This is a genomic window from Microbispora sp. NBC_01389 (genome assembly GCF_045040095.1).
Lineage (GTDB): Bacteria > Actinomycetota > Actinomycetes > Streptosporangiales > Streptosporangiaceae > Microbispora.
This window is the reverse complement of the sequence record NZ_CP109552.1, coordinates 4,092,501-4,206,558: the sequence shown is the minus strand read 5'-3', so window position 1 is coordinate 4,206,558 and position 114,058 is coordinate 4,092,501. Positions and strand designations below refer to the sequence as shown.

101 protein-coding genes and 2 rRNA genes (2 of these 103 only partly in view) are annotated in these 114,058 nt (G+C 71.9%); 45 read left to right on the top strand and 58 right to left on the bottom strand.

The annotated features are described in order from the left end of the window. From OG344_RS18980 to OG344_RS18970, 3 genes are all read right to left on the bottom strand, one after another. On the bottom strand, window positions 1-1,551 hold the 5' portion of the coding sequence (locus OG344_RS18980) for a ribonuclease J (protein ID WP_327044625.1). Its footprint begins 135 nt before the window's first position; the window shows 1,551 of its 1,686 coding nt (coding positions 1-1,551); it begins with the start codon at window positions 1,549-1,551; the stop codon falls past the left edge of the window. 101 nt (window positions 1,552-1,652) lie between these two features. Continuing rightward, entirely contained in the window at window positions 1,653-2,567 is a 915-nt protein-coding gene (dapA, locus tag OG344_RS18975) for a 4-hydroxy-tetrahydrodipicolinate synthase (protein WP_405084228.1), read from the bottom strand. A 302-nt stretch (window positions 2,568-2,869) separates the two neighbouring features. Beyond that, window positions 2,870-3,049, bottom strand: coding sequence for a hypothetical protein (locus tag OG344_RS18970; RefSeq protein WP_327044623.1), 180 nt, complete (start codon window positions 3,047-3,049; stop codon window positions 2,870-2,872). Between the two features lie 254 nt (window positions 3,050-3,303). Between OG344_RS18970 and OG344_RS18965 the strand changes: the two genes are divergently transcribed. From OG344_RS18965 to OG344_RS18950, 4 genes are all read left to right on the top strand, one after another. After that, entirely contained in the window at window positions 3,304-4,041 is a 738-nt protein-coding gene (locus OG344_RS18965) for a GntR family transcriptional regulator (protein ID WP_327044622.1), read from the top strand. A 52-nt stretch (window positions 4,042-4,093) separates the two neighbouring features. Continuing rightward, on the top strand, window positions 4,094-4,753 hold the full coding sequence (locus tag OG344_RS18960) for a RadC family protein (protein ID WP_405084227.1): 660 nt from the start codon (window positions 4,094-4,096) through the stop codon (window positions 4,751-4,753). Window positions 4,754-4,850: 97 nt separating this feature from the next. Then, window positions 4,851-5,333: a GntR family transcriptional regulator gene (locus OG344_RS18955; RefSeq protein WP_405084226.1), complete on the top strand. Its 483-nt coding sequence runs from the start codon at window positions 4,851-4,853 to the stop codon at window positions 5,331-5,333. Between the two features lie 45 nt (window positions 5,334-5,378). Beyond that, the gene (locus OG344_RS18950; protein WP_405084225.1) at window positions 5,379-5,858 is read left to right on the top strand and encodes a GntR family transcriptional regulator; all 480 of its coding nucleotides are present in this window, start codon (window positions 5,379-5,381) and stop codon (window positions 5,856-5,858) included. A 65-nt stretch (window positions 5,859-5,923) separates the two neighbouring features. Here the strand turns inward: OG344_RS18950 and OG344_RS18945 are convergent, their stop codons facing one another. The 3 genes from OG344_RS18945 to OG344_RS18935 all read right to left on the bottom strand — a co-directional run bounded on the left by OG344_RS18945 (window position 5,924) and on the right by OG344_RS18935 (window position 8,131). After that, the gene (locus OG344_RS18945) at window positions 5,924-6,547 is read right to left on the bottom strand and encodes a DJ-1/PfpI family protein (protein WP_405084224.1); all 624 of its coding nucleotides are present in this window, start codon (window positions 6,545-6,547) and stop codon (window positions 5,924-5,926) included. Beyond that, the gene (locus OG344_RS18940; RefSeq protein ID WP_405084223.1) at window positions 6,544-7,515 is read right to left on the bottom strand and encodes a GlxA family transcriptional regulator; all 972 of its coding nucleotides are present in this window, start codon (window positions 7,513-7,515) and stop codon (window positions 6,544-6,546) included. The genes OG344_RS18945 and OG344_RS18940 overlap by 4 nt, the downstream gene beginning before the upstream one ends. A gap of 130 nt (window positions 7,516-7,645) precedes the next feature. Beyond that, entirely contained in the window at window positions 7,646-8,131 is a 486-nt protein-coding gene (locus OG344_RS18935; RefSeq protein ID WP_405084222.1) for a MarR family winged helix-turn-helix transcriptional regulator, read from the bottom strand. Window positions 8,132-8,382: 251 nt separating this feature from the next. Between OG344_RS18935 and OG344_RS18930 the strand changes: the two genes are divergently transcribed. Beyond that, entirely contained in the window at window positions 8,383-9,765 is a 1,383-nt protein-coding gene (locus OG344_RS18930) for a PHB depolymerase family esterase (protein WP_405084221.1), read from the top strand. A gap of 61 nt (window positions 9,766-9,826) precedes the next feature. Here OG344_RS18930 and OG344_RS18925 read toward each other — a convergent pair whose 3' ends face one another. Beyond that, window positions 9,827-10,732 carry a PaaX family transcriptional regulator C-terminal domain-containing protein gene (locus OG344_RS18925; RefSeq protein ID WP_405084220.1) on the bottom strand — a complete coding sequence of 302 codons (906 nt, stop codon included), beginning with the start codon at window positions 10,730-10,732 and terminating at the stop codon, window positions 9,827-9,829. Window positions 10,733-10,839: 107 nt separating this feature from the next. On the opposite strand from OG344_RS18925, the gene OG344_RS18920 reads away from it, so the two are divergent. From OG344_RS18920 to OG344_RS18885, 8 genes are all read left to right on the top strand, one after another. Next, window positions 10,840-11,757, top strand: a complete 918-nt coding sequence (locus OG344_RS18920; protein WP_327044612.1) for an SDR family NAD(P)-dependent oxidoreductase — start codon at window positions 10,840-10,842, stop codon at window positions 11,755-11,757. Further along, entirely contained in the window at window positions 11,754-12,638 is an 885-nt protein-coding gene (locus OG344_RS18915; protein ID WP_405084219.1) for an amidohydrolase family protein, read from the top strand. The genes OG344_RS18920 and OG344_RS18915 overlap by 4 nt, the downstream gene beginning before the upstream one ends. Beyond that, window positions 12,635-13,093 (top strand): MaoC family dehydratase, encoded by a 459-nt coding sequence (locus tag OG344_RS18910; RefSeq protein ID WP_405084218.1) that lies wholly within the window; start codon window positions 12,635-12,637, stop codon window positions 13,091-13,093. The genes OG344_RS18915 and OG344_RS18910 overlap by 4 nt, the downstream gene beginning before the upstream one ends. A 241-nt stretch (window positions 13,094-13,334) precedes the next feature. Continuing rightward, a complete protein-coding gene (locus tag OG344_RS18905) occupies window positions 13,335-14,747 on the top strand; it encodes an MFS transporter (RefSeq protein ID WP_405084217.1) in 1,413 nt (470 codons plus the stop codon). Window positions 14,748-14,794: 47 nt separating this feature from the next. Next, window positions 14,795-16,363, top strand: coding sequence for an acyl-CoA synthetase (locus OG344_RS18900; RefSeq protein WP_405084216.1), 1,569 nt, complete (start codon window positions 14,795-14,797; stop codon window positions 16,361-16,363). Window positions 16,364-16,366: 3 nt separating this feature from the next. After that, a complete protein-coding gene (locus OG344_RS18895; protein WP_405084215.1) occupies window positions 16,367-17,428 on the top strand; it encodes a Rieske 2Fe-2S domain-containing protein in 1,062 nt (353 codons plus the stop codon). Window positions 17,429-17,544: 116 nt separating this feature from the next. After that, window positions 17,545-17,709: a hypothetical protein gene (locus tag OG344_RS18890; protein ID WP_405084214.1), complete on the top strand. Its 165-nt coding sequence runs from the start codon at window positions 17,545-17,547 to the stop codon at window positions 17,707-17,709. Window positions 17,710-17,757: 48 nt separating this feature from the next. Beyond that, window positions 17,758-18,711, top strand: a complete 954-nt coding sequence (locus OG344_RS18885) for a PDR/VanB family oxidoreductase (protein WP_327044605.1) — start codon at window positions 17,758-17,760, stop codon at window positions 18,709-18,711. Window positions 18,712-18,901: 190 nt separating this feature from the next. On the opposite strand, the gene OG344_RS18880 is transcribed toward OG344_RS18885, so the two are convergent. The 6 genes from OG344_RS18880 to OG344_RS18855 form a co-directional block, all read right to left on the bottom strand. Beyond that, a complete protein-coding gene (locus tag OG344_RS18880) occupies window positions 18,902-21,463 on the bottom strand; it encodes a DUF222 domain-containing protein (RefSeq protein ID WP_405089118.1) in 2,562 nt (853 codons plus the stop codon). Between the two features lie 314 nt (window positions 21,464-21,777). After that, window positions 21,778-22,341 carry a transposase family protein gene (locus tag OG344_RS18875; RefSeq protein ID WP_405084213.1) on the bottom strand — a complete coding sequence of 188 codons (564 nt, stop codon included), beginning with the start codon at window positions 22,339-22,341 and terminating at the stop codon, window positions 21,778-21,780. Between the two features lie 139 nt (window positions 22,342-22,480). Next, entirely contained in the window at window positions 22,481-22,882 is a 402-nt protein-coding gene (locus tag OG344_RS18870; protein ID WP_405084212.1) for a ClpX C4-type zinc finger protein, read from the bottom strand. Between the two features lie 109 nt (window positions 22,883-22,991). Continuing rightward, the gene (locus OG344_RS18865) at window positions 22,992-24,422 is read right to left on the bottom strand and encodes an MFS transporter (RefSeq protein ID WP_405084211.1); all 1,431 of its coding nucleotides are present in this window, start codon (window positions 24,420-24,422) and stop codon (window positions 22,992-22,994) included. Window positions 24,423-24,498: 76 nt separating this feature from the next. Continuing rightward, window positions 24,499-24,984 (bottom strand): MarR family winged helix-turn-helix transcriptional regulator, encoded by a 486-nt coding sequence (locus tag OG344_RS18860; protein WP_327044601.1) that lies wholly within the window; start codon window positions 24,982-24,984, stop codon window positions 24,499-24,501. A 52-nt stretch (window positions 24,985-25,036) separates the two neighbouring features. Then, on the bottom strand, window positions 25,037-25,624 hold the full coding sequence (locus OG344_RS18855) for a TetR/AcrR family transcriptional regulator (RefSeq protein ID WP_405084210.1): 588 nt from the start codon (window positions 25,622-25,624) through the stop codon (window positions 25,037-25,039). Between the two features lie 84 nt (window positions 25,625-25,708). On the opposite strand from OG344_RS18855, the gene OG344_RS18850 reads away from it, so the two are divergent. After that, complete coding sequence (locus OG344_RS18850; RefSeq protein ID WP_405084209.1) at window positions 25,709-26,689, top strand: zinc-binding alcohol dehydrogenase family protein; 981 nt, start codon at window positions 25,709-25,711, stop codon at window positions 26,687-26,689. Window positions 26,690-26,723: 34 nt separating this feature from the next. Here the strand turns inward: OG344_RS18850 and OG344_RS18845 are convergent, their stop codons facing one another. After that, window positions 26,724-27,677: a DMT family transporter gene (locus OG344_RS18845; RefSeq protein WP_405084208.1), complete on the bottom strand. Its 954-nt coding sequence runs from the start codon at window positions 27,675-27,677 to the stop codon at window positions 26,724-26,726. Here OG344_RS18845 and OG344_RS18840 point away from each other — a divergent pair. The 4 genes from OG344_RS18840 to OG344_RS18825 all read left to right on the top strand — a co-directional run bounded on the left by OG344_RS18840 (window position 27,676) and on the right by OG344_RS18825 (window position 31,494). Continuing rightward, window positions 27,676-29,070, top strand: coding sequence for a PLP-dependent aminotransferase family protein (locus OG344_RS18840; protein ID WP_405084207.1), 1,395 nt, complete (start codon window positions 27,676-27,678; stop codon window positions 29,068-29,070). The two genes, OG344_RS18845 and OG344_RS18840, sit on opposite strands and share 2 nt — an antisense overlap. A 222-nt stretch (window positions 29,071-29,292) precedes the next feature. Beyond that, window positions 29,293-29,838 (top strand): CGNR zinc finger domain-containing protein, encoded by a 546-nt coding sequence (locus OG344_RS18835; protein WP_405084206.1) that lies wholly within the window; start codon window positions 29,293-29,295, stop codon window positions 29,836-29,838. A gap of 38 nt (window positions 29,839-29,876) precedes the next feature. Next, complete coding sequence (locus tag OG344_RS18830) at window positions 29,877-30,479, top strand: GNAT family N-acetyltransferase (protein WP_150936814.1); 603 nt, start codon at window positions 29,877-29,879, stop codon at window positions 30,477-30,479. A 142-nt stretch (window positions 30,480-30,621) separates the two neighbouring features. Then, on the top strand, window positions 30,622-31,494 hold the full coding sequence (locus OG344_RS18825) for a 1,4-dihydroxy-2-naphthoate polyprenyltransferase (protein ID WP_405084205.1): 873 nt from the start codon (window positions 30,622-30,624) through the stop codon (window positions 31,492-31,494). Between the two features lie 97 nt (window positions 31,495-31,591). Here OG344_RS18825 and dapB read toward each other — a convergent pair whose 3' ends face one another. The 13 genes from dapB to rimP all read right to left on the bottom strand — a co-directional run bounded on the left by dapB (window position 31,592) and on the right by rimP (window position 46,052). Then, window positions 31,592-32,329, bottom strand: coding sequence for a 4-hydroxy-tetrahydrodipicolinate reductase (dapB, locus tag OG344_RS18820; RefSeq protein ID WP_327044594.1), 738 nt, complete (start codon window positions 32,327-32,329; stop codon window positions 31,592-31,594). A gap of 152 nt (window positions 32,330-32,481) precedes the next feature. Then, window positions 32,482-33,792 (bottom strand): M16 family metallopeptidase, encoded by a 1,311-nt coding sequence (locus OG344_RS18815; protein ID WP_405084204.1) that lies wholly within the window; start codon window positions 33,790-33,792, stop codon window positions 32,482-32,484. Further along, a complete protein-coding gene (locus OG344_RS18810) occupies window positions 33,789-36,134 on the bottom strand; it encodes a polyribonucleotide nucleotidyltransferase (protein WP_327044592.1) in 2,346 nt (781 codons plus the stop codon). The genes OG344_RS18815 and OG344_RS18810 overlap by 4 nt, the downstream gene beginning before the upstream one ends. 282 nt (window positions 36,135-36,416) lie before the next feature. Then, window positions 36,417-36,686, bottom strand: a complete 270-nt coding sequence (rpsO, locus tag OG344_RS18805) for a 30S ribosomal protein S15 (protein WP_150936800.1) — start codon at window positions 36,684-36,686, stop codon at window positions 36,417-36,419. A gap of 160 nt (window positions 36,687-36,846) precedes the next feature. Beyond that, window positions 36,847-37,791 carry a bifunctional riboflavin kinase/FAD synthetase gene (locus OG344_RS18800; protein ID WP_327049540.1) on the bottom strand — a complete coding sequence of 315 codons (945 nt, stop codon included), beginning with the start codon at window positions 37,789-37,791 and terminating at the stop codon, window positions 36,847-36,849. Window positions 37,792-37,918: 127 nt separating this feature from the next. Then, window positions 37,919-38,806 (bottom strand): tRNA pseudouridine(55) synthase TruB, encoded by an 888-nt coding sequence (truB, locus tag OG344_RS18795; protein ID WP_327044591.1) that lies wholly within the window; start codon window positions 38,804-38,806, stop codon window positions 37,919-37,921. Then, window positions 38,803-39,855 carry a bifunctional oligoribonuclease/PAP phosphatase NrnA gene (locus tag OG344_RS18790; protein ID WP_405084203.1) on the bottom strand — a complete coding sequence of 351 codons (1,053 nt, stop codon included), beginning with the start codon at window positions 39,853-39,855 and terminating at the stop codon, window positions 38,803-38,805. Before OG344_RS18790 ends, truB begins: the two co-directional genes overlap by 4 nt. Next, window positions 39,852-40,364, bottom strand: a complete 513-nt coding sequence (gene rbfA, locus OG344_RS18785) for a 30S ribosome-binding factor RbfA (protein WP_405084202.1) — start codon at window positions 40,362-40,364, stop codon at window positions 39,852-39,854. The genes OG344_RS18790 and rbfA overlap by 4 nt, the downstream gene beginning before the upstream one ends. Before the next feature lie 47 nt (window positions 40,365-40,411). Continuing rightward, window positions 40,412-40,711 (bottom strand): DUF503 domain-containing protein, encoded by a 300-nt coding sequence (locus OG344_RS18780; protein WP_327044588.1) that lies wholly within the window; start codon window positions 40,709-40,711, stop codon window positions 40,412-40,414. A gap of 72 nt (window positions 40,712-40,783) precedes the next feature. Then, on the bottom strand, window positions 40,784-43,993 hold the full coding sequence (gene infB, locus OG344_RS18775; RefSeq protein WP_405084201.1) for a translation initiation factor IF-2: 3,210 nt from the start codon (window positions 43,991-43,993) through the stop codon (window positions 40,784-40,786). Between the two features lie 187 nt (window positions 43,994-44,180). Then, window positions 44,181-44,483 carry a YlxR family protein gene (locus OG344_RS18770; protein WP_405084200.1) on the bottom strand — a complete coding sequence of 101 codons (303 nt, stop codon included), beginning with the start codon at window positions 44,481-44,483 and terminating at the stop codon, window positions 44,181-44,183. After that, a complete protein-coding gene (gene nusA, locus OG344_RS18765) occupies window positions 44,467-45,456 on the bottom strand; it encodes a transcription termination factor NusA (protein WP_405084199.1) in 990 nt (329 codons plus the stop codon). The genes OG344_RS18770 and nusA overlap by 17 nt, the downstream gene beginning before the upstream one ends. 23 nt (window positions 45,457-45,479) lie before the next feature. After that, complete coding sequence (rimP, locus tag OG344_RS18760) at window positions 45,480-46,052, bottom strand: ribosome maturation factor RimP (RefSeq protein ID WP_327049539.1); 573 nt, start codon at window positions 46,050-46,052, stop codon at window positions 45,480-45,482. 172 nt (window positions 46,053-46,224) lie between these two features. Between rimP and OG344_RS18755 the strand changes: the two genes are divergently transcribed. Both OG344_RS18755 and OG344_RS18750 read left to right on the top strand, forming a co-directional pair. Continuing rightward, window positions 46,225-46,812, top strand: coding sequence for a hypothetical protein (locus OG344_RS18755; RefSeq protein WP_405084198.1), 588 nt, complete (start codon window positions 46,225-46,227; stop codon window positions 46,810-46,812). Further along, on the top strand, window positions 46,805-47,440 hold the full coding sequence (locus tag OG344_RS18750) for a ferritin-like domain-containing protein (protein WP_405084197.1): 636 nt from the start codon (window positions 46,805-46,807) through the stop codon (window positions 47,438-47,440). The genes OG344_RS18755 and OG344_RS18750 overlap by 8 nt, the downstream gene beginning before the upstream one ends. A 38-nt stretch (window positions 47,441-47,478) precedes the next feature. Here OG344_RS18750 and OG344_RS18745 read toward each other — a convergent pair whose 3' ends face one another. Then, window positions 47,479-49,233, bottom strand: coding sequence for a proline--tRNA ligase (locus OG344_RS18745; RefSeq protein ID WP_327044583.1), 1,755 nt, complete (start codon window positions 49,231-49,233; stop codon window positions 47,479-47,481). A gap of 86 nt (window positions 49,234-49,319) precedes the next feature. Then, entirely contained in the window at window positions 49,320-49,805 is a 486-nt protein-coding gene (locus OG344_RS18740) for a hypothetical protein (protein WP_327044582.1), read from the bottom strand. Window positions 49,806-50,041: 236 nt separating this feature from the next. Here OG344_RS18740 and OG344_RS18735 point away from each other — a divergent pair, with 236 nt between their 5' ends. From OG344_RS18735 to OG344_RS18725, 3 genes are all read left to right on the top strand, one after another. Next, window positions 50,042-51,364: an FAD-dependent oxidoreductase gene (locus OG344_RS18735; RefSeq protein ID WP_405084196.1), complete on the top strand. Its 1,323-nt coding sequence runs from the start codon at window positions 50,042-50,044 to the stop codon at window positions 51,362-51,364. A gap of 105 nt (window positions 51,365-51,469) precedes the next feature. Then, a complete protein-coding gene (locus OG344_RS18730) occupies window positions 51,470-52,651 on the top strand; it encodes a DUF6986 family protein (RefSeq protein WP_327044579.1) in 1,182 nt (393 codons plus the stop codon). A 94-nt stretch (window positions 52,652-52,745) separates the two neighbouring features. Further along, window positions 52,746-54,332, top strand: a complete 1,587-nt coding sequence (locus OG344_RS18725) for an FAD-dependent oxidoreductase (protein WP_405084195.1) — start codon at window positions 52,746-52,748, stop codon at window positions 54,330-54,332. A 12-nt stretch (window positions 54,333-54,344) separates the two neighbouring features. On the opposite strand, the gene OG344_RS18720 is transcribed toward OG344_RS18725, so the two are convergent. From OG344_RS18720 to OG344_RS18710, 3 genes are all read right to left on the bottom strand, one after another. Further along, window positions 54,345-55,025 carry a copper homeostasis protein CutC gene (locus tag OG344_RS18720; protein WP_405084194.1) on the bottom strand — a complete coding sequence of 227 codons (681 nt, stop codon included), beginning with the start codon at window positions 55,023-55,025 and terminating at the stop codon, window positions 54,345-54,347. A gap of 51 nt (window positions 55,026-55,076) precedes the next feature. Then, complete coding sequence (locus tag OG344_RS18715) at window positions 55,077-55,802, bottom strand: GNAT family N-acetyltransferase (RefSeq protein ID WP_327044576.1); 726 nt, start codon at window positions 55,800-55,802, stop codon at window positions 55,077-55,079. 317 nt (window positions 55,803-56,119) lie between these two features. Continuing rightward, a complete protein-coding gene (locus tag OG344_RS18710) occupies window positions 56,120-56,872 on the bottom strand; it encodes a GntR family transcriptional regulator (RefSeq protein WP_327044575.1) in 753 nt (250 codons plus the stop codon). A gap of 198 nt (window positions 56,873-57,070) precedes the next feature. Here OG344_RS18710 and OG344_RS18705 point away from each other — a divergent pair, with 198 nt between their 5' ends. Both OG344_RS18705 and OG344_RS18700 read left to right on the top strand, forming a co-directional pair. Continuing rightward, window positions 57,071-57,328, top strand: coding sequence for a hypothetical protein (locus OG344_RS18705; RefSeq protein ID WP_405084193.1), 258 nt, complete (start codon window positions 57,071-57,073; stop codon window positions 57,326-57,328). 168 nt (window positions 57,329-57,496) lie between these two features. Further along, entirely contained in the window at window positions 57,497-58,258 is a 762-nt protein-coding gene (locus tag OG344_RS18700) for an SDR family oxidoreductase (RefSeq protein ID WP_405084192.1), read from the top strand. A gap of 44 nt (window positions 58,259-58,302) precedes the next feature. Here OG344_RS18700 and OG344_RS18695 read toward each other — a convergent pair whose 3' ends face one another. The 3 genes from OG344_RS18695 to OG344_RS18685 all read right to left on the bottom strand — a co-directional run bounded on the left by OG344_RS18695 (window position 58,303) and on the right by OG344_RS18685 (window position 62,254). Next, complete coding sequence (locus tag OG344_RS18695; RefSeq protein WP_405084191.1) at window positions 58,303-59,145, bottom strand: RimK family alpha-L-glutamate ligase; 843 nt, start codon at window positions 59,143-59,145, stop codon at window positions 58,303-58,305. 95 nt (window positions 59,146-59,240) lie between these two features. Continuing rightward, the gene (locus tag OG344_RS18690; protein ID WP_405084190.1) at window positions 59,241-60,806 is read right to left on the bottom strand and encodes a glycoside hydrolase family 3 protein; all 1,566 of its coding nucleotides are present in this window, start codon (window positions 60,804-60,806) and stop codon (window positions 59,241-59,243) included. Window positions 60,807-60,877: 71 nt separating this feature from the next. Beyond that, window positions 60,878-62,254: an alkaline phosphatase D family protein gene (locus OG344_RS18685; protein ID WP_405084189.1), complete on the bottom strand. Its 1,377-nt coding sequence runs from the start codon at window positions 62,252-62,254 to the stop codon at window positions 60,878-60,880. A gap of 87 nt (window positions 62,255-62,341) precedes the next feature. Between OG344_RS18685 and OG344_RS18680 the strand changes: the two genes are divergently transcribed. Beyond that, complete coding sequence (locus OG344_RS18680) at window positions 62,342-63,022, top strand: TetR/AcrR family transcriptional regulator (RefSeq protein WP_405084188.1); 681 nt, start codon at window positions 62,342-62,344, stop codon at window positions 63,020-63,022. After that, window positions 63,019-63,699, top strand: a complete 681-nt coding sequence (locus tag OG344_RS18675) for a DNA alkylation repair protein (protein ID WP_327044569.1) — start codon at window positions 63,019-63,021, stop codon at window positions 63,697-63,699. The genes OG344_RS18680 and OG344_RS18675 overlap by 4 nt, the downstream gene beginning before the upstream one ends. A gap of 14 nt (window positions 63,700-63,713) precedes the next feature. Here OG344_RS18675 and OG344_RS18670 read toward each other — a convergent pair whose 3' ends face one another. From OG344_RS18670 to OG344_RS18660, 3 genes are read right to left on the bottom strand one after another with little or no spacing between them, the layout of a single operon-like run. Next, a complete protein-coding gene (locus OG344_RS18670) occupies window positions 63,714-65,111 on the bottom strand; it encodes an aldehyde dehydrogenase family protein (RefSeq protein ID WP_405084187.1) in 1,398 nt (465 codons plus the stop codon). 10 nt (window positions 65,112-65,121) lie between these two features. Further along, window positions 65,122-66,495, bottom strand: coding sequence for an NAD(P)/FAD-dependent oxidoreductase (locus OG344_RS18665; RefSeq protein WP_405084186.1), 1,374 nt, complete (start codon window positions 66,493-66,495; stop codon window positions 65,122-65,124). 43 nt (window positions 66,496-66,538) lie between these two features. Next, window positions 66,539-67,813, bottom strand: a complete 1,275-nt coding sequence (locus OG344_RS18660; RefSeq protein WP_405084185.1) for a glycosyltransferase — start codon at window positions 67,811-67,813, stop codon at window positions 66,539-66,541. 117 nt (window positions 67,814-67,930) lie between these two features. Here OG344_RS18660 and OG344_RS18655 point away from each other — a divergent pair, with 117 nt between their 5' ends. Then, entirely contained in the window at window positions 67,931-68,548 is a 618-nt protein-coding gene (locus OG344_RS18655) for a TetR/AcrR family transcriptional regulator (RefSeq protein WP_405084184.1), read from the top strand. Window positions 68,549-68,560: 12 nt separating this feature from the next. Here the strand turns inward: OG344_RS18655 and OG344_RS18650 are convergent, their stop codons facing one another. The 4 genes from OG344_RS18650 to OG344_RS18635 are packed head-to-tail and all read right to left on the bottom strand — an operon-like array spanning window position 68,561 to window position 72,324. Next, window positions 68,561-69,610, bottom strand: coding sequence for an ABC transporter ATP-binding protein (locus tag OG344_RS18650; protein ID WP_405084183.1), 1,050 nt, complete (start codon window positions 69,608-69,610; stop codon window positions 68,561-68,563). Next, on the bottom strand, window positions 69,607-70,380 hold the full coding sequence (locus tag OG344_RS18645; RefSeq protein WP_405084182.1) for an ABC transporter permease: 774 nt from the start codon (window positions 70,378-70,380) through the stop codon (window positions 69,607-69,609). Before OG344_RS18645 ends, OG344_RS18650 begins: the two co-directional genes overlap by 4 nt. After that, window positions 70,373-71,239, bottom strand: a complete 867-nt coding sequence (locus OG344_RS18640) for an ABC transporter permease (RefSeq protein WP_405084181.1) — start codon at window positions 71,237-71,239, stop codon at window positions 70,373-70,375. Before OG344_RS18640 ends, OG344_RS18645 begins: the two co-directional genes overlap by 8 nt. Beyond that, the gene (locus OG344_RS18635) at window positions 71,236-72,324 is read right to left on the bottom strand and encodes a spermidine/putrescine ABC transporter substrate-binding protein (protein WP_405084180.1); all 1,089 of its coding nucleotides are present in this window, start codon (window positions 72,322-72,324) and stop codon (window positions 71,236-71,238) included. Before OG344_RS18635 ends, OG344_RS18640 begins: the two co-directional genes overlap by 4 nt. Window positions 72,325-72,448: 124 nt before the next feature. Between OG344_RS18635 and OG344_RS18630 the strand changes: the two genes are divergently transcribed. The 3 genes from OG344_RS18630 (at window position 72,449) to OG344_RS18620 (ending at window position 76,660) form a co-directional block, all read left to right on the top strand. Beyond that, window positions 72,449-73,537 carry a hypothetical protein gene (locus OG344_RS18630; protein WP_405084179.1) on the top strand — a complete coding sequence of 363 codons (1,089 nt, stop codon included), beginning with the start codon at window positions 72,449-72,451 and terminating at the stop codon, window positions 73,535-73,537. A 55-nt stretch (window positions 73,538-73,592) separates the two neighbouring features. After that, entirely contained in the window at window positions 73,593-74,531 is a 939-nt protein-coding gene (locus OG344_RS18625) for an SIS domain-containing protein (protein ID WP_405084178.1), read from the top strand. A gap of 194 nt (window positions 74,532-74,725) precedes the next feature. Then, window positions 74,726-76,660 carry a protein kinase domain-containing protein gene (locus OG344_RS18620; RefSeq protein WP_405084177.1) on the top strand — a complete coding sequence of 645 codons (1,935 nt, stop codon included), beginning with the start codon at window positions 74,726-74,728 and terminating at the stop codon, window positions 76,658-76,660. Between the two features lie 94 nt (window positions 76,661-76,754). Here OG344_RS18620 and OG344_RS18615 read toward each other — a convergent pair whose 3' ends face one another. Further along, window positions 76,755-79,010, bottom strand: a complete 2,256-nt coding sequence (locus OG344_RS18615; protein WP_405084176.1) for an MMPL family transporter — start codon at window positions 79,008-79,010, stop codon at window positions 76,755-76,757. A 483-nt stretch (window positions 79,011-79,493) separates the two neighbouring features. Between OG344_RS18615 and OG344_RS18610 the strand changes: the two genes are divergently transcribed. The 4 genes from OG344_RS18610 (at window position 79,494) to OG344_RS18595 (ending at window position 84,819) form a co-directional block, all read left to right on the top strand. Further along, window positions 79,494-82,100 (top strand): ATP-binding protein, encoded by a 2,607-nt coding sequence (locus OG344_RS18610; protein WP_405084175.1) that lies wholly within the window; start codon window positions 79,494-79,496, stop codon window positions 82,098-82,100. Window positions 82,101-82,176: 76 nt separating this feature from the next. Then, entirely contained in the window at window positions 82,177-83,496 is a 1,320-nt protein-coding gene (locus OG344_RS18605; protein ID WP_327044555.1) for an alkyl sulfatase dimerization domain-containing protein, read from the top strand. Window positions 83,497-83,590: 94 nt separating this feature from the next. After that, window positions 83,591-84,415 (top strand): HipA family kinase, encoded by an 825-nt coding sequence (locus OG344_RS18600; protein WP_405084174.1) that lies wholly within the window; start codon window positions 83,591-83,593, stop codon window positions 84,413-84,415. Beyond that, on the top strand, window positions 84,412-84,819 hold the full coding sequence (locus OG344_RS18595) for a DUF3037 domain-containing protein (RefSeq protein ID WP_327044553.1): 408 nt from the start codon (window positions 84,412-84,414) through the stop codon (window positions 84,817-84,819). The genes OG344_RS18600 and OG344_RS18595 overlap by 4 nt, the downstream gene beginning before the upstream one ends. Here OG344_RS18595 and OG344_RS18590 read toward each other — a convergent pair. The 3 genes from OG344_RS18590 to ispG form a co-directional block, all read right to left on the bottom strand. Continuing rightward, window positions 84,800-85,642: a GNAT family N-acetyltransferase gene (locus tag OG344_RS18590; protein WP_405089117.1), complete on the bottom strand. Its 843-nt coding sequence runs from the start codon at window positions 85,640-85,642 to the stop codon at window positions 84,800-84,802. The two genes, OG344_RS18595 and OG344_RS18590, sit on opposite strands and share 20 nt — an antisense overlap. Before the next feature lie 57 nt (window positions 85,643-85,699). Next, window positions 85,700-87,481, bottom strand: coding sequence for an alpha/beta hydrolase (locus OG344_RS18585; protein ID WP_405084173.1), 1,782 nt, complete (start codon window positions 87,479-87,481; stop codon window positions 85,700-85,702). A gap of 153 nt (window positions 87,482-87,634) precedes the next feature. Continuing rightward, window positions 87,635-88,801, bottom strand: coding sequence for a flavodoxin-dependent (E)-4-hydroxy-3-methylbut-2-enyl-diphosphate synthase (gene ispG / locus OG344_RS18580; RefSeq protein ID WP_405084172.1), 1,167 nt, complete (start codon window positions 88,799-88,801; stop codon window positions 87,635-87,637). A 370-nt stretch (window positions 88,802-89,171) separates the two neighbouring features. Here ispG and OG344_RS18575 point away from each other — a divergent pair, with 370 nt between their 5' ends. After that, complete coding sequence (locus OG344_RS18575; protein WP_327044550.1) at window positions 89,172-90,311, top strand: lytic polysaccharide monooxygenase; 1,140 nt, start codon at window positions 89,172-89,174, stop codon at window positions 90,309-90,311. 129 nt (window positions 90,312-90,440) lie between these two features. Here OG344_RS18575 and dxr read toward each other — a convergent pair whose 3' ends face one another. Beyond that, complete coding sequence (dxr, locus tag OG344_RS18570) at window positions 90,441-91,628, bottom strand: 1-deoxy-D-xylulose-5-phosphate reductoisomerase (protein ID WP_327044549.1); 1,188 nt, start codon at window positions 91,626-91,628, stop codon at window positions 90,441-90,443. A gap of 199 nt (window positions 91,629-91,827) precedes the next feature. Here dxr and OG344_RS18565 point away from each other — a divergent pair, with 199 nt between their 5' ends. Next, window positions 91,828-92,949: a peptidase gene (locus OG344_RS18565; protein ID WP_405084171.1), complete on the top strand. Its 1,122-nt coding sequence runs from the start codon at window positions 91,828-91,830 to the stop codon at window positions 92,947-92,949. 51 nt (window positions 92,950-93,000) lie between these two features. Next, complete coding sequence (locus OG344_RS18560; protein ID WP_405084170.1) at window positions 93,001-94,062, top strand: trypsin-like serine peptidase; 1,062 nt, start codon at window positions 93,001-93,003, stop codon at window positions 94,060-94,062. 50 nt (window positions 94,063-94,112) lie between these two features. Here OG344_RS18560 and ppk2 read toward each other — a convergent pair whose 3' ends face one another. Together ppk2 and OG344_RS18550 are read right to left on the bottom strand one after the other, a co-directional pair. Beyond that, on the bottom strand, window positions 94,113-95,051 hold the full coding sequence (ppk2, locus tag OG344_RS18555; RefSeq protein WP_327044546.1) for a polyphosphate kinase 2: 939 nt from the start codon (window positions 95,049-95,051) through the stop codon (window positions 94,113-94,115). 239 nt (window positions 95,052-95,290) lie between these two features. Next, on the bottom strand, window positions 95,291-96,736 hold the full coding sequence (locus OG344_RS18550; RefSeq protein WP_405084169.1) for an aldehyde dehydrogenase family protein: 1,446 nt from the start codon (window positions 96,734-96,736) through the stop codon (window positions 95,291-95,293). Window positions 96,737-96,955: 219 nt separating this feature from the next. On the opposite strand from OG344_RS18550, the gene OG344_RS18545 reads away from it, so the two are divergent. Then, entirely contained in the window at window positions 96,956-97,585 is a 630-nt protein-coding gene (locus OG344_RS18545; RefSeq protein WP_327044544.1) for a TetR/AcrR family transcriptional regulator, read from the top strand. 27 nt (window positions 97,586-97,612) lie between these two features. On the opposite strand, the gene OG344_RS18540 is transcribed toward OG344_RS18545, so the two are convergent. Then, window positions 97,613-99,193: a PucR family transcriptional regulator gene (locus OG344_RS18540; RefSeq protein ID WP_405084168.1), complete on the bottom strand. Its 1,581-nt coding sequence runs from the start codon at window positions 99,191-99,193 to the stop codon at window positions 97,613-97,615. Between the two features lie 109 nt (window positions 99,194-99,302). On the opposite strand from OG344_RS18540, the gene gabT reads away from it, so the two are divergent. Together gabT and OG344_RS18530 are read left to right on the top strand one after the other, a co-directional pair. Continuing rightward, the gene (gabT, locus tag OG344_RS18535) at window positions 99,303-100,652 is read left to right on the top strand and encodes a 4-aminobutyrate--2-oxoglutarate transaminase (RefSeq protein ID WP_405084167.1); all 1,350 of its coding nucleotides are present in this window, start codon (window positions 99,303-99,305) and stop codon (window positions 100,650-100,652) included. 170 nt (window positions 100,653-100,822) lie between these two features. Further along, window positions 100,823-101,071, top strand: a complete 249-nt coding sequence (locus OG344_RS18530) for a hypothetical protein (RefSeq protein WP_139576006.1) — start codon at window positions 100,823-100,825, stop codon at window positions 101,069-101,071. A gap of 10 nt (window positions 101,072-101,081) precedes the next feature. Here the strand turns inward: OG344_RS18530 and OG344_RS18525 are convergent, their stop codons facing one another. The 5 genes from OG344_RS18525 to OG344_RS18505 all read right to left on the bottom strand — a co-directional run bounded on the left by OG344_RS18525 (window position 101,082) and on the right by OG344_RS18505 (window position 107,016). Further along, on the bottom strand, window positions 101,082-102,410 hold the full coding sequence (locus OG344_RS18525; protein WP_405084166.1) for an FAD-binding oxidoreductase: 1,329 nt from the start codon (window positions 102,408-102,410) through the stop codon (window positions 101,082-101,084). Window positions 102,411-102,654: 244 nt separating this feature from the next. Further along, window positions 102,655-102,939, bottom strand: coding sequence for a hypothetical protein (locus OG344_RS18520; protein ID WP_405084165.1), 285 nt, complete (start codon window positions 102,937-102,939; stop codon window positions 102,655-102,657). A gap of 29 nt (window positions 102,940-102,968) precedes the next feature. Then, window positions 102,969-104,165 carry an extracellular solute-binding protein gene (locus tag OG344_RS18515; RefSeq protein WP_405084164.1) on the bottom strand — a complete coding sequence of 399 codons (1,197 nt, stop codon included), beginning with the start codon at window positions 104,163-104,165 and terminating at the stop codon, window positions 102,969-102,971. 75 nt (window positions 104,166-104,240) lie between these two features. After that, window positions 104,241-105,734 carry a CoA-acylating methylmalonate-semialdehyde dehydrogenase gene (locus tag OG344_RS18510; RefSeq protein WP_405084163.1) on the bottom strand — a complete coding sequence of 498 codons (1,494 nt, stop codon included), beginning with the start codon at window positions 105,732-105,734 and terminating at the stop codon, window positions 104,241-104,243. After that, on the bottom strand, window positions 105,721-107,016 hold the full coding sequence (locus OG344_RS18505; protein ID WP_405084162.1) for an aspartate aminotransferase family protein: 1,296 nt from the start codon (window positions 107,014-107,016) through the stop codon (window positions 105,721-105,723). The genes OG344_RS18510 and OG344_RS18505 overlap by 14 nt, the downstream gene beginning before the upstream one ends. Window positions 107,017-107,136: 120 nt before the next feature. Between OG344_RS18505 and OG344_RS18500 the strand changes: the two genes are divergently transcribed. The 3 genes from OG344_RS18500 to OG344_RS18490 all read left to right on the top strand — a co-directional run bounded on the left by OG344_RS18500 (window position 107,137) and on the right by OG344_RS18490 (window position 110,798). Continuing rightward, window positions 107,137-108,777: a PucR family transcriptional regulator gene (locus tag OG344_RS18500; protein WP_405084161.1), complete on the top strand. Its 1,641-nt coding sequence runs from the start codon at window positions 107,137-107,139 to the stop codon at window positions 108,775-108,777. A 167-nt stretch (window positions 108,778-108,944) separates the two neighbouring features. Further along, complete coding sequence (locus OG344_RS18495) at window positions 108,945-109,160, top strand: hypothetical protein (RefSeq protein ID WP_405084160.1); 216 nt, start codon at window positions 108,945-108,947, stop codon at window positions 109,158-109,160. Window positions 109,161-109,328: 168 nt separating this feature from the next. Continuing rightward, on the top strand, window positions 109,329-110,798 hold the full coding sequence (locus OG344_RS18490) for a phosphodiester glycosidase family protein (RefSeq protein WP_405084159.1): 1,470 nt from the start codon (window positions 109,329-109,331) through the stop codon (window positions 110,796-110,798). Between the two features lie 15 nt (window positions 110,799-110,813). On the opposite strand, the gene OG344_RS18485 is transcribed toward OG344_RS18490, so the two are convergent. Next, window positions 110,814-111,704 carry a phenylalanine 4-monooxygenase gene (locus OG344_RS18485; RefSeq protein WP_405084158.1) on the bottom strand — a complete coding sequence of 297 codons (891 nt, stop codon included), beginning with the start codon at window positions 111,702-111,704 and terminating at the stop codon, window positions 110,814-110,816. A 131-nt stretch (window positions 111,705-111,835) separates the two neighbouring features. On the opposite strand from OG344_RS18485, the gene OG344_RS18480 reads away from it, so the two are divergent. Next, on the top strand, window positions 111,836-112,309 hold the full coding sequence (locus tag OG344_RS18480; RefSeq protein ID WP_405084157.1) for an Lrp/AsnC family transcriptional regulator: 474 nt from the start codon (window positions 111,836-111,838) through the stop codon (window positions 112,307-112,309). A 63-nt stretch (window positions 112,310-112,372) separates the two neighbouring features. Here the strand turns inward: OG344_RS18480 and rrf are convergent. Together rrf and OG344_RS18470 are read right to left on the bottom strand one after the other, a co-directional pair. Beyond that, window positions 112,373-112,489, bottom strand: a 5S ribosomal RNA gene (rrf, locus tag OG344_RS18475). 92 nt (window positions 112,490-112,581) lie between these two features. After that, window positions 112,582-114,058 (bottom strand): 23S ribosomal RNA (locus OG344_RS18470) (it continues 1,629 nt past the right edge of the window).

Genomic DNA, 114,058 nt, shown 5'->3' with positions numbered 1-114,058 from the left:
CGCGGACTCGATCAGCGGGATGACCGCGTCGAAGGCGTCGGGGTCGATGCCCGAGCCGCGAGCGGTGATCTCCGGCCCGCCGGTGAGCTTGCCGGTGGTGGAGTCCACGACGACGACGACGGAGATGAACCCCTCGTCGCCCAGGATGCGCCGGTCCTTGAGCGCCACGTCGGTGATGTCGCCCACGGAGGTGCCGTCCACGAAGACGTACCCGCAGGGGACCGCGCCGGCGATCGTCGCCCGGCCGTCGACCAGGTCGACGACCACGCCGTCTTCGGCGATCACGATGTTCTCGCGGGGCACGCCGGTCAGCTCGGCCAGCCGGGCGTGGGCCCGCAGGTGCCGCCATTCCCCATGCACCGGCATGAAGTTGGACGGCTTGGTGAGGTTGAGCACGTACAGCAGCTCGCCCGCCGCCGCGTGGCCCGAGACGTGCACCCGCGCGTTGCCCTTGTGGACCACCCGGGCGCCCCAGCGGTTGAGGCCGTTGATGACCTTGCTCACCGCCGTCTCGTTGCCGGGCACCAGCGACGAGGCCAGCAGGACCGTGTCGCCCTCGGCGATCCTGATCGGGTGGTCGCGGTTGGCCATGCGCGACAGCGCCGCCATCGGCTCGCCCTGGGAACCGGTGCAGATCAGCACCACGTCCTCCGGCGGCCACTCCTCGATCTCCCGGGAGTCCACGAGCAGGCCCGCCGGCACCTTGAGGTAGCCGAGCTCGCGCGCCACGCCCATGTTGCGGACCATCGACCTGCCGATGAGCGCGACCTTGCGGCCGTGCTTCTCGGCGGCGTCCATGATCTGCTGCACGCGGTGGATGTGCGAGGCGAAGCTGGCCACGATGATCCGCTTCGCGGCGGTGCGGAAGACGTCGTCGATGACCGGCGCGATGTCCCGCTCGCTGGTGACGAAACCCGGCACCTCCGAGTTGGTGGAGTCGGACATCAGCAGGTCGACGCCCTCCGCCCCGAGCCGCGCGAACGCCCCGAGGTCGGTCAGCCGTCCGTCCAGCGGAAGCTGGTCCATCTTGAAGTCGCCCGTGTGCAGGACGAGACCCGCGGGGGTCCTGACCGCCACGGCGAGGGCGTCGGGGATCGAGTGGTTGACCGCGACGAACTCGCACTCGAACGGCCCGAACGAGCGCCGCTCTCCCTCGATCACCTCGACCTTCACCGGCTGGATGCGGTGCTCGGCCAGCTTGCTCTCGATGAGCCCGAGCGTCAGCCGCGAGCCGACGAGCGGGATGTCGCGCCGCTCCCGCAGCAGGTACGGCACCGCCCCGATGTGGTCCTCGTGGGCGTGCGTGAGCACCAGCGCGTCGATGTCGTCCAGACGCCCCCGGATGTAGTCGAAGTCCGGAAGGATGAGGTCGACGCCCGGCTGGTCCGGCTCGGGGAACAGCACGCCGCAGTCCACCACGAGCAGGCGGCCGTCGTACTCGAACACCGCCATGTTCCGGCCGATCTCGCCGAGGCCGCCCAGCGCGACGATGCGCAGGCCGTGCTCCGGCGGCGGCGGAGGCGACCCGAGTTCGGGATGCGGATGACTCATGCCGCCGCCCCCTCGGCCCGGCGCCGCCCGATCACGCCGCCACCCCCGGATCGTCTGTTCTTCTTCTTGGTCAAGTCGTTCATTCGGCTCCATCTGTTGATCTAATCCACAAGCTTGAGACCCCCTGTGACGAGGTCCTCCCGAAGCGCCGCGATCTGCTCCCGGGTGGCGTCCACCAGCGGAGGCCGGACGTAACCGCCGTCCTGGCCCACCAGCGTCAGCGCCGCCTTGACCATGATCGCGCCCTGGGTGCGCGTCATGATCGCCGACACCACCGGCAGGAGCCGCCGGTGGGTCTCCAGCGCGCCCGCCACGTCGCCGGTGCGGTACATGTCGCACATGGCGGCGAGGTCGGGGCCCACGACGTGGCCCACCACACTGACGTAGCCGACCGCCCCCACCGACAGCCAGGGCAGGTTCAGCAGGTCGTCGCCGGAGTAGAACACCAGGTCGGTGCCCGCCATCACCTGCGAGCCGGCGAACAGGTCGCCCTTGGCGTCCTTGACCGCCGCGATGCGCGGGTGCTCGGCGAGCCGGAACAGGCTCTCCGTCGTGATGGGCGTGGCCGCACGCCCGGGAATGTCATAGAGCATCACCGGAAGGCCGGTCGCGTCGGCGACGGCGGTGAAGTGGCGGACCAGCCCCTCCTGCGGCGGCTTACTGTAGTACGGAGTCACCACCAGCAGTCCGTGCGCCCCCGCGCGCTCGGCGGCCCGGGCCGACTCGACACTGTGCCGCGTGTCGTTGGTGCCCGCGCCCGCGACGACGGTGGCCCGGTCTCCCACAGCCTCGACCACCGCCCGCAGGATGCGGTCTTTCTCCTCGTCGGAGGTGGTGGGGGACTCACCGGTGGTGCCGCTCACGACCAGTCCGTCGTTGCGCTGCTCGTCGACGAGATAGGCGGCGATCCGCTGGACGCCCTCGTAGTCGACGGCGCCGTCAGAGGTGAACGGTGTGACCATCGCGGTCAGCGCGCGACCGAAGGGGGCGTCGGAGGTTCCAGTTGGCGATGCCATAGACCGAACGGTACCCGGATCCGCGCGGGTCATGGACGTCGCCACCCCGATATGTCCCGTCCCGTGACGCCTGCCGGTGGACAGAGCCGAGACAGAGCCGAGGACCTGCCGGAGAACAGAGAAAGAGGCCGCCGATATGTGCTCGGGGGTACACACATCGGCAGCCTCTACCGGAGAATCGGCGTTCCTTACGCGGACGTTACACACCATCGCGCGAATTTTTTCCCGGAGGCCGCGAACGGCGGGTCATACCCCCTACGACCAGGAAAGTCGTGATTGCGGGGGTCCAGACGCGGGCGCGCTCAGCGGGCCTCCCCCGTCAGCAGCTTCGTCCACAGGGGCACGATCCTGACGGTGATGAGGCGCTCGGTCTCGCGGACCTTCACCGCGGGCTCCCGTTCGGTGCGGCGGACGAACAGCAGCCCGCCCGCCTGGCACAGCTCGTAGATCGTGGGCTTGCACTCGCAGGTGTGGCGCCGCACCCGGACACGGTCGCTGCGAGGGGTCGGTTTCAGCCATGTGATGCTCTCGTGGTCCTCCCAGGCGGGACCCACATGGATGCCGTGATAAGGGGGCGGGAGCGGAATGTCGGCACCCGACCCCTTAGCGGCACAATCGCCCATTGGCGGACCTTTCACCAGGCAAAGTTGGGGTCACAGGACACTTCCGTCACTCTGTGTCGCCCGGCGGATACGTCAAGATTTGGAGGACCCGTCACCCCCTCAGGGATGGATTGATGGCTAACTCTGATCCGGTCTACCTGCGCGTAGTCGAAGACATCCGCCGCCAGATCATCGACGGCACGCTCCCACCGGGCGCACCGATCCCGTCGCGGCACCAGATAACCCGGAAGTACAGCGTCGGAGAGACGGCCGCGCGCCACGCGCTGCGGGTGCTCGCCCAGGAGGGCCTCATCATCAGCCGGGTGGGCTCCGGGCACCGGGTGCGGGAGAGACCGATCCTGCTCCCGCTCCACCGCGGCCGCTCCCCCGAACCCCACACCGCCTTCGCGAGCGACATGCACGCGGGCGGCCGGCATCCGAGCTGGAGCTGGCGCAGCGAGCTCGCGGACGCGCCGCCCGACATCGTCCACCGGCTGCGCCTCGGTGAGTCCGGCCCGGTGATGCGGACCCGCCACATCTTCCGCGGCGACGGCAGACCCCTCCAGCTGCTCACCACGTACGAGCCGATCGAGCCGGGGCAGGGCCAGGGGGCGGAGGAGGGCACCTACGAACGCAGGAGCGCGGCCTTCCGCCTCGCGGCGAGCGGCACGCCCATCACCGAGATCAGCGAGGCCGTGCACGTCCGCGTGCCCCAGCCGACCGAGAGCGATCTCCTGGAGCTGCCCGCCGGCGTGCAGGTGCTCCAGATCGAGCGTACGTACTGGTCGGGAGACCGCCCGGTCGAGACCAGCGACGCCGTGGTGCCCGGTGATCGCTTCCGCCTGGTCTACGGCATTCCCAGTCCCCTCTGACTGTCGGTGCCCGCTGGTAGAACCAATCCGGATCCCCCGTCCGGAGGTGCCGATGCGTGTCAAAGACCTGCCCCTGGCCGACCAGCCCCGCGAGAGGTTGCTGGCGTCCGGAGCGGCGGCGCTCGCCGACAGAGAGCTGCTCGCCCTGCTGCTCGGCTCGGGCAGCAGGGGTGTGAGCGCCGTGGAGCTCGCCTCCCAGGTCATCGCCCACTGCGGCGACCTCGGAGAGCTGGCTCGCTCCGAGGCCCACCGGCTGCTCGCCGTACCGGGGGTGGGCCCGGCCAAGGCGGCCCGGGTGGCCGCCGCCTTCCATCTCGTACGGCGGGCCCAGGCGGAGCCGGAGCGGAGCAGGATCACCTGCTCGGCCGACATCGCCTCGGCCGCCGCTCCCCTGCTGCACGGGCACCCGCGCGAGCGGCTCGTCGTGATCGTCTGCGACGGCCGCGGCGCGGTGCTGCGGCGCACGGTGCTCAGCGAAGGCGGCAGCGACCATACACCGGCGCCGGTCCGGGACATCGTCACCACCGTCCTCCTCTCCGGCGGGGCCGCCTTCGGCCTCGCCCACAACCACCCGAGCGGATCGCTCGATCCCAGCCCCTCCGACGTCGAGGTCACCGCCCGCCTCCACGAGGCCGCCGACACCGTCGGCCTCCGCTTCCTCGACCACGTGATCGTCACCGACACCGCCTGGCGCCGCGTTCCGGGGCCATAGTACGTCTAGTTGTATTGCCTTGCCCAGGACAAGCGTGAACGCCTATTCGGGCATCTTCATACAGAGAGGTGCGTAATAGGTCGTCTACGCTTCGAGCGTGCTCGACCATGACGGTGACACCCATCTGTACGTCCAGATCGCTGAGATCATCCGCGAGCAGATCCAGCGAGGCGACCTCGCGCCTGGACGGCCCATCCCAAGTGAGGCCGCCATCCAGAGCGAGTTCGGGGTGGCACGGACGACCGCTCGGCGAGCCGTCCACATGCTGCGCGAAGAAGGCCTGATCTACACGGTGCAGGGCGAGGGCACATTCGTCGCCGCACCGGACAGCGCGCCGCGGGAACCACGCAAGCTTCCGATGTATCGGAAGATCGCCGAGGACCTCGTCCAGGAGATCCGGAGCGGAGACCTGCGACCTCGGCGTCCCGTACCGAGCGAGACGGCTTTGGTGCAGAGATACGAGGTGGCACGCGAGACGGTCCGCAGGGCGATCGGCCGCCTTCGCGATCAAGGCTGGGTCTACACCGTCCCTCAACGAGGGACCTTTGTCTCAGCAGAGGACAAGTGGCCGGAGGATTAGCGGGTTTCCTTCGTCTAGTCGTCTGGGCCTGTCTAGAGTCAACCCATGTTCGACCGCGAGGGTCCGGTACCCGTCTACAAGCAGATCGCCGAACTCATCCACGCGCAGATCCGTCATGGCGAGTTGATCGAGGGCGACGCCATCCCGAGTGAGGCGGAGGTGGAAGCGGAGTACGGCGTGGCTCGCGCCACGGCACGACGAGTTACCCGGGAACTGAGGGAACTCGGCCTCGTTCAGACCCAGCCAGGTCTGGGAACCTTCGTCGGCGACGGCGCTGTCTACCGTCCCCGACGACGACCACTGCTTTACGAGCAGCTGGCGAAGGAGATCGCGGAACGTATCGAGCGCCGGGAACTGAAGACGAATCGGCCGATCCCGAGCGAGAAGTCGCTCATGCAGCAGTATGGCGTGGCCAAGGCAACGGTGCGGCAGGCTGTCAAGTTCCTCCGGGACCAGGGGTATGTCTTCACCGTCCCCCACCGCGGCACGTACGTGTCCTCGCCGGAGAAATGGCCACAGGACTGACCGCGTGGCCGAAGGCATCATCAGGCGGCGCGGTCGCCCGTCGGAAGCACGGCAGGCCGCCGGGCTCAATTGATTAGCGCCATCGCCTTGTCGGTCAGGCAGGCCGGGGCGGTCTTCGGGCTTCCGGCGGCGAAGGGGGGCTGCGGGTCGTACTCGATGGCGAGTTGCACGGACTGGGCCGTCTCCTCGTCGCGGATCGCGGCCAGCAGGGTGAGGGCCATGTCGATGCCCGACGACACGCCGGCCGCCGTCACGATCTTCCCGTCGGTCACCACACGCTCGCTGACCGGCTCGGCGCCGAACCCGGCGAGCTGGTCGAGCCATCCCCAATGGGAGGTGGCCTTCCGGCCCGTCAGCAGCCCGGCCGCGCCCAGCAGGAACGAGCCGCTGCACACCGAGGTGGTCCACCGTGTCCGTTCGTGCGCCCGCGCGATCCAGCCCAGCAGCGCGGCGTCGGACAGCGCCTCGATCGTCCCGGGTCCCCCCGGCACGACGATCACGTCCGGTGCGGGCAGGTCGGCGTACGACGCGGTGGCCGCCAGGGTCAGGCTCCCCCGGTCGTCGAGCACCGGCCCCGGCTCGGCCGCGACGAACGTGACCGTGCAGCCGGGCGCGAAGGCCAGCACCGTGTACGGCCCGACGGCGTCGAGGGCGGTGAACCTCGGATAGAGGGGGATGGCGACGTTCATTTGCTGGTCTCCTTCGATCGGAACCGGCGGCGGTAGTCGCCGGGTGAGACACGCCAGTGGCGGCGGAAGACGCGATAGAGGGTCTCGGGAGCGCCGAGCCCCGTCTCCCTGGCGACCCTGTCCAGGGGGTGGGCGGTCGTCTCCAGCAGCCGCCGGGCCGCGTCGGCCCTGCTGCGTTCGACGTACCTGCCGGGCGAGACCCCGGTCTGCTCGGTGAAGACACGGGAGAAGTGCCGCTCGCTCATCCCCGCCCGCCGGGCGAGCGCGGGCACGCTGAGGTCCTCGGCGGGGTTGGCGTCGATGAACGCCTGGATCTCACGCAGCGGCTCTGCGCGCGGGACGGCGGCCCGCATGGGGGCGCTGAACTGGCTCTGTCCGCCCGGCCGGTGCAGATACACCACGAGCCCCCGGGCCACGTTCCGGGCGAGCCGGTGGCCGTGATCGCCGGCGACGAGCGCGAGGGCGAGATCGACGCCCGAGCTGACCCCGGCCGAGGTCCAGACATTCCCGTCCCGGATGTAGATCGGATCGGCGTCCACCTCGACGTCCGGATAGCGGTCGGCCATCTCGCCCGCCACCAGCCAGTGGGTGGTCGCGCGCCGGCCGCGCAGCAGTCCGGCCTCCGCGAGGACGAAGCTTCCGTTGCAGACGGAGGCGACCCGGCGCGCCCCTGCGGCCAGCCGGGCGACGCCGCCGATCAGCTCCCGATCGCCCAGGTGCTCCGGCACGGACAGCCCGCCCACGACGAGCAGGGTGTCGATCGGGCCCGCGACCTCGCCGATGGCGGTCTCCGCGAGCGTGACGATCCCGTTCTGGGCCGGCACGGCCCCGGCGCGCACGGCCGTCACCTCGACGCGGTAACCCTCCTCGCGGGCGAGCAGGTTCGCGGTCGCGAAGACGTCCGCCGGCCCGGCCAGATCGAACATCTGGAAGCCGTCGAAGACCACGATGACCACACGTCGGACCACACGTCGGACCACCCGTCGTTGCATGCCCTCGATGCTTCCCGGCGGGGCATCATGGCGTCAACGACACGGTTATTGCACATTACGCCATCAGGCAGGCGCGCTCCCCGACGCCGGACGGAACCCGCGGAGATCAGTGCGTGTCGAGGTGGGCGCCGGTGCGCAGGGTCCGGGCGCAGAGGGTCAGACCCTCCCTGAGCGTGCCGCGCATCGTGGCGTCGACCTTGGCGAGCATGACCGTCTCGATGTCGTCGAGCGAGCCGTCGCACCGCTGCAGCACCGACACGCCCTCGGAGGTGAGGCGGGCGCACAGCACCCGTCCGCCGGCCGGGTGCGGGTCGCGGCGGATCAGCCCGCGCCGTTCCAGGTCGCGGATGACCAGGTTCATCGCCTGCGGCGTGACGAAGGCGATGCGGGCCAGTTCCGCCGACGACAGCCCGTCACGTGTGCGAAGCTCGCTCAGGGCCATGTACTCCGTCGTGGTGACGCCGTGCCGGGCGAGTGAGTCGTCCAGGTGGGCTCGGATGCGACGCTCCAGTCGGAACACCAGGTAGCTCAGACGGGGCGCCGGAGCGCTCTGCGGGGCGGCCGGAGGGGTGCGGGAGGCGATCACCAGCATGACGATACCTCCCGGCCTTCCGGATGTAAGTTTCGCACTCCTATATCAAGTCACTTGATAGCAAAGTGCTTGATATGCAGCGAAAACTAGTTTCGCGCGGACGTGCCCGATCATGGCCCTCCGGGCCGACTCTTGACCATCGGCCGAACCTCCTCATATACCGGCTGACGTCAAGTTTTGCAACGCACGGCGCTTCCGGAAAAGGCGCGCCGGAAAGCGGGACCTCCGCACGTCCAGCAGAGGAGGAGCGAATGAAGCGATTACTCGCCGTACTCGCCGGTGTCTGTGCCGCGGTGCTGTACGCCGCCGTGACCCTGGTGTCCGCGCAGTCGGCCGCCGCGGCCACGCTGACCGAGGTGACGAACTTCGGCGCCAACCCCGGCAACCTGCGGATGCACCTGTACGTGCCGAACACGGTGCAGTCGAACCCGGCGATCGTGCTGGCCATGCATCCGTGCGGCGGCTCCGGGCCGGGCTTCTACTCGTCCAGCGAGTTCGCGTCGCAGGCCGACCGGTACGGCTTCATCGTCATCTACCCGTCGGCCTCGAAGAAGAGCAACTGCTTCGACAACTGGTCCGACGCGTCGAAGGTGCGCGGCGGCCAGACCGACCCGGTGTCGCTCATGTCGATGATCACCTACGTCGAGTCGCAGTACCACGGCGACCCGAACCGGGTGTTCGCGACCGGCAGCTCCTCGGGCGCCATGATGACCAACGCCATGCTCGGCCTCTACCCGGAGGTCTTCAAGGCGGGCGCGGCGTTCATGGGCGTGCCGTTCACCTGCTTCCCGAACGAGGCGGCGTACAGCCCGGGCGGCAACTCCGCGCCGTGCATCGGCAAGACCGCGCAGCAGTGGGGCGACGTCGTGCGCAACCAGAACCCCAGCTACCGGGGGCCGTGGCCGCGCATGCAGCTCTGGCACGGCACCAGCGACAACGTGGTCGCCTACTCCGAGCTGGAGGAGGAGATCAAGCAGTGGACCAACGTGAACGGCCTCAGCCAGACGCCGACCAGCACGGACACCCCGCAGTCGGGCTGGAGCCGCCGCCGCTACGCCGACTCCTCCGGCACGGTGAAGGTCGAGGCCTACACCATCCAGGGCGCGGGTCACAGCCTCCCGTCGGGCGGGATGGCCGCCGTCGCCATCCAGTTCTTCGGCCTCACGGGCACCAGCCAGAGTCCGAGCCAGAGCCCCAGTCAGAGCCCTAGCCAGAGCCCGAGCCAGACCCCCAGCAGGACGCCCAGCTCGACCCCGAGCGCGACTCCCTCGGTGACTCCCTCTGCGACTCCCTCGGTGACCCCGTCGGACCCGCAGACCGGTGCGTGCCGGGTCAGCTACCGCCCCAACACCTGGAACAACGGGTTCACGGCGGACATCACGGTCACCAACACGGGTGCCGCGATCAACGGCTGGACGGTCACCTGGAGCTGGCCGGGCAACCAGCAGGTCACCAGCGCCTGGAACGCCACGGTGACCCAGTCCGGCACGCAGGTGACGGCGCGCAACGTCTCCTACAACGCCTCGATCCCCGCCGGAGGCAACACCAGCTTCGGCTTCCAGGGCACCTACAGCGGGACCAACACCACGCCGGCCCGCTTCACGCTCAACGGCACGGCCTGCGCCAACGGATAGCGATCGGACACCAGGTGCGTGCCCATCCCGGGCACGCACCACCCGTACGCCGGCTCGTAGGTCAGAGGGCGAGGGTGTCCAGGACGGCGCCGGCCGTCTCGGCGGCCCGCGGCTGGTAGTCGCGGGCGAGTGTCTGGAAGACCTGCTCGGCCCGGATCGCGGGCCAGTCCCCGGGCAGGTGCTCGGCCGGCAAGTGGGGATCCTGCCGGACGAGCTGCAGCCAGTCGGTGTGCAGCAGCAACTGCCGGGCGAGGTCGTCCGGCGCCTCCGGCAGGGGCAGGGAGGCGTCCCACCGGGCGAGGAACGCCCGGTAGCGGGCGGCGATCTGCTCGATGTCGAAGGCCTTGCGGACGAGGTCGGCCGCCTCGGTCGGCTTGAAGGCCCGGGCGGTCAGCACGGTGACGTGGTCGGCCATATCGAGGGATGCGTTGTCCGGGGATGCGTTGTCCGGGGATGCGTTGTCCGGGGATGCGTTGTCCGGGGATGCGTGGTCGAGGGAGGCGAGGATCTCGGTGACGTCCTTGGCGCCGGGCGCGATCCACAGCCCGCTCTGCAGCAGGCCGAACCCGCCCCAGACGAGCCGGGACCGAAGGTCGTGCCGGGTGCTGCGCCGGCTGTCCGGCAGCGAGAACCCGACCATGGTCCAGGTGCCGTCCCAGTCGCGGTTCACCGCCCCGGTCTCCCACACCCGCCTGCGCCCGTCCTCCAGCACCTCGGCGGCGTGCGGGGTGAGCGCGAAGTACATCTTGCGTCCTCGCCGGTGCCGTTCCAGCAGGTTCCGCTTCACCATACGGGCGAGTGTCGACCGTACGGCCTCCTCGGAGACGCCGAGACGGGCGAACACGTCGATGACGCTGCCCGAGTAGATGGCGGTGCGGCGGTCCAGCGCGTAGATCCCGAGAAAGCTGAACATCAACGACTGGGGGCGCATGGAACCCGCCGTCTGGTCGTGGTCGCCGGTGCTCACAGCAGAAAGCGTAGACGTTTCCCCATGGAAGGCAAATCTTTGACGATGGTCACATAACTGCCATAGATTCGAACGGCGTCACGCTGCCCAATCGAGAGGTGGAGCACATGGATCTGTCGGGCAAGGTGGCCGTCGTCACCGGCGCGGGCCGGGGCCTCGGGCGCGCGTACGCCGAGGCGCTGGCGGCGGCCGGCGCGGCGGTGGTCGTGAACGACGTGGACGGCGACTCCGCGGCGCGCGTCGTGGACGGGATCACCGCGGAGGGAGGCAGGGCGGCCCTGGTCGCCGCCCCGGTCGGCTCCGCCGAGGTCGCCGACCGGCTGGTCGACACGGCCGTCAAGGAGTTCGGCCGGCTCGACGTGATGGTCACCAACGCCGGCATCCTGCGCGACCGGGTGCTGTGGAAGATGTCGGACGACGACTTCGACGCGGTGATCGGCGTGCACCTGCGCGGCACGTTCACCTGCGCCCGCGCGGCGGCGGTCCGGATGCGGGAGCAGGGGACGGGCGGCCGCCTCGTCCTCGTCTCCTCCCCCGCGGGCCAGCGCGGCAACTTCGGCCAGACCAACTACGCCGCGGCCAAGGCCGGCATCGTCGCCATGGCCCGCACCTGGGCGATGGAGCTGGCCAGGGCGAACATCACCGTCAACGCGATCGTGCCGGTCGCGGCCACCGAGATGACCCGGACGATCCCGGCGTTCGCCCCGATCATCGAGGAGGCGGAGCGGACCGGGCGTCCGTTCCCCGCATGGCTGCGTCAGGGCGAGGGCATGGGCACGGTCGAGGACGTCGCCCCGCTGGTCGTCTTCCTCGCCTCGGACGCCTCCGCGGACGTGACGGGCCAGGCCATCGGCATCGGCGGCGACCGGCTCGCGCTCTGGTCCCATCCGAGCGAGAAGTCGGTGGCGTACACCTATGGCGGCTGGTCGGCCGACGCCATCGCCGCCGCGTGGCCGGAGGGCGTCGGCGCCGAGCCCGAGACGTACGGCATCCCCGCGCCGGACGCGCCGAGGGGAGGCTCGTGAACGTCGAGGAGCTGGTCGCGATCGACGTGCACACGCACGCCGAGGTGTCGGCCGGCGGGCACGCCTCGCTGAGCGCGGAGCTGTTCGGCGCCTCCGAGAAATACTTCAGGGAACATCCGCGGCCGACGATCCCGGAGATGGCCGCCTACTACCGCGAGCGGAAGATGGCGGCGGTGGTGTTCACCGTCGACGCCGAGCACGCGACCGGCCACCCCCGCATCTCCAACGAGGAGGTCGCCGAGAGCTGCGCCGCGCACGCGGACGTGCTGATCCCCTTCGCCAGTGTCGATCCGTGGAAGGGCCGGGCCGGCGTCCGCGAGGCGCGCCGCCTCGTGGAAGAGTACGGCGTGCGTGGGTTCAAGTTCCATCCGAGCATCCAGGGCTTCTCCCCCGACGACCGCATGGTCTATCCCCTCTACGAGCTGATCGAGGAACTCGGCGCGATCGCGCTGTTCCACACCGGGCAGACCGGCATCGGCGCGGGCGTCCCGGGCGGGGGCGGCATCCGGCTGAAGCACTCCAACCCCATGCTGGTGGACGACGTCGCCGTGGACTTCCCCGAGCTCCGGATCATCCTCGCCCACCCGTCCTTCCCCTGGCAGGACGAGGCGCTGGCGGTCGCCACGCACAAGCCGTACGTCCACATCGACCTGTCCGGATGGTCGCCCAAGTATTTCCCGCCGCAGCTCGTGCGGTACGCGAACACGCTGCTCAAGGACAAGGTGCTGTTCGGGTCCGACTATCCGGTGATCACCCCGGACCGCTGGCTCGCCGACTTCGACCGGCTGGAGATCAAGCCGGAGGTCCGCCCGAAGATCCTCAAGGACAACGCCGCACGCCTGCTCGGGCTCGGCGGGCAGAAAGGGACGCGACAGCCATGACGACAACGGCCCATGGGCTCGACGAGATCGCCGCGCTCGCCGGCAAGGACCTCGGCCACAGCGGGTGGCTGGAGATCACCCAGGACCGGGTGAACACCTTCGCCGACGCGACCGGCGACCACCAGTGGATCCACGTCGATCCCGAGCGGGCCGCCAAGGGCCCGTTCGGCGGCCCGATCGCGCACGGATACCTGACCCTGTCGCTGGTCATCCCGCTGTTCAACGAACTGCTCGACATCCGGGGCGTGACGATGAGCGTCAACTACGGGCTGGAGAAGGTGCGCTTCCCCAGCCCGGTCAGGGTGGGCGCCAGGATCCGCCTCGCCGCCACCGTGGTGTCGGTGGAGGAGGTCCCCGGCAACGGCGTCCAGATGCTGCTCGATCTCACCGTGGAGGTGGAGGGATCGGCCAAGCCCGCCTGCGTCGCCCGCGCGGTCTACCGGCACTATGCCTGATCAAGCCTCCTGATCAAGCCTCCTGATCCCGCTGCCCTCGGCTCTTCATGCCCGTACAGGGTGTTTCGGCGTGCCGAAAGGCGGACGTGGGAGAGCGCCGCGGGCGTTCCGGCAGGCCGGAGAGACACCCTCTCCCGGCCCCCTGGCCAATATTTGGCAAAGTATTGACCTCCGTTATCGATCTGCCTAACCTCCGGACAAGAAAGCGACACAGCTCGCTCCCCGGACGAGGAGCTCGGTCATGCCAGAGACACCCCCCAGCCAGACCCAGCCCAGCCAGACCCAACTCCGACGCGCGGTGACCTCCAGCTTCATCGGGAGCGTCATCGAGTACTACGACTTCCTGCTGTACGCCACGGCCTCGGCCGTGATCTTCAACAAGGTCTTCTTCTCCTCCCTCGACCCGCTCGCCGCGACGGTCGCCAGCTTCGGCACGTTCGCCACCGGCTACCTCGCCAGGCCGCTCGGCGGCGTGCTCTTCGGCCACTTCGGCGACCGTCTCGGCCGCAAGCGCATGCTGGTGCTGACCATGACGCTCATGGGCGTCGCCAGCTTCCTGATCGGCCTCCTGCCGACCTACGACCAGATCGGCTCCCTCGCGCCGATCACGCTCGTCCTGCTGCGGATCCTGCAGGGCATCGCCGTCGGCGGCGAATGGGGCGGCGCGGTGCTGCTGTCCGCCGAGCACGCGACCGGCCGCCGCGGCCTGTGGGCGAGCTTCACCAACGCCGGCGCCCCGTCCGGCATGGTGCTGTCCACCGCCGCGCTCACCGGCACCGGCGCGGTCATGAGCGAGCAGGCGTTCCTGAGCTGGGGCTGGCGGGTGCCGTTCCTGCTCAGCATCGTCCTGCTGGCGGTCGGCCTGTTCGTCCGGCTGCGGGTCACCGAGACCCCGGTCTTCGAGGCCGCCAGAAAGGCAGCCGCCGGAGACGAGGCCTCCTGGAACCCGGCCGCCCGGAACCTGGTCGCGTGGCTCCGGAAGACACCGCTGTTCGACGTGCTCCGCAACCATCCGAAGACGCTGCTGCTCGCGGTGGGCGTCGGGCTGTCGGCCTTCGTGGCCCAGGGCACGCTCACCACCTATCTCATCGCGTACGGCGTGCGGGCCGGCTTCCCCCGGCAGGCCGTGCTCAACGGGCTCACGCTCTCGTCCGCGCTGGCCGTCGTGGCCATCGTGGGATGCGCGGCGTTGTCGGACCGCGTCGGGCGCCGTCCGGTCGTGCTGACGGGAGCGCTGCTGATGGCGGTGTTCGGCTTCGTCCTCTTCCCGATGGTGAACAGCGGCAGCACGGCCGTGCTCACCCTCGCCCTCGTGCTGGGCCAGTCGGTCCTGCACCCGTTGATGTTCGGCCCGCTCGCGGCCCTGTACACGGAGCTGTTCACCACCAGGAGCCGCTACACCGGAGCCTCTCTCGGCTACCAGATCGCCGGGCTCGGCGCCGGTCTGGCCCCGTTGCTGTTCGCACAGCTCGACGTGTCGTCCGGGGGCGGCGGGACCACGACGACCTCCACGATCATCGCCGCGTCCTGCGTGCTGACCGTGCTCTGTCTACTGGCCCTGCGCGAGACCAGGGGTCAGGACCTGACCTCGGTCACTGTGGTCGCGCCCGCCGCCGGCGACGTGCCCGGCGCGGCGAAGCCGTCCTCCGCCTGAGACCGTCCCTTCTACACCGTCCTCAAGGCGCGAAGGGGTTGCCACCGATGCGGAACGCCGGACTGGGAGGCTGGCCCGCCCGCCGGGCCCAGATGAGCCCGAACCGCACCGCGTTCGTCTTCGCGGACCGGCCGGTCAGCTACGCGGAGGTGCACGAACGGACGACGCGGCTCGCGTCCCGGCTGCGCGACGCCGGGGTGCGGGCCGGTGACCGGGTCGCCTACCTCGGCCCCAACCACGTCGCTTTCGCCGAGACCCTGTTCGCGACGCACCTGCTCGGCGGGATCTTCGTCCCGCTGAACTTCCGCCTGACGGCGCCCGAGATCGCCTACATGCTGACGGACTCGGGCGCCTCCGTCCTCGTCTACGCCCCGGAGTGCTCGGCGGTCGTCCGTGCCCTGTGCGCCCCGCCCGCCCTGCCGGGCCTCCGTACGGTCGTGGCGCTGGCGTCACCCGCGCCCGGCGAGACGGAGTTCGAGAGCTGGCTGTCGCAGGGCGACCCCACGCCGATCGACATCCCGGTGGCGCTCGACGACGTCGCCCTGATCCTCTACACCTCCGGCACCACGGGACGGCCCAAGGGCGCCATGCTCAGCCACGCCAACCTCGCGTGGAACTGCTTCCACATGCTGATCGGCGTCGACGTGGCGAGCACCGAGGTGACCCTGGTCAGCGCGCCGCTCTTCCACGTGGCGGCGCTGAACCAGACGCTGCTGCCGACCTTCCTCAAGGGTGGCATGTCCGTGATCATGCCGTCGTGGGACGTCGACCAGTGCTACGACCTCATCGAGAAGCACCGCGTCACCTGGATGTTCGGCGTCACCGCGATGTTCGCCGCGTTCGCCAGGTCGCCGCGGTGGGCCCACGCCGACCTGTCCTCGCTGCGTACGCTGATGTCGGGCGGGGCGGCGATCCCGGTCGCGTTGATCCGCGCGTACCAGGCGCGGGGGCTGACCTTCTGCCAGGGCTACGGGCTGACCGAGACCTCGCCGGGCGCGACCTTCCTGGAGGCGGGCGAGAGCGAGCGCAAGGTGGGCTCCGCCGGGGTGCCGGTGTTCTTCGCGAACGTGCGGGTGGTCCGGCCCGACCTGACGCCCGCGGCGGCGGGCGAGCCGGGCGAGGTGCTCGTGCGGGGGCCGAACGTCACCCCGGGCTACTGGCGGAACCCGGAGGCGACCGCCGCCGCGCTCACCGAGGGCGGCTGGTTCCACTCGGGCGACATCGGCGTCCTGGACGACGAGGGCCACCTCCACATCGTCGACCGGGTCAAGGACATGTACATCTCCGGCGGGGAGAACGTCTACCCGGCCGAGGTCGAGAACGTGCTGTTCGAGCACCCCGCCGTGGCGGAGGCCGCCGTGGTCGGGGTGCCCGACCAGCGGTGGGGGGAGGTCGGCCGGGCCTTCGTCGTCCCCCGCGCCGGGGCCGCCGTCGCCCCCGGCGACCTGCGGGAGTTCCTCCTCTGCCGGCTCGCCAAGTACAAGATCCCCGTCTATTTCGACATCGTCGACGCCCTGCCGAAGACCGGCTCCGGAAAGATCCGCAAACCCGACCTGCGCGGGCGGCCCCTCACCGCCGGCACCGAGGTCGGCGCTGAGGCCAGCACAGAGGAGTGACCAGTGATCGTCACGGAATTCGCGCGCGACCAGTGGTACGTCGCCGCGTACGGCCACGAGGTGGGCCGGCGGCAGCTCGGCCGTACCATCCTGAACGAGCCGATCCTGCTCTGGCGCACCGAGGACGGGCGGGCGGTGGCGATGGCCGACCGCTGCGTGCACCGCAGGTTCCCGCTGTCCGAGGCGCCCAGCCACCTCGTCGGCGACCGGGTGGTCTGCGGCTACCACGGCTTCACCTACGGCCCGGACGGCGTCTGCGTCGCCGTGCCCGCGCAGCGGCGCGTCCCGCGTACGGCACGGCTGCGCACCTACCCGGTGGTGGAGCAGGACTCGTTCGTCTGGGTCTGGATCGGCGACCGCGAGCCGGGCGCCACCCTGCCGCCGCGCGCGCCCTGGCTGGTCGCGCCCGAGTACGCCACAGTGTGCGGCATGGAGCCGCTGAACGCGCGGTACGGCCTACTCGTGGACAACCTCCTGGACCTGTCCCACGAGACCTACCTGCACGGCGGGTACATCGGCACGCCCGAGGTGGCCGAGACGCCGATCACCACCGAGGTCGACGAGGATGAGGGCGTCGTCTACGTCAGCCGGCACATGGACGACGCGGCGTGCCCGCCGTTCTACGCCGAGTCGACGGGCATCAAGGGACGGATCACCCGGTGGCAGGACATCGAGTATCACCCGCCGTGCCTCTACCTCCTGCACAGCCGGGTCGCCCCGGTCGGGTCGCCGCCGCCCGCCGCCGACGGCACGGACCCGCACGCCTTCCACGTCGAGGTCGTCTACGCGATCACCCCGTCGACGGACAGCAGCACCTACGACTTCTGGGCCGTCGCGCGGGACTTCGCGCTCGACGACGAGAAGGTCTCGGACTTCCTCCAGGAGAGCAACCGTACGGTCGTCCTGCAGGACGTGACCGCGCTGAACACGTTGGAGCAGGTCATCGCCGCCGAGCCGGACCGCTACCAGGAGCTGTCGGTGAATATCGACACCGGCGGCCTGGCCGCCCGGCGCCTGCTCGCCCGGATGGCCGGCTCCGCCTCCTCGCGGGCCGCCGCCCGATGAACCCGGGCGAACCCGGCGCACGGACGGGCCGCACTGACCGCACTGCCAGCACTGCCCACACTGCCGGCACCGCCCACACTGCCGGCACCGGCCGCACCGTCTACCGCATCCGCTGGGTGCCGGGCACCGACCGGCTGCACGCCACCTGCTTCTGCGGCGCGGAACGAGAGTTCGACGATCCCGTGGTCCTGTGGGACTGGCTGCTCGGCCACCCGGAAGGACACCGGGCCCGGCCGGCCGGAGCGGAGAACTCCCCGGCCCCGGCCACCGCGCTCGTCTGAGCTCACGCAGCCCACTCAGCTGCCCACTCACAGGAGGACCCGCGCGCCATGCCCCTGACGGAACCGGAGCTCGACCTGAAAGTGGCGGGCAGAACGTCCGTCGCCGAGGGGGTCGTGCTCCTGCGCCTCGTCCGGCCCGACGGCGGCCCGCTGCCCTCCTGGACGCCGGGCGCGCACGTCGATCTGCTGCTCGGCCCGGGCCTGGTCAGGCAGTACTCACTGTGCGGCGACCCCGGCGACGACCGCGCCTTCGAGGTGGCGGTGCTGCGGGAGCCGGTCGGGCGCGGCGGCTCCGCCCATGTGCACGACCGGCTCGCCGAAGGCGACACGGTGCGGGTGCGCGGCCCGCGCAACCACTTCGGCCTCGCCGAGTCACCCCGCTACCTCTTCGTGGCCGGCGGGATCGGCATCACCCCGCTCCTCCCGATGATCGCCGAGGCCGCGCGCCGCCGTACGGACTGGCGGCTGGTGTACGGCGGACGCACCCGGGCCTCGATGGCCTTCGCCGACCGGCTCGTACGGGACCATCCGGACCGGGTCGAGCTGTGCCCCCAGGACGAGACGGGCCTGCTCGATCTGGACGGACTGCTCGGCGTTCCCCTCGCCGGTGCCCTCGTCTACTGCTGCGGCCCGGAACCACTGCTGAGGGCGGCGGAGGAGCGCTGCGCGTCCTGGCCGCAGGGCGCGCTGCGCGTCGAGCGGTTCACCCCCGCGACCACGGACGGCGGTGAAGCCTCGGCCTTCGAGATCGAACTGGCCCTGACCGGGACGACGCTGACCGTGCCGGAGGACCGCTCGATCCTTGAGGTGGTCGAGGAGGCGGGCGTCGCCGTGCTGTCCTCCTGCCGCGAGGGGACCTGCGGCACCTGCGAGACAGTGGTGCTGGACGGCGTGCCCGACCACCGCGACAGCCTCCTCACCGAGGAGGAGCGCGCGGCCGGCGACGTCATGTTCGTCTGCGTGTCGCGTGCGCGCTCGCCCCGTCTCGTCCTCGAACTATGAGGCCGTCCATCTGCGGGCCCCCTATTGACAAACATCCCGCTCCCTCCAGTAGCTCCGCCCGGATCACCCGGCGAGACGCAGGCGCCGCCGACGGTCCGGAGGTTCACGCGCCCGGAACCGCACGCGATCCCGGGCGCGGCCAGCGAGGGCCTCTCCCGTTTCTGCATGTCAGCGGTGGTGGGGTCCGACATCATTCGCGTTTCCGGATGCTGCTGCGGGGGTTGCGGTAGGTGAAGGCCCAGCGGTCGTCTCCGATCGTGCGGCGGGTGTAGCGGGTGGGGTGGCGGTAGCGGTCGCGGTTGTGGAACTGGCAGGCCGGCCCGAGCAGCTTGAGGTCGGTCAGCCCGCCGCTGCTCCAGTTGTCGCAATGATCGACTTGGCACATGGTGGCGGGCAGGGGGCAGCCGTCGACCCAGCAGGTGGCGTACCGGGTGAAGACGGCCCGGCGCTGGGCCGGGGTGGCCAACCTGACCTTGCGGCCCATGTCCAGGACCTGCCCGGCGGCGTTCATCACGATCCTCACCAGGCTGCTGGTGCGGGCGAGCCGGTGCACGCTGGAGACGGGCAGCAGATGCCCGGTCGCCAGGATCAGCCCCGGCAACCTCCGCATCCACACCCCGGGCGGCGCATTGCCGCCCGCTCCCGGCGGACTGCTTCCCGGCGGCGCGTCGGCTCCCACCCCGGCCCAGGTGTCGCCTCCCGGCCAGGCGCCACCGCCAGGCCAAGCGTCGCCTCCCGGCCAGGCGCTCTCACTCGGCCGGGCACCACCGCCGTGGTCCACACCCGGCGGCGCATCGGCTCCCACCCCGGCCCAGGTGTCGCCTCCCGGCCAGGCGCCACCGCCAGGCCAGGCGTCGCCTCCCGGCCGGGCGCTCCCTTCCGCATCCGGCGGGGCGTCGGGCTCGGGTGGGGGATCAGGAGCATGCGTCTGCTTCGGGCGTGCCTGCTGCGGGGGTGCCTGCTGCGGCCGCGCTCGGTTTCTGCGGTGTCCTCGCTCGATGCCCTCTTCCTGAGTGCCGGGGTCGTCGTCAGAGTCGTCGTCAGAGTCGTCGTCAGAGTCGTCGTCAGGGTCGTCGGCGTGGTCGTTGGCGTGGTCCTGCTGGACGTCATCGCAGTCGCGCAGGTCGCCGTGCTCGTGGCTGTCGGTTGGGTCGAAGTGCGGCCAGGCGGCAGCCGGACCGTCCATGGGCGAGCTACCGGCGGCCGCGCGGCCGGTGACAGGCTCCTGCCCGTCAGCGCCCCCACACGCGCCCGCGCCCGCACCCGCGGCGGCACTGGAGGTGGCACGACAGGCGGCGCGGGAGGCGGCACGGGAGGTGTCGTCTCCAGCGGAGGGCGCGACGGTCGAGCAGCCGTCCTCGCCGGCTGAGCGATCATCGCCCGCCGGGGGCACGGTGACTGTGCGTTCGGGGCTGGTGGATGTGCGTTCGGGGCTGACGACCGATGGCCGTGTGCCCGGCTCCGCACCCGCTGGCTCTTCGTGTGGCTCTTCGTCTGGCTCTTCGTGTGGTTCTTCGCCGGCGGGCTCCTCAATGGTGGGCTCGCCGTCGTCGATGATGGGCTCACCCTCGTCGCAGGGAGTGCCACTCGGAGGGTCGTCGGGGAGAGACTCGGCGTTGACCAGCACCAGAAGCTCAGTCACGATCTTGTTCTCCAAGAACGCGATCAACGCGTCCGCGTTCCGCACACTCAACGGCCGGTCATCACCCTCGGCCTTGGGCTTGGCGTAGACGTCCAGCAGATGCTGCAACCGCGCGGCCGCCTCAACCGGCAGGTAGAACTCCCCCTCCAGCCCGCCGCCCCTGCGCCGGCGCACCCTAAAGAACCGGCGATCGAAATCCGCCTGCTCGTCCTTCTCATGCCCGTCAGGGTCCAGCACCGCCCGCAGATACCGCCCCGCCTTCGCCACCTCCGCCGCACCCGCCGAGTTCGCCAACTCCAGCAAAATCCGCTCAGCCGTCGCCGCCTGCTCATCGGTCAACCCCGCGGTGGCCATGCAGATCGCCTCCACGACCCCCTCCGCCAGACCACCCTCCGCGAACAGGCGACGCACCTCCGGCAGCCGATCCAACTCCATGCACATCGTCACCAACCGGCCCGCCCCCGCAGGGGTCATCCCCCCAGCGCTACCCAGCCACAACTTCGTGGACGCATGCCCATGGTTCTTCGCCTCCCCAGCCCGATGCACCCGCCCGACCCGGGCCGCCAACGCCGACGTGATCCGATCACGGACCGCAAGCAACTCCTCCGCCTCGGCCAGACACACACCCGCGTCCTCAGGCACCGGCACCAACGCCACCACCCGAGCCGCCTCACCAACAGCCGCCACCACCACCCACGACGACGACCCCGAGCCGGAAGCACCACCAAAGACACCATCAGACGCGCCGCCATCAGACGCACCACCAGGCGCGCTGCCGGGAGCGCTGCCGGGAGCGCTGCCAACGTCCGGATCACCCTGATCCCGGCCAGCATCGTCGTCCCGGCCAGCATCGCTCTGGTCTGCCGCCCGATCGTGGCCGGTGGCACCTCGGCCCGCATCCTGGTCCTGTCCCACGTCACCCGGACTGGCGGCAGGCGCGCCGTCAGATGCATCGCCAGGTGCACCGGCGGGACCACCGTCGGACGCCCCACCGGGAGCATCGCCACGAACACCTCCGGAAGTGCCGCCGGAAGCGAAGCCGTCGGCACTCCGGGCGCCGTCCGGAGAAGCACCACTCGCGGTCTCGTCACCTATGGGGTCGTCGTCCATGAGACCGAAACGATCCACAAAAGCACGAATAAGGGGAATCTTCACCGAGTCGCCGAACAGGCTCGCGTGCTTTGTCACCTCAGGCTCGACGATCGGCAGATATTCACGGGCAAGCGCACCCTCGGACGACCAAAGGGGCGAACCGGCGGTGAGCCGCTCCCACCAGTCGTCATCGCCCGCACCGTTCGAACGAGGGGAGCACTCAGGATCAGTACCGAACAGATCCATCACACCTCCCAAATACATTCGAAAATCTGTATCGATTTTTTCACATCAGCTCACCGTGAACACCCCTGCATAGCGATTTGTTGGCGTCACAGGTGCGCGCGGAGCCGGAAGACCTGAGCCGCGCCAGCGAAAAGCGGTTGGTTGCCCTTGAGGATCAGGACGTCGGGGGCGTGAAGCTCCGAGGTGATCAGGTGGGCGGTTGCAGGGGGTCCGCGGCGTGGGGCCGATCCACCGACCACGTCGGTGACGTATCCGCTGACGGCCGTGTCCAGGGCGTCGGCGTCCAGATCGGCGAGCACCCGCCGGAAGGTCCGCTCACTGGGGATGACGAACCGGCCGGTAAAGGGGTCGGGATAGGCGCCCAGGCGACGCAGGTGCTCTTGGGAGGTCCCGGCGGCCCACTGCCAGATCGCCGTCGTGCTGTCGCCGCCGACCACCAGGGTCGCGCACGCGGTCAGGGCCAGGATCACCACCAGGGGATGGCGCCGTCCGCGATGTGACCGCCGGCCGGGAACCTTCGAAAGCCTGCCCACCAGCGCCGGCTCTGTCGCCGCCGGGTCGGTGGCCAGTTCGGCCTCCCCCGTGGCCAGGTCGGCGAGCTGGTCAAGGCGACAGCTGATCAGGATGATGAGGGCATGAGCGCGGCGCAAGGCGCGGGCCGGTACAGATCGTCCGCGTGGGGAGCTTTGCGGACTTCAATCCGAAAGCTATCGCCGAACGCTGTACTGGCCGCCGACTGTGCGAGATCGCCTCGGCATGCCGTGCATGTCCCCTCAGCATCCGGGCGTGTCACTCCTCCCCGGAGAACCGCTCCCAGGCGGACTGGCGGGTCATGCCGAGGGCGGCGCCGATCCTGGCCCAGGTGACGCCCCGGTCACGCAGCCGCTGTACCCAGACCCGCAGGTTCTCCTCCACCTGCGCGCCCACGGCCGCGATGCGTGGAAGGAACTCCAGGATCTGCTCATCGGTCATGCTCTCGGCGTACGGGATCTCCGGGGCCTCGGCCGACTGGGCGGCCTGAGCGGACTGAGCGGACTGAGCGGACTCGGCCGCCAGGATCTTGGCACAGAGCCCCACGCACTCGTTGCAGATGTGGACGCCGGGACCGGCGACCATCTTCTTCACCTCGGTCTTCGACTTCGAGCAGAACGAGCAGCGGATGTCCTGTTCCGACAGAGAAGGTGCCAGCATGTCATCCTCCCAGTATTCGTTGTCAGGCGTTCCCTGACGAGCGATCGCAAGAGTACGCCGTCAGGAACCGCCTGACAAGGCATCCCGGATCAGCCGGGCGAAACTGCGGTTACGTCCGCTCGGGCTGGAGCTCCACCTCGTGCCCGACGCCTGCCCGAGACCGCCGCAGGACGAGGAGCCCGGCCGCGAAAGCGGCGACCAGCAGGACGAAGGACACGGTGAAGGCCAGCCGGTAGCCTCCGGCCAGCGCCACCGCCCCGCTCGCCCCGTCGGCCAGCAGGCCCTCCGTACGCGACGCGGCCAGGGTGGACAGCACCGCGACGCCGGTGGCCATCCCGATCTGCTGAGTCGTGTTGAACAGTCCCGAGACCAGACCCGCGTCGTCGGCGCGGGCACCGGACATGCCGAGCGTCGTCAGCGCCGGGAGCACGAGGCCGCCGCCCATGATGAGCACCATCACCGGGAGCAGGTCGGTCACGTATCGGGCGTCGACGGGAACGCGGGCGAGCCAGCCCATCGCGCCGATCAGCAGCGCCAGACCGGCCAGCAGGACGCCACGCGCGCCGAAGCGCATGGTCAGCCGGGGGTAGACGAACAGGGATACCACCGCGATGGACACCGCCGCCGGAAGCATGGCCAGGCCGGTGCCGAGCGCGTCATACCGCAGCACCTGCTGCATGAAGAGCGCGACCACGACCTGGAAGGCGAACATGGCGCCCAGCGCCAGCACCTGCACCAGGTTGGCCCCGGCGACGGCGCGCGAGCGGAGGACCCGCAGCGGCATGAGCGGGGTGCGGGTGGTCGCCTGACGGACGAGGAAGGCGGCCAGCGACACGACGGACGCCACGCCGAACCACAGGACACCCGCGCCGTACCGCTCGATCTGGACCACGCCGTAGATGCCCAGCATGAGCCCGGCCGTGACCAGCAGGGCGCCGAGGGCGTCGGCGCCGCCCGACAGGCCGGGCCCCCGTTCCGCCGGGAGCGCCCGCACGGCCAGCGCGACGGTGACCACGCCGATCGGGATGTTGATCAGGAAGATGTAGTGCCAGCCGAGCGCGTCGGTGAGGACGCCGCCGAGCACCGCGCCCAGCGACGCTCCGGCGGCGCCGGTGAAGCCGAACACCCCGATGGCCTTGGCCCGCTCCCCCGGGTCCGTGAAGGTCGTCACCAGGATGCCGAGCACGACCGCGGTGGCCATGGCGCTGCCGACGCCCTGCACGAACCGGGCGCCGATCAGCGTCGCCGGATCGCCCGCCACCCCGGCGAGCAGGGACGCGACAGTGAAAACCACGTTGCCGGCCAGGAACACGGCCCTGCGGCCGAGAAGGTCGCCCAGGCGCCCGGCCAGCAGGAGCAGCCCTCCGTACGCGATGAGGTAGGCGTTGACCGTCCAGCTCAGGTCGGCGGGCGCGAAACCGAGATCGCGCTGGATCGCGGGCAGGGCCACGGTGACGATACTGCCGTCGAGGATCGTCATCAGCATCGCCGTGGACAACACGCCGAGCGCCAATCGGCGCGAAGGGGATATGCGTGACATCGGTCGCCTCCTGTTCAAGGGGAACAGGAAGGACCGTAGCAGATAGTTTTGTTGCAGACTATCTATAGATGACCGATCACCCTCGCTGGCGTGCCCGGCGCACGGCCTGGGGCGCCTCCGCCGGAGTGGCCAGATGCCCCGCGACCAGGAGGTTCAACGCCCGGACGAGCGCCTCCGCCTCCTCCTTCGGCAACGACTCGAGCGCGGCCCGGTGCACCCCGTCGACGATCTCCTGACTCCGCTTCGCCACCTGCGTGCCCTTGTCCGTGACCGCGACGATGCGGGCCCGCCGGTCGGCGCTCGACGGGCGGCGCTCGGCGAGGCCGGCCTTCTCCAGGGCGTCGATGGTGACCACCATCGTGGTCTTGTCCATGTCGCCGATCTCGGCCAGCTGGATCTGCGTGCGCTCCTCCTGCAGCGCGTGGACGAGCACGCAGTGCATGCGCGCGGTCAGCCCGATCTCCGCCAGCGCCGCCGCCATCCGGGTCCTCAGCACGTGGCCGGTGTGGTCGAGCAGGAAGGACAGATCGGGTTCAGTCCGCGAGGGCGCCATGGCGGTCATGACCTCAGGCTACCAATTCGTCCGGTTCGGGATTATCTCCAAGGGACCGGCGTCACCGCAGGAGGGACTCCGCCATCGCGCGCATCCCGGCGGCGACCCGCTCGACCTCCCCGGCCAGGAGCAGCCGCGCGACCCCCTCGTTGTGCAGCGAGCCGACGAGGACGTGGGCGACGAGATCGGCGTCGAGATCGGGCCGGGCCTCGGCGACCAGCGACGTCACGTGCGCGTGCCAGGACAGGTAGACGGGGTTGTCCGTGAGGCGCCCCTCGGCGTGCCGCCGGGTCGCCAGCGCGTGGTCGTGCGCCGTGATCAGTCTCCCGTTGCGGGCGGCGACCCCGACCACCGCGTCGAGGAAGGCCCCCAGACGGTCGCGGGACGGCGCACCGGGACCGAGCGGAGGCGGACCACAGGCGACGGCCTCGCCGAGGGCGCGCACCCGCTCCTCCATCAACGAGCGCATGAGGCCGACCCTGCTGCCGAAGCGGTGGAAGACGGTGCCCTTGCCGACGCCCGCCGCGGCGGCGATCCGCTCCATCGACACCTCGTCCGGAGCATGACGGCGCAGCAGTTCCTCCGCGGCGCCGAGGATCGCCCGCCGGTTCCGCGCCGCGTCGGCGCGCTCCGCCCGCTGCTCGCCCATCCGGGACTCCCTGGTGACAACTGGACCTCTGGTCCGTACAGTAGCGGCGACAGAACTTGACCGATGGTCCAGTTAGGAGCGTTCATGCGCGCGATCGTGATGCACAGGACCGGGGACCCCGAGGTCCTCACGCTGGAGGAGGTGCCCACTCCGGTGCCGGGCCCGGGACAGGTGCTCGTCCGCACGGAGGCCGTGGGCGTGACCTACTACGAGATCGCGATGCGTTCGGGGCTCTTCCCCATGTCCCGGCCGCTCCCCTCGGTCTTCGGCTTCGAGGCGGCGGGCGTCGTGGCCGAGGTCGGCGAAGGGGTGGACGATGCAGGGGTGGACGGCGGCCTCACCGGCCGCAGGGTCGCGATCATGAATGCGACCGGCGACGGCACGTACGCGGAGTACGTCACGGCCGCCGCCGACGCGCTCGTTCCCGTGCCGGACTCCCTGACCTCGACAGACGCGGTGGCGGTCGCCGTCCAGGGCGCCCTGGCGATGACCCTCCTGCGTACGGCCGGTCTCACCGGGACGGAGACGGTCCTGGCCGAGGCGGCGGGCGGGGGCGTCGGCGGCTACCTCACGCAGCTCGCCCGGCCCATGGGCGCCGCCCGCGTCCTCGCCACCGGGGGCAGCCCGGCCAAACGCGGGCTCGCCAGGGAACTCGGCGCCGACGACGTCTTCGACCACACCGACCCCGGCTGGACCGAACGGCTGCGGGAGGCGGGCGGCCCGGTCGACGTCGTCTTCGAGTCGCTCGGCGGCGTCTCCGCCGGGCGGGTTCTCGACGCGATGACCCCGGGCACCGGGCGCATGCTGCTGTACGGCCTCCTCGGCGGCCCGCCGGCCGTCACGCCGATGGACCTGCTGCAGCGCGGCCTGACCCTCGTCGGCTGCGGCGGACCGGAGCCCTGGCTCTCCCGTGTGCTGGCCGCCCGCGCGGAGGTGCTGGACCTGGCGGCCCGAGGCGAGCTGCGTCCCCAGGTCGACTCGGTGCTGCCCCTGGCCGACGCCGCCGAGGCCCACCGGCGCATCGAGGCGCGGACCGCCGTGGGCAAGGTCGTCCTCGTGCCGTGAAGCCCAGCGCCGTGAAGCCCAGCGCAGTGAGCGCTCAGGAGGTACGGCGGCCGGCCTGGGTGGCGGCGACGCACACGAGGACGGCCAGGGCCGCCGTGACAGTCGCTGCACCGATCTCCTCGTTCAGCAGCAGCCAGGCCCACACCAGGTTGAGCAGAGGCTGAGCGAGCTGGATCTGCCCGGCGCGGGCTATCCCGCCCATGGCGAGCCCGGCGTACCACGGGACGAACCCCAGGAACATCGACACCAGCGCGACGTAGGCGAACCCGGACACTGACGCGGCCGAGGGCGCCATGGGTGTGGTCACCGCCAGGACCACCGTCACCGGGACGGTGACCGGGGCCGCGAGCACCAGGGCGTACGAGATGACCCGCCAGCCGGGCGTCTCCCGCGCCAGCCTGCCGCCCTCGGTGTAGCCGACGGCGGCCGACAGCAGAGCGAGCACGAGCAGCACGTCGGCACCGGCGAGGCGGTCGGTCCCCCGCGTCAGCGTGAACACGGTGATCGACAGCGCGCCGGCCGCGCAGGCGGCCCAGAACAGCGGCCTCGGCCGTTCCCCCGCCCGCAGCACCGCGAACACGGCCGTGGCCGCCGGGAGCAGGCCGATGACCACCGCCGAGTGGGCCGTGCTCGCCCCGCTGTTCAGCGCCAGCCCGCTGAACAGCGGAAAGCCCAGCACGACGCCCAGCACGATCAGCGCGTACGGCCTCAGGTGCGCGCGGGGCGGCAGGAGCGGCGCACCGGCGGCCCTGAGGCAGATCACCGCGACGACCGCCGCGACCACGGCCCGCCCGATCGCGACGAGGTACGGATCGAACCCGCGCATCGCGAACGCGGTCGCCGGCAGGGACCCCGAGAACGACAGGACACCCGCCCCGGCGAGCAGGCTGCCCCGCCACTCTCCCCGCCGTTCTCCTTGCCGTTCTCCCCGCCGGGGGCCGCGGCCCGCTATCGGCCGGATATCGATAGCGCTATCGTTGTATTTCATGAATGACGATAGCAGTATCGTCCGGCTCGCCGCGATCCTCCGTACGGAGACGGAACGGGCCCGGCCGGGCGAACGGCTGCCGCCGAGCAGGGAGATCATGCGCCGCCACGGCGTCGGCCCGGTGACCGTCTCCCGGGCCATCGCCCAGCTCGCGGCGGAGGGACGGGTGGTCACCCGGCCCGGCGCGGGCGTGTTCGTCGCCCCGGTCCGGCGGCCCGTCGCGGACGCGCCCGACTCGTCCTGGCAGACCGTGGCCCTCGGCGACCGGGTCGTCGACGACTCGGCGGTGGCCGGCCTGCTGGCCCAGCCCGCCGAGGGCGTCGTGCCGCTCACCGGCGGCTACCTGAACCCCGGGCTTCGCCCGGTGCGGGCCCTGGCCGCCGCCGCGGCGAGAGCCGTACGCCGTCCGGAGGCGTGGGGGATGCCGCCCGTGAACGGCCTGACGGAGCTGCGCCGATGGTTCGCGGCGGAGGTCGGCGGCACGGTCACCCCGAACGACGTGCTCGTCGTCAGCGGCGGCCAGTCGGCGCTCACGCACGCGTTCCGGGCGCTCGCGGCGCCGGGCTCGCCGGTCCTGGTCGAGACCCCGACCTATCCGGGCGCGCTCGCGGCGGCGCGGGCGGCCGGGCTGCGGGCCACGGCCGTGCCGCTCGACGGCGAGGGTGTACGGCCCGACCTGCTGGCGGAGGCCTTCGCCATGACCGGGGCGCGGGTGTTCTACTGCCAGCCGACGCTGCACAACCCCACCGGCGCGACCCTCGGTCAGGAACGCAGGGAGCAGGTCCTGGCCGTGGCGCGGGCCGCGGGCGCCTTCGTGGTCGAGGACGACTACGCGCGTTATCTGGCGACCGGTCCCGTCCCACCGCCCATGGCGGCCATGGACGCGCACGGGACGGTGGTCCACGTCCTGTCGCTGAGCAAGATCACCTCACCGAGCCTGCGGGTGGCGGCGCTGGTCGCGCGGGGACCCGCCGCGCACCGGCTGCGGGCCTCGCAGCTGGTGGAGTCGTTCTTCGTCGCCCGGCCGCTGCAGGAGACGGCACTGGAGTTCCTCGCCTCCCCCGCCTGGCGCCGCCACCTCGGCGCGGTCCACCAGGAGATCGGCGTACGGCAGGCCGCGCTGCTCGCCGGGCTCGCCCGGCACGCGCCCGCCGCCGGGGTGCGCCCGGCGCACCCCGGCGGCCTGCACACATGGGTATGGCTCCCGCCCGGCACGGACGAGGCCGAGGTGACCGAGGCGGCGCAGGCGAACGGCGTGCTGGTGAGCCCCGGACGGATCTACTACCCGGCCGAGCCTCCCGGCCCGCGGCTGCGACTGACCCACACCGCCCCCGTCAGCCTGGCCGAGCTCGACGAGGGTGTGCGCCGCCTCGCCGCCGTCCTCCCCCGGTAACGTCACCGGAGCCACCGGACCCGGCGGTCCTGCCGGGGCGCGCGGGCGTCGTGCGACAGGCGCTCGCGGCGCTCCTTGTTCCGCAGCGCCAGGTAGGCCAGGTAGCTGATTCGCATGGCTTCCTCCTCCACCGGAATGTCAGACACCAGTGTAACGCTTATGGTGGTGTTGGTATTTCGCGACCTCCGACTGTCGTACAGTGGTCACGAGGGGTGATCGATCATGACGGGCCCGGCGGAGCTGCTCCGCGACTTCGTTAACACCTACGACGTCGAGGGAGACGCCGACGAGCTGGCATCGCCGGCCGACCTGTCCGTCTGGCTGCGCGAACGCGGGCTGACCGGCGACGGCGATCGGGCCTCCGACGAGGACCTCGCGGTCGCCGCCCACCTGCGCGAAGGGCTGCGCGCCGCGCTGCGCCACAATCACGACGGAGGCCCGTACGACGGGCCGGTGGGCCTGGAGGCGGCACTGGCCGGCCTTCCGGTGCGCGTGACGCTCTCGGGGGGCACGCCCGCGCTGGAGCCCACGGCGTCCGGCGTCGCGGGCGGCCTGGCGCGGCTCGCCGCGCAGATCCCGGCGGCCCACGCCGACGGCACCTGGTCGCGGCTCAAGGTCTGCGCCGAGAGCACGTGCCAGTGGGCGTTCATCGACTCCTCGAAGAACCGGTCTCGCTCCTGGTGCTCCATGCGCGTCTGCGGAAACCGCACAAAAACCCGGGCATATCGGGCACGACGCCAGTTGGACGGCACGGCGAGGCCCTCCTGACCAGTACGGTGTTACAGGCTAAGAAAGGAGCCCGCCGAATGGGTGTGAGAGCTGCCCGCCTCGAGGACGTCGACGCGGTGACCAGCACCCAGATCCGGGCGTGGAAGGCGGTCTACCGCGACTTCCTGCCACCGGTCCCGCTGGAGCACATGACGGGTCCGGCGGCGGAGAAGATGTGGCGCCGCCAGTGGGAGGAGGCGATCCTCTCGCCGCCCACGCCGCGTCACCGCCTGCTCGTCGCCGTCGAGCGGGTGGTGCCCGACACCGACGCGTTCACCGCGCTCGGGCCAGGCGGGATTCTGGCGACCGCGGCGCAGCGCGCGTCCGACCGGGTCGTGGGGCTGGCGTCGCACGGGCCCGCCGAGGATCCCGACCTCCATCCGGCCACGACGGCCGAGTTGATGACCCTGCTCGTCGACCCCAACCACATCAGGCGCGGGCACGGCAGCAGACTTCTCAACGCCACCGTGGACCACCTCCGTGAGGACGGCTACAGCACGGTCGTGACCTGGGTGTTCGCCGATAACCACCAGATGCTCGGCTTCCTGGAGTCGGCCGGCTGGGGCGAGGACGAGGCCGAGCGCGTGCTCGACATGGGCCGCCCGATCCGGATGATCCGCCTGACCACCGACATCAGCTGACCGATCGCGCCCGCCCCGCCCACCGCCCGCCTTCTGCCCGCCGCCCGTCCCGTCCGCCAACCCCGCTGTCGGCACTCCGCAGGGGATTGGCCAGACTGGTGACGCCTTCACCGGCTACGCAGAGGTAGGAAAAGGGAGTCACGTGGCCACCCCAGCTCAATGGTTAGCGGGCGCACGCCCCCGCACGCTGCCCGCCGCCGTCGTCCCGGTCGCCGTCGGCACCGGCGTGGCGGTCGCGGAGGACGGCGCGGTCTGGTGGCGGGCGCTGCTCGCCCTGTTCGTCGCGCTGGCGCTGCAGATCGGCGTCAACTACGCGAACGACTACAGCGACGGCGTCAAGGGCACCGACAGGGACCGGGTCGGCCCGCTGCGGCTGGTCGGCTCGGGTGTCGCGGCGCCGAAGCGGGTGCTCGCCGCCGCCCTGGCCTGTTTCCTCGCCGCCGCGGTCGCGGGGCTGGTGCTGGTGGTCGCCACCCGCGCCTGGTGGCTGCTGCTGGTCGGCCTCGCGTCCATCCTGGCCGCCTGGTTCTACACCGGCGGGTCCCGCCCGTACGGCTACCGCGCGCTCGGTGAGCTCTCGGTCTTCGTGTTCTTCGGCCTCGTGGCCGTGGCCGGCACGACGTACGTGCAGGTGGAACGCCTGACCTGGCTGTCGCTCGCCGCGGCGGTGCCCGTGGGGCTGCTCGCCTGCGCGCTCCTCGTGGTCAACAACCTGCGCGACATCGTGACCGACGGGCCGTCCGGCAAGCGCACGCTGGCGGTGGTGCTGGGCGACACCCGGACCCGGCTGGCCTACGCGGCGACCCTGGTGCTGCCGTTCGTGTGCGCGCTCGCCCTGGTGCCGGTGCGGCCCTTCGCCGCGCTGACCGTGCTCGCGCTCCCCCTCGTGGTGACCCCCGTCAGGACGGTCCGCTCGGGCGCGACCGGCCCCGCCCTCATCGCGACCCTGCAGCAGACCGGGCGCCTGCAACTCGTCTTCGGCGCGCTGTTCGCCCTCGGTCTGGCCCTGTTCTGACCCCGGCGTTCTGACCACGGCGTTCTGACCACGGCGTTCCGACCACGGCGGGCAGGGTGGTCCCCTGCCCGCCGGGACAGTCTGGCTACAGCGCCGGCTACAGGTCGAGGAGGTGCTCCAGGCCCACGGTGAGACCGTCAAGGCCCCCGACCCGCCGTACGCCCAGCAGGACGCCGGGCGTGAACGAGGCGCGGCTCATCGAGTCGTGGCGGATCGTGAGGGTCTCCCCCTCCCCGCCGAAGATGATCTCCTGGTGCGCGATGAGCCCCGCGAGGCGAACCGCGTGCACGTGGACGTCGTCCACGGTCGCGCCCCGGGCGCCCTCCAGCGCGGTGGAGGTCGCGTCGGGCGAGGGGGCGAGACCCGCCTCGCGCCGCGCCCGCGCCACCAGTTCGGCCGTACGGCGGGCGGTGCCGGAGGGCGCGTCGGCCTTGTACGGGTGGTGCAGCTCGACGATCTCGACCGACTCGAAGTGCCTGGCCGCCTGCTCGGCGAAGTGCATCATCAGCACGGCGGCGATGCCGAAGTTGGGGGCGATGAGCGAGTTGGTCCCCGGATTGGCGGCCAGCCAGCCGCGCACGGTCTCCAGCCGTCCGTCGTCGAACCCGGTCGTGCCGACGACCGTGTGGATGCCGTGGGAGATGCACCATTCGAGGTTGTCCATGACGACGCCGGGGTGGGTGAAGTCCACCACCACCTCCGCGCCGCTCAGCGCGTCGAGCTTGTCGTCCTTGTCGACCTCCGCCACGAGCTCCAGGTCGTCGGCCGCGGTCACGGCCTTGCACACTTCCACACCCACGCGCCCTCGGGCGCCAAGAACACCGACCTTAATCACGCGCCAAGGCTATAGCGCCCGGCCGCCGCGACGGCGGAAGGGAGGGATGCACAGACCGCGAAAGGCCGCGTGCGGTGCGAGGGGCACCACACGCGGCCTCCACAGCCTGCGAAGCGGGCTCAGAACGGGCTCATGACAGCCTCACGACGCGCTCAGGCGATGGCGAAGCCGAAGTCCTTGTCGGCGTACGGCCCGATCACGGCGAGCGTCAGCGGCCGGTTGAGGACGTCCTGGGCGATCGCGGTGATCTCCTCGGGGGTGACCGCCTCGATGTGCCCAAGCACCTCGTCCACCGTCATGAGCCGCTCGTAGACGAGCTCGCTCTTGCCGATCCTGGACATGCGCGAGCCGGTGTCCTCGAGGCCGAGCACCAGCCCGCCGCGCATCTGGCCCTTGCCACGGGCGATCTCCTCGGGCGTGATGCCCTCGGCCAGGACCCTGCCCAGCTCGTCGCGGCAGATCTTCAGGACGTCGTCGATCTTCGAGGGCAGGCAGCCCACGTAGATCCCGAACTGACCGGTGTCGGCGTACTGGGAGGTGTAGCTGTACGCGCTGTAGGCCAGGCCGCGCTTCTCCCGGATCTCCTGGAACAGGCGCGACGACATGCCGCCGCCGAGCGCCGCGTTCAGGACGCCGAGAGCGAAGCGCCGGTCGTCGTTGCGGGAGACGGCGGTCATGCCGAGGACCAGGTTGGCCTGCTCGGTGGGCCGGTCGAGCACCCGCACGCCGCTCCGGACGTCGACGCCGGGCCCGCCGACGCGCGGCTGCGCCGGTGCGGCCGAGCCGCCCAGCGCGCCCGCCCGCTCGTACGCCGCCGCGACCAGCGCGACCACCCGCTCGTGGTCGACGTTGCCCGCCACCGACACCACGGTGCGGGGCGGGACGTAGAACCGCTGGTAGTACTCGTGGATGCGGTCGCGGGTGAGCGCGTTGACCGAGTCCTCGTTGCCGAGGATCGGACGGCCGATCGGCGTGTCTCCGTACAACTCGGTGGAGAACTGCTCGTGCACCACGTCGGAGGGATCGTCGTCGTGCATGGCGATCTCCTCCAGGATCACGCCACGCTCCGACTCCACGTCCTCCTCGGTGACCAGCGAGCAGGTCACCACGTCGGCGAGCACGTCGATCGCCAGCGGCAGGTCCTCATCGAGCACCCGGGCGTAGTAGCAGGTGTACTCCTTGGCGGTGAACGCGTTGATCTCACCGCCGATGCCCTCGATGGACGCCGAGATCTCCATGGCGTCCCGCGTCGGCGTGCCCTTGAAGAGCAGGTGCTCCAGGAAGTGGGTGGCCCCCATGTGCTCCGGGGCCTCGTCGCGCGAGCCGATGCCCACCCACATGCCGACCGCGACGCTGCGCACGGTCGGCATCGTCTCCGTCACGACCCGCAGGCCGCCGGGCAGGACGGTGCGGCGGACGACCCCCGCACCCTCCCTGCCCGGAAACAGCGTCTCGGTCGTCACGAGTTGCGCTCGTCCCGTCCGCCGCGGGTACGGCTGCGGCTGCGGCGCGGAGTCCGCGACTGCTCGTCCTCTCCCTCCGGCGCGGCGGCGGCCTCGGGGGCCGGGGCACCGGTCTCCGCGGCGCCGTTCTCCGCGGCGCCGTTCTCGGCACGGGCGTCCTTCTCGGCGGCCTCCTTCTCGACCACCTCGACCGGGACCAGCGAGAGCTTGCCACGCGAGTCGATCTCGGCGATCTCGACCTGGATCTTCTCGCCGACGTTCATGACGTCCTCGACGTTCTCGATCCGCCGGCCGCCGTGCAGCTTGCGGATCTGCGAGACGTGCAGCAGACCGTCCTTGCCCGGGAGCAGCGAGACGAACGCGCCGAACGCGGCGATCTTGACGACCGTGCCCAGGTAGCGCTCGCCGACCTCCGGCATGTGCGGGTTCGCGATGCCGTTGATCAGCGTGCGGGCGGCCTCGGCGGACGGGCCGTCGGTGGCGCCGATGTAGATCGTGCCGTCGTCCTCGATGGTGATCTCGGCGCCCGTGTCGTCCTGGATCTGGTTGATCATCTTGCCCTTGGGGCCGATGACCTCGCCGATCTTGTCGACCGGGACCTTGATGGTGATGATCCGCGGCGCGGTCGGGTTCATCTCCGCCGGAGCGTCGATGGCCTCCTGCATCACGTCGAGGATCGCCAGCCGGGCGCCCCTCGCCTGCTTCAGCGCGGCGGCGAGCACGTGGGCCGGGATGCCGTCCAGCTTCGTGTCGAGCTGGAGCGCGGTGATCAGGTCCTTGGTGCCGGCGACCTTGAAGTCCATGTCGCCCATCGCGTCCTCTGCGCCGAGGATGTCGGTCAGCGTGACGAAGTTCTCGCCCTCGCCGATGAGACCCATCGCGATGCCCGCGACCATCTCCTTGAGCGGGACGCCCGCGTCGAGCAGCGCCATCGTGGAGGCGCAGACCGACCCCATCGAGGTTGAGCCGTTCGACGCGACCGCCTCCGACACCTGCCGGATCGCGTACGGGAACTCCTCACGCGTGGGCAGCACGGGGATCAGCGCCCGCTCGGCCAGCGCGCCGTGGCCGATCTCCCGGCGCTTCGGCGAGCCGACGCGGCCCGTCTCACCCGTGGAGTACGGCGGGAAGTTGTAGTTGTGCATGTAGCGCTTGGTCCGCTCGGGATTGAGCGTGTCGATCATCTGCTCCATGCGCAGCATGTTCAGCGTGGTGATGCCGAGGATCTGGGTCTCGCCACGCTCGAACAGGGCCGAGCCGTGCACCCGGGGCACCACGTGAACCTCGGCGCTGAGCTGCCGGATGTCCTTGGGCCCGCGGCCGTCGATGCGGACGCCCTCGCTGACGACCCGCTCGCGCATCAGCTTCTTGGTCAGCGAGCGGAACGCGGCGCCGATCTCCTTCTCACGGCCCTCGAAGTCGGGCAGCAGCTTCTCGGCCGCGAGCAGCTTGACCCGGTCGATCTCCAGCTCGCGCTCCTGCTTGCCGGCGATCGTCAGCGCCGAGGCCAGCTCGCTCCGCACGGCGGCGGTGACGGCCTCCAGGGCGTCGTCCTGGTAGTCGAGGAAGATCGGATACTCGGCGGTCTCCTTGCCGGCGACCTCGGCCAGCTTGGACTGCGCGTCGCAGAGCACCTTGATGAACGGCTTGGCGGCCTCCAGGCCCTGGGCCACGACCTCCTCGGTCGGGGCGACCGCGCCCTCGGCGACCAGCTTCAGCGTGTCGCGGGTCGACTCCGCCTCGACCATCATGATCGCCACGTCGCCGTCGGCGAGCGTGCGGCCGGCGACGACCATGTCGAACGTGGCGCGCTCAAGCTCGACGTGGGTCGGGAACGCCACCCACTGGCCGTCGATCAGTGCGACCCGCACGCCGCCGATCGGGCCGGAGAACGGCAGCCCGGCGAGCTGCGTGGACATGCTCGCGGCGTTGATCGCGATCACGTCGTACAGGTGCTCGGGGTGCAGAGCCATGATCGTCGCGACGACCTGGATCTCGTTGCGCAGGCCCTTGACGAACGACGGGCGCAGCGGACGGTCGATGAGGCGGCAGGTGAGGATCGCGTCCTCCGACGGCCTGCCCTCCCGGCGGAAGAACGAGCCGGGGATGCGGCCCGCCGCGTACATCCGCTCCTCGACGTCGACCGTCAGCGGGAAGAAGTCCAGGTTCTCCTTGGGATGCTTGGACGCGGTGGTCGCGGACAGGATCATGGTCTCGTCGTCCAGGTACGCGACCGCGCTGCCCGCCGCCTGCTGGGCCAGCCTGCCGGTCTCGAACCTGATCGTACGCGTGCCGAAGGGGCCGTTGTCGATAACGGCCTCCGTGCTGTGGACACCCTCCACGGGGGACCTCCTTCTCGGATCGGTCTCCCGCGTCTCGGTTGCCGGGCTCCCCGTTCAGGTGCAGTGCCGGTCTTCGATCGAAGCGCCCGGTCCGTCCATACGGCTCTCGCCGTGCCGACCGGGGGCCACTACCGAGGACCGGCCCTCTCACACCGCGGGATCGCGCTGCGGCTTGCTTGCGGACGCGGGGCACTGTGTCTCGGCTGTTCAGTTGTCTTGCTCAGGCCATTGTGGCCTGTTTATGGAAAAGGAGCGGCGAGGAATCGCCGCTCCTTCCTCACCTTATCGGCGCAGGCCCAGCCGCTCAATCAGGGAGCGGTAGCGGGTGATGTCCTTGGCCTGCAGGTACTTCAGCAGCCGGCGACGCCGGCCGACCAGCAGGAGCAGACCACGACGGCTGTGGTGGTCGTGCTTGTGGGTCTTCAGGTGCTCGGTCAGGTCGCTGATCCGCCTGCTGAGAAGCGCGATCTGAACCTCCGGGGACCCGGTGTCACCCTCGGTGGTGCCGTACTCGGTGATGATGGTCTTGGTGGTAGCGGCGTCGAGCGACACTGCTTCTCCGTTCTGATGAGATGGCACGCGCGACACTTCGAGCCCGCGAACGACCGTGCGTGCCTACAGTCGCCGTGACAGACAGCCGGGGTGGAAAGCTCCACCGAACATGGCTGACATACAACCCTACCAGGTGCCGGCGGCGCTCCGTCGCGGTGTGTCACGACGTGAACGCGCGGGCCTGTGCCGTGTCCTCGTGCATCTGCTCGATCAGCGCCTCGATCGAGTCGAACCTGAGCGTGTCGCGCAGCCGCTCGCCGAAGTCCACCGCCACGTGCGCGCCGTACAGGTCGAGGTCGTCGCGGTCCAGCGCGTATGCCTCGACGGTGCGCTCCACGCCGTCGAAAGTGGGATTGGTGCCGATCGAGATCGCGGCGGGCCAGCGCTCCCCCTCGTACGGCGAGGGAGACTGGAAGCACTCCAGCCACCCGGCGTAGACGCCCTCGGCCGGGACGGCGGTGTTCTGCGGCGACTCGACGTTGGCGGTCGGGAAGCCGAGCGCGCGGCCCCGCTGGTGGCCGCGGACCACCACGCCCTCCACGCGGTGGGGGCGGCCGAGCAGGGCCGCCGCGCCCGCGACGTCACCGGTGGAGAGCCGCTCGCGGATCCGGGTGGAGGAGATGGCCTCGCCGTCGCTGACGAGCGGCACCCCCTCGGCCGTGAAGTCGTACTTCTCCCCCAGCGTGCGCAGCGTCTCCAGGTCACCCGCCGCCCGGTGACCGAAACGGAAGTTCTCCCCCACCACGACACCGGCCGCGTGCAGGCGGTCGACCAGCGCGGTCTGCACGAACTCGTCCGGCGTCATGCGGGAGAACTCCAGCGTGAACGGCAGCACGCACACCGCGTCGACGCCGAGCGAGAGCAGCAGGTCGACCCGGCGGGGTGTGGTGGTGAGCCGCGGCGGCTGGTGGCCGGGCCGGACGACCTCCTCGGGATGCGGGTCGAAGGTCACGGCCACGGCCGGCAGCCCGAGCTCACCGGCCATGCCGGCCGTTCGCGTCACCATGCGCTGGTGACCGAGATGGACACCGTCGAACACGCCGATGGTGACGACGGACCTGCCCCAGCCCTGCGGGACCTCGTCCAGCCCGTGCCAGCTCTGCACCTCGACCTCGCTTCGCATCCATGTGCCCCGCCTCCGGCGAGGCGGCCCGGACCGCCCTCCCGGACGCCCTCGCGCGCAGTAGACAGCCTGCCATGCCCGGGCGGTCACGCGGGAACCAGCCCCGGTTTCAGGAGACGAAGACCACCAGGGGCCGGGCCGCCCCGCCGCTCTCCTCGGCGAGCGCCAGCAGCGCGCCGTCCGGCCCGAAGACGCCGACCGGGCCGGGCCCGAGGCCCGCCGCGCGCAGCCGCCCGCCGTGCGCGACCAGCCGCGCCTCGTCCTCGGCCACGTCCCGCCGGGGGAAGGCCGCCGCCACCGCGTCGGCCATCGGCATGATCACGCATTCGCGGGCCAGGTCCTCGATCGTGCGGGCCGACTCGATGCCGTACGGGCCGACCCGGGTGCGGCGCAGCCGGGTGAGGTGGCCGCCGACGCCGAGCGACGCGCCGAGGTCACGGGCCAGCGCCCGGATGTAGGTGCCGCTGGAGCACGTGACGACCGCGTCCAGGTCCACCGTCTCCGGGGTCCGCCTGATCTCCCCGATCTCGAAGGCGCGCACCGTGACCGGCCGGGCGGCGAGGACGACCTCCTCCCCCGCCCGGGCCCGCTTGTAGGCCCGCTCCCCGTTGACCTTGATGGCGCTCACCTGCGGCGGCACCTGCATGATCTCGCCGGTGAGCGCGGCGACGCCCGCGCGAAGGTCCTCGTCGGTCACGTGGCCCGCGGGCGTGGTGGCGGTCACCTCGCCCTCGGCGTCGTCGGTGTTGGTCGAGGCCCCGAGGCGGATCGTCGCCTCGTACACCTTCTCGGTCAGCGCGAGGTGCCCGAGGAGTCGGGTCGCCTTCTCCACGCCGATCACCAGCACGCCGGTCGCCATCGGGTCGAGCGTGCCGGCGTGGCCGACCTTGCGGGTGCCGGCGACGCCGCGCATCTTGCCCACGACGTCGTGGGACGTCCAGTCCGCGGGCTTGTCCACGATGATCAGTCCGCTCGGCGGCGGGGGCCTTCTTGTCACGGCTCAGTCCTAGGAGGGGGCGGGGTGAGGAGCGGCGGGGTGAGGAGCGGCGGGGTGAGGAGGGGGCGCAGCGCGGCCATCGTGTCCGGCACCGCCAGCGCCGAGGAGAACCCCGCGGCCCGCGCGTGCCCGCCGCCGCCGAGGGCGGCACAGGCGCGGGCCACGTCCACCACGCCCTTGGACCGGGTCGAGACGTTCCAGCCGCCGTCGTCGTCCTCCTTGAGCACGACCGCGACCTCGGCCTCGTCGACCCGGCGCACGACGTCGATCACGCCCTCGACCTCGTCGTACGGCAGGCCCTCGGCGGCGCGGTCGGCGCGGCTCACGAAGGTCCACACCAGCCCGTGGCCGCCCGCGGCGTCCGGCTCCAGCGTGGCCCGTCCGAGCGCCGCGCCCAGCACCCGCAGATACGCGTACGGCGACCGGTCCCACAGCTCCCGGGCGAGCTCCTCCGGGCGGAGCCCGGTCTCCAGCAGCCGGCCCGCCATGGCGTGGGCGGCCGGTGTGGTGACGGAGTGCCGGAACGAGCCGGTGTCGGTCACCAGCCCGGCGTACAGGCAGGTGGCCACGGATCGATCCACCGGCAGCCCGAGCCGGTGGATCAGCTCCTCGACCACCATCGTGGTGGAGGCCGCCGAGGGATCCACCAGGTGGGCCGTCCCGAACCTGGTGTTCGACACGTGGTGGTCGATCACGACCAGTTCCCGGGCCTTGCCCGCGTGCGGCGCGAGCAGGCCCAGCCGCTCCATCGTGGACGCGTCGAACGTGATCATCAGATCCGGCTCGGCGGGGTAGGCCGCGGCCTTGACGAGCAGGTCCTGGCCGGGCAGGAACCGCAGCAGCCGGGGCACCTCGAGCACGCGGTCGCCGAAGGACGCGACGACCTTCTTCCCCGACCGCGCCAGCGCCAGCCCGAGGCCCAGCATCGAGCCAAGGGCGTCCCCGTCGGGCGAGACGTGGCAGGCCAGCGCCAGTGTGCCGGCGCCGTGGATGAGGTCGGCCGCCCGCCGCCAGTCCGGCTCGCCGATCGCGGTCTCGATCGCGGTCACCGGACGGAGTGTCCGGCGCGGTCGCCGGGCTCCTCCTCGGCAGTGTCCTTGCCCTCGGCCGTCTCCTCGCCCTCGGCCGCCTCGGCGTCGAGATCGTCCTCGAAGCGGTAGGGGTCGGCCTCCCCGGCGAACTCCGCGCCCTCGGCCTGCTTCGCGACCTCGGCGTCCTTCGCCCTGGCCAGCGCGAACAGGTCGTCCATGTGGCGGGCGTTGTCGGGGAGCGGGTCGTGCACGAACGCGAGGGTGGGGGTGTGCCGCAGGCCGGTCTGCCGGCCGACCTCGGAGCGGATGACGCCCTTGGCGCTCTCCAGCGCGGAGGCCGAGTCGGCCCGCTCCGCCTCCGAACCGAAGACCGTGTAGTAGACGGTCGCGTCGCTCAGGTCCGCGGTGACCCGGGTGTCGGTCACCGTCACGAACCCCAGCCGCGGATCCTTGATCCGCCGCTCCAGCATCTCCGCCACCACCTGCTGGATGCGGTCGGCCAGCTTCCTGGCACGCGCTGCGTCCATGCTCACGCTCCCTCGTATCTGTACGGCTGACGCGGGGGCCCGGCCGTCTATTCCTCGTGGTCGTTGAAGAGCCGCCGCCGCGCCGACAGCAGCTCGATCTCGGGGTGGTAGGCGACTACCCGCTCACAGGCGTCCAGCACCTCGTCGCAGTTCGCCGCCGACTCCGACACCACGGCCACGCCGATTTCGGCGCGCCGGTGCAGGTCGAGATGCCCCGCCTCGGCCACGGCGACGGCGGGAAAGCTCCGCCGGATCTCGGCGATGATCGGCCGGACCACGGAGCGCTTCTGCTTCAGCGAGCGGACGTCGCCGAGCAGGACGTCAAGAGTAAGTGCACCGATGAACATTGATGTCTCACCACGGAGAACACGCCCGACCGCCGCCCCCGCACGTGTGTGCGGGGGCGGCGGCCCGGTGTGTCAGACGCGCGGCTTCTCCTGCATCTCGAACGTCTCGATGACGTCCTCGACCTTGATGTCGTTGTAACCGACACCGAGACCGCACTCGAAGCCCTCGCGGACCTCGGTCGCGTCGTCCTTGAAGCGGCGCAGCGACGAGACGGTGAGGTTGTCCGCCACCACGACGCCGTCGCGGATGATCCGTGCCTTGCTGTTGCGGGTGATCAGGCCCGTCCGGACGATCACACCGGCGACGTTGCCGATCTTCGGAACCTTGAAGACCTCGCGGACCTCGGCCGTGCCGGTCCTGACCTCTTCGAACTCCGGCTTGAGCATGCCCTTGAGGGCCGCCTCGATCTCCTCGATCGCCTGGTAGATGACCGAGTAGTACCGGATGTCGACGCCCTCGCGCTCGGCGAGGTCGCGGGCCCGGACCTCGGGCCGCACGTTGAAGCCGATGATGACCGCGTTGTCGTCGGCGATCGCGAGGTTGACGTCGTACTCCGTGATGGCGCCGACGGCGCGGTGCAGCACGCGGAGATTGACCTCCTCGCCCACGTCGATCTTGAGCAGCGCGTCCTCCAGTGCCTCGACGGAACCGGAGACGTCACCCTTGATGATGAGCTTGAGCTCGTCGACCTGGCCCTTCTCGAGGTCCTTGAACAGTTCCTCGAGAGTGCGCCGCCGGCCGGACTTCGCCATGTCGGCGATGCGCTGCCGGGCCGCCCGCTGCTGGGCGATCTGACGGGCCATCCGGTCGTCGCCGACGACGATGAAGTTGTCGCCCGCGCGCGGGACGGCGGTCAGACCGAGGACCAGGACCGGACGCGAGGGGTCGGCCTCCTCGACCGTCTCCCCGTTGTCGTCCAGCATCGCCCGGACGCGGCCGAACGCCTCACCACAGACGATCGAGTCGCCGACCCGCAGCGTGCCGCGCTGCACGAGCACGGTCGCCACGGGGCCGCGGCCCTTGTCGAGGTGTGCCTCGATGGCCAGGCCCTGGGCGTCCATGTCCGGGTTCGCCCGCAGGTCGAGCTCGGCGTCCGCGGTCAGCAGGATGGCCTCCAGCAGGCCGTCGATGCCGACGCCCTGCTTGGCGGAGATGTCCACGAAGAGCGTGGAGCCACCGAACTCCTCGGCCACCAGGCCGTACTCGGTGAGCTGGGCCCGCACCTTGGTCGGGTCCGCGCCCTCCTTGTCGATCTTGTTCACCGCCACCACGATCGGCACGTCCGCCGCCTGCGCGTGGTTCAGCGCCTCGATCGTCTGCGGCTTCACACCGTCGTCGGCCGCGACCACCAGCACCGCGATGTCGGTGGCCTGCGCACCACGGGCACGCATGGCGGTGAACGCCTCGTGACCCGGGGTGTCGATGAAGGTGATCTTCCGCGGCTCGCCCTCGTGGGTGGTCCCCACCTGGTAGGCGCCGATGTGCTGCGTGATGCCGCCGGCCTCGCGGGCCGCCACGTTGGTGTGGCGGATCGCGTCGAGCAGCTTCGTCTTACCGTGGTCGACGTGACCCATGACGGTCACGACCGGCGGACGCGGCGCGAGGTCGCCCTCGTCACCCTCGTCCTCACCGAACTCGATCTTGAAGGACTCGAGGAGCTCGCGGTCCTCCTCCTCCGGGCTGACGACCTGGACGTCGTAGTCCAGCTCGGCGCCCAGAAGCTGGAGCGTCTCCTCGCTGACCGACTGGGTCGCGGTCACCATCTCGCCGAGGTGCAGCATGATCTGCACGAGCGAGGCCGGGTTCGCACCGATCCGGTCGGCGAAGTCCGACAGGGACGCGCCCCGCGGCAGGCGGATCGTCTGTCCGCCGCCACGGGTGACCTGCACGCCGCCGATCGCCGGGGCCTGCATGTTGTCGAACTCCTGGCGCCTCTGGCGCTTGGACTTGCGGCCACGGGTCGGACGGCCTCCCGGACGCCCGAACGCGCCCGCCGTGCCGCCGCCGCGGCCACGGCCGCCGCCACCGCCGGGACGACCGGCGAAGCCGCCGCCGCCACCGCCACCGGGACCACCGCCCGGCCCGCCGGGACGACCGGTCGCGGCGCCGCCGGGACGCGGACCGCCGAAGCCGCCGCCACCGGGACGACCGCCACCGCCACCCGGGCGGCCACCGCCGCCACCGGGACCGGGACGACCGCCGCCGCCACCGGGACGCGGACCGCCGCCACCGCCGCCGCCCGGCCCGGCCGGACGGCCCTGCGGCATCATCGTCGGGTTCGGGCGCGGACCACCGGGACGCGGACCTCCGGCGCCGGGACCCGGGCGGGGACCGCCCATGCCCGGACCGGGACGCGGACCCCCGGGGCCGGGACGCGGGCCGCCCGCTCCCGGAGGGCCGGAACGCGCGGCGGGCGGACGCGGCATGGAGCCGTCACGGCCGCCGTCACGGCGCGGCTCACGAGGAGCGCCGTCTCCACGGTCGGGACGGTCGCCTCGCTCGGGACGTCCGCCGTCACGGCCGCCGGGCCGCGCGGGACGCTGGCCCATGCCGCTGGCGGTCGAGGAGAACGGGTTGTTGCCCGGACGCGGGCCACGCGGGCCCGGCTTGGGCCCACCACCACCGGGACGCGGGGCGCCACCGCCCGGCGCACCGGGACCGGCGGGCGCACCACCGGAGCGCGGCGCCGGCGCGGGCCGCGGGCCCGGCTTGGGCGCTCCGGCTCCGGCACCACCAGACCGCGGGCCTGAGGCCGCGGGCCGGGAGGTGTCCGGACGCGACACGTCGGGCCGCACGTCCGGACGCGACACTTCTGGACGCGACACTTCTGGACGCGACACTTCTGGACGCGGGGCGTCCGGCCGCGGGGCATCCAGACGGGGCCCCTGCGGACGGGCGGCCTCGGGACGCGCCGCCTCCGGCTGGGCCACCGGCGGGTGAGGCATCGGAACCGGCCGCGGAGCGGGCCGCGGACCCGGCTTCGGGCCCGGCCGCGCGACCGTGTCGCCGGACTGGGAAACGGGCGCCTGTGGGGCGCCCCCGTTGACCTGGCTCTCTGAAGCCGGCCTGGGCGCAGGCTTGGGCTGCGCCGGACGGGCGGGCCTACCCCCGCCCCTGGAGGCGTCACCCTTGAACGCCTCAGTCAGTTTGCGGACGACCGGCGCCTCTATCGTCGAGGACGCCGACCTCACGAACTCGCCCATTTCGGTGAGCTTGGCCATGACGACCTTGCTCTCAACCCCGAACTCCTTGGCGAGCTCGTATACTCGGACCTTCGCCACTGCACTCCCTAACTCGGCCCGGGAGGCTAGCAGTGCCGCCGGACCGTCGCTACCTGTACGTACTCATCGCCGCGTGCTCATCAGGCGCTCATAGCAATCTGACTCCGCCCATCAACTCGGCGTCCTACATGACAATTACGTCGTGCCCTGATTCCCGGAGCCGACACCGGGGACCAGCGGTAACCATTCACCCGGACCGCCCCGGCGTCAACCCCTCCAGGTGATCCCGCAAGAGCGACGTGTCAAGCGATCCCTGTGCGCGAAACGCGCGAGGGAACGCCCGGCGACGCTCTGCGAGCTCCAGACAGCGCGGGGACGGATGCAACGAGGCACCACGTCCCGGGAGCCGTCCTCGCACGTCGGGGACGATGACGTCCTCGACCACGACCAGGCGGAGCAACTCGGACTTTACCGTGCGATCCCGGCAGCCCACACACGTTCTCAGCGGGACTGCCCGGCAACCGTCTTCCAGCTTACCTCGCCGACGCATCGGCGGGATCAGCAGGGGCCTGCTCGGTGTCCGACCGGATGTCGATCCGCCAGCCGGTCAGCCGGTTGGCGAGGCGGGCGTTCTGCCCTTCCTTGCCGATGGCCAGGGACAACTGGTAGTCGGGCACGATGACGCGCGCCATGCGGCCATCGGCGTCGACCACCTCGACACGGGAAACACGCGCGGGAGACAGGGCATTCCCGACGAACTCGGCCGGATCCTCGGACCAGTCGATGATGTCGATCTTCTCGCCGTGCAGCTCCGTCATCACGTTGCGCACCCGCGAGCCCATCGGGCCGATGCACGCGCCCTTGGCGTTGACGCCCGGCTTGCGCGACCGTACGGCGATCTTGGTGCGGTGGCCCGCCTCCCGGGCGATGGCCGCGATCTCCACCGTGCCGTCGGCGATCTCCGGGACCTCCAGCGCGAAGAGCTTCTTCACCAGGTTGGGGTGGGTGCGCGAGAGGGTGACCGACGGGCCCTTCGGGCCCTTCTTCACCTGCACGACGTAGCAGCGGATGCGCTCGCCGTGCGCGTACTCCTCACCCGGGACCTGCTCGTTGTGCGGGAGGATCGCCTCGATCTTGCCGAGGTCGACCAGCACCACCCGCGGATCCTTGCCCTGCTGGATGACACCCGCCACCAGCTCGCCCTCGCGGCTCGCGAACTCACCGAAGTTGATCTCGTCCTCGGCGTCCCTGAGCTGCTGCAGGATGACCTGCTTGGCCGTGGTGGCGGCGATCCGGCTGAAGTTGGACGGGGTGTCGTCGTACTCGCGCACGACGTCGCCGTTCTCGCCCAGCTCGGCCGCCCAGATCACCACGTGGCCCGTGTCGCGGTCCAGCTCGGCGCGCGCCTTCTGCGCCGCGCCCTCGGTCCTGAAGTATGCGATCAGCAGCGCGTCCTCGATCGCCTTGACGACCAGGTCGAAGGAGATGTCCTTCTCCCGCTCCAGGCTCCGCAGGACGCTCATGTCAATGTCCACAAGGCTCCCCCCTAGCCCTCGTCGCCGGCGTCGGCGGCGTCGGCGATGTCCTCGTCGACATCGAGGTCCTCGTCACGTTCGTCATCACGTTCGTCATCAAGCTCGCCGTCGTGCTCATCGTCGAGACCGGCGTCGCGCCGGTTGAACTCGACCTGCACACGGCCGCGCACCAGCTCGCCGAAGGCGATGCCGCGCGCGCCGTCCAGCTCCACACCGGACTCGTCCGCGCCGGTCACGCGGCCCTCCACCGAGGTGCCGTCGCGCAACTCCGCCCGCACCAGCCGCCCGTGCGCCCGGCGCCAGTGGCGCGGCTCGGTGAGCGGCCGGTCCACGCCGGGGGAGGTGACCTCCAGCACGTACGCGCTGCCGCCGAGCACGTCCACCTCGTCGAGCAGCTTGGAGACGGACTGGCTCACGTCGGCCACGTTGTCCAGGCTCACGCCGCCGTCCCGGTCCACCACCACGCGCACCAGCCTCCGGCGTCCCGCCGGAGTGACCGTCACGTCCTCCAGGTCGAACCCTTCGGCGGCGACCACCGGGCCGAGCAGTTCGACCAGGCGGCCGCGTCGAGCATCGCTGCCCATGCCGCTGCCCATGCCGACCTCCCTACGACCATGTAACTAGCCCGATGTGCCAACAGCCTATCGACACCGGGAGGTGGAAACTGCGCCACACCCGGGCGACCGTCCGACACGCACTCGATCATCACGGTCACGGGCGGGGACCAGTGGGCGGCGCGCCGTACGATGCTGTCTCGTGGAGCACGGCGGTGGGAAGGACAGCGGCAGGGGGGACGGCGGCGGCGCGCGGGTGACCAGACGCGCGTTGCTGGGCGTCGCCGCCGCGGCGGGCCTGGCCGCCGCGGGAGGCTGTTCGAACGGCCCGGACAAACCCGCCACGCCGCCCCCTCCGGACCCGCAGACCGTGCTGATCAGCGAGCTGATCGCGGACAAGGAGCGGCTGGTGTCGCTTTACGGGCGCGCGGCCGCCGCCCTGCCCGGCCGGGCCGCCGCGCTGGAGCCGTTCCGGCAGCGGCACGCGGCTCACGTGCGGGCGCTGCGCGCGCTGCTGCCCGCCGGGATCGCTCCGATCACGCCGGCCCCGTCATCCTCCGGGTCGCCCCCCGCATCTCCGTCCGCATCTCCGTCCGGATCGCCCTCCGGATCGCCCTCTGCCGGCTCGCCCGAGGTCTCCGTCGGAGTACTGCGGGACTTCGAACAGGCCTCCGCGGCGGCGCGTCCCGCGCAGACCACCACGGCCTCGCCCGCACTCGCCCAGCTTCTGGTCAGCATCGGCGCCTGCGAGGCCGTCCACGTCGTCGCCCTGGGGAGGCTTCGTGGCTGAGCCCGCGACCCCGCCCGCCGCGACCCCGCCCGCCGTGAGCCCGGCGGTGAGCCCTGCTCCGGGTCCCGCCGCGGGGTCCTCCGCCGCTGCCCTCGGCCGGGCGCTGTCCGCCGAGTACGCCGCCGTGTACGCCTACGGAGTCGTCGGCGGGAGGACGAAGGGCGCGCTGCGCGCCCGGGCGACGGCGGGCTTCGACGCGCACCGGGCGCGGCGCGACCAGTTGCGCACGCTCATCACCCGGCGGGGCGGCACGCCCACCGAGCCGGGCCCCTCCTACGGCCTGCCGTTCGAGGTGCGCACGCCGTCCGACGCGGTGCGCCTGGCGCTGCTCGTGGAGCAGCGGATCGTCACCGCCTACCTGGAGCTCGCCGCCGACCGCGATCCCGCCCTGCGGCGGCTCGCCGCGCTGGCGGCGCAGGAGAGCGCGACGCGCGCGTACGGCTGGCAGCCGGAGATCGGCGCCTTCCCCGGCATGCCCGGCCGCGACGTCGGCTCCACTCAGACCGGGCCGCCCGACACCGCAGAGCCTGACACCTCAGAACCTGGCACCACAGAGCCTGGCGCCACGGAAACCGCCACAGCGCAACCGGAAGCCGGGCTTCCCGACGCCACTCCCTCCGGGTCCTGAGCTCCGGTAGGGGCCCGGGGCCCGGCCCTACCGGAAGATCACGCGGGAGAGGCGGGAAGGCAGGCGGCGAGGACGCGGTCGGCGGCCTGGTCCAGCGGGATCTCCTCCTTGGTCCCGGCGACCCGGTCGCGCAGCTCCACCACGCCCTGGGCCAGCCCACGGCCGACGATCAGGACGGTGGGCACGCCCAGCAGCTCGGAGTCCTTGAACTTGACGCCCGGCGACACACCCCGGCGGTCGTCCACCAGCACGCGGAGCCCCCGCGCCTCCAGGGTCTCGGCGAGCTCGCTGGCCACCTCGATCTGGTTCTCCTTGCCGGTGCCGACGATGTGCACGTCGGCGGGGGCCACCTCCCTGGGCCACACCAGGCCCAGGGCGTCGTGCCGCTGCTCGGCCAGCACCGCCACCGCCCGGGACACGCCGACGCCGTACGAGCCCATGGTGATGCGGATGGGCTTGCCGTCCGGCCCGAGCGCGTCGAGGTGGGCCGCGTCGGCGTACTTGCGGCCGAGCTGGAAGATGTGCCCGATCTCGATGCCGCGGTCGATCGACAGCGGGTGGGCGCAGCGGGGGCAGGAGTCGCCCGCGCGCACCTCGGCGGCCTCGATCGTGCCGTCGGGCTGGAAGTCACGGCCCGCGACCACGTGCGCGGCGTGCCTGCCCGGCTCGTTGGCGCCGGTCACCCAGGCCGAGCCCGCCACGACGCGGGGGTCGACGAGGTAGGTGATCCCGAGGTCCGCGAGCACCTGCGGGCCGATGTAGCCGCGCACCAGGCCGGGGTGGCGGGCGAAGTCCTCGGCCTCGAAGATCTCCGGCACACCGGGCGCGAGCGCGGCCTCCAGGCGCTTGAAGTCCACCTCGCGGTCGCCGGGGACGCCGACGACCACGGTCCCGACCTCGTCGGAGCCCGGCGTGCGGACCTTGACGACGAGGTTCTTCAGCGTGTCCGCCGCGGTGATTCCGAGGTCGTACCGCTCGTTGACGTACGTCACCAGCGACTCGATCGTCGGCGTGCCGGGCGTGTCGAGGACCTCCATGGGCGGCTGCTCGGCGGTCACCGCGGGCGGCGCGGGCGTCACGACCGCCTCGGCGTTCGCCGCGTACCCGCAGTTGTGGCAGGCCACGAAGGTGTCCTCACCGGTGGCGCAGGGCGCGAGGAACTCCTCGGAGGCCGATCCGCCCATGGCCCCCGACATGGCGAAACAGATCCGGTAGTCGATGCCGAGGCGGTCGAAGATGCGGATGTAGGCGTCGCGGTGCATCTCGTAGGACCGCTTCAGGCCGTCGTCGTCGAGGTCGAAGGAGTAGGAGTCCTTCATCACGAACTCCCGGCCCCGCAGGATGCCGGCCCGGGGACGCGCCTCGTCGCGGTACTTGGTCTGGATCTGGTACAGCGTCACCGGATAGTCCTTGTAGGAGGAGTACTCCCCCTTGACCATGTCGGTGAACATCTCCTCGTGCGTCGGCCCGAGAAGGTAGTCGGCGCCCTTGCGGTCCTTCAGGCGGAACAGCGTGTCGCCGTACTCGGTCCAGCGGCCGGTGGCCTCGTAGTAGTCGCGGGGCAGCAGCGCGGGGAACAGCACCTCCTGCGCGCCCATCCGGTCCATCTCCTCGCGGACCACCCGGGCGACGTTCTCCAGCACGATCTTGCCGAGCGGCAGCCAGGAGTAGATGCCGGGCGCGACCCGGCGGACGTAGCCGGCGCGGACGAGCAGCTTGTGGCTCGGCACTTCCGCGTCCGCCGGATCCTCACGCAGGGTGCGCAGGAACAGGGTCGACATACGCAGTAGCACGGCTACTCCTTGCTCGTGAGAGGTGATGTGCTCCAAGGCTATCGACTCGGGGCACCCGCCGCCTCCCCTCCACGCGCGCCCGCCGCTCAGCCGCCGAGAAGTTCCTCCCAGTGCTGACGTGACCGCTCCCCGGCGCCCGCCGGGCCGTCCAGCGCCGCCGACAGCCGCCACAGGCCGGGCCTGGACCGCAGCCGTTCCATGCCGAACGGGTCGATCGCCCGCAGCACGAAGGTCACCCCCATCACGTCGATCACCGCGGTCGACGCGGCCGCGGGACCGGCCGGGGCGGCGGGCGCGGCGTCGGGGCCCGGTTCGCCGATCCGCTCGACCAGCAGCGCCGCCACCTCCGCGGCCTGCGGGCCGTCGCGCCACTCGACGTGCCAGGAGTGGTCGGTGGTCCGCCACCAGGTGAGATCGCCGCACGCCTCCAGCGTCTCCGCCTCGCCGGACAGCGCGGCCATGACCCGGCCCAGCGCCTCGTAGCGGCGGCCGTCGCCTCGATCGTTCCGCGACCCCCGGACCGTGGCCGGCGAGGCCCCGGGCTCGTCCTGCCCCCCGCGCAGTCCCCTCATGTCAGGGAGGGTGCCACCGCCCGGCCGTCTCGTCCGCGGGTTTCCCCGTCTTTTAGCCCCAGAGCCCACGAGCATCACTCTGATCGCGGCCGCCGGGTCGCCGCAACCCCACGAATCATCACAACACGGATCACGGTAAGGATCACAGTCCGGTGCCGCGGCATGGCGTTCCGGTGACACGGCCGTCGCCGATGATAAAGAATCGAAGCCAGACACGCCGCCGCTGCCGGGAGGCCATGGTGACACTGCGCGTCGCGATCGTTGGATCGGGCCCGGCCGGGATCTACACGGCCGAGGCACTGGTCAGACAGTCGCACGACCCCGTCGAGGTCGACGTGCTCGAACGCCTGCCCACGCCCTACGGGCTCGTGCGGTACGGCGTCGCGCCCGACCACACCTCGATCAAGTCGATCGCCGGGTACCTCCGGCGCGTCCTGGAGACGCCCGGGGTGCGCTTCCTCGGCGGGGTGGAACTCGGCGCGGACGTCTCGGCCGACGACCTGCTGTCCTGCTACGACGCGGTCGTCTACTGCACCGGCGCGATGGTCGACAGGCAGCTCGGCATCCCGGGCGAGGACCTGCCGGGCAGCGTCGCCGCGACCGACTTCGTCAACTGGTACTGCGGCCACCCCGACGTCCCGCCGGACACCTTCTCCCTCGACGCCGAGGACGTCGTCGTCATCGGCGTCGGCAACGTCGCCGTGGACGTCGTGCGGATCATGGCCAAGACCGCCGACGAACTACGCGGCACCGACGTGCCCGAGGAGGTGCTCGACCGGCTGGCCGCCTCGCGGGTCAGGCGCATCCACATGATCGGGCGGCGCGGCCCGGAACACGCCAAGTTCACCCTCAAGGAGCTGCGCGAGCTCGGCGAGTTGCTGAACGCCGACGTCCTGACCTTCCCCCACGAGGTCGCTACCGGTGACCTGGCCACCCTGTCGCGGCAGGTCAAGGGCAACGTGGATGTGCTGCGGTCGTGGTCGGAGCGCGAGCCGGCCGACCGGCCACGCCGTCTGGAGGTGCGCTTCTGGCTGCGCCCGGTGGAGATTCTCGGGGTCTCCCGGGTCGAGGGCGTACGGCTGGAGCGGACCCGCCTGGAGGACGGGCGGGTCGTCGGGACCGGCGAGTTCGAGACGATCCCGGCGGACATGGTGATGCGCTCGGTGGGCTACCGGAGCGTCGCGCTGCCCGGGGTGCCCTTCGACACGCGGGCGATGACGGTGCCCAACGTCGCCGGGAAGGTGACCGACCGGCAGTACGTCGCGGGCTGGCTGAAGCGGGGCCCGACCGGGGTGATCGGGACCAACAAGTCCGACGCCGCGGAGACCGTGCGGACCCTGCTCGCCGAGGTCAAGCCGGGAACCGCCACCGCCCGGCTGGACGACCTGCTCGCCGCCCGCGGCGTGTGCCCGGTGACGTACGCCGACTGGCTCGGCATCGAGGCCGCGGAGACGGCACTGGCGGAGAACCTCAAGCGGGGCGAGCGGGTGAAGCTGGTGGGCAGGGACGCCATGCTGGGCGCAGCCGGCCGTCTCACCCACAGGGGAACCCCCTCCTGAGCGCCCACCGCGCGGCGCGCGGCCAGCGAGCTCAGTTCCAGCACCCCGGCCGGTTGTCGCGCATTGACGAAGTGGCCGTGCCGGGGCTCTGCGAGGATCGTCGCCATGGAGACGACGCTGACCGGCCTGGACGGGCTGCTCGACGGCTTCGACCGCGTCCACCGCGACCAGCTCGCCCGTTACCCCACTGGCCAGGAGCCGGCGTGGCAGCCGGTGCACACCGTGTACGTGCCGGCGGACCGGGTCACGGCGGGGGTCGTCCACGAATGGCGGCACGCCGCAACCGACCTGCTGAACCGGCTGCTGTTCACCCCCGGTGAGCTGGCCGCGCTGTTCGGGCTGGACCCCGGGCTGGCCCAGCCCGTGCACGACCGGGTCCGCCGCAAGCTCCACAACGAACCCATCGAGGACCTGCGGATCGACTTCGAGGACGGCTACGGCGTGCGCGCGCCCGAGGAGGAGGACCGGCACGCCGAGGCCGCGGCGGCGGCCGTCGCCGAGATGCACCGCGCGGGCACCCTCCCCCGCCGGTGGGGGCTGCGGGTGAAGTCGTTCGCCGACGGCGACCCGCACCGCTCGGTCCGTACGCTCGACGGGTTCCTCACCGAGGTCGTACGGCGGGCCGGGCGGCTTCCGGACGGGTTCACGGTGACGTTCCCCAAGGTCCTCATGGAGGACCACCTCGGGCGGTTCGCCCGCTGCCTGGAGGCGCTGGAGCGGGCGCTGGCGCTCCCCTCCGGGACGCTGCGCTTCGAGATGCAGGTGGAGGCCCCGCAGACCGTGCTGATCCTGCAGCGGTCGGCCGATCTGGTGCCGTCGCTCGGCGGGCGGCTCGCGGCCGCGCACTTCGGGGTGTTCGACTACACCGCGGCGGTCGGGCTGCCCCCGGACGAGCAGCGGCTCGACCATCCCGCGTGCGACCACGCCAGGCACGTCATGCGGACCGCGCTCGCCGGCACGGGCGTCGAACTGTCGGACGGCTCCCTCGCCGCGGCGCCGGCCTCGGACTCGGCCGCCGACGTGCACGCCCTACTCCGCAGGCACTCGGCGCTGGTGGCGCACTCGCTGTCCCACGGCTTCCACCAGGGCTGGGACATGCACCCCTCCCACCTCGTCAGCCGCTTCACGACCGTCTACGCCTTCCATCTCGCCTGCTACGAGAAGTACGCCGACCGGGTGCGCGCGTGGGAGGAGCGGCGGGCCGCGGCGGGCGGGGTGCTGGACGAGCCCGCGACGATACGGACGCTGGTCGCCGCGCTGGCCCGGGCCGACCAGGCCCTCGGCTGAGCCGCGCGCCCGCCTTTGCCATATCGGCAACGTTGTTTGGCGGTCCCACCGATCATGGCGCATCGTGGCCCGGGCGATGCGAGAGGAGACTCGGGTGGAAAGAACATATGACGTGATCGTGGTCGGCGGCGGCGCGGCGGGCCTCAGCGGCGCCCTGGCGCTGGCGCGGGCGAGACGGTCGGTGCTGGTGGTCGACGACGGGCGGCCGCGCAACGCGCCGGCCTCGCACGTGCACAACTACCTCGGCAGGGAGGGCACGCCGCCCGCCGAACTGCTGGCGGCCGGGCGCGCGGAGATCGCGGCGTACGGCGCTGAGATCACCGGCGGGCGCGTGGCGAACGCGGCACGGGAGGACGACGGCCGCTTCGTCGTGACGCTCGACGACGGGCGCGCGCTCCGGGCGCGACGGCTACTGCTCGCGACCGGCCTCGCGGACGAGCTTCCGGACGTACCCGGCCTGGCCGGACGCTGGGGCCGCGACGTGCTGCACTGCCCGTACTGCCACGGCTGGGAGGTCCGCGACCGGCGGATCGGCGTGCTGGCCACCGGCCCGCACGCCGTCGAGCAGGCCTGCCTGTGGCGGCAGTGGACCGAGAACGTGGTGTTCCTGAACCATCACGCCGCGCCGCTGCCGGCGGATGACGCCGAACGGCTCGCCGCGCGCCGGATCGCCGTCGCGGACGGCCAGGTCGCGGAGGTGGAGGTGACCGGCGACACGCTCACCGGGGTGCGCCTGGCCTCGGGCGACGTGATCGGGCTCGACGTGGTCGTCGTCGCGCCGCGGTTCACCGCCCGCGCCGACGTGGCGCGGTCGCTCGGGCTCACGCCGGTCGAGGTGGAGAAGAACGGTCACATGGTCGGCAGCCGGATCCCCGCGGAGCCGACGGGGGCCACCGCCGTGCCCGGCGTCTACGTGGCGGGGAACACGGCCGACCTGATGGCGCAGGTCATCACGGCCGGCGCGGCGGGCCTGACCACCGGCGCGGCGATCAACATGGACCTCGTCGCCGAGGAGACCGCGGAGGCGGTCGGCGCCTACCGGCTCGCGATGGGCACGATGTTCGAGGAGGCCGCCTGGGAGGAGCGCTACCAGTCACGGCCGGCCGTCTGGAGCGGGCGCCCGAACGCGCAGCTCGTCGCCGAGGCCGCCGATCTGCCGCCGGGCCGGGCACTCGACGTCGGCAGCGGCGAGGGCGCCGACGCCGTATGGCTCGCCGGGCGCGGCTGGCGGGTGACCGGCACGGACATCTCGGCCACCGCGCTGAAGCGGGCCGCCGGCCACGCCTCCGACGCCGGCCCCGAGGTCGCGGCCCGCATCGAGTGGGTCCACGCCGACCTGCGCGACCACCCACTCCCCGAGGGCGCGTATGACCTGGTGTCGGCGCACTACATGCATCTGCCGGTCGAGACGCGGCGGGCGCTGTACGCCCGGCTGGCCGCGGCCGTCGCGCCGGGCGGCGTCCTGCTGATCGTCGGGCACCACCCGCTCGACCTGCTGACCGTGGCCCACCGGCAGCACCTCCCGCAGGCGATGTTCACCGCCGAGGAGGTCGCGGCCTCGCTCGACCCGGCCGACTGGGAGGTGACGGCCGCCGAGGCCCGGCCGCGCACGGCGACCGACCCGGAGGGGCACGAGATCACCATCCGGGACGCCGTCCTGGTCGCGCGCCGCCGTGCCTGACGGCGCCGGGCCTCAGAGCCGGTCCACCAGGCGGCGCCAGTGCCTGACTCGGTTCGGGTCGACGGGCTCCTGCCAGGAGCCCCGCACAGCGCCACCCACGTGGAAGGCGCGGATGCCGTAGTCGAGCAGCGCCGGGATGTGCGCCTCGCGCAGGCCGCCGCCGGCGAGCACGAGCGAGGCGTCCCCCGCCTCGGCGCGGGCCCGCAGGACGTCCAGGCCGCTGCCGACGCCCTCGGGCGACCCCGACGTGAGGATGGTCGCCAGGTTCGGCAGCAGCCGTACGGCACGCCACGCCGCCCGCACGTCGGCGGCGTGGTCCACCGCGCGGTGGAAGGTCCAGGGCAGCGGCGAGACTGCCTGGATCAGCGCCTCGGTCGCCTTCACGTCCACCGAACCGTCCTCCGAGAGGAATCCGAAGACGAACCCCGCCGCGCCGGCCTCGGTCAGTTCCTTCACGTCGCGGCGCAGCCGGTCGAGCTCCTCCGGGCGCACCGTGAACCCGGCGTCACGGCGGAGCATGATCATCTGCGGCAGTCCGCACTCGCGGGCGATGGCCGCGACGAGGTCCGCCGAGGGGGTGAGCCCGCCCGAGCCCATGTCGGATACGACCTCCAGGCGGTCAGCCCCGCCCTCCTCGGCGGCCACGGCGTCACGCAGATCGAGCGCGATCACTTCAAGGAGGGATCCCGTCATGATGTGAACAGTATCGGGTCCCTTTGCGGCGCCTCACGGCATCCGCCCTGTTCAGCACTCGATCAACTCGTTGTGTGCCGTGATGTCAAGAACGCGCAACTGCTGCGTCCCGTGGCCTCCACGCGGGGCCGGCACCGCCGGAGTGTGGCGCTCCTGCCGCCGCCGGTGCCCCCGCATCGCCGGTTCGCCGTGTCCGGAACGGTCCCAGGCGGGAAGTACGGCGCAGGCGTCCCGCTCGAACAGCGCCCCCGAGGCGCGGTGCGGCAGGTCGACGGTACGGACGTGCCGGAAACCCGCTCCCCGGTAGTACGCCTGCAGGCGGACGTTGTCCTTCGAGCAGTCGAGCCGCAGGTACGGCCGGCCGTGGACGGCGGCCCGCAGGCCGGCCCAGTCGAGCAGCACCTCCCCGAGGCCCTGGCCCGAGAAGGACCTGTGGACGGCCAGTTTGTGGACGTACAGCGCGTCGCCGGGCCGGTCCCGCGGCGTCCAGAACTCCGCGTCGGCGTGGCCGTCCACCGCGATCGTGGCGGCGGGCACGCGGGCGGCGCCGTCGAGGGTCTCCGCGGCCTCGCCGGCGTCGAGCAGATACATGACCCCCTCGCCGATCAGCGGGTCGATCCGCTCGGCCGGGAAGCCGCCGGCCGGCCACTGCCGTACGCCGAGACCGTTCAGCCAGCCGGCGGTGCGGGCCAGCAGGGCGAGAACCCCCGGAAGGTCGGCCGGGGTGGCGCGACGCAGCGTGAGTTCCGTAACAAGATCCAGGGTGTTCGCAGGCATGCCTGATTCCTTTCGTGCCGAGGGGGATGATCCGATCACTCAGAGTGACGGCGGGATGCCGTACAGCGTCCGTCGCGGTGGACGGCGGACCTCGCTAGGGCGCGCGGGCACGGCGGGGCCCATGGCGGTGGCGCCCCCGGGGAACGGCACCGGGAACGGCACCGGGATCTGCCCTGGGATCTGCACTGGGATCGGCCCGTTGACGGGCACAGTGATCGGCGCCGCGGGCGGGCGGGACGGCGCACAGGAGGGATGGGCCCCCCGGAGGAGGGCTCGGCCTGCGGCGCCCGCTCAGGGGAGCGGGCGCCCGGGCCTCGTCAATGACGTTCCAGCTCGTATCGGATCAGATGCTTGTCGGCGGGCAGCACGGACACGGCGACGCGGACCGGAGTGTCGTCGGCGTCGTAGCCGACCCGGGTGTGGACGACGACCGGGGTGCCCGGCTCCAGCTGGAGCCGGGACGACTCGTCGGAGGTGGGCATGCGGGCCGAGAGGTCGTCGATCACGCGGGTCTGCAGGTGCCCGAGCTCCTCCAGCACCCTGTTGGCCCCGCGGGTGATGTCCCCCGGCCGGGCGATCTCGGAGCCCCCCACGATCTCCAGCGGGAAGTACGAGTCCAGCGTGTTGAACGGCTGGGCGTCGACGAACCGCAGGCGGCGGCGCACCACGGCCAGGGCGCCGTCGGCGAGGGCGAGGCGGGTCGCCACGTCCTCGGGCGGTTCGACGATCGAGACCTCGATCCGCTGGTCGGCCGTACGACCCTCGGACCGGACGGCGTGGACGAACGCGTCGAACCGGGGTTCTTCCTGGTCATGCGCGAGGAACTCGTCCTGGGGCCGCATGAGGAGGGGACGGCGCTCGCGTACGAACGTTCCACGCCGGCGCATCCGCAGGATGAGACCCTCGTTCTCCAGTTCGCCCAGCGCCAGCCGTACGGTGTTGCGGCTGACCCCGTGCGCCTCCATGAGGTCGGTCTCGGTCGGGATCTGGTCCCCCGGCGCGAGTTCGCCCGCGTAGATGGCCCTGCGCACCTCGGCGGCCACCTGCTGATAGAGCGACGATCGTGCCATCTTTCCTCAATCCACCCTTTTGTTCCAACAAATCTAGAGGATCTCGGTCTAGTGGGAAACAACCCCTTGACCGGAGCCCTCCGGGCCGCGCATTATCCAAACGTTGGTACAAATCCATCCAATGGAGGTGGGCAGGTGCTAGCGGTCCGTGCGGGCACGCCGTACTTGCCCTGGCGGGACCCCTGCGAGGCGACGCGCATGCTGCGCTACGCCTTGCACCGGCAGGGGTTCACCCACACCTACCAGAGCAACGGGAACGGCATGTCCGTGCTGTCGGTATCCACCGACTTGACGGTCTGGTGCAGGAACGGGTCGTTTGTGTGGCATGAGGATGACTTCCTGATCACGCATCCCTCCGACGACCCCGACGGCGCGACACGCCTGATCATGCGGCACCACCGCACGCCGGAGCGGCCGGACGACGACGGCCTCTCCCCAGAGACTCCGTGCGATTGAACGAGGTCTCGACCCCAACCCTCGCCGGGGTCGAAGCCTCGCGCCGGGGCGGAGCGCGTCCTGGCGGGTCCCCCACGCCCGCCAGGACGCGCCACCGTTAGCCCGGTGCCATCAACCCCGGCGCCGCGCGGCGCGGGTCGGGAACCGACCGGTCGGTACGCTTCCCCCATGACTCTGTTCTCGGTGGAAGGCAAGACGGTCGTCGTGACGGGCGGCTCCAGGGGAATCGGCAAGATGATCGCGCGCGGGTTCCTGGACGCGGGCGCGACCGTCTACATCTCCTCCCGCAAGCAGGACGAACTGGAGGCCACAGCCGAGGAGCTGGGCTGCCGGGCGGTCCGGGCCGACCTGTCGACCCCCGAGGGCGTCGAGACGCTGGCGCGAGCGGTGGCGGAGCGGGAGAGCCGGCTCGACGTGCTCGTCAACAACGCCGGGGCGAGCTGGGGCGCACCCCTGGAGGAGTATCCCGAGCACGCCTTCGACAAGCTCTGGGACATCAACGTCAAGGGCGTCTTCTTCCTCACCCGCCGGTTCCTGCCACTGCTGTGCGCCGCCGCCTCTCCCGATGACCCCGCCCGGGTGATCAACATCGGGTCGGTCGACGGGCTGCGGGTGCCGTTCATGGAGAACTACGCCTACTCGGCGGCGAAGGCGGGGGTCCACATGCTGACCCGGCATCTGGCACACCGGCTGGCCAAGGAGTCGATCACCGTCAACGCCATCGCCCCCGGGCCCTTCGAGTCGAAGATGACGGCCTTCGCGCTCGACGACCCCGAGATGCGCGGCGCGATCGAGAGCGGCGTGCCGCTGGGCCGGATCGGCCGGCCCGACGACATGGCGGGCGCGGCCGTCTTCCTCGCCTCACGGGCCGGGTCGTACCTCACCGGGGCCGTCATCCCGGTGGACGGCGGCATCTCGACGCACGGCTGAGCCACGGACTCTCGCCCGCCCCGGCCGCGGAGGTCAGCCCGCGGTCAGCCCGCCTTGAGCGTCTCGGCGAGGACCTCGGCGAACAGGTCCGGCGCGGCCAGTTCGTCCCGCAGGAACAGGTACGGCTCGGTGAGCTCGGCCTCCATCAGCACCGGCTCGCCGTCCGGCATGCGGACCAGGTCCACCCGGGCGTACAGCAGATCCGGCGGGACGGCGGCCAGCACCCGCTCGGCCAGCGCGAACTGGTCGTCGTCGGGGTCGCGCAGGGTGGCGCGGTTCTCCGCCGTGGCCGGGGCGCCGCTGAGCATGGGATGCCGACGTACGGCGTGGCTGAACCGGCCGCCGAAGTACAGCAGCGACAGCTCGCCCTCCAGCTCCACGGACGGGAGGTAGGGCTGGACCATGGCCGTGCGGCCCTCGGCGAGCAGCCCGGCCGCGTGGGCGGCGGCGTCGTCCCGGCTCGCCGTGCGGACCGTGTCGCGGGCCCCCGCCGAGACGGCCGGCTTGACGACGTACTCCTCCCACCCGGGCAGCTCCCACTCCGGCGGCTCGGCGCCCGGCTCGGGCCAGAAGGTGGGCACGATCGGCACGCCCAGAGTGCGCAGGTAGGTCTTGTCGGTGTTCCATTCGAGCACCTGCGCCGGGTTGAACAGCCGCGTGACCCGCTCCACCCGGTGGGCCCAGGCGACGAACTCGTCCCGCCGCTCGATGTAGTCCCAGGCGGAGCGGACCACCACCGCGTCGAACTCCGACCAGTCGACGGCGGGGTCGTGCCAGTTCACCGGCGACCCCTCGATGCCGGCCCCGAGCCAGGCGGCGAGGGCGGTCTCGCGCTCGTCGTCCTCGCGGCTGACCGGATCGTCGGTGGTGACGTAGGCGACCTTCATGAAGCTCCCATCCGCGATGCGTCGGCGCCCCATGCTACGGCGCACGCCGCATCGCCGAGCCGCCGCCCGCCTCCCCCCGCCGAAGCCCCGCGCCCTCAGCCGAGACCGGCGAGGACCTCGGCCGCCGCCTGGCCGCAGACCCGGGCGGCGCCGTACGTGGCGATGTGGACCGCCCCCAGGTCCGTACGGCCCGGCAGCCCCATCTCGACCACGACGCCGTCCGGCCGGGCCGCCAGCAGGCGCTCCAGCAGGTCCGTCTGCCAGGGATGCCGGTGGGCGTCCCGCACCACGACGACGAGGGGCCGATCGGCGGCCTGGCGCAGGACCGCGGCGGCGACGCCGCCCCCCGGCTCGTGCGCCCCCCGCCCGTCCTCCGCTCGCACGTCCTCCGCTCGCACGTCCTCCGCTCGCACGTCCTCCGCGCGCACGTCCTCCGCGCGCAGGCGGGCGACCGTGGTGCCCGGCAGCAGCTTGCCCAGCGGCTCCCCGGCGCCCCACGGCATGCCCTTGTCGATCGCGAGGTTGGTCTCCGGCGCGAGCTCGACCACATGGGGCGCCGCGGCCAGCGGCAGCGTCCCGGCCGGCCCGCGCAGGGTGACCCGCAGCGCCCGGCGGGCGGCGGCCAGCCCGATCTCGCCGGGCTCGGCGTCTCCCGGCTCCGCCCCCGCCCGCCAGGCGGCGAGGGCGCGCACCCGCGCCGCCGCGTCGGCGAGCCGCTCCTCCGTCAGCGATCCCTCCGTCACGGCGTCGGCGATCGCGTCGCGGATGCGCGCGTGGGTCGCCTCGTCGGCGTTCTCGCCGCCCACGCAGACCGCGTCGGCCCCCGCCGCCACCGCCATCGCGCTCGCGCCGCCCAGGCCGTAACGGCCGGAGACCGCCGCCATCTCGATGCCGTCGGTGACGATCAGGCCCTCGAAGCCCAGCTCCCGCCGGAGCAGGCCGGTGAGGACGCGGGGGCTCAGGGTGGCCGGCCGCTCCTCGTCGTACGCCGTCACGAGCAGGTGACCGGTCATGACGGCCCGCACTCCCTCGCGGATGGCCACCCGGAACGGCCACAGCTCGACCTCGGCCAGTTCCTCCCGCGAGGCGGTCACCCGCGGGATCCCGTGGTGGGAGTCGACGGACGTGTCGCCGTGCCCGGGGAAGTGCTTGGCGCAGGCGGCGACGCCGGTGGACTGCAGCCCGCGGATCCAGGCGGCCGTGTGCCGCGCGACGAGCCCCGGGCCGGCGCCGAACGCCCGCAGGCCGATGACCGGGTTGTCCGGGTTGGAGTTGACGTCCGCGGCCGGGGCGAAGTCGATGGTGATCCCGGCCCGCCGCAGGTCGTGCCCGATGTCGCGGGCCACCCGCTCGGTCAGCTCCTCGTCGTCAACGACGCCCAGTGCGTAGTTCCCGGGCCGTGAGCTGCCGGTGCGGGCCTCCAGCCGCGTCACCTCCCCCGCCTCCTCGTCGATGCCGATGACGACGTCGGGGTTCTCCGCGCGCAGCGACGAGGTCAGCGCGGCGAGCTGGGCCGGGGTGTCCACGTTGCGCGAGAACAGCACCACGCCGGCGAGGCCGCCCGCGAGCCGCCGCCGCACCCAGTCGGGGGCGGTGGTGCCGGCGAAGCCGGGCAGGAGGACCGTGTCGGCCAGACGGAGCAGGTCAGGGCTTCGCTTCATGCTGCGTCCGCAGGGCATCGCTCAGGCATGCCCGCAATTTAATAGGAAACTTTCCTATTTGCTAGTGCGGATCACAGATCGGTGCGGTGCAGCCGGTTCTCCCTCACCTCGAAGCCCGCGATCGTGGTCAGCGGGGCGCCGGGCCGGTCCACGAAGGCGACCGCCCGGTAGTCGGCCCGGAACTCGGCCGGGCCGGCCGTGCAGGACACGTACCCGTGCCGGCTGTCGAAGAAGGCGATGTGGGCGTTGATGTCAAGGATCTTGCTCGCGTCGGTGATGCCCGGCATGCTCGTCACCGAGGGGCCGACGAACTCGGCGCCGAGCGCGCGGGAGGCCGGGTCCGCCCAGTTCGCGCGCACGTCGCAGGCGTACGCGCTGTGCACGTCGCCGCTCAGCACGACCAGCCCGTCCGGGGCGGCGGCGAGCACGCGGGCGCGCGAGTCGGGAAAGCCGTCCCACGCGTCGGCACTGACGGGTTCGAGCGGGAACCTGCGCTGGGAGAAGAACACCGCCTGCGCCAGCACCTTCCACCGGGCCGTCGAGCCGCGCAGCCGGTCCACCAGCCACTTCTCCTGCTCGGGGCCGAGCATGTCGCGGCCCTGGCGGTACTGCCGGGCGTCGGTGAGCAGGAAGTCGGCCACCCGCCCGTACGGCCGCCGGCGGTAGTTCTGCAGGCTCGCGCCGGACGGTCGGACGCGCAGCGGCTGGTGCTCGTAGTACGCCTTGAAGGCGGCGGCCCGGCGCTTGAGGAAGGCGGCGGAACCGCTGCCGTCACCCGGCAGCGCGCCCGCCCAGTTGTCCCGGACCTCGTGGTCGTCGGGGATCGCGAGCCACGGCGCGGCGGCGTGCGCGGCCTGCAGGTCGGGGTCCATTTTGTAGCGGGCGTAGCGGTTGCGGTACCCGGCGAGCGTGGTGCACTCGTCCGCCGACTCCAGCGGGCGCACCCAGCGGCCGGGCCCGGGGTTCTTCGGCTTGCCGTACTCGTAGATGTAGTCGCCGAGGTGGAGGACCAGGTCGGGCCGCTCGGCGGCGAGATGGCGCAGCGCGGTGAAGTGACCGTGCTCGTAGCGCTGGCAGGAGACGAAGCAGAAGCGGACGGGAGCGGTCGAACCGGCGGCGGGGGCGGTCCTGGTGCGGCCCACCCGGCTCACGTGGCCCTCGGCGGAGAACCGGTAGAAGTACTCGGCCCCGGGCTTCAGCCCGGCCACCCGCACGTGCACGCTGTGCGCCCAGTCGGGCTGCGCGGGCGTGGTGCCGGACTGCACGATCTTCCGGAACGCCTCGTCCTCGGCGATCTCCCAGCGTACGGTCGTCGCCTTGTCCGGCATGCCGCCGGGCCGCGCCGGGTTCAGCGGCTCGGGAGCGAGCCGGGTCCAGAGGATCAGTCCGTCGGATAAGGGCTCGCCCGACGCCACCCCCAAGGTGAACGGATACTGCAATTTCGCCATGCGTCCGATCCTGCCGTACGGGCGGCGCTCATGCCGGGAGGTCACGTGAGGCGAGAGTTGCGAACAAGCCCTTGCTCGACGGCCATAATGGGAGCCGTGAACCAGCGTAAGGACTCCGGCGGCACGGCCGTGCCGGTCAGAGCGAGGCGCGGCGTGGCCGGGCCGGCGTCGGAACGACGCGAGCACCTCGTCAGGCTCGCCGCCGAGTTGTTCGCGCGCAAGGGCTTCCAGGCCACCACGGTACGGGAGATCGCGCTGGAGGCGGGCATCCTGTCCGGCAGCCTCTATCACCACTTCGACTCGAAGGAGACGATCGTCGACGAGGTGCTGCGCACCTTCCTGGACGATCTGATCACCCGCTACCGGGCCGTGCTGGACCGCCGCGGCGACCCCCGCTCGGTCCTGGCGGAGATGGTCCGCATCGGCTTCGGCACCCTGGAGCCGCACCGGGCGGCCATCACCGTCATGCAGAACGACTGGAACTACCTGCGCTCGCTGCCCGGCGACCGGTTCGACTACCTGCTGCGGGCCGAGGACGAGGTGGAGCGCATGTGGGTGGAGCAGATCAGGGCCGGCCAGGCCGCGGGCCGGTTCCGCGCCGACGTCGATCCCAAGCTGACCTACCGGATGATCCGCGACACCATCTGGGTGACCGTGCGCTGGTTCCGCCCCGGCGGGACGCTCGACACCGACCACCTCGCCGGCCACTTCGTCAAGCTCCTGTTCGACGGTCTCGCTACCGGAGAGCGGGCGAGCCGGCCGTCATGACACTGCACAAGGCGGTACGCCTCGCGCTGACGGAGGCCGCCGACCCCGCGCGCGCCCTGTCCATGCGGGCGTACATGAAGTCGGAGATGCCGTTCCTCGGGGTCACGGCCGTGCCGCGGCGGGCCCTGCTGCGCAGGCTCTTCACCGAGCACCGGCTCGACAGCGCGCCCGAGTGGCGCCGGGCGGTGCTGGCGCTGTGGCGCGACGCCGAGTACCGCGAGGAGCGCTACGCCGCGATCGAGCTGTCCGCGCACCGGTTCTACCGGTCCTGGCAGACGCTCTACACGATCCCGATGTACGAGGAGATGATCGTCACCGGGGCCTGGTGGGACTTCGTGGACGACATCGCCATCCATCGGATCGGCACGCTGCTGCGGTTGTATCCGGAGAGCATGCGCCGCCAGGTGCTCGACTGGGCGCACGACGCCGACCTGTGGAAACGGCGCGCCGCCATCCTGTGCCAGAACTCCTTCAAGGACGGCACCGACGTCCACCTGCTCTACGCGTGCATCGAGCCGAGCCTGTCGGACACCGACTTCTTCGCCCGCAAGGCCATCGGCTGGGCGCTGCGCGAGTACGCGAGGACCAACCCGGAGGAGGTGCTCCGCTACGTGAAGCACCGGGGCCTCAGCGGAGTGAGCCGCCGCGAGGCGCTGCGTAACCTCCCCGGCGCGTAGTTCGCCGGGACCGCTCAGGCCGGACGGAAGGAGTCGCGCGCCTCCGGGGCCGCGTGCTTGATCATGAGGTGCCGGGTGACCGAATACTCCCGCACGGCCTCCTGGCTCATGTCCTTGCCGAACCCGCTGCCCTTGACACCGCCGTGCGGGGCCTCCGAGGCGATGGGCAGGTGGTCGTTCACCCACGTCACGCCCACGTCCAGGCGGTGGGAGACGCGCAGCGCGCGGGCCACGTCCGTGGACCACACCGACGAGGCCAGCCCGTACGGCGTGGCGTTGGCGAGCCGCACCGCCTCGTCCTCGCCGTCGAACGGCATCGCCACCAGCACCGGGCCGAAGATCTCGCTCCGCACGATCTCGCTCGCCGGGTCGGCGTCGGCGATCAGCGTGGGCGTGTAGTGGAAACCGGGGCCGTCGATCGGCCCGCCTCCGTGGACGACGCGGCCGGACGCCCTGGTCACGAAGCCGTGGACCCGCTCGCGGTGCTCGGCGCTGATCAGCGGGCCGATGTCGGCGTCGGCCGCCCAGGGGTCGCCCGGCCGGACGCGGGCGATGGTCTCCCGCAGCGCCTCGACCGCCTCGGCGTACCGCGACCTCTCGACGTACACCCTGGTCGCGGCCGTGCAGTCCTGGCCGGTGTTGTAGGTGGCGCCCATGACGACCCCGGCCGCCATGTCCTCCAGCGAAGCGTCGGCGAACACCAGCGCGGGCGCCTTGCCGCCCAGCTCCAGATGGACCCGCTTGAGGCCGTCCACCGCTCCGCGCATGACCTCGCGGCCGGTCGCGGTGGACCCGGTGACGCTGACCATGTCCACGCCGGGATCGGTCACCAGGGTCCGTCCCACCTCGGCGCCGCCGGTCACCACCCGCACGAGGCCCTCCGGGGCCCCGGCCTCGGTGAACAGCTCGGCGAGCCGCAGCGTGGAGCGGGGCGTCCGGGGTGCAGGTTTGATCACGACGGCGTTCCCCGCGGCGACGGCCGGGCCGATCTTCCAGACCGCCATGATGAACGGGAAGTTCCAGGGCGCGATCGCGCCCACCACCCCGATCGGCCGTTTGATCAGCACGGACGTGTATCCGGCGCTGAACACGCCCGCGCCCGTGCCGTCGAGGGACCTGGCCGCGCCGGCGAAGAACCGGAGGTTGTCGACGGCGAAAGGCAGCTCGCCGTCCCGGAACACGGCGGCGGGCTTGCCGGTCTCCTCGACCTCCAGCCGGGTCAGCTCCCCGGCGTCCCGCTCGACGAGGTCCGCCAGTCGCAGCAGCACCAGCGCACGCTCCCCCGGCGTCGTCTCGCGCCACTGCTCGAAGGCCTCCCGGGCCGCGCGTACGGCCAGCGTCACGCCGTCGAGCGGGGTGTCGGGCACGTCCTCGACGACCTGGCCGTCGGCGGGATTGATCAATATCGTCATGCGGTTTTCCTTAACTGTCGAAGCCGATGCCGAAATGGTCGAGGACCCGCAGCCAGGGGCCCCGGCGGCCCTCGTTGTCGTCGGCGCGGGCGAGTTCGCGGCGGGTGAGCTCCACCACCGGCCAGCGCAGCGGCTCCGGCGGGAACGGCACCGGGTGGCGGCGGACCATGCGCGGCCTCGTCCGCGCGGTGGACCGCCCGGCCAGCAGGTCGAGGCCGACCAGCGCGCCGAACCTGGACGCGCCGACCCCGAGGCCGGTGTAGCCGAGGGCGTAGGCCAGCCGCCCGCCCATGGCCCTGCCGAAGAACGGGGTGAACCGGCTGGTCGAGTCGATCACGCCGCCCCACCTGTGCGTGAAGCGCAGACCGCGCAGCTGCGGGAACGTCGCGAAGAAGTGCCGCGCGAGCCGCTCGTGCGAGGCGTCGCGCTGCTCCGATCCCCCGCCGCCGAAGTTGTACACCGCGTCGTACCCGCCCCACAGGATGCGGTCGTCCCGGGTGAGCCGGTAGTAGTGGAACTGGTTGCCCGCGTCGGTCAGGCCCTGGCCCTCCGGCCACCGGATCGACGCCCGTTGCTCGGGCGACAAGGGCTCGGTGACGAGCACGTAGTCCCAGACGGGCAGCACGAACAGGCCCAGCCTGCGCAGGGGCGAGGGGAAGGCGTTGGTGGCCAGCAGCACCTGCCCGGCGTTCACCACCGCCCGGCCTCCCGTCCTGGCCTCCACGCCGGTCCGCGTCCGGGTCAGCGCGGTGACCTCGGTGCCCTCGTGGACCCGCACGCCGAGCCGGGCCGCGACGCGGACCAGTCCCCACGCCAGGCCGGCGGGGTCGAGGAGGCCGCCCGTGCCGCGCAGGCGCAGCCCCGCGAGGTAGGTGGGCGAGTCGACGTCCGCGCGCATCTCGTGACGGCCGAGGAACACCGCGTCCTCGCCGTGCTCGCGGTGCAGCTTCTCGGCCCGCCTCAGCTCCTCCACCTGGTGGGGGGCGACCGCGACCGTGGTCTTGCCGACCAGGCGGAGATCGGCGTCGATGCCGTGGTCGTCGACGAAGCGGGCGATGGCCGCGAGGTTCGCGCGTCCGAGCGCGAGCAGCGCCGCGTTCTCCGACGGCCACAACCGCACCCCGTGGCCGATGCCGTGGGTCAGGGAGTCGGCGATGAACCCGCCGTTGCGGCCGCTCGCGCCGTACGCGACGGAGCGGGCCTCCACGAGGACGACGTCGCAGGCGGGGTTCTCCTGCTTGGCCAGCACGGCTGCCCACAGGCCGGTGAAGCCGCCGCCGACGACCAGCAGGTCCGCCGTCTTACGGCCGTGCAGCGGCTCGTAGGGGCCGGGCGCCCCAGGCCGGTCGGTCCAGAAGACCCGGGGAGCGGCGTCCTCGATCACGCGGCGTCCTCGGTCTCGATGGTCCCGCCGCTCACCGGACGGCTCACTTCGCCGCGACGTTCTCGATGACGTCCGCGGCCACGCGCAGACCGTCACGACGGCGGATCTCCTCGCCGGCCGCGGCGAGCCGGTCCCGCAGGTCCTGGTCGCCCAGCAGTGCGCCGATGGCCCCGATCAGCTCGTCGTCGGTGAAGCGGTAGGTGTCCAGGCGGACGCCGTACCCGGTCTCGTGCACGCGCTGGGCGTTGTCGTACTGGTCCCAGAACAGCGGCATCACGATCATGGACTTGCCGAAGTGGAACGCCTCGGTCGTCGTGTTGTTGCCGCCATGCGTGATCACCAGGTCGACCAGCGGAATGATCTTCGTCTGCGGGACGAACTCAGCCCCCCACATGTTGGGAGCCAGCTCGATCTCCTCGTGCAGCGGGCCCTTGGAGACGATGTACCGGTGCGGCGTGCGGGCCAGCACCGAGATCACGCGGCGCATCAGCTCGACGTCGGCCGAGCCGAGCGACCCCAGCGAGAAGTAGATCAGCGAGCCCTCGCCCGGGATGTCCGGGAGCGTGAAGTCGTCGTCGGTCTCCCGCACCGACGAGTCCAGCCGGGTCCACGACGCGCCCAGCGGCCGGTCGGCCACATAGTCCACGATCCCGGGGTACACGTACAGGTTCGCGTCGCCCTCGTGGATGAACTCCAGGTCCGGCAGCGGCGGGGCGCCCTGCGCGACCACCCACTCGTTGAACGACTCCCACACCTCACGGTGGGTCCGGTCGTACTCGGCCCGGAACTCCGCCCAGCCCGTCCCGTCGGCGGGCAGGCCCGAGAACGGGGGGGCCACGCCCGGGCCCTTCACCTCCAGCGGGTTGCACGACACGATCCGTACGAACGGGACGCCCGCCGTCACCAGGGCGGGGAAGGCCACCACGTTGTCCTCGACGATCACGTCCGGCCGCACCCGCTCGATGATGGCCTTGAGCTGCGGCTCGCAGTATTTGGCGCCGTCGATGAGCGCGTCCCAGATCGGCTTGGTCACGGTCTCCAACTGCTCGGCCGTGCTCTTGCGGTACTCGGGCGCCGTGTCGCGGATGAAGTCCTTCCAGAACTGGCCCGGGTCCTGCTCCTCCTCCGCGGGCGGCGCCAGGTCGACGAGGTCCTCCTCGAAGCCCAGCGCCTCCAGCTTGCCCTTCCACGACGCCTCGGCGGCGAACACCACGCGGTGGCCACGGCGGCGCAGGACGTCGCCGATCCCGACGCAGTTGTTCGTCGGCCCGTAGGCGCTCTCCGGCATGAACAGGATCGTCAAGGGCGTGGCCGTCATTCGAGGCTCCTCTGAAGCTAGTTGAATCGAGATTCAAATACGGACTTGCTACACCCGTCAAGGGTTGGCGCGGTATCGTGGCGCCCGATTGAACCTGGGTGCAATGACAGGGGTGGGATGGCACAGCGCAAGAGCAAAGCGGACCGGCGTCTCGACCTCATCGACGCGGCCCACCGGGCGATGATCCAGCACGGTGCCGAGGGGGTCCACCTCAACCAGATCGCCGAGGAGGCGGGGCTCACCTCCGGCGCGGTGCTCTATCACTACCCCGACGTGCGCGAGCTGCTGATCGAGGCCCATCACGCCGGCATGGAGCGCTTCTACGAGCGGCGGATGAAGAAGATCAGCGGCGTCTCCGACCCGGCCGAGAAGCTCATCATCACGATCCGCTCGGGCCTGCCCGACGGCCCGGACGACGCGGGCGTGCGTCTGCTGTGCGAGCTCGGCGGCGCCGCCGGCCGCAACCGTGTCTACGCGACGCTGCTGACCACGCTGTTCGACCGGCAGGTGTCGATGTACCAGACGATCCTGGAGACGGGCGCCGCCCACGGCGTCTTCACGCTGGCGCACGACTCCGAGACCATCGCCCGCAACCTCGTCGCCCTGGAGGACGCGTACGGCTACCGCGTCATCGCCCGGCACCACTCGATCAACCCGGACAGGGCCGTCGAGCTGATCCTCGACTACGCCCGCCTGGCCACGGGCAACCCACTCAGGCCCGCCGATGGCCGCTGACCCCCGTCGTCCTCATGAGGTCACGGGGACGAGCGCGCCGTCGTCGGCGTCCCACGAGACGGCGACCTCGGCGCCGGCCTCCACCCTGGCCCGCCCCTGCGTGGCCGCGAGCACGTTGCGGTCGTGGCCCGCCACACTCAGCGCCACGTGGGAGACGCCGCCGTAGAAGCTGACGTCGACGACCCTGCCCCGCAGCACCCCCTGGCCGGCCGTGACCGGGCCGAGGCGGATCAGTTCCGGCCGTACGGCGAGCATCGCCGTCCCGCCCTCCATGGGCCCCGCGGGCGCGGGCAGCACGCCCAGCCCGTCCACGTCGAGCCCCTTGCCGGTCACCCTGCCGGTGAACAGGTTGCTCGCCCCGATGAAGCCGGCCACGAACGGCGTGCGCGGCCGTTCGTAGAGGTCCACGGGAGCGTCCACCTGCTCGACCCGGCCGCCGTTCAGCACCGCGATCCGGTCGGCGAGCGACATGGCCTCCTCCTGGTCGTGGGTGACCACGACGAACGTGATGCCGACCTCGTGCTGCAGCCGCTTGAGTTCGAGCTGCATCTCCGACCTGACCTTCTTGTCCAGCGCGCTCAGCGGCTCGTCGAGCAGCAGCAGCCGGGGACGCTTGACGACGGCCCTGGCCAGGGCGACCCGCTGGCGCTGCCCGCCCGACAGCTCGTGCGGCCTGCGCCGGGCCTGCGCGGCCAGGCCGACGGTCTCCAGCACCGCGGCGACCCGCTCCCGGATCTCCGCGCGGGGCAGCCGCTCCCGCTCCAGGCCGTACGCCACGTTCTTCTCCACGCTCATGTGCGGAAACAGGGCGTACGACTGGAACATGAGGTTGACCGGGCGGCGGTGTGCGGGAGTCGCGAGCAGGTCGGCCCCGTCGAGGCGCACCGAGCCGGTGTCGGGCTGTTCGAACCCGGCGAGGATCCGCAGCAGGGTGGTCTTGCCGCAGCCGGACGGCCCCAGCAGGGCGAAGAACTCGCCCTGCCGGATGTCGAGGCTGACCGAGTCGAGCGCGGTCACCTCGCCGAACCGGCGGCTCACGCCGTCGATGGAGATGAGAGTCATTTCAGTGCCTCGGTCAGCCTGGTCAGGCGCTGTGCGACGATCACGACGGTGAAGCTCACCGCGAGCAGCAGCGTCGCCAGCGCGTTGATCTCGGGGGTCACGCCGAACCGCACCATGGAGTAGATGACGATCGGCAGCGTCGGCTCGGACGGAGCCGCGGTGAAGAACGCGATCACGAACTCGTCCAGCGAGAGCGTGAAGGCGAGCAGCGCGCCCGCGACGATGCCCGGGGCGAGCGTGGGCAGCGTGATCCTCACGAACGTCGTCAGCGGGGCCGCGCCGAGGTCCCGGGACGCCTCCTCCAGCGACGTGTCCATGCCGCCGAGCCTGGCCCGGACGACGGCCGCGACGAAGGCCATGCCGAAGACGGTGTGCGCGATCAGCACGGAGTGCAGCCCGAGCGTCAGCTTGATCGCGGAGTAGAACGCCAGCAGTCCGATCGCGATGACGAGGTCGGGCAGGATCGCGGGCAGCGTCGAGAGGGCGTCGAGCAGCCGCGAGCGGGTGTGGCGGGCCAGCCCGACGGCGAGGAGCGTGCCGAGCACCGTGGACAGCGCCGTCGACCCGAGGGCGACGATCAGCGTGTTGACCAGCCCGGTGCGGATCGAGGCGTTGCCCGCCAGCCTGCCGTACCAGTCGAGGGAGAAGCCGCCCCACGAGTAGGGCGACCTGTTCTGGTTGAACGACATCACGACGAGCACGACGATCGGCGCGTACAGGAACAGATACGTCAGCCAGAAGGGCAGCCGGAGCCAGCCGTGTCTACGCACCTCGTCCCGCCCTCCGCGCGGCCCACGCCTGGGCGAACAGCAGCAGCACGAGCACGGCGACGACGGCCAGCGCGAGCACCGACCCGAACGGCCAGTCGCGGGCCTTGAGGAACTGGTCGCGGATGAGGTTGCCGACCATGATCCGGCGTCCGCCGCCGAGCAGCTCCGGGATCACGAAGTTGCCCAGGCTCGGCACGAACACGAACACGCATCCGGTCAGCACTCCGGGCAGCGACAGCGGGAGCGTGACCGACCAGAACGTCCTGGCCGGCCGGGCCCCGAGGTTCGCCGAGGCCTCCCGCAGCTCCGGGTCCAGCCGCTCCACGGCCGAATACAGTGGGAGGATCATCAGCGGGAGGTAGGCGTAGAGCAGCCCGGCGACGATGGCGCCGTCCGTGTAGAGCAGCTCGACCGGTCCCAGCCCGAGCGACTTCAGACCGGAGTTCACGAGCCCCTCGGAGTTGAGCAGCACGATCCAGGCGTACGTGCGGATGAGGAAGTTCGTCCAGAACGGCAGCACGACCGCCACCAGGGCGATCACCTTCCACCGGGCGGGCAGCCTCGCGATCAGGTACGCCGTGGGGTAGCCGAGCAGCAGGGCGAGCAGCGTCGTGATCGCCGCGAGCTTCACCGACCCGGTCACCACGTCGAGGTAGAGCGGGTCGGCGAGGCGGGCGAAGTTCTCCCCGGTCGGCTCGTAGACCATTCCCCCGAACCGGCCACGCCGGAACACGGTGTAGCTCAGCACCAGTGCCAGCGGGACCAGCAGGAAGACGGTCAGGAAGCCGAACCCGGGCCCCATCGTCGCGAGACGGCCGGCCGCCTTCCCGAGCACGCGGGCGGGCTGTCGGGCCGTCATTGCGCCGCCGAGACCTCGGTGGACAGGCGCGTGTACGCGGTGGACGCCTCGCCGAGGTCGACCAGGCTCTCGCCCTTGAGCAGGTCGGCGGGGGGCTGCGCCAGGGCCGGGTAGCTCTTGAGCAGCTCCGGGTCGACGGCGTCCATGGCCGCCTTGTTGGGGATCTTGTAGAGGATGTTCGCGGCCACCCAGCCGTGCACCTCGGGGTCGAGGATGTAGTTGACGAAGGCGTGCGCCGCCTCCTTGTTCTTCGAGCTCTTGAGGATCACCATCGTGTCCGCCCAGAGGTCGCTGCCCTCCTTCGGCACGACGAACTCGATGTTCTTCTCCGCCGTCGGGCACCAGCCGTCCCACGCCTCGGCCAGCGCGGCCTCGCCGGACTTGAGCCGGTCGCCGAACGTGGTGTCGTCGTAGGCCAGCAGGTCGGGCTTGACCTTCAGCAGCATCGCCTTGGCCTTGTCGAGCACCGCCTGGTCGGTGGTGTTGACCGAGGCGCCGAGCAGCTTGAGCGCGGGCAGCGCCAGCCACCGCTCGGTGGTCATCATCGTGATCTTCTTCCTCAGCTCGGAGGCCGGGTCGAGCAGGTCGTTCCAGCTCGTCGGCGGCGTCTTCACCAGATCGCTGCGGTAGCACAGCCCGGTGGTGCCCCAGGTGTACGGGACGGAGTAGGCGTTGCCCTTGTCGTAGGCGAGCTGCGACGCCTCGGGGTAGAGGTTCTTCAGGTTCGGGATCAGCTCGCGGTGCATGGGCTCCAGCAGGCCCTGCGCGTTGAGCGCCTGCGCGTACTGGCCGGACACGAACGCCACGTCGATGCCGCTGTCGCCGCTTGCGGTCAGCTTGGCCACGATCGTCTCGTTCGTGTCGTGGATGGCGACCTTGGTGTCGAACCCGAGCTTGGCCTTCACTCGCTCCGGAAGATCCTTCGGGCTGTAACCGTCCCAGATCGAGATCGTCAGGCTCTGCTTGGACAGGTCCGCCTTGGCGTCGAGGCCCGCGGGCGCGGAGTCGGTCGGCGAACCTCCGCCGCAGGCGGTCAGCGCGAACGCCAGAAAGGCGGAGGTCACGACGGGCACGCGACGAGTCATGGGGAGCTCCCTTGCGTGAGGATGGCGGCAAGTGTTGCAGGACGGCTCAACGTAGACAAGACTTTGGCCGTCACGTCTACCTCCGCTTTCTGTTGTCGTATTGAATCCACATTCAGGAGATCGAGTGGAAGGGTCCCGCTGGCCTCGGGTGACCGAGGGGCCGGACGGCGTCCTCGCGCTGGAGACAGGCGACGGCGTCACCGAGCGCGTTCTGCGCGACCTGGCGCGGGGAGCCGCTCCGCCGCCCTTCTCGGTGCGCGCGCTCCTGCCACTGCCGCCGGTGCCGGCCGGGGAGCGGCCGATAACGGTGGACCAGACCAACCACTCGGTGATCGCGGGCGAGACCGTGGTGGTCAAGTGGTTCCCCCGGCCCTCGCGGGCCCCGCACCCGGCGCCCGACCTGCTCGCCCATCTGACCGGTTTCGCCCGTACGGCCGCGCCGTACGCCGCGGTCTACTGGGAGGATGCGCTGGTCGCCCTGGTGACCGCCTACCTGCCGGAGGCGCGGGACGGCTGGGAGTGGTGCGTCGACGAGGCGGAGGCGGGCAGCACGGACTTCGCGGGCGAGATCGGCTCCCTCGCCGCCGAACTGCACCTCGCGACGGCCACCCCGTCCGCGGTCTTCCCCGACCCCGTACGGCTGTCGCCGCCCGGCTCCGGTGCGTGGCGTGAGCGGGCCGAGGAGGCGCTGCGCGAGGCGCTGACGCTGACGGACGGCGAAGACGGCGCGTGGCTGGCGGGACGGGCCGAGGCGCTGCGGAGCGAACTGGAGCCCCTCGCGTCGCTCGCCGCCACGCCGCTGATCCGCGTCCACGGCGACCTGCACGTGGGGCAGATCCTGCGGTGGCGGAACGGCTACGCGGTGGTCGACTTCGACGGCAACCCGACCGTGGCGGGCGCCGATCCGTACCAGCCGGCCGCCCGCGACCTCGCGCAGCTCACCACGAGTGTGGACCACGCGGGACAGGTGGCGGTCAGGCGCAGGTCCGCCGACCCCGCCGCGACGGCCGCCTGGGCCGTCTCCGCGCGGCGGAGACTCCGGACGGCCTACACGCGGACGCTGACGGAAGCCGGACAGTCCGGCCTGCTCGACGCGTCGCTGCTGCGGCCGTTCGAGGTGGAGCAGGAGTGCCGGGAGCTGATCTACGCCACCCGGCATCTGCCGCGCTGGCGGTACGCCCCGATGGGCGTGTTGCGGTCCTGGTTCGCATGAGCGGCCCGTGTGAGCGGCCCGTGTGAGCGGCCCGCGTGAAGAGAGGGTGGAGCCGGTGGACTCGACGTTGTTCGGGGAGGACCTGGAGGCCAAGCCGGCCGCGCTGGCGGCGCTGGCCCGGCTGCTGGACGCCGGCGATCCGTTCGAGGGGCTGGCACGGCGGTTCGACCGGATCGTCTTCCTCGGTATGGGCAGCTCCCGCTACGCGGCGGGGGTGGCGGCGGGGCGGCTGCGGGCGGCCGGGGTGGACGCGGTCGCCGAGTACGCCTCCGCCGCGCTCGGCACCCCGCCCGGCCCGCGGACGGCCGCCGTCGTCGTCTCGGCGTCGGGCGGCAGCCGGGAGACCCTCGACGCCCTGGCCCGGCACACGGGCAGGTCGTTCGTCGTGGCGCTGACCAACCGGCCCGGATCCCCGGTGACCGAGGGCGCCGACCTGGTCGTGCCGATGCTCGCGGGCGAGGAGCGGGGCGGCGTCGCCTGCCGGACGTTCCAGCACACGCTCGCCCTCCTGCTCACGCTCGCCGAGGGCCCCGTGGCCGTGGCGGGCCTCGTACGGCGGGCCGCGGAGGCCACCGCCGACCTCCTGGAACGGCGGCCGGAGTGGCTCGCGGACGCCGTGGCGCTGCTCGACGGGCCGCACGGCGTCTACACGATCGCCCCCGCCGAGCGGCTGTCGTCGGCCGAGCAGTCGGCGCTGATGTTCCGCGAGGGCCCGCGCCGCCAAGCCGACGCGTGCGAGACGGGCGACTGGGCGCACGTGGACGTCTACCTCACCAAGACCTGCGACTACCGGGCCGTCCTGTTCCCCGGCTCGCGGTACGACGACCAGGCGATGGAGTGGATCAGACAGCGTGGATCGCGGGTGCTCACCGTCGGCGGCGAGGCCGAGGGGCAGGCGGCGGCGGTGCGGTACCGGCACGACGACGACCCGGACGTCGCCCTGCTCACCGAGACACTGGTGCCCGAGCTCGTCGCCGCCGCGCTCTGGTACTGAATCCCCGTCCACCCGCGGCGGGGCCCGCGCGCCGCGCGGCCGGCCACCCGCGCGGAGTTCGGCCGCCCGGAACGAGCCGGCGGCCCGCGCGGCGCGTCACCCCCCGGATTACATCCGGAAGGTGACGTTTTTGCTCCGGTGACAACCGCCCTTTCGGGTGAGACCTTGGGTCAGGGCGGATTCAAGGGGGCGTCATGAGGGCCTGGTCGGTACCGGGCTACCGGGAGGTGCGGGAGCTCGGCGCGGGCGGCGCCGGGCGGGTCGTGCTGGCGACCTACACGACCACCGGCGCCTACGTCGCCATCAAGCACCTGCACGAGGAACTGCGCCGGGATCCGCGCTTCCTGGCCGGGTTCCGGCACGAGGCCCGGGTCATGGTGGAGCTCAACGACCCCAACGTCGTGCGCCTGTACGAGTACGTCGAGGCGCGCGACGGCGCGGCGATCGTCATGGAACTCGTCGACGGCGTCTCCCTGCGCAAAATCCTCGCCGAGCACGGCTCGACCGGTCCCGAGGCCGCGCTGGTCGTGCTGAAGGGCTCGCTGGCGGGCCTGTCGGCCGCGCACGCCGCGGGCATCGTCCACCGTGACTACAAGCCGGAGAACGTGCTGGTCCAGGCCGACGGCGCGAGCAAGCTGTCGGACTTCGGCATCGCGACGCCGAGCGGGACGCCGGAGGCCCCCGCCGGCACCCCGCCGTACATGGCCCCCGAGCAGTGGTACGGCGGGCCCGCCGGTCCGGCCACCGACGTCTACTCCGCCACCTGCGTGTTCTACGAATGCCTGACCGGGCACCGGCCGTACCGTGCGCAGGACATGGCGGTGCTGCGCATGCTGCACCGCAGCGCGCCCGTCCCGGCCGGGGACGTGCCGGCCCCGGTGCGGACCCTGGTCGAGCGGGGCATGGCCAAGAACCCGGCCGACCGGCCGCCGACCGCCCGGGCCTTCGTCGCCGACCTGGAGACCGCGGCGACATCGGCCTACGGCCCCGACTGGGAACAGCGGGGCCGCCGTCACCTGGCGGAACTGGCCACCCTGCTCGCACTGACGTTCCCCCTGGCCACTCCGGCGGTGCCGGTCGAGGTGTCCACGTCGCTCGCCCGGACCGTGCTCGCCGAACGGCTCACCCGCTTCGCCCCGCGCTTCGCCCTCGGCGCGGTCGTGCTGGCGGCCCTGGTGACCGCGGGGGTGCTCGCCGCCAACCGGCAGACGCCGGTCGCGCAGGGCACCCTGCTCACGCCGCCGCCGCACAGCCGTCCCGCCGCGCCGCCTCCGGACACCGCCGGGCCGGTCCCGCCCGGGGCCGCGGAGTCGTACGGCCCCGGCCCCGCGGACTCCGCCACCGAGGACCCCGGCGGCGGCACCGACACCGGCACCGGCGGCGGCACGGGCACCGGCACCGGCGGCGGCACGGGCACCGACGCGGGCGGGGTGCCTGTCCCCTCCCACATGGGCGCCACGAGGCCCCCGAGCCATGCGCCGTCCCCAGGTCGTACGCCGTCTTCCAGCCCTGCCCCGCCGCTGGTGACCGGCCTCGGCATCACGTCGTTCGACGGTCAGGCGGTGATGGTCGAGGTGCGGGCGAGCACGACCGGGCGGGTGCTGCTCACCACGCGGTTCGCCTCCGGACCGTCGCCCGCCGCGCTCGTCGCCGCGCCGCCGCAGACGATCGCGCTGCGGGGCGCGACCTCCTACCGGATGGGTTTCCAGCAGCCCTTCCCCTCCCCCGCGTGCGGGACGACCGTGCACCGCAGAGTCGAGGTGTCCACGGTCCCGGCCGCGCGAGGGGACGCCGGTACGCGCGTGGAGACCAGGACCGTCACCGGTCCCCGGTGCCCTAAGCCGGACGTGTCGCCGACGGGCCCCCGCGAAAGCCCCGGCCCGCGCGAGAGCCCCGAACCGGCCGGAACCCCCGGCGTGCCCACGACTCCGGAAGCGCCGACTCCCGAACCGCCGAAGACACCCGAGCCGCAGCAGACTCCCGAAGCGCCGCAGAGTCCCGACAGGCCGCAGAGTCCCGACAGGCCACGCACGCCCGACACGCAGCAGAGTGCGCCCCGAAGTGCGCCGCAGGCCGGAAACGCGGAGCCGCAGAGCCCGGCACCCCTCGGTTCGGCGGACGCGGAGTGAGCACGGCGGAGACTCCGCCTCGTTGACGCGTCCGGGTCCGCCCGGGTCCAGTTGTCGGCTCCTCGGGCGCCTGGCGGCGACGCACGGTGCGGGGTCAGGGGCGCCGGGCGGGCCGGCCGGCGTCCACGAGGAGGAATTCCGTCCGCCCGGCGGGCGGAGCATCCTCCTCGTGGCCCTCGACCGACAGGTTCGGCAGCAGGCGGTCGAGCCAGCGGGGGATCCACCAGTTGAGCCGGCCGAGCAGCACCATGGTGGCGGGCACGAGGAAGCCCCGGATCAGGGTGGCGTCGACCGCGATGGCCACGGCGAGCCCGACCCCGAACACCTTGACGAGAGGATCGGGATAGGCGATGAACGCGGTGAACACCGCCACCATGATCAGCGCCGCGGAGGTGATGACCCGGCCGGTCGACCCGAGCCCCTCGGCCACCGCGGCGCGGTTGTCCCCGCCGCGCGTGTAGGCCTGCCGTACGGAGGTGAGCAGGAAGACCTCGTAGTCCATCGACAGCCCGAACAGCACGGCGAACAGCATGAGCGGCACGTACGTGTCGATGGGCACGGAGAAGAACAGCGTGGCGAGATAGGACCCGTCGGCCGAGACCGGCGGGTCCATGCCGACCACGCGGCTGCCGAGGCCCTGGGAGAACACCACGGAGAGCGCGCCGAAGGCGGCCCCCAGCGAGACGAGGTTCATCACCGCGGCCTTGACGGCGACCAGGGGCGCGCGGAAGGCCAGCAGCAGGAGCAGGGCGCTGAGCAGCGCGACGACGCCGACGACCAGGGGGGTCCTGCTCATCATGCGGTCGCCCGCGTCGGCCATGCCGGCCACCTTGCCGCCGACGTGCAGGCGCGCCCCCGGCACCTGGACGGCCCGCACCCGCTTCACCACGTCGAGGGCCCGCGGGTCGCTCGGCGCGTAGTCGGGGACGACCTGGAACAGCACCGAGCGGCCGTCGTCGTTGACCACCGGCTCGGCGACGAACGCGACGCCGTCGACGTGCTCGATCCGCTGCCGCAGCACCTGCACGAGCGGGTCGGGCGGCGTGGAGCCGGCGATCCGCTCATCCGTCTCGGCGACCGCGATGAGCCCGCCGTTGGCCCCCGGGCCGAAGCCGGCCTCGATCAGCTCGTACGCCCGCCGGGCCGGCGTGCCCCTGTCGCCGTACCCGTCGTCGAGGGGGCCGAGCTTCATCGTCAGGGCCGGGGCGGTGAGCGCCGCGAGCACGACGACGGTGACGGCGAGCACCCGCCAGGGGCGGCGCGCCACCCACAGGCCGAGCCTGGTCCAGCCCGTCGCCGGGCCGTCCCGCCGGGCGGCGCGCCCGAAGAAGGGCAGCCGCAGCGCGTTGATCCGCTGACCGAGGACGCCGAGCAGCGCCGGGACCAGCGTGATCGAGGTGAGCACGGCGCACACGACCGAGACGCCGGTGATCCAGCCGAGCGTGGCCAGCAGCGGGAACCCGGCGAGCATCAGCGCGCTCAGGGCGATGACGACCGTGCCGCCGGCGAACAGCACGGCGCCGCCGGACGAGGCGGCCGTACGCCGGACCGCCTCGTGCACCGCGACTCCCCGCGCCAGCAGCGCCCGGTGCCGGGAGAGCAGGAACAGCGCGTAGTCGATGCCGACGCCAAGGCCGATCATCGTGGCCAGGATCGACGCCGTCGAGGGCACGTCCACGATGTGACCGAGCAGCCCGATGAGGCCGAGTCCGACGCCGATGCTGACGATCGCGGTGAAGATCGGCACGATCGCGGCGACGAGCGTGCCGAAGGCGAACAGCAGCACCAGCAGCGCGACGACGACCCCGATGACCTCGCTGACGCCGGTCTTGATCTGCTTGTCGGCGGGGGTGGAGCTGTCGGAGGGGACGACCTCGATGCCCGCGCGGGCCGCCGGAGCGGCGGCGGCGGCGAGCTGCTCGGAGGTCTGCGCGATCTTCGTGGTGTCCTGCCCCCGCAGCCGCACCGTGATGACGCCGATGCGCAGGCTCGGCGACATTCCGCCCACCCGGTACGGCGTCTCCACCCGGGCGACGTGCGGGGCCCGCCGCAGGGCGTCCAGCGACCGCTCGACGGCCTTCTTGCGGGCCTTCTCGTTCAGCGTGCCCTTCGGGGTGTAGAGGACGAGCTGGACGGTCCCGCCCGGGTCGAACCCCGGGCCGAAGCCCTCGCGCATGAGCTCGTGCGCCCGCTGCGCGTCGGTGCCGGGGATCGCCACGTCGTTGTTGACCGGACGGCCCCACACCACCGTGCCCGCGGTCACCAGCCCCGCCGCGAGCACCCACAGCGCGAGCACGAGCAGGCCGTGCCGAGCGCACCATTCGCCGAGCCGCCCAAGAAGCCCGCTCATCGTCGACCGTCCGTCCCCGGGTAGCGCGTCATGACGGCCGTACCGTACGGCCGTACAGTACGAGGGTAAAGGTTGGTGATCGGCGGCCGCCCGACACCTTCACCCGGCCGCATCGTGGTGGTCCGGTTACTCACCGGTGACATCGGCGGCGCCGCGCCCGGGTCGCCCGGCGGCGGGGAGGCGGTCACGGAGTGCGGAAAAGAATTTTTCATCCGGATCGCCGGGCCGGGCCACTCCCCCGCGACCCGCGCGCGCGCCGGGCCGCCCTGGTGCGGCGCTGTCGGGGGTGGTGCGGACCGTCGGGCGTGCCCGCGCCGGTGGCCGGGGAAACCTCGACCGCCGCCGTCGCGGCGTTCGAATTCTGATATCCATATCCCCTTGCGATCACCGCCGGGGCGCGTCACATTTCGTGTGAACGTTCAACCTTTATGCCGCGTCCTAGGAACGCCAGCGGACCCGATGTGAAGGGGGTGACGGCCAGCCGTGGACGTACCGGCCGTCGGGGAGGGCCGCGCGGGCGCGCTCGGCCAGGTGGTCTCGGCCCTGTCGAGCACGCCCCGGACCGTCCTCATCGTCGGCGAGCCCGGAATCGGGAAGACCCGCCTGCTCGGCGAGGCGGCGGCGCGGCTGGAGGGCTTCCGCGTGCTGCGCGGCCAGGCGCGGGAACTGGACGGCGGACGGGCGTACGCCCCCCTGGTCGACGCCCTGGGCTCGCTGCGCGGCGAGGCGGCGGGCGTCCTGTCCGATCTGCTGGAGTCGATCGACCAGGCGGCGCTCGGGGAGCCCGCGGCGGCGCCCGGCGCGATGGCCGCCCGGGTCCTGGAGTCGCTGCCCGGCCCCATCCTTCTCGCCCTCGACGACATCCACCTCGCCGACGCCGACACGCTGGGCGTGCTGCGGGCCCTGCCGCACCGGCACGACTCCATCGCCATCCTCGGCACCGCGCGGCATCCGCCCGCCCTCGACGTGGACCTGTGCGTACGGCTCCAGCCGCTGACCATGCCCGAGGTGGCGGAACTGGTCACCGCGCTGCTCGGCCGTACGCCGAGCGACGCCGTCCTGCGGCGGATCCACGCGGTGAGCCGGGGCAACCCGTGGTTCGCCCAGGAGGCGGTGCTGACGCTGGTGCAGGGCGGCGCGGTGCGCTCGGCGGACCCGGGGGCCCGGCGCGGCGCGATCCTCAGCCGGCTGTTCCAGCGCGACCGGGGTGGCCGCGACCTCGCCCGCGTGCTGGCCGCGCTGTCGCGGACCAGGGAGGCCGCGGACCCGGCTGCGCTCGCCGTGCTGGCCGGCCTGTGCCCGGAACAGGCCGAACGCGCCTTCGACGCCCTGGTCCGGGACGGCGTCGTCGCCCGGAGCGGCGACGGCTACGCCCTGGCTCACCCGCTGGTCGCCGAGGCGCTGTACGACGACCTCGGCCCCGCGGGCCGGCGGGACGTGCACCGCCGCATCGCCGACATGCTCGAAGGCGACGGGCTGACCGGCACCCGGCGGGTGCTGGAGTGGGCCACGCACATGGCCGAGGCCGGCTCGCCCGCGCGGGCCCTGCCGGCGGTGCTGCGGGCGGCCGACCTGACCCGCTGGACCGCGCCGCTGTCGGCCGCGCACTGGTACGGCAAGGCCGCGGAGCTGTCCGCCGAGCCGGGCGAGCTGCTGGCGAGGCAGGCCCTGGCCTACTGGAAGGGCTCGCGGCCCGCGCTGGCGCTCAACTCGGCCCAGCGCGCCCTCGCCGTGCTGCCCGCCGGGCGGCGCCGCACCCAGGCCGCGTACACCGCCGTCGGCGCCGCGCACGCCATGGGGTGGTACGAGGTGGCGCTCGACGTGGCCCGCCGCCAGGTCCCGAAGGCCGACGACGCCTCGGCGCTGCTCGCCCAGCAGGCGCTGGTCAGCGCGGAGCTGGGCCGCCCGAGCCGCGACATCGCCCGCCGCGCCTGGGAGGGCGTCGCCGACTGCCCGCCGCAGGACCGCGCGATCGCGGTGGGCTGCCTGGCGATCCATGCGCTGGTGCGGGGTGACTGGGCCGAGAGCCGGCGGGCGGTCGACGAGTTGCTCGCCTTCGCCGCCGCGCTGCCGCCCGGCGCCCGCCTCGCGTCCCTGGAGTCGGCGGCGCACGTGCTCGCGGCGGCCGGGCACCGCGCCCGCGCCGCCGAGGTGCTGGAGCAGGCCGAGCAGATCCACCGCGGGCTCGGCTGGCATGACATCGCCGGGCAGCACGTGCGGACCGTCGCGGTCATCCGGCGGCTCGGCGGCGACTGGGAGCGCGCGCTCCAGGAGATCGCCGTCGCGGCCCGGGGGCTGGCCGAGGCGGGCCTGCTGGAGAACCTCGCCCTGCTGCGCAACATGGAGCTCGACATCCTGCTCGACCAGGGCAGGCTGGAGGAGGCCGACCGCGTCCTCGCCGAGCCGCCGCCCGGCTGCGCCATGCAGAACGGCCTGCGCTGCACCTTCCGCGCGCGCCTCGCGCACGCCCGGGGCGACCTCGCCGCGGCGCGGCGCGAGCTCGGCCGGGCGCTCGCCTGCGACGTGCCGGACGTGGTGCACCGGGCCCTCGCCGTCCAGGTGTTCGTCACGGGAGCGGCCGGTGACGACGTGGCCTGCCGGGCGGCCGCCGCCCGGCTGGACGAGCGGTCGGCGAACGGCAGTCCCCGGACCCTGCTGGCCGCCGACCTGGCGGTGGGCTGGGCGTTCCGGCGGCCCGCCCGGGCGGGCGCGGCGCTGGAGCGGGCCCGCGCCGACGGCCTGCCGTTCGAGGAGGCCCGCGCCCGGTTGATCCTCGGCGCGCTGGGCGACGCGGCGCAGCTCCCCCGCGCGCACGCCATCTTCACCCGGCTCGGCGCGGCTCCCTGGGCGGCGCTGTCCGGCCGCCGCCTGCGCGAGGCCGGGATGGTCCCCGAACCGGAGGGCCGCCTCACCCCCGGCGAGCGCCGCGTCATCGAACTGGTCGCGGGCGGCCTGAGCAACCCCGAGATCGCCGAGGAGCTGCACTACAGCCGCAAGACCGTGGAGGTGTACCTCACCCGGGTCTACGCCAAGACCGGGCTGCGGTCCCGCGTGGAGCTCGCCCTGGCCGTCGCACGCGGCGAGCTGTGACCGCGGACCCACGGCCGGGGCTGTTTAGGGATCTCCCTACTGGGCGCCGCGCGCGCGGAGGGCCAGGCTCGGGAGCATGGAGTCACCGATCCTTCGGTTCGCCGACGCGGTCTGGCGTGGTGCGGTGCGTCCCGAGGACGTGCCCGTCTCCGATCTGCGCCGCGACGGGGTGCAGGAGATCGCCTACGGCGTCGCGATGTGGCCCGCCTGCGGCAACGTCTACGTGGTCCGGGGCGAGGACGGGCTGGCTCTCTTCGACACCGGCGACGCCCACGAGGCGTCGCCGTCCTACCGGGCCATCAGGAAGTGGTCGGCCGAGCCGCTCAAGTACGCGATCTTCTCCCGGGGCCGGGCCGACCGGCTGGCCGGGCTGGAGGAGTTCGACGCGGAACCCGGCCCGCGCCCCCTGGTGGTGGCGCAGGAGGGGCTGGTGCGCCGGCTCGCCCAGCAGGGCAGGACGGCCGGCTACAACGCCACCGTCGACCTGCGCGAGCAGGGGTTCCCGCGGGTGGTCTGGCCGCTGCCGCACCGGCTGCCCGACCTGACCTATCGCGACCGGCTGTCGCTGTCGCTGGGCGACGTCACCTTCATGCTCACCCACGCCCACGGCGCCACGGACGACGCCACCTGGGCGTTCCTGCCGGAACGCGGCGTGCTGCTGACCGGGGACCTTTTCGCCTGGACGGTGCCGGGCGCGGGCGACCCGCAGCGGGTCCAGGGCTATCCCGACGAGTGGGCGGTGGCCCTGCGCGCCATGGCCGCGCTCGACGCCGACCTGCTCCTCCCCGGCCGGGGCCTGCCGATCTGCGGCGCCGCCCGGGTGCGCAGGGCGCTCGCCGACACCGCCGACTACCTCGACAGCCTGGTGGAGCAGACGCTCGACCTGATGAACTCCGGCGCCCGGCTGGACGAGATCCTGCACGAGGTCAAGCCGCCGCCCGCGCTCGCCGCCCGCGTCTACCTGCGGGAGCACCACGACGAACCCGAGTTCATCGTGCGCAACATCTGGCGGCTGCACGGCGGCTGGCACGACGGCAACCCGGCCAACCTCAAGCCCGCGCCGGACGCGGTGTTCGCCCGTGCGGTCGCCGAGCTCTCCGCGGGCGCGGCGTCGGTCGCGGGGCGCGCCGTCTCCGCGGCGGCCGACGGCGACCTGCGCCTCGCCTGCCAGCTCGCCGAGCTCGCCGCCCAGGCCGAGCCCGACGACCACCAGGTTCACGAGATCAGGGCCCTCGTGTACGCGCTGCGGGTGCAGCAGGAGTCCGGAACCATCGCCCGCGGCGTCTACGCCTGGGCCGCCGCCGAGTCACGCAGCAAGATCACCGGCCTGGACCTCCTGGACGTCTACCACGACGTCACGGAGGGCCGGGTGTGGTGGCTGCCGGTCGCCAACTGAGACAGGTGACCGGCACCGGAGACGTCGTCCGTCACGACGGCCGGCGGGCGCCTGGAGGGGAGCGCCCGCCGGCCCTGCCGGTAACCTTCCTGTCGTGCTCGAACAGATCACGGCGACGCGGTACGTCGCGCCGCTGCGCGAGGGCGGCTCGCTGCCCGGCGTCGTCGAGGCCGACGACCTCGGCACCTACGTCGTGAAGTTCCGCGGCGCGGGCCAGGGCAGGCGGGTGCTCGTCGCCGAGATCGTCTGCGCCGAGCTCGCCCGGCGGCTGGGCTTCGCCACGCCGGAGCTGAAGGTCGTCGACGTCGATCCCCAGCTCGGCGCCCGCGAGCCCGACGAGGAGATCCAGGATCTGCTCACCGCGAGTGCCGGGCACAACCTCGCGATCGACTTCCTGCCCGGCGCGCTGGGCTTCGACCCGCTCGCCTGGCGGCCCGACGCCGGGTTCGCCTCCCGGGTGCTCTGGTTCGACGCCTTCGTCCACAACGTGGACCGGAGCTGGCGCAACCCCAACCTCCTGGTGTGGCACGGCGGGGTGTGGCTGATCGACCACGGCGCGGCCCTGTGGTTCCACCACAACTGGCCGGCGGCCGACCCCCGCCGCCGGTTCGACGGCCGCGACCACGTGCTCGCGCCGTTCGCGACCCGGCTCGGCGAGGCCGACGCCGACCTCGCCGGGCGCGTCACCCGTACGCTGCTCGACGAGGTGACCGCGCTGGTGCCGGACGAGTGGCTGGAGGACGAACCGGGCTTCGCGGACGCGGCGGCCGTACGGCGGGCCTATGCCGAGCACCTGCTCGCCCGGGCCGCCGGGCCGCGTGACTGGCTGCCGGACCCGGGCGAGGCCCCCGCCCCGCGCGGTGAGCCGGGCGCGACGATCGGCGGCTTCTGGCGGGCCGCGCGGGAGGCCGGGCGATGAGCGGGCGGGACGTCTACGAGTACGCGGTGATCCGCGTGGTGCCGAGCGTCGAGCGGGGCGAACTGGTCAACGCGGGGGTCATCCTCTACTCCCAGCCACGCGGCTATCTGTGCGCGCGGGCCGAGCTGGACGAGCCCCGGCTGCTCGCGCTGGGCGCGCCGGTCGACCTCCCCGGCGTGCGGCTGGCCCTGGCGGCGTACGAGCGGGCCTGCGGCGAGGAGGCGGGGCCGTTGTGCGGGGAGCCGCTCGGCGCGCGCTTCCGCTGGCTCACCGCGCCGCGCAGCACGATCGTGCAGACCGGGCCGGTGCACGCCGGGCTGACCGGTGACCCGGCCGCCGAGCTGGAGCACCTGCTGACCCGGCTGGTCAGGCCGCCGACCGCGGTCAGAACAGCACGGACATGAACGAGTCGACCTCCCGGAAGCCCACCCTGCGGTAGACGGCCCTGGCCGGGAGGTTGAAGTCGTTCACATAGAGGGTGACGACCGGGGCGAAGTACTTCAGCGCCTGCTCCACCACCGCGGCCATGCCCGCCACGGCGTGGCCCCGGCCGCGCAGGTCCGGGTGGACCCACACGCCCTGGATCTGGCAGGCGTGCGGCGTGACCGCGCCGATCTCCGCCTTGAAGACCACCCGGCCGTCGTCGATCCGGGCGTACGAACGCCCGATGCGGATGAGCTCGGCGACCCTCGACCGGTAGAGCGCGCCGCCGTCGCCGTTGTCCGGCGAGACGCCCACCTCCTCGGTGAACATCGCGACGCACGCGGGCAGCAGGATGCCGAACTCCTCGGGGCGGACCCGCCGGACGAGCGGGTCCGGCTCGACGGCGGGCGCGGAGCTCGTCGCCATGACCGGCTGGGCCGACCGGATCGCGCGGGCGCCGCCCCAGTGGGGTTCGAGCCGCTCCCAGAGCTGTTCGACGGCGGCGGCCGGGCCGACGATGGACGAGCAGCGGCGGCCCTGCCTGCGCGCCCGGTCGGCGAAGGCGTGCACGGCCTCGCGGGTGGCGTTGACGGGCACCAGGTTCGCCCCCGCATAGCACAGGGACACCAGCCCGCCGCGCGGGCCGTATCCCCACATCTGGCCACCCAGCCGCGAGGGGCTGAGGCCGACGGCCCTGACCCTCGCCGCTACGAACACGTTGGCGACCGGATCGGTGTCGAGGAGCGTCAGCACCTCGTCCCGGTCGCCGTCGTCGAGCACGCGCGACGCCGATGTGCGCAGCATCACGGGCCCAGCCTACGCGAAGGGTTCACGTTTGGGATGTATCGGCCCGCGCGGGCCTCACCGCCGTACGGCGGATTCGTGCGCGGCCGCGCCGGGCGCCGCCGCCACATTCGCCGGAGCCACAGCCGCCGGAGCCACAGCCACGGGCGCCGCCCGCGGCGGCGGGTCGGCCGGGCAGCTCGCGCCGGCTCCCCGCGCGCCCCTGCGCTGCGGCGGCGCGGACGCGTCCCGCAGGTAGGCGGCGAGATACCGGTCCACGCACGCGTTCCCGGCGAGGGACACCCCGTGGTTGCCGCCGCCCGAGGTGACCAGCCGCGCGGTCGGGAACCGGCGGCGCATCCGCAGCGCCCCGTCGTACGGCGTGGCGGCGTCCCGCTGGGCCTGGATCAGCAGGATCGGCGGCAGCTGCGCGGTGCCCGCCACCTTGACCGGCGTTCCGCCCTTCTCCGGCCAGAACGCGCACGGCGCGTTGTAGACGGCGTTGGGCCAGGCCATGAAGGGCGCCTCCGCGTGGAGCCGCCGAGTGTCGTCGTGCCAGCGGGCCCAGGACCGGGGCCAGGGCGCGTCCCGGCACTCCACCCCGAGGTAGACGGCGTACGCGTTCTCCTTCTCGGCGTCGATCTCGGCCTCGCTGTGGAAGAGCCTCACCAGGATCGAGGGGTCGCCCCGGTGGACGTAGGCCGAGAAGGCGGCCCCGAGGTACGGCCAGAGCCGGTCGGTGTAGGCGCCGTTGGAGAACACATCGTCGAGCTCGCTCGGGCCGACCAGGCCGCCCGCCGGGCGGTCCCGCAGGCGGGCGCGCATGGCATACCAGGCGTAGGAGACCGCGGCCTCGCTCGCGCCCAGCCGGTAGACGTCGTCGTGCGCGGCCAGCCAGGCGAGGAGGTCGCGGTGGCGCCGGTCGAAGCTGCGGTCCTGGGCGATGTTCGCGCCGTACCAGACGCCCTCCGGGTCGACCACGCTGTCCAGCACGAGCCGGCGCACCCGCCGGGGGAACAGGGTGGCGTAGACCGCGCCCAGATAGGTGCCGTACGAGTAGCCCAGGTAGCTGATCTTGTCCTCGCCGAGGGCCGCCCGGATCGCGTCCATGTCGCGTGCGTTGTTCTCGCTGGTCAGATAGGGCAGGAACCAGGCCCAGCGGTTGCCGCAGCCCTCGGCGTACTGCCGGGCCCGGCCCGCCAGCACCTGCTCGTCGGCGTCGCCGCGCGGCACGTTGTCGGGGCGGGGCGCGGCGAAGAAGCGCGCCGGGTCGGCGCACGACAGCGCGGGCCTGCTCGGGGCCACCCCGCGCGGAGCGAAGCCGACGACGTCGAACCGCGCGGCGACGTCGGCGGGCAGCCGGGCCGCGACGTACCCGGCCAGGCTCAGGCCCTCACCACCCGGGCCGCCCGGGTTGACCAGCAGCACGCCGAGGTGGTTGGCGTCGCGGGAGACGGTGCCCCTGATGCGGTTGAGCGCCAGCGAGATCCGCTGGCCGTACGGCTCGGAGTAGTCGAGCGGGACGTCGAGCGTGGCGCACTCTTTCGTCGGCTCCTGCCGCGTCCCGCGGGGGACGGCGGAGCCCAGCAGGCCGCCGGAGGACGTGTCGCCTTGGGAGACGTCCTGGGAGGAGCCCTCTTCGGGACAGGGCCGCCACTCCAGGGGCCGCTGCGGCGGCCCCCAGGGGCGTCTCCGGGACATCGCCGGGTGCCGCGGCGATGTCCCGCTCCACGACGCCCTGCCCTGGGCCGCGGCCCCTCCGGACGCCGCCGCCCCTCCGGACGCCGCCGCCCCTCCCGGCACGGCGAGCCCGGCGACCAGAGCCGCCACGCCCGCGACCACACCAACGACCCGCTTCACCGGCAACGCTCCTCTGCTCCTGTACGGCAGAGGCAAGCCTCGCGGTGTGATCGCGGCGCTACGTCCGGTACTACCCGGTCATTGCCATTGTGTAGTCAGAGTATTGCTTGTTGTAACGGCTTGTTGTAACGGCTTGTGGCGACGGCCGGGTGGTCAGCGGACGACGACCTCGGGACCGCCGGCTTCGTCGTCGTCGAGGTCCACCTCGACGCCCATCTCCTCGGCCAGGCGCAGGGCCTCCTCGATGAGGGTCTCCACGATCCGCGACTCGGGCACGGTCTTGATGACCTCGCCCCTGACGAAGATCTGCCCCTTGCCGTTGCCCGAGGCGACGCCGAGGTCGGCCTCCCTGGCCTCGCCGGGTCCGTTGACCACGCAGCCCATCACGGCCACGCGCAGCGGCACCTTGAGCCCGGCCAGGCCGGCCTGAACCTGCTCGGCCAGCGTGTACACGTCCACCTGGGCACGGCCGCAGGACGGGCAGGAGACGATCTCCAGGCCGCGCTCGCGCAGGCCCAGCGACTCGAGGATCTGGGCGCCGACCTTGACCTCCTCCACCGGGGGCGCCGACAGCGACACCCGGATGGTGTCGCCGATGCCCTCGGCCAGCAGCGCGCCGAAGGCCACCGCCGACTTGATCGTGCCCTGGAAGGCCGGCCCGGCCTCGGTCACGCCCAGGTGCAGCGGATAGTCACACCGCTGGGCCAGCAGCCGGTAGGCCTGGATCATCACGACGGGGTCGTTGTGCTTGACGGAGATCTTGATGTCGCGGAAGCCGTGCTCCTCGAACAGCGAGCACTCCCACAGCGCGGACTCCACCAGCGCCTCGGGGGTGGCCTTGCCGTACTTGGCCAGCAGGCGCGGGTCGAGGGACCCGGCGTTGACGCCGATCCTGATCGGCACGCCGGCGTCGGAGGCGGCGCGGGCGATCTCGCCGACCTTGTCGTCGAACTTCTTGATGTTGCCGGGGTTGACCCGCACCGCCGCGCAGCCGGCCTCGATGGCGGCGAAGACGTACTTGGGCTGGAAGTGGATGTCGGCGATGACGGGGATCTGCGACTTGCGGGCGATCGCCGGCAGCGCCTCGGCGTCGTCCTGGGACGGCACCGCGACGCGGACGATCTGGCAGCCGGTCGCGGTGAGCTCGGCGATCTGCTGGAGTGTGGCGTTGACGTCGGCGGTCAGCGTGGTGGTCATGGACTGCACCGAGACCGGCGCGTCCCCGCCGACGGGGACCGAACCGACCATGATCTGACGCGACACCCGCCGCGTGGCGATGGGCCGGTTCCGTACGGCGGGAATCCCGAGATCAACAGACATTTCTGCACCTTGTGTGATAGGCGATGCCCGATGGGGGGCTCTCCCAGTCTAAGGAGTGCCGCGCGGGCGGGTGGCCCGAAACCTTTTCACGACGAATGAAGGTTTCATGACCCGCGAAGGATGAAAACGGTCCCACCTGCATGGACGAGCGCCGCCGCGCCGACCGGGGTGGGCGGCGGCGCGGGGCCGACCTACAGTCCGATCAGCGCGAGTGCTCTCGCACCACCACCATCAGGTCGGTTAGTCAGAGGCTGTCCCCCGGGGCCGACGTGCTCGCGCCGTCGGCGGTGCCGTGCTGCACCACGAGTGCGGCAGCCATGACCACGCGAAAGGGTAGCCCGTGGGAAGACCACGAAGAACACCATCGAAGGTGACGATCGGCGTGATCGTCGCCGCGCTGTCCGCCCTCGTCTCCGCCGTCGTGCTCGCCTCCCCGGCGTCCGCGCACGGCGCCCCGATGATGCCCGGCAGCCGCACCTACCTGTGCTGGAAGGACGGCACGACCTCGAGCGGGGCCATCCAGCCGAAGAACCCGGCCTGCGCGGCCGCGGTCGCCAAGAGCGGGACCAACGCGCTGTACAACTGGTTCGCCGTGCTCCGCTCGGACGGTGCGGGCCGGATGTCCGGCTTCATCCCGGACGGGCAGCTGTGCAGCGGCGGCGCGGTCGTCTACGACTTCAGCGGTTTCGACCTCGCCCGCAACGACTGGCCGGTCACCCACCTGACGTCCGGGGCGACCATCCAGTACAGGTACAACATGTGGGCGGCGCACCCCGGCACGTTCCGGTCGTACGTCACCAAGGACTCCTGGAGCCCGACCCGCGCGCTGGCGTGGAGCGACCTGGAGTCGACGCCGTTCGACAGCGTCACCAACCCGCCGAGCGTCGGCTCGGTGGGCACTGAGGACGGCCACTACTACTGGAACGCCCACCTGCCGTCGGGTAAGAGCGGCCGCCACATCATCTACACCGTGTGGCAGCGCTCGGACAGCAACGAGACGTTCTACAGCTGCTCCGACGTCGTCTTCGACGGCGGCAACGGCGAGGTGACGGGCGTCGGCCAGACCGGCACCAGCACCCCCACCCCCACCCCGCCCACCTCGCCGAGCCCGTCGGCCTCGCCCTCCCGCACGCCCAGCACCTCGCCGAGCCCGTCGGCCTCGCCGTCGCGCACGCCCGGCACCTCGCCGAGCCCGACCCCGTCGAGCGGCCCCGGCGGCTGCTCTGCGACGTACAACGTCGTCAGCTCGTGGGGCGGCGGCTTCCAGGGTGAGGTGACGGTGAAGGCCGGCTCCTCGTCCATCGGCGGGTGGACCGTCAGATGGACCCAGCCGAGCGGTGTCACGGTGACCCAGGTCTGGAACGGCACGCTGAGCCAGTCCGGCAGCAACGTCAGCGTGCAGAACGTGAACTACAACGGCAGCCTCGGCGCCGGCGCCTCGACCACCTTCGGCTTCCTGGCCAACGGATCGAGCAGCGGCACCCCGTCGCTGACCTGCTCGGCGGCCTGACCCGCCCGGCTGTGGCGCGCCCCACCTGACCCGGGGCGCGCCACAGTTCCAGCAGTGGTTCCAGCAGTGGTTCCAGCAGTGGTTCCAGCAGTGGTTCCAGCAGTGGTCTCAGCTGCGGTGGCAGTGGTCTCAGCGCGTCAGCTCGGCCGCCCGCGCCCGCGCCCACGCGTCGGCGTCGAGGACCTCCTCGACGGACGACGCGGGGCCGGGGTCGTGGGCGGCCACCACGCGTTCCACGGTGTCCACGATGCCGGGGAACGGCAGTGCGCCCTTCAGGAACGCCTCCACGCACACCTCGTTCGCGGCGTTGTAGACCGCCGGGGCCGTGCCGCCCAGCGTGCCCACATGCCGCGCCAGCGCGACGGCGGGGAACGCCTCGTCGTCGAGCGGCTCGAAGGTCCAGGTGCGGGCGGTGGACCAGTCGACCGGCCGGGCCGCTCCGGGCACCCGTTCGGGATAGGCCAGCGCGAGCGAGATCGGCAGCCGCATGTCGGGCGGGCTCGCCTGCGCGACCGTCGAGCCGTCCACGAACTCCACCATCGAGTGGATGATCGACTGCGGGTGGACCACCACCTCGATCCGGTCGAAGCCGATGTCGAACAGCAGGTGGGCCTCGATCACCTCCAGGCCCTTGTTGACCAGGGTCGCCGAGTTCACGGTGATGACCGGGCCCATGGACCACGTCGGGTGGTTCAGCGCCATCTCGGGCGTCACGTCCGTCAGCTCGGCCCGCCTCCTGCCCCGGAACGGGCCGCCGCTCGCCGTCACGACCAGCCGCCGTACGGCCGCCGGAGCGGCCCCGCCGGGGCCGGCCGCCCACAGGCACTGGGCGAGCGCGGAGTGCTCGGAGTCGACCGGGATCAGCCGCCCCGGCCCGGCCAGCCGCTTGACCAGCGGCCCGCCCACGATCAGCGACTCCTTGTTGGCCAGCGCGAGCACCCGGCCCGCCTCCAGCGCCGCGAGGGTGGAGGTGAGCCCGAGCGCCCCGGTGATCCCGTTCAGCACCACGTCGCAGGGCGACGCGGCGACCTCCGCCACCCCCTCCGGGCCCGCCAGCACCCGGGGCCGCGCCCCGGCGGCGGCGAGCGCCGCCCGCAACGCGGGCACGGCCGCGGGGTCGGCGACGGCCACCGTCTCCGCCCCCGTCTCGGCCGCCTGCCGCGCGAGCAGGTCGGCCCGCCCGCCGCCCGCCGCGAGCGCGGTCACCCGGAACCGTCCGGACGCGTGGGCGACGACGTCGAGGGCCTGGGTGCCGATGGAGCCGGTGGAGCCCAGCACGACGACTGACCGGGGCTGCGGCGGGGATTGGGAGCTCATTCCCTCATTGTCGCCGAGACGACGACCGCGGCGGCATCCGCGTCGCCCTTCCGTCCCACCGTACGGAACACGCGATGCGACGGAGAAACCAGTACATCTATGCCGGAATCTGCCCATAACCGTATAGGCGGATCGTGAGAAATCCGGCCGGAGGCGTCGCTACCTTCCCGCGTCAGGACATCCCGACACGGAGGTAGGCATGCACCCCTTGGCACGACGTCTCACGGCCCTCGCGGCCCCCGCTTTCGCGGCGGCGGCTGTGGTCCTCGCCACGCTGCCCGCCGCCGCCGGCGCCGGCGCCGCGGCGACGACCCCGCGGACGGTCCCGCGGACGGTCTCGGGGACGACCCCGCGGCCCGCCGTGCACGACGCGGCCGACACGGCGGCGGAGCAGCGGACGGTCCGGAAGTTCTGGACCACCGCCCGGATGGAGGCCGCCAGGCCGCTGGAGGCTCCCAGCACGGGCTCGCGGCACTTCGCCGCCGCTGCCTCCGCCCTCCTCGACGTGTCCGGGGCGAGCCCCGCCGCCGTCGCCCCGACAAGCGCCACCGCGAACACTCCCACAAGCGCGGCCACGGGCACGTCCGCGCAGGCCGCCGCCTCCGCCCGGACCTCCGGGTCGTCCTGGACGGCGGGCGGGACGATCGCGAGGACCACGGGCCGGGTCTTCTTCACGGTGACGGCCGGGTCGGGTGCCGGCCGGAACGCCTCCTGCACCGGCACCGCCGTCACCAGCGCCAACAAGAGCGTCGTGATCACGGCGGGGCACTGCGTGAAGCTGAACGGCGCGTTCCACGCCAACTGGGTGTTCGTGCCGGGCTACGACCAGGGCAACCGGCCCGACGGCACCTGGCCCGCGACCACCCTGCTCACCACCTCCCAGTGGAACTCCGGCGAGAACATGAACTACGACGTCGCCGCCGCCGTCGTGGCGCCCCAGGGCGGAAAGAGCCTGACCGACGTCGTCGGCGGCCAGGGCGTGGCGTTCAACCAGCCGCGCGGACGCCAGACGTACGCCTTCGGCTACCCGGCCGGCGCGCCGTACGACGGGTCGAGGCTGGTCTACTGCAGCGGGCGCACGTTCGACGACTACCTGTCCTCGGAGGACCAGGGGCTGAGCTGCGGCATGACCGGAGGCTCCAGCGGCGGCCCGTGGCTGCTCAACTTCAGCCTGAGCACCGGCGGCGGCATGGTCAACTCGGTGAACAGTTTCAAGTACAACTTCGCGCCCTCCTGGATGTTCGGGCCGTACTTCGGCCCGGAGGCCGAGGCGGTCTACACCACGGCCCAGAACACGGCCCAGGAACCAGCGGCACCCTGATTCACGGAAAGTAGCCACGCGGGCACCCAAGGTGGTCCACACTCGGGAGCCATGACTCCGAGCCTCCCCTTGCTTGCCGTCACCCTCCTCGCCGCCGGACTCGTCCGCGGCCCCGGACCGGCGGTCCCGCCGTCGCAGGGCCCCGTGACGAACTCCGTGACGAACCCCGTGACGAACCCCGTGACGGACCCTGTGACGGACGTGGTGGAACACGCGGCGGACCACACCTCCGAGCCCTACTGGACGCCGCAGCGGATGGCGCGGGCGGTCCCGATCGGGTTGCTGGCGGGCCTGCAGAAGATCACCGCCCTGCCTCCGCCGGTGCTCGCGCCCGGCGCGGCGCGGCCCGCCGTACGGACCGGGACGTTCGAGACCGGCGGGGCGGGCGGGGCGACCAGGACCCGGCAGGCGGCGATGATGCCTCCGGCGACCACGAGCGGCACGCACTGGGCGGCGGGCGGTTCGGTGACGAGGACCACCGGCAGGGTCTTCCTGACCATGAACGGCGTGGACTTCGTCTGCTCGGCCAGCGCGGTGCGCAGCGCGAACCGCGACGTGGTCGTCACCGCCGGGCACTGCGTCAAGGACGGCTCCGGGGCCTGGGCCGAGAACTGGACCTTCGTCCCCGGTTACGACCAGGGACGTCAGCCGTACGGCGTCTTCCCGGCCCGGCGCATGTTCGTCGCGGGGCCCTGGTCGCGCTCGGGGAACGACGACTACGACGTGGGAATGGTCGCCGTGGACGACCAGGACGGCCGGCACCTCACCGACGTGGTGGGCGGCCAGCCTCTGGGCTTCGACACGCCGCAGGGCCGGCGGACCTACGGGTTCGGGTTCCCCGCCGACCCCCCGTACGACGGGGAGCGCCTGCTCTACTGCGCCGGGATGCCGCACGGCGACCCGCAGGGGCAGACCCGCGACCAGGGCCTGCGGTGCGACCTCACGGCGGGGGCCAGCGGCGGGCCCTGGCTCAGCGGTTTCGACCCCGGCTCCGGCCGCGGCACGCTGACCTCGGTGAGCAGCTTCAAGTACAGCAACGACCAGCGCACGATGTACGGCCCCCACTTCGGCTCCGCCGTACGCGACCTGTTCCGCGGCGCGGAACAGGCGTGACCGTGCTGCCTGACCGTGCTGCCTGACCGTGCGGGAGGCGTGCGGCGCGGTCAGAAGGACGACAGGGGCGCGGCGTTGTCCTCGTCCACGATGTCGGCGGCGGACCGGACGATCAGGGGGTCGGGCTCGCCCACCACCGAGACGTCCTTGTCGTCGTAGTCGTAGATGGAGAGGACGTAGCGCATCGCCTCCAGGCGCCCGCGCTTCTTGTCGTTGCTCTTGATGATCGTCCAGGGGGCGTCCTCGGTGTCGGTGTTGAGGAACATGTCCTCCTTCGCCCGGGTGTACTCGTCCCACAGGTCCAGTGAGGCGATGTCCATCGGCGACAGCTTCCACTGCCGTACGGGGTCGACCTGGCGGATGATGAACCGGGTGCGCTGCTCGGCCCTGGAGACGGAGAACCACAGCTTGACCAGGCGGACGCCGTCGCGGACGAGCATCCGCTCGAACAGCGGCGTCTGGTACATGAACTCCATGTACTCCTCGGGGGTGCAGAAGTTCATGACCCGCTCGACCCCGGCCCGGTTGTACCAGGACCGGTCGAACAGCACCATCTCCCCCGCGGCCGGGAGGTGGGAGATGTACCGCTGGAAGTACCACTGGCCGCGCTCGCGCTCGCTGGGCTTCTCCAGCGCCACCACGGTCGCGCCCCGGGGGTTGAGGTGCTCCATGAAGCGCTTGATCGTGCCGCCCTTGCCGGCCGCGTCCCGTCCCTCGAAGAGGATGACCAGGCGCCCGCCGGTGTCCTTCAGCCAGTACTGCAGCTTCAGCAGCTCGATCTGCAGCAGCCGCTTCTGCCGGTCGTAGTCCTGCCGCGAGACGCGGTGGTCGTACGGGTAGTGCTCGCGCCAGGTGTCCACCGGCCCGCCGTCGGCGCGGACGAGGACGGGATCGTCGTCATCGTCGTCCAGCACCTTCAGCCCGGGCGTGCGCCGCAGCAGCTCGACGCCGTCCGGGTGATCCTTCGCGACCTGCGACGCTTCCGGCATCTCCGACCCCGCTCATTTGGTCAGCATTACGTATAGGCCGAGCAACGCCCCGGCCAGGACGAGGCCGAAGCAGGCGACGGCGACGGCCGTCCCGGCCGCTCGCGCCGCGGACGTCCCGCTGCCCCGATCAGGGGCGTCGTACACCCGCCCCGCGGCGAGAGCCGCGAGACCGAGCGCCCACGAGACCGGCGAAGACGACGGTCAGTGTGATCGCGCCACTGTCCGACCGGGCGGCCGGGTCACAGCGTGAGGCCGGTGAGCACCATGACCTTCTCGTAGGTGAGGTCCTCCATGGCCGAGCGCAGCCCCTCACGGCCCACGCCCGACTCCTTCACCCCGCCGTACGGCATCTGGTCGGCCCGGTACGACGGCACGTCGCCGATGACGACGCCGCCGACTTCGAGCTCCCGGTTGGCCCGGAAGGCGACGTCGAGGCTGCGGGTGAAGACCCCGGCCTGCAGGCCGTACCGGGAGTCGTTGACCAGGGCGAACGCCTCGTCGACGGAGGTCACCCGCTGCACGGTCATGACCGGCCCGAAGACCTCCTCGCAGGCGACCTTGGCGCCGGCGGGCACGTCGGCCAGCACGGTGGGGGCGATGGTCGCGCCATCGCGAGTGCCGCCCGCGAGCAGGCGCGCCCCGGCCGCCACGGCCTCGTTGACCCAGTTCTCGACGCGGATCGCGGCGTCCTCGCTGACGAGGGGCCCGACCTGCGTCTTCTCGTCGGCCGGGTCGCCGGTCACAAGGCCGCCGACGGCGCCGACCAGCTTCTCGGTGAAGGCGTCGGCGACCGAGTCCTCCACGATCACGCGCTGCACCGCGATGCAGCTCTGGCCCGCCTGGTAGTTGGAGAACAGCGCCACCCGGCTCGCCGCCCAGTCGAGGTCAGCGTCGGCGAGCACGACCGCGGCGGCGTTGCCGCCGAGTTCGAGCGTGACGTGCTTGCGCGGCACGCTGTCGAGGATGGAGTAGCCGACCGGTCCCGAGCCGGTGAAGGAGATGACCGGCAGCCGGGGGTCCTCCACCAGGGATGCGGCCCGGTCGTTGGGCACCGGCAGCACGGAGAACACGCCCTCCGGCAGGTCGGTCTCGGCGAGGATCTCGCCGAGCACGAGCGCCGACAGCGGCGTCGCGGGGGCGGGCTTGACCAGGATCGGCGCGCCCACGGCGATGGCGGGAGCGACCTTGTGCGCCACCAGGTTGAGCGGGAAGTTGAAGGGCGTGATCGCCAGCACCGGCCCGTACGGCACCCGGGAGACGTAGGCGAGCCGTCCCTGCGCCGCGGGCTCGGTGTCGAGCCGCTGCACGTCTCCGCTGAAGCGGCGGGCCTCCTCGGCGCCGAAGCGGAAGGTGGAGACGGCCCGGCCGACCTCGCCCCGGGCCCAGAAGATCGGCTTGCCGTTCTCGGCGCTGATCAGCTGGGCGATCTCCTCGGCGCGCTCGCTCAGCCGCCGGGCCACGTGGGCCAGCGCCTCGGCGCGTACGTGGACGGGCAGGGCGGCGGCCTGTCCGCGCACCGCGTGGGCGGCGGCGACGGCCCGCTCGACCTGGTCGGGCGTCGGGACCGAGTGGACGCCGACGACCCTTCCGTCGTGCGGGTTGGTCACGGTCTGCTCGGCGTCTCCCGTGGCGGGACGACCAGCGAGCCAGAAGGGGCGGGGATCGGAAGTGCGGCTCACGTCCATGCCTTCACGCTATGGCCCCTCCCGGGACCGGTCCCTACTCCGGACGGGCCAATCGCCGCCCTCCGGCACGCCATCGTGGACAACTTTGGCGGGATGTCACGGATGAGCGGCAATTTCATGATGTTTTCGGTTTCCCAGCGGTTTGAAAGCCGAGCGGCATGGTTAAGTCATCTTCCGGGTCTGTCGCGGGACCCCCACAATCAGAAGGGCTCGTCGCTGATGGGTACGCCGGCGCCGCTCGGTCTTCAGGGTGCCTACGCACGCGGCCATCGAAGCAACTACGACGAGCTCCGCACCCGCCTTCTCGACGTCGCCAACGACCTGCTCGCCTCCGCGGGCCCGGAGAGCCTCACCGTACGCAGGATCGCGTCGGAGGCCGGCTGCTCCACCCAGCTGATCTACACGATGTTCGGCAGCAAGGAAGGCCTGGCCGAGGCGCTCTACCTGGAGGGCTTCGAACGGTTCCGCCGGAGGCTGGAGGCCGTGCCGCAGCGCGCGGACCCGATGGAGCACCTCAGCCTGCTGGGTCCCGCCTATCGCGAGGCCGCGCTGTCCGAGCCCGGCTACTACAGCCTGATGTTCGAGCGGACCATCCCCGGGTTCGTCCCGAGCGAGCGCGCCCGCACGCTGGCGAGGGCCGCGCTCAACATCGTCGACCGAGTGATCGCCGACTGCATCTCGGCGGGCCGCCTGATGCCGACCCAGCCCCGGAAGGTCGCCGACACGCTGTGGGCCGCGGCGCAGGGCGCGCTCAGTCTGGAACGTGCCGGGCACCTGCCGGACGGCAAGACCTACGACATCGTGACGACCGCGGCCATCCGCGCGTTCATGGCCCGGCCCCAGGCCTGACCGGCCTCAGGTCACCAGGCCACCCGGTCACACGCACAGCGCGATCCACAGCTCGGCGCGTACGGCGGGGTCGTCGAGGTCGCGCCCGAGCAACTCGCTCACCCGCTTCATCCGGTAACGCAGCGTGTGCCGGTGCACGCCGAGACGCTGCGCGGCGGCGTCCCAGTGCCCGTTGCTCGCGAGATAGGCACGCAGCGACGCGACGAGGTCGGCGCGGGAGCCGTACTCGCGCAGCGGCGCGAGGATCGCGGCGGCGAACGACGCCGCGGCGTCCGGATCCAGCAGCGACAGCAGTCCCTGGCCCGCGAGTTCGGTGAAGCGTGCGACCGGTGAGGCCGAGGCGAGCGCCCGCCTGGCCTGGTCCAGCCCGACGGCCAGGTCCAGCCGGGGCCCGCCTCCGGCCGTGTGAACGCCACCGCCGGCGGCTTCGGCTCTCTCACCAGGTGGGCCTGTTTCCGCGCCGTGTCCCAGGGACAGGTCCACTCCGGGCGCGCTGACCCCGACCCGGCCGTACCGCGCGGCCAGCGCGACGACCTCCTCCGCGTACGGGTCCGGAGCCGGCACGACGAGCAGGCCCTCCCAGGGGGCGGTGAGACAGGCGGGCGCCGCGCCGCCGAGTGCCTCGGTCAGCGCGTCCGGGTCGGCGGTCTGGCAGACCAGTACCGTGACCGGCTCGGTGGGCAGCCGCAGGCCCAGGGCCGCCAGCGTCCGCGCCGCGGCTCCGGTCTGACCGGCCAGCAGCAGCCGCAGCACCGCGGCGCGCACCCGCGCCGCGGCGGCGCGCTGCTCCCTGCCCTGTTCCAGCGCGAGCGTCAGCAGGGACCCGGCCGCGTTGACGACCGTGTGCGCGATGGGCGAGAACGGCCGCGGGGAACCCACGGCGAAGAACCCCCGGCGGCCCAGCGGCTGGACGACGACGTGCTCGTGCGGGGTGGCCAGCGCGAGGCTCGCCGGGGACGGCGCGCTCCGCAGCCGGGCGATCTCGGGCTCCAGCGACCGGGCCGTCTCCAGCGCCCACTCCTCCGCCGGGCCCTCCTGCCCCGCTCTGTCCGCCGGGCGGCCGGTCGCGTCGGCGGCGTGACGGACCGCGCCGGAGGGGTCGAGCAGCAGTGCCCAGCCGCCGATCTCCCTGGCCAGCCGGTCCACCACCGCCACCGGTCCCCGGCGCCGCAGGGCGGCCCTGGTCAGCCGGCCCTGCGCGGCGAAGGCGCGGCTGATCTCCTCGTACTGCTCCCCCGCCAGCAGGTCGCTGACGGCCTTGCCGATCGCGATGAACGGGGTGTCTCTCGGCACCTCGACCAGCGGCAGCCCGGCGGACTCGGCCGCCTCGGCGAACGCCGGCGGGACGACGTCGTGGCTCAGCCCCACACCGAACCCCAGCCCCGCGACACCCCGGGCCACGAGCCGGGAGACGTACGGTCCGGCGTCGGCGCCGGACAGGCGCATGCCGGTGGTGAGCACGAGCTCCCCGCCCTCCAGGAACGGGGTGGGGTCCTCCAGCTCGCTCACGGCGACCCATCGCACGGGGCGGTCGAGCTCGCTCCTCCCGGCGAGAACCTCCAGGTGGAGCGGTACGATCGCCGTGATCCGGCGCAACGTGGGTGCCACGGCCCCCTCTCCCCCGATCACCGGCTTGTGCGGACCGGCCAAAAGTGCGCCTACATTCTGACATAGCGGCATATCGGCAGGTGGCAGTGGTAGCCGTAGCGTCTCAGATATGAGCACTGCGACCACGCACGGCGGCCCGCAGCTCCCCCAGGAGCGCCGCCTCGTCACCGAGATCCCCGGCCCGCGGTCCCGCGAGCTGTTCGCGCGCAAGCAGTCGGCCGTGCCTCCTGGCATCGGCACCACCCTGCCCGTCTTCGTGACCCACGCGGGCGGCGGCGTGATCGTCGACGCGGACGGCAACTCCCTGATCGACTTCGGTTCGGGCATCGCCGTGACCAACGTCGGCAACGCCGCGCCGCGCGTGGTCGAGCGGGTGCGCAAGCAGGTCGCCGACTTCACCCACACCTGCTTCATGGTCGCGCCGTACGAGTCGTACGTGACGGTCTGCGAGAAGCTCAACGACCTGACGCCCGGCGACCACGACAAGCGCACGTTCCTGGTGAACAGCGGTGCGGAGGCCGTCGAGAACGCGGTCAAGGTCGCCAGGCACGCCACCGGGCGGCAGGCGGTCGTCGTGTTCGACCACGGCTACCACGGCCGCACGCTGCTCACGATGACGCTGACGGCCAAGAGCATGCCGTACAAGCACGGATTCGGCCCGTTCGCGCCTGAGGTGTACCGGGTGCCGCTCGCCTATCCGTTCCGCTGGCCCACCGGGCCGGAGAACTGCGCCGAGGAGGCCGCGGCGCAGGCGATCGACATGATCAACAAGCAGGTCGGCGCGGAGAACGTCGCGGCGGTGCTCATCGAGCCGATCGCGGGCGAGGGCGGGTTCATCGAGCCGGCCCGCGGGTTCCTGCCGAAGATCGTGGAGTACTGCCGGGCCAACGGCATCGTCTTCATCGCCGACGAGGTCCAGACGGGCTTCGCCCGGACCGGCCATCTGTTCGCCTGCGAGGACGAGGGGATCGTCCCGGACATCATCTGCACCGCCAAGGGCATCGCCGGCGGCCTCCCGCTGGCGGCCGTGACCGGCAGGGCCGACCTGCTCGACCACGTCCACACGGGCGGGCTCGGCGGCACGTACGGCGGCAACCCCCTCGCCTGCGAGGCGGCCCTGGGCGTGCTGGAGACCATCGAGGAGGAGAACCTCGTCGAGCGGGCCCGGCACATCGGCGAGGTCATGCTTCCCCGTCTCCGTGCCCTCCAGGAGCGCAACCCGATCATCGGCGACGTGCGCGGGCGCGGAGCGATGATCGCGATCGAGCTCGTGGTCCCGGGGACCAAGGAGCCCTACCCGGCCGGCGAGATCGCGCGCAGGTGCCATGAGCAGGGGCTTCTCGCGCTCACCGCCGGAACCTACGGCAACGTGCTGCGCTTCCTGCCGCCGCTGGTCATCCCCGACCACCTGCTGGAGGAGGGCCTGTCCATCCTGGAGAAGGCCCTCAACATCGATTAGACCGTTTCAAACGGATCAAAAGGGGCACCCGTTATCTTCCAGGGTGTCCCTTTTGTTGTTGTACGGCTTGCGTTATGCCGCGATTTAACCATCGCTTGGCCCGACTCGCGCCGATCACGAAGGGTAACCGCGTTATAACGGTTCCGATAGGCGATCGAGGGGGGACTTTGATGGGCTGGAACCCGAACGGCGCCGAGCGGCTCATGCTGACGTTCGACCCTGCCGGTCTGACCACCACGCAGCGCGACGGCGACGCCTGTGTCGTCTGCCACAAGAAGTGGCCCCGCCCCCGGGTCAAGGTGGGCATGCTGCCCGACAACGCCCCCGTACACGCCTGCGACGACTGCGCCGAGGCCCTGCTGCCCGCGCCCGAGGGAAAGGTGCCGCTGCCCCGCCGCTCCCGCGCGGCCATGTCCTGACCATCACCCGTCAGCGGCTCCCTTCCGGACCGACGTTGATGTTCTGGTCGAACAGGTTCGCGGGATCGTAGCGGCGCTTGACGGCCGCGAGCCGCTCGTAGGTGCCGGCCGGGTAGACGGCGGCCACGTCGTCCTTCGACGGCTCGCTCAGGAAGTTGCCGTACGCCCCGGCGGTGTGGGGAGTCAGGCCGCGCCACAGCGCTTCGAAGCTCTCCCGGACCGGCGCGTGCTCCGCCCGGCCACCCAGCACGACCGTGGTCAGCAGGATCTCGGCGTCCCGGTGGGCGAAGGCGGTGGCCCCGGCCGGCACCCGGCCCATCGCGCCGCCGAGCGCGCGCAGCTCCACCACCGTCATCGGAACGTCGCCCGCGCGGGACACGAGCGTGTCGATCAGCTCGTCGGTGCAGGACCGGGCGAACCGGTTGCGCAGCAGCGCGTGCCAGGCCGGCGGCGGTCCCGGCGGGGTCTCCACCAGCAGGTCCGCGTACGGCTTCACCGCGACGTCCACGCCGAGGGCGTCACCGAGCCGGGTGAGGGGCTCCACCGCGTCGTGGTCGCCGCCGGCCTGACAGGCGGTGATCACGACCGTGGGCGGGACGTCGTCGCCGGACGCGGGAGACAGCTGCGCGGTGGAGGTGAGCTCGTCACCCGCCGCCCGCATGACGTCGCGCCAGCCCCTGAGCACCTGAGCCGCCTGGCTCGCCGGATAGACGACCCGGGCGAAGGTCACCTCCCGCTCGCGCGTGGCCGCGACCTCGAACGTGGTCACCACGCCGAAGTTGCCACCGCCGCCCCGGATCGCCCAGAACAGGTCGGGGTGCTCCGTCGTGCTCGCCCGGACGATCCGGCCGTCGGCGGTCACCACTTCCGCGGCGACGAGATGGTCCAGGGCGAGGCCGTGCTTGCGCACCATCCACCCGATGCCGCCGCCGAGCATCAGCCCGCCGACACCCACCGCCGCGGTGTCTCCCGAGGAGACGGCCAGGCCGTACGGCGCGAGCGCGCGGGCCACCTCGCCCCACCGCGCGCCGGCGCCGATCCGCACGATGTCGTCGAGGCCGCCGAACACCTCCACCCCGTTGATGGGCGCCAGGTCGATCACCAACCCGCCGTCGTTGGTGGCGAACCCCGCGCCGTGGTGCCCGCCGCTGCGCACCGACAGCGTCAGGCCCTCCTCCGTCGCGAACCTGACGGCCCGCGCGACCTCCTCCGCGTCGCGGCAGCGCACGATGTACGCGGGGCTGCCGGTGCCGCCGGAGGTCCGGCACAGGGTCTCGTACGCCTCGTCGCCGGGCCGCACGATCTCGCCGGTGAGGGAGGGAGCATATGCGAGCGTCATCGTCGTGTCCTTTTCGTCTCGGTGGGACCGCCACGTGTCGTCGACACCGCGGGCGGCACTCACTGAGGAGCCGGAGCGGAGCTCGCGCCCCCGACATCCACACGCCGATTCTTTCTGCCCCCACCGACAAAACCGGGGGCCCCGCAAAGCCCTCCGCGCGGGATCACCGAACCAGGCACCCCGGCCCCGCCACCCCCCGTCGCCCACACGAGCCGGCGCCCCCGCCGCACCCGGACGGGGGAGACTACGCCAGCAGTTTCGTCATGGCGACGACCGCCAACAGGGCGGTGAGCCCGCACAATATCCTCGCCGCCCAGGACCGGCGAAAGACCAGGAGAGCGGCGAAATCAAGCAGGAGCCCGAAAACGGCGAACAGCGACATTCCCAGTCCCTCGTCGTCCGGACGACCAGGAGCGACCCTGTGGCCGACACTCGCGCCAAAGACGAGCAGCGTCAGCAGCGTGCCCGACACATACGCACAGGAGAAGAAGAAGATGTAGTACCAGAAGTACGGAGACCTTGAGGTCATCGAATACGTCTTCCTGCCATGGGGCGGCGTCACGGCACGATGCGGGACCAGTGCTCCACCCACTTGTCGTACGCCTCGGGGCGCACCGCGAAGTAGACGTACTTGAGCGCCCGGGGTTCTCCTACCTCGTAGTCGGCGCAGATCCGGCGGGCCGCGCCGGTGCAGGCCTCGGGGTTGGCCGGGGCGAGGCCCATCCAGGCCGACACCTTCCGCTGCACGTCGGCCGAGGTGGTGAAGTCGAGCCACTTGTACGCGCACGAGGGGTGAGGGGCCTCCGCCGACAGCATCCAGGCGTCGGCCCAGCCGGTCACCGGCCGGTCCCCCGACACCTTGACGGGCTTGCGCCCGTGGCTGAGCACGTCCGCGTGGTACGGCGTGGCCTGCGCGAGCCGTACGGACCCCGTCGCGAAGGCCTGGACGACCTGGATGGGGTCACGCCAGAAGAGACGGCTGCCCGCGTCGCCCTCGCGGAACAGGTCGGCGGCGGCGTCGAGTTGGTCGTCGGTGAGGTCGAAGGGGTCCTCGATGTCCGCGCCGCGCGCCTTGAGCACCAGCGCGGCGTCCGCCAGCGACAGCGGGCGGTCGCGGAGCAGCACCGGCCCCTTGTCCTCGAACAACGACTCCGGCCCGGCCGAACGGACCTTGCCGGAGTCGTAGAGGACCTCGTTGGTCGCCCAGACGTACGGCACGCCGTACACCTGCTCGTCCCGGGTCACCGACGGCAGCGTGCGCAGCCGCTTGGGGATCTTGTCGTAGCCGGTGAGCAGGGAGGTGTTGAGCGGGGCGGCCCCGCCCTCCGCCATCAGCCTGCCGCCCAGCTCCGGCGTCGCGGAGACCACGTCGAACGACGACGGCGCGAAGTCGCCCGGCTTCTCCTCCTGGCGGGGGTCGTAGAACCGGAGGCTGACCTTGCAGCCCGTCTCCTTCTCGAACGTGCCGACCCACTTCACCTTGGGATCGACGCCGCCCCACTCGGCGTACCCGTCGAGCGCGACCACGCTGAGCGTTCCCTCGCCCGGCCCGAGCGAGGCCGCGGGTGTCGGGGTGGGTGTGGCGGCCGGTGCGGACGGGCCGGGGCCTGCGGAGGCCGTCGTCGACGCGGCCGCCTCCGAGGTGCCCGGCGTGACCGTCTCCGTCCCCGGCGCGGAACGGCTGCCACAGGCGGCGAGCAGCGCGACGGACACCACCGCCGGCACCACCGCCACGGCCACGTGTGTACGGCGCACGCACGACCCCCAGGGAAGAGACGGACGTCCCGAGCCTACTGGCCCGGCACCCCGGAGCGGCCCGCCGTGCGGATCTCAGCCGTTGACGGGGAAGCCCAGGTTCACTCCGCCGTGGGAGGGGTCGAGCCACCGGGAGGTGACGACCTTGCCCCGCGTGTAGAAGTGGACCCCCTCGGTGCCGTGCACGTGGGTGTCGCCGAACAGCGAGGCCTTCCAGCCGCCGAAGCTGTAGAACGCCATCGGCACCGGGATCGGCACGTTGATGCCGACCATGCCCACCTCCACCTCGTTCTGGAAGCGCCGGGCCGCGCCGCCGTCGTTGGTGAAGATCGCCGTGCCGTTGCCGTACTCGCCGGTGTTGATCAGCTCCAGGCCCTCCTCGTACGAGCGGACCCGCACGATCGACAGCACCGGGCCGAAGATCTCCTCACGGTGGACGCGGGAGTCCGGCGGCACGTGGTCGAGCACGGTGGGGCCCAGCCAGAAGCCGCCGCCCCGGCCGCCCCGCACCGGCGTCTCCCGGCCGTCGACCACGAGCTTGGCGCCCTCCTCGACACCGAGGTCGAGGTACGACTCGACCTTGTCGCGGTGCGCCGCGGTGACCAGCGGGCCCATCTGCGACTCGGGGTCGTCGCCCGGGCCGACGGTCAGGTCGCGCACCCGCGACACGATCTTCTCGACCAGGTCGTCGCCGACCGGGTCGACGGCGAGCACCACGGAGATCGCCATGCACCGCTCCCCCGCCGAGCCGAAGCCCGCCGAGACGGCCGAGTCGGCGACCAGGTCGAGGTCGGCGTCGGGCAGCACGAGCATGTGGTTCTTGGCGCCGCCGAGGGCCTGCACCCGCTTGCCGTGGGCCGTCCCCGTCTCGTACACGTACCGGGCGATCGGCGTGGAGCCGACGAACGACACCGCCCGTACGGCCGGGTGCTCCAGCAGCCGGTCGACCGCGACCTTGTCGCCCTGGACGACGTTGAACACGCCGTCCGGCAGCCCCGCCCGCCGCCACAGCTCGGCGATGAGCAGCGACGCCGAGGGGTCGCGCTCGGAGGGCTTGAGCACGAACGTGTTCCCGCAGGCGATGGCCACCGGGAACATCCACATCGGCACCATCGCCGGGAAGTTGAACGGCGTGATCCCCGCGACCACCCCGAGCGGCTGGCGGATCGAGTAGGAGTCGACGCGGGTCGAGACGTTCTCCGAGTAGCCGCCCTTGAGCAGGTGGGGAATGCCGCAGGCGAACTCCACGACCTCCAGGCCGCGGGCCACCTCGCCCAGCGCGTCGGAGTGGACCTTGCCGTGCTCGGCGGTGATCAGCGCGGCCAGCTCGTCGCGGTGCGCGTCCATCAGTTCGCGGAACCGGAACAGCACCTGCGTGCGCCTGACCAGCGAGGCGTCGCGCCAGGCGGGGAAGGCCCGCGCGGCCGCGTCCACGGCCGCGTCGACCTCCCCGGCCGAGGCGAGCGACACCCGGCCGCTCACCTCGCCCGTCGCCGGATCGAACAGCTCGGCCGTACGGGCGCCCTCGCCGGTGCGCGCGCCCCCGATCCAGTGGTTAACGTGCTTCATCGTCGACGGTCTCCAGAGCGGTGACGAGGATGCCGAGGCCCTCGCGGGCCTCGTCCTCGGTGAGGGTGAGCGGCGGGGCCATGCGCAGCGTGCTCCCGTACAGGCCGCCCTTGCCGGCGAGCAGGCCGAGCTTCTTGGTCTCCTCCATGAAGCGGGCGGCCAGCGCGGGGGCCGGCACTCCGGTGGCGGGGTCGACCAGGTCGACGGCGAACATCAGGCCGCGGCCCCGGACGCCGCCCACGACGGGCAGCCGCCCGGCCGCCTCGCGCAGCCCGGAGATCAGGATCTCCCCGGTGCGCGCCGCGTTGGCCTGCAGATCGTGGTCGAGCACGTAGTCGAGTGTCGCGTTGGCCGCCGCCATCGAGATCGGGTTGCCGCCGAAGGTCGACAGGCCGATGGCGTGCGGGCCGTCCATGAGGTCGCCGCGCGCCACGATGCCGCCGACCGCGAAGCCGTTGCCGAGTCCCTTGGCGAAGGTCATCATGTCCGGCGTCACGCCGTGGTTCTGGATGCCGAAGAACGCCGAGCCCGTACGGCCCCAGCCCGTCTGCACCTCGTCGCTGACGAACAGGATGCCCTCCTCGTCGAGGACCTCCTTGTACGCGGCGAACAGCCCGTCGGGGGCGGCGGTGAAGCCGCCGACGCCCTGGACGGGCTCGGCGATCAGCGCGGCGACGTTCCCGGTGACGGCGGTGGCGAGCACGTGGCGCAGGTCGTCCACGCAGGCGGCGACGTAGTCGGCGTCGGACATGCCGCGGAACTGCGTGAGGTGGCGGTCTGCGCCGTGCAGGAAGTGCACGTTGAGCGGCGACAGCGAGTTGTTCTTCCAGGCGCGGTTGGAGGTGACGCTGATCGCGCCGAACGACCGGCCGTGGTAGCTCTGCCGCATCGCGAGCACCTGGTCGGTGCCCCGGGCGTAGGTGGCCAGCAGCAGGGCCGTCTCGTTGGCCTCGGTGCCGGAGTTGGTGAAGAAGACCTTGGCGTCCGGGATGCCCGACAGGCGGGCGATCTTCTCGGCCAGCTCGACCTGGGTGCGGAGGAGGTACAGCGTCGAGGTGTGCACGACCCCGGTGGCGAGCTGACGCTCGACGGCCTCCCGCACCTCGGGTACGTCATACCCGATCATGTTGGTCAGGATCCCGGCGAAGAAGTCGAGGTAGCTCTTCCCGTCCGCGTCGACGACCCGGTTGCCCTTGCCGCCGACGATCTCGATGGGCTCGTCGTAGTAGAGGGCCATCCAGTTGGGCATGACCGCGCGATGGCGCGCGAGAAGGTCCGACATGTTCTGAGTATCCCGGCTGACGGGCGAAGGCTCACCCGTCAGCCTGTCGGGAGAATGCGGATTCCGCTTACACAATGGCGGACGTCACCGGCTCCGCGCCCGCACAGGTAGCCTCGGACCATGCTCCCCACGGTCGCCGACGTGCTCGCGCTTGACACGGTGCGGCGCGGCGACCCCCGGGTGGTGGCGGGCGGCGACCGGCTCGACACCCGGGTGCGCTGGGTGCACGTCGGCGAGGTCCACGACATCGCGCACCTGCTGCGCGGCGGCGAGCTCGTCCTCACGACCGGGGTGGCGCTGCCGGGCGAACCCGGCAGTCTGGCCGACTACATCGGCGAACTGGCCGAGGTGGGCGCCTCAGGACTGATCGTGGAGCTCGGCCGCCGGTTCGTCCGCGAGCTGCCGAGGGCGGTGGTCAGGGCCGCGGAGGAACACGGGCTGCCGCTCGTCACGCTGGGCCGCGAGACGCCCTTCGTGCAGATCACCGAGGCGGTCCACGCGCGGATCATCGACAGCCAGCTCCAGGAGTTACGGGCCTCCGAGCAGCTGCACGAGGTCTTCACCGAGCTGTCCGTCGAGGGCGCCTCCCCGGGGGAGGTGCTGAACCAGGTCGTCCGCTTCTCCGGCCGCCCGGCGCTGCTGGAGAACCTCGCCCACCAGGTGCTGGCCTGCGACGCCGCCGGAGGCGACACCGGCACCGTGCTGGCCAACTGGGAGGCGAGGTCGCGCGCGGTCATGCCGTCCGGGCGGACCGCCTACGACGCCGCCGCCGGATGGCTGGTGACCATGGTCGGGGCCCGGGGCCAGGACTGGGGACGGCTCATCCTGCTGTGCGACGGCCCGCCCGGCCCCCGCGACATCGTGCTCGCCGAACGCGCGGCGACCACTCTCGCGCTCGGCCGCCTGCTGGAGCGGCACCAGGAGTCCCTGGAGCGGCAGGCGCACGGCACGATACTGACCGGCATCCTCACCCACGCCTACGCCGATCCCGACGAGGCCGCCGCGCGGGCCCGCGCCGTCGGCGTCCCGCTCACCGGCCGCAGGCTGGTCAGCGCCGTGATCCGCCTGACCTCTCCGGCCGGCCCAGTCTCGGCCGGCCCAGTCTCGGCCGTCACCGCGCTGGGCGAGCAGGCCAGGCTCGGCGAACTGGCCGAGGCCGGCGCCGCCGCCTGCCGTGAAGCCAAGCTGCCCGCGCTGGTGGGAGCGCTCGACCAGAGCAGCGTGGGGGTGCTGCTGCCGCTGCCGCCCCGTACGGCCGCAGAGACCGCGCTCGACACCCTGGCCGAGCACCTGCGGGCCGGGTTCGTCACCCCGTTCGTGCTCGCGGCCGGCTCCGTCGTGGAATCGATCAAGGACGTACGGCGCAGCTTCCTGGAGGCTGAGCAGGTCGCCGCGGTCGCGGTGCGCCAGCCTGACGGACGGCCGTTCTACCGCCTGCCCGATCTGCGGCTGCGCGGGCTGCTGCACCTGCTGCGGGACGACGCGCGGCTCCAGACCTTCGCCGAACGCGAGCTCGGCGCCCTGCTCGCCCACGATGCGCAGCGGCACGGCGACCTGACCCGGATCCTGCGCGTCTACCTCGACTCGGGCCGCAACAAGGCGGTGGCCGCCCAGAAGGCCCACCTGTCCCGGCCCGCCTTCTACGACCGGCTGCGGCGGCTGGAGCGCGTCCTCGACACCGACCTCGACGACGTCGAGTCGTGTCTGTCGCTGCATATCGCGCTGCTGGCCCTGGAGACCTTCCGCCGCGAGAACGGCTGAGCGCGATCCGGCCGCCACCGCCCGCGGCGGGCAACCGCCCGTGGAGCCGCGGAGATGCCATAACCGGAGCGTAGGTATCTCGTCCCCGGTGTAAGAGTTCCTACCCGCTACCCTTCGCACACTCGCGATCACGCACCGAGTCGTGCTTATCTCGAAGCGTGCCCACGATGAGCGAACCCCGAATCAGCCCGGCCGTGGTGGTACGGGCCCTGTCCGCGCGTTTCCCCGGCTGGACCATCTGGTGGGGCCAGGCCACCACCCACTACTGGGGCCTGTTCCGCCGACCCGACGGGCTCCTCGTCCACATCGAGGCCCGCTCCGCGCAGGAGTTCGTGCAGCGGGCCCGGGAGATGGACGCCCGCACCCCCGTCGACCCCGCGTAAGCCGTCGAATGCACACTTTGGGCGATTATGTTCCTTTAGTCCGATTTTTGTGCATGCCGTCGGCCGTTTCACATCGCAATTTGATGCCCTTTGGCGCGTTCGCCTCCACAACGGGTGTCAGCCTCGCCACGATGGTCCCGCAAGGATCACCGATGGGGAGTAAACCGCATGAGACGCCGCCTGATCGCCGGGGCCGCAGCACTGGCCCTGACGACGACCACCCTTACGGCCCCGGCAGTCGCCGAACCCGTCGCCGGTCTGCCGACGACGAGCTTCCCGCTCGGCGCGCCCGGGATACCGAAGTCGGCGGCCAAGAGCCTCGGACCCGGCATCAGCTACTTCACGCTCCAGCACGGCACCGCGAAGGACGGGTACACGGTCAGCGTCGTCGTGGCGGGCAAGGACTTCATGTCCGAGTCCAACGCGCAGGCCCAGGCGGACGCCGTACAGGCGGCGGGGTTCACTCCCACGGTGGTGAAGTTCACCCGGCCGGCCGTGGCCGACTTCCCCGCCGGCGACTACTACATGGTCCGCGTCGGCGGCTGGCCGCTCAGCCAGAAGACCGAGGCCGCCAAGGTCGTCAAGCAGCTCAAGGACGCCGGCGTGAACGCGAAGGTGGACTTCCAGGGCGACGACGGCTTCGTCACCACCGGCCCCTGGAGCGTGCGGGTGATCGTGGTCGATCCCCGCACCTTCCGCGGCTCCTACCGATCCTCGGTGGGCACGAGCGTCGCCAAACGGGAGAAGGTCTCGGCGATGGCCACCGCCGCCAAGGCCGTGGCGGCGGTGAACGGCGGCTTCTTCGACATCCACACACTTCCCGCGTTCCGCGGCGACCCCACCGGCATCTCGGTCGTGGGCGGCAAACTGCTCAGTGAGGCGGTCCCCGGCCGCGTCGGCCTGGTCCTCAAGGGCCGTACGGCCCGGGTCACCGAGTTGTCCTCCTCCGTGGTCGCCCGCGCGGCCGACGGGGCGACCGTCCAGGTGGCCGGCCTCAACCGGGTGCCGCAGCCGGACGAGGTGGTCCTCTACACCGAGGAACTCGGGCGTGACACCCCGGAGGACGACGGCGTCGAGGCGGTCCTCGACGCGACCGGCAAGGTGCTGGCCGTCCGCGACACGGGCGGCAAGGTCACCAGTGGGATGCGGGTGCTGCACGGCGTCGGAGCGGGCGCCGACTGGCTGTCGGAGCACGTGACCGAGGGGACGACCATCAAGGTCACGACCCGGGTCACCGACCTGCGCACGACGAGGGCCGTTCCGCTGACGCCGGAGACGAACATCATCGGCGGCGCCGTGGGCCTGGTCCGCGGAGGCCGGACGACGATCACCCCCGGCCGGGACGGCATGGCCAACACCAACATGATCCTGCGCCGCCACCCCCGGACGCTCGCCGGCGTCACCCGGAACGGCAAGCTCGTCATCGCGGTCGTGGACGGCCGCGATCCCGGCGCCGCGATCGGCGCGTCGTTCTTCGAGGCGGCCGAGCTCATGCGCTGGCTCGGAGCGCGCGACGCGATCAACCTGGACGGCGGCGGGTCGAGCGCCATGGTCATCGGCAAGAAGGTGGTCAACCACCCGTCCGACGGCGTGGAACGAGGAGTCGGCGACGCCCTGCTGATCGTCCCCGCGCCCTGAGCCGGGGACGAGCCCCTACGGCCGGCCCCCGGACAGGAGGCGGGTGACGGCGTCGTCGTCGCAGGTGTCCCAGAACGTCCCGACGGTGTCTTCGAGGTGGTCGAACGAGGCCGCCTCGAAGAGCACCTCCTGATACTTGGTGATGTCGTACTTGGTGGTGCCCATCACGGCGAGGTCGAGCGGGCGGATGTCCATCCCGCGGAACTCCTCGATCTCGCCGTACGAGCTGAGGATCCCCGCGCCGTACGCCCTGAGCTCGCCGTCCTCCCGCATGACGCCGAACTCCAGCGTGAACCAGAACACCTTGGAGACGAACTCCAGGGCCTCGGTGGTCTCCATGCGCCGCGCCGCCCGCCCGGCGGCCCGGTACAGCTCCGCGAACCGGGGCGAGGCGAGAGTGTTGGCGTGGCCGATCACCTCGTGGATGACGTCCGGCTCCGGCGTGTAGAAGGGCACCGAGTGGTGCCGGATGTACTGCGTGGAGTGGAACAGGCCGTCGGCCAGCACGCCGTAGAACTCACGGAGCGGCACCAGCCCGGCGGCGGGCAGGTAGCGGAAGCCGGTGAGCGGATGGAGCAGGTCGCTGACCTCCTGCAGCTGCGGGATGCGGTGCTCGGGCAGCCCGAGCCGTTCCGCCGCCCGGAGGAACTCGCGCACCGCGTACCTGTGGTGCTTGACCGCCAGTTCCTTGGTGACGAGCGCCCACACGTGGTGTTCCTCGTCGGTGTACTCGGCGACGGGAATCGGGTCGCCGGGCGTGTGACCTAGCGCCAGCGCCGCGATCGCGTTGCGCCGCTCCCGGTAGACCAGGTCCGCGAACCCCGGGTGGCTGGTGGCCAGCCCGACGACGACGGAACCGTCATCCTTCGTCGCCACCGGAGCGAAATACTGCGCTTCCTCGAACATACTTCTATATGACAGCAAGTCGCCCTACGGGTGGCAAGAGTGACCAGTTGTAGTAGGCGGATCGCCCAAAACCGATCGTTTTCGCCTGATCACACTGGTCGAATCGCCCACTCCGGGCGTAGCCTCGGCACATGCTCGACGCGCTCGACAGCCGACTGCTGACCACCATGCGGGCCCATCCCCGCATCGGGCTCACGGAACTGGCCCGCCTGCTCGGCGTGGCCCGGGGCACCGTGCAGGCACGCGTGGAGAAGCTGACCGCGCGCGGCGTGATCACGGACTTCGGCCCCGCCATCGCCACCGAGGAGATCGGTTATCCCATCCTCGCCTTCGCCTCGCTGCAGATCGCGCAGGGCCGGCTCACGGAGGCGGTGCAGACGCTGGCCGAGATCCCGGAGATCCTCGAGGTGTACGGCACGAGCGGCCAGGCCGATCTGCTCTGCCGGGTGGTCGCTCACAGCACGCCGCATCTGCAGGAGATCATCGCCCGGATCCTTGCCTCCCCGGCCGTCCGGCGGTCGGACACGACGATCGCCCTGTCGACCCAGATCCCCTACCGCGTCGAACCTCTGCTGAAGGCCGCGGTCACGCCGGCCGCACCATGACGCCGACCATTGGGCACAAAAAAAGGGGGGCCATCCCAACGGGATGGCCCCCCTCAAAAGATTGTCCGGCGGCGTCCTACTCTCCCACACCGTCCCCGGTGCAGTACCATCGGCGCTGGCGGGCTTAACTTCCGGGTTCGGAATGTAACCGGGTGTTTCCCCACCGCTATAACCGCCGTAACCCCATGAAACACACAACCACACCACACACGCGTAACCGCGGTGTGTGCCGGTTGCTGTCTCTGAGATCACATAGTGAACGCGAGCATAATATGGTCAAGTCCTCGGCCTATTAGTACCGGTCAGCTCCACGCATTACTACGCTTCCACTTCCGGCCTATCAACCCCATCGTCTATAGGGGGCCTTACCCACTCTCGTGGTGGGAGACCTCATCTTGAGGCGAGCTTCCCGCTTAGATGCTTTCAGCGGTTATCCCTACCGAACGTAGCCAACCAGCCGTGCTCCTGGCGGAACAACTGGCACACCAGAGGTTCGTCCGTCCCGGTCCTCTCGTACTAGGGACAGCCCCTCGCAAGTCTCCTGCGCGCGCAGCGGATAGGGACCGAACTGTCTCGCGACGTTCTAAACCCAGCTCGCGTACCGCTTTAATGGGCGAACAGCCCAACCCTTGGGACCTACTCCAGCCCCAGGATGCGACGAGCCGACATCGAGGTGCCAAACCATCCCGTCGATATGGACTCTTGGGGAAGATCAGCCTGTTATCCCCGGGGTACCTTTTAGCCGTTGAGCGACACCGCTTCCACACGCCGATGCCGGATCACTAGTCCCAGCTTTCGCTCCTGCTCGACCCGTCAGTCTCACAGTCAAGCTCCCTTGTGCACTTACACTCGACACCTGATTGCCAACCAGGCTGAGGGAACCTTTGGGCGCCTCCGTTACCTTTTAGGAGGCAACCGCCCCAGTTAAACTACCCACCAGACACTGTCCCCCACCCGGATACACGGGCGCGGGTTAGACGTCCAAAACGACCAGAGTGGTATTTCACCAATGACTCCACGATAACTAGCGTCACCGCTTCACAGTCTCCCACCTATCCTACACAAGACGCTCCAAACGCCAATGTCAAGCTGTAGTGAAGGTCCCGGGGTCTTTCCGTCCTGCTGCGCGAAACGAGCATCTTTACTCGTACTGCAATTTCACCGGGCCTGTGGTTGAGACAGCGGGGAAGTCGTTACGCCATTCGTGCAGGTCGGAACTTACCCGACAAGGAATTTCGCTACCTTAGGATGGTTATAGTTACCACCGCCGTTTACCGGCGCTTAAGTTCTCACCTTCGCACCCCAAAGAGTGCTAAGCGGTCCCCTTAACGTTCCGGCACCGGGCAGGCGTCAGTCCGTATACATCGTCTTACGACTTCGCACGGACCTGTGTTTTTAGTAAACAGTCGCTTCCCCCTGGCCACTGCGACCCCCACCAGCTCAAGAAGCAAGTTCCATCACCAGTAAAGGTCCCCCTTCTCCCGAAGTTACGGGGGCAATTTGCCGAGTTCCTTAACCACAGTTCACCCGACCGCCTTGGTATTCTCTACCTGACCACCTGAGTCGGTTTAGGGTACGGGCCGCTACGACACTCACTAGAGGCTTTTCTCGGCAGCATAGGATCACCCACTTCGCCACAATCGGCTCGGCATCACACCTCAGGATTAATGAGAGACGGATTTGCCTATCTCTCTCCCTACATGCTTACCCCGGGACAACCACCGCCCGGGCTGGGCTACCTTCCTGCGT

What these genes read in the sequence shown, in the direction of transcription:
- dapA (WP_405084228.1), bottom strand. Translation starts at nt 2,567, where the DNA reads ATGGCATCGCCAACTGGAACCTCCGACGCCCCCTTCGGTCGCGCGCTG.
- OG344_RS18965 (WP_327044622.1), top strand. Translation starts at nt 3,304, where the DNA reads ATGGCTAACTCTGATCCGGTCTACCTGCGCGTAGTCGAAGACATCCGC.
- OG344_RS18960 (WP_405084227.1), top strand. Translation starts at nt 4,094, where the DNA reads ATGCGTGTCAAAGACCTGCCCCTGGCCGACCAGCCCCGCGAGAGGTTG.
- OG344_RS18950 (WP_405084225.1), top strand. Translation starts at nt 5,379, where the DNA reads ATGTTCGACCGCGAGGGTCCGGTACCCGTCTACAAGCAGATCGCCGAA.
- OG344_RS18945 (WP_405084224.1), bottom strand. Translation starts at nt 6,547, where the DNA reads ATGAACGTCGCCATCCCCCTCTATCCGAGGTTCACCGCCCTCGACGCC.
- OG344_RS18935 (WP_405084222.1), bottom strand. Translation starts at nt 8,131, where the DNA reads ATGCTGGTGATCGCCTCCCGCACCCCTCCGGCCGCCCCGCAGAGCGCT.
- OG344_RS18930 (WP_405084221.1), top strand. Translation starts at nt 8,383, where the DNA reads ATGAAGCGATTACTCGCCGTACTCGCCGGTGTCTGTGCCGCGGTGCTG.
- OG344_RS18920 (WP_327044612.1), top strand. Translation starts at nt 10,840, where the DNA reads ATGGATCTGTCGGGCAAGGTGGCCGTCGTCACCGGCGCGGGCCGGGGC.
- OG344_RS18910 (WP_405084218.1), top strand. Translation starts at nt 12,635, where the DNA reads ATGACGACAACGGCCCATGGGCTCGACGAGATCGCCGCGCTCGCCGGC.
- OG344_RS18905 (WP_405084217.1), top strand. Translation starts at nt 13,335, where the DNA reads ATGCCAGAGACACCCCCCAGCCAGACCCAGCCCAGCCAGACCCAACTC.
- OG344_RS18900 (WP_405084216.1), top strand. Translation starts at nt 14,795, where the DNA reads ATGCGGAACGCCGGACTGGGAGGCTGGCCCGCCCGCCGGGCCCAGATG.
- OG344_RS18885 (WP_327044605.1), top strand. Translation starts at nt 17,758, where the DNA reads ATGCCCCTGACGGAACCGGAGCTCGACCTGAAAGTGGCGGGCAGAACG.
- OG344_RS18880 (WP_405089118.1), bottom strand. Translation starts at nt 21,463, where the DNA reads ATGGACGACGACCCCATAGGTGACGAGACCGCGAGTGGTGCTTCTCCG.
- OG344_RS18870 (WP_405084212.1), bottom strand. Translation starts at nt 22,882, where the DNA reads ATGCTGGCACCTTCTCTGTCGGAACAGGACATCCGCTGCTCGTTCTGC.
- OG344_RS18865 (WP_405084211.1), bottom strand. Translation starts at nt 24,422, where the DNA reads ATGTCACGCATATCCCCTTCGCGCCGATTGGCGCTCGGCGTGTTGTCC.
- OG344_RS18860 (WP_327044601.1), bottom strand. Translation starts at nt 24,984, where the DNA reads ATGACCGCCATGGCGCCCTCGCGGACTGAACCCGATCTGTCCTTCCTG.
- OG344_RS18855 (WP_405084210.1), bottom strand. Translation starts at nt 25,624, where the DNA reads ATGGGCGAGCAGCGGGCGGAGCGCGCCGACGCGGCGCGGAACCGGCGG.
- OG344_RS18850 (WP_405084209.1), top strand. Translation starts at nt 25,709, where the DNA reads ATGCGCGCGATCGTGATGCACAGGACCGGGGACCCCGAGGTCCTCACG.
- OG344_RS18840 (WP_405084207.1), top strand. Translation starts at nt 27,676, where the DNA reads ATGAATGACGATAGCAGTATCGTCCGGCTCGCCGCGATCCTCCGTACG.
- OG344_RS18845 (WP_405084208.1), bottom strand. Translation starts at nt 27,677, where the DNA reads ATGAAATACAACGATAGCGCTATCGATATCCGGCCGATAGCGGGCCGC.
- OG344_RS18835 (WP_405084206.1), top strand. Translation starts at nt 29,293, where the DNA reads ATGACGGGCCCGGCGGAGCTGCTCCGCGACTTCGTTAACACCTACGAC.
- OG344_RS18830 (WP_150936814.1), top strand. Translation starts at nt 29,877, where the DNA reads ATGGGTGTGAGAGCTGCCCGCCTCGAGGACGTCGACGCGGTGACCAGC.
- rbfA (WP_405084202.1), bottom strand. Translation starts at nt 40,364, where the DNA reads ATGGACGCAGCGCGTGCCAGGAAGCTGGCCGACCGCATCCAGCAGGTG.
- OG344_RS18780 (WP_327044588.1), bottom strand. Translation starts at nt 40,711, where the DNA reads ATGTTCATCGGTGCACTTACTCTTGACGTCCTGCTCGGCGACGTCCGC.
- OG344_RS18770 (WP_405084200.1), bottom strand. Translation starts at nt 44,483, where the DNA reads ATGCGTCGGCGAGGTAAGCTGGAAGACGGTTGCCGGGCAGTCCCGCTG.
- nusA (WP_405084199.1), bottom strand. Translation starts at nt 45,456, where the DNA reads ATGAGCGTCCTGCGGAGCCTGGAGCGGGAGAAGGACATCTCCTTCGAC.
- rimP (WP_327049539.1), bottom strand. Translation starts at nt 46,052, where the DNA reads ATGGGCAGCGATGCTCGACGCGGCCGCCTGGTCGAACTGCTCGGCCCG.
- OG344_RS18740 (WP_327044582.1), bottom strand. Translation starts at nt 49,805, where the DNA reads ATGAGGGGACTGCGCGGGGGGCAGGACGAGCCCGGGGCCTCGCCGGCC.
- OG344_RS18735 (WP_405084196.1), top strand. Translation starts at nt 50,042, where the DNA reads ATGGTGACACTGCGCGTCGCGATCGTTGGATCGGGCCCGGCCGGGATC.
- OG344_RS18730 (WP_327044579.1), top strand. Translation starts at nt 51,470, where the DNA reads ATGGAGACGACGCTGACCGGCCTGGACGGGCTGCTCGACGGCTTCGAC.
- OG344_RS18720 (WP_405084194.1), bottom strand. Translation starts at nt 55,025, where the DNA reads ATGACGGGATCCCTCCTTGAAGTGATCGCGCTCGATCTGCGTGACGCC.
- OG344_RS18715 (WP_327044576.1), bottom strand. Translation starts at nt 55,802, where the DNA reads ATGCCTGCGAACACCCTGGATCTTGTTACGGAACTCACGCTGCGTCGC.
- OG344_RS18710 (WP_327044575.1), bottom strand. Translation starts at nt 56,872, where the DNA reads ATGGCACGATCGTCGCTCTATCAGCAGGTGGCCGCCGAGGTGCGCAGG.
- OG344_RS18705 (WP_405084193.1), top strand. Translation starts at nt 57,071, where the DNA reads ATGCTGCGCTACGCCTTGCACCGGCAGGGGTTCACCCACACCTACCAG.
- OG344_RS18700 (WP_405084192.1), top strand. Translation starts at nt 57,497, where the DNA reads ATGACTCTGTTCTCGGTGGAAGGCAAGACGGTCGTCGTGACGGGCGGC.
- OG344_RS18695 (WP_405084191.1), bottom strand. Translation starts at nt 59,145, where the DNA reads ATGAAGGTCGCCTACGTCACCACCGACGATCCGGTCAGCCGCGAGGAC.
- OG344_RS18690 (WP_405084190.1), bottom strand. Translation starts at nt 60,806, where the DNA reads ATGAAGCGAAGCCCTGACCTGCTCCGTCTGGCCGACACGGTCCTCCTG.
- OG344_RS18685 (WP_405084189.1), bottom strand. Translation starts at nt 62,254, where the DNA reads ATGGCGAAATTGCAGTATCCGTTCACCTTGGGGGTGGCGTCGGGCGAG.
- OG344_RS18680 (WP_405084188.1), top strand. Translation starts at nt 62,342, where the DNA reads ATGGGAGCCGTGAACCAGCGTAAGGACTCCGGCGGCACGGCCGTGCCG.
- OG344_RS18675 (WP_327044569.1), top strand. Translation starts at nt 63,019, where the DNA reads ATGACACTGCACAAGGCGGTACGCCTCGCGCTGACGGAGGCCGCCGAC.
- OG344_RS18670 (WP_405084187.1), bottom strand. Translation starts at nt 65,111, where the DNA reads ATGACGATATTGATCAATCCCGCCGACGGCCAGGTCGTCGAGGACGTG.
- OG344_RS18660 (WP_405084185.1), bottom strand. Translation starts at nt 67,813, where the DNA reads ATGACGGCCACGCCCTTGACGATCCTGTTCATGCCGGAGAGCGCCTAC.
- OG344_RS18655 (WP_405084184.1), top strand. Translation starts at nt 67,931, where the DNA reads ATGGCACAGCGCAAGAGCAAAGCGGACCGGCGTCTCGACCTCATCGAC.
- OG344_RS18650 (WP_405084183.1), bottom strand. Translation starts at nt 69,610, where the DNA reads ATGACTCTCATCTCCATCGACGGCGTGAGCCGCCGGTTCGGCGAGGTG.
- OG344_RS18640 (WP_405084181.1), bottom strand. Translation starts at nt 71,239, where the DNA reads ATGACGGCCCGACAGCCCGCCCGCGTGCTCGGGAAGGCGGCCGGCCGT.
- OG344_RS18635 (WP_405084180.1), bottom strand. Translation starts at nt 72,324, where the DNA reads ATGACTCGTCGCGTGCCCGTCGTGACCTCCGCCTTTCTGGCGTTCGCG.
- OG344_RS18620 (WP_405084177.1), top strand. Translation starts at nt 74,726, where the DNA reads ATGAGGGCCTGGTCGGTACCGGGCTACCGGGAGGTGCGGGAGCTCGGC.
- OG344_RS18615 (WP_405084176.1), bottom strand. Translation starts at nt 79,010, where the DNA reads ATGAGCGGGCTTCTTGGGCGGCTCGGCGAATGGTGCGCTCGGCACGGC.
- OG344_RS18605 (WP_327044555.1), top strand. Translation starts at nt 82,177, where the DNA reads ATGGAGTCACCGATCCTTCGGTTCGCCGACGCGGTCTGGCGTGGTGCG.
- OG344_RS18595 (WP_327044553.1), top strand. Translation starts at nt 84,412, where the DNA reads ATGAGCGGGCGGGACGTCTACGAGTACGCGGTGATCCGCGTGGTGCCG.
- OG344_RS18590 (WP_405089117.1), bottom strand. Translation starts at nt 85,642, where the DNA reads ATGCTGCGCACATCGGCGTCGCGCGTGCTCGACGACGGCGACCGGGAC.
- ispG (WP_405084172.1), bottom strand. Translation starts at nt 88,801, where the DNA reads ATGTCTGTTGATCTCGGGATTCCCGCCGTACGGAACCGGCCCATCGCC.
- dxr (WP_327044549.1), bottom strand. Translation starts at nt 91,628, where the DNA reads ATGAGCTCCCAATCCCCGCCGCAGCCCCGGTCAGTCGTCGTGCTGGGC.
- OG344_RS18565 (WP_405084171.1), top strand. Translation starts at nt 91,828, where the DNA reads ATGCACCCCTTGGCACGACGTCTCACGGCCCTCGCGGCCCCCGCTTTC.
- OG344_RS18560 (WP_405084170.1), top strand. Translation starts at nt 93,001, where the DNA reads ATGACTCCGAGCCTCCCCTTGCTTGCCGTCACCCTCCTCGCCGCCGGA.
- ppk2 (WP_327044546.1), bottom strand. Translation starts at nt 95,051, where the DNA reads ATGCCGGAAGCGTCGCAGGTCGCGAAGGATCACCCGGACGGCGTCGAG.
- OG344_RS18550 (WP_405084169.1), bottom strand. Translation starts at nt 96,736, where the DNA reads ATGGACGTGAGCCGCACTTCCGATCCCCGCCCCTTCTGGCTCGCTGGT.
- OG344_RS18545 (WP_327044544.1), top strand. Translation starts at nt 96,956, where the DNA reads ATGGGTACGCCGGCGCCGCTCGGTCTTCAGGGTGCCTACGCACGCGGC.
- gabT (WP_405084167.1), top strand. Translation starts at nt 99,303, where the DNA reads ATGAGCACTGCGACCACGCACGGCGGCCCGCAGCTCCCCCAGGAGCGC.
- OG344_RS18530 (WP_139576006.1), top strand. Translation starts at nt 100,823, where the DNA reads ATGGGCTGGAACCCGAACGGCGCCGAGCGGCTCATGCTGACGTTCGAC.
- OG344_RS18525 (WP_405084166.1), bottom strand. Translation starts at nt 102,410, where the DNA reads ATGACGCTCGCATATGCTCCCTCCCTCACCGGCGAGATCGTGCGGCCC.
- OG344_RS18520 (WP_405084165.1), bottom strand. Translation starts at nt 102,939, where the DNA reads ATGACCTCAAGGTCTCCGTACTTCTGGTACTACATCTTCTTCTTCTCC.
- OG344_RS18510 (WP_405084163.1), bottom strand. Translation starts at nt 105,734, where the DNA reads ATGAAGCACGTTAACCACTGGATCGGGGGCGCGCGCACCGGCGAGGGC.
- OG344_RS18505 (WP_405084162.1), bottom strand. Translation starts at nt 107,016, where the DNA reads ATGTCGGACCTTCTCGCGCGCCATCGCGCGGTCATGCCCAACTGGATG.
- OG344_RS18500 (WP_405084161.1), top strand. Translation starts at nt 107,137, where the DNA reads ATGCTCCCCACGGTCGCCGACGTGCTCGCGCTTGACACGGTGCGGCGC.
- OG344_RS18495 (WP_405084160.1), top strand. Translation starts at nt 108,945, where the DNA reads ATGAGCGAACCCCGAATCAGCCCGGCCGTGGTGGTACGGGCCCTGTCC.
- OG344_RS18490 (WP_405084159.1), top strand. Translation starts at nt 109,329, where the DNA reads ATGAGACGCCGCCTGATCGCCGGGGCCGCAGCACTGGCCCTGACGACG.
- OG344_RS18485 (WP_405084158.1), bottom strand. Translation starts at nt 111,704, where the DNA reads ATGTTCGAGGAAGCGCAGTATTTCGCTCCGGTGGCGACGAAGGATGAC.
- OG344_RS18480 (WP_405084157.1), top strand. Translation starts at nt 111,836, where the DNA reads ATGCTCGACGCGCTCGACAGCCGACTGCTGACCACCATGCGGGCCCAT.